The sequence below is a fragment of the Vibrio sp. 10N.247.311.51 genome, assembly GCF_041467855.1.
Taxonomy (GTDB): Bacteria; Pseudomonadota; Gammaproteobacteria; order Enterobacterales; family Vibrionaceae; genus Vibrio; species Vibrio coralliirubri.
In genome coordinates this window covers 1-115,343 of the sequence record NZ_JBFSVK010000012.1, presented here as the reverse complement: position 1 = coordinate 115,343, position 115,343 = coordinate 1, and the positions used below count along the sequence as shown (strand labels likewise).

The 115,343-nt window shown below is 43.8% G+C and carries 101 protein-coding genes and 4 pseudogenes (1 of these 105 running past the window's edge); 75 read left to right on the top strand and 30 right to left on the bottom strand.

Going from position 1 to position 115,343, the window contains the following annotated elements:
* The 11 genes and pseudogenes from AB6E85_RS13085 to cobA form a co-directional block, all read left to right on the top strand.
* On the top strand, positions 1-1,220 hold the 3' portion of the coding sequence (locus tag AB6E85_RS13085) for a D-serine ammonia-lyase (protein ID WP_048615311.1). It extends 112 nt beyond the left edge of the window; the window shows 1,220 of its 1,332 coding nt (coding positions 113-1,332); the start codon falls outside the window, past its left edge; it ends in the stop codon at positions 1,218-1,220.
* A gap of 161 nt (positions 1,221-1,381) precedes the next feature.
* Positions 1,382-2,182: a hypothetical protein gene (locus AB6E85_RS13080; protein WP_372142980.1), complete on the top strand. Its 801-nt coding sequence runs from the start codon at positions 1,382-1,384 to the stop codon at positions 2,180-2,182.
* A 251-nt stretch (positions 2,183-2,433) separates the two neighbouring features.
* Positions 2,434-3,480: a tryptophan--tRNA ligase gene (trpS, locus tag AB6E85_RS13075; RefSeq protein WP_372142979.1), complete on the top strand. Its 1,047-nt coding sequence runs from the start codon at positions 2,434-2,436 to the stop codon at positions 3,478-3,480.
* Between the two features lie 47 nt (positions 3,481-3,527).
* A pseudogene (locus tag AB6E85_RS13070) lies at positions 3,528-3,716 on the top strand (hypothetical protein); the annotation flags it as partial.
* Positions 3,717-3,840: 124 nt separating this feature from the next.
* Positions 3,841-4,224 carry a VOC family protein gene (locus AB6E85_RS13065; RefSeq protein ID WP_372142995.1) on the top strand — a complete coding sequence of 128 codons (384 nt, stop codon included), beginning with the start codon at positions 3,841-3,843 and terminating at the stop codon, positions 4,222-4,224.
* Between the two features lie 130 nt (positions 4,225-4,354).
* Positions 4,355-4,834: a hypothetical protein gene (locus AB6E85_RS13060; RefSeq protein ID WP_372142978.1), complete on the top strand. Its 480-nt coding sequence runs from the start codon at positions 4,355-4,357 to the stop codon at positions 4,832-4,834.
* 358 nt (positions 4,835-5,192) lie between these two features.
* A complete protein-coding gene (locus AB6E85_RS13055; protein ID WP_372142977.1) occupies positions 5,193-6,053 on the top strand; it encodes a delta-class carbonic anhydrase in 861 nt (286 codons plus the stop codon).
* A gap of 420 nt (positions 6,054-6,473) precedes the next feature.
* Entirely contained in the window at positions 6,474-9,047 is a 2,574-nt protein-coding gene (nirB, locus tag AB6E85_RS13050; protein ID WP_372142976.1) for a nitrite reductase large subunit NirB, read from the top strand.
* 14 nt (positions 9,048-9,061) lie between these two features.
* Complete coding sequence (gene nirD, locus AB6E85_RS13045) at positions 9,062-9,385, top strand: nitrite reductase small subunit NirD (RefSeq protein ID WP_017058221.1); 324 nt, start codon at positions 9,062-9,064, stop codon at positions 9,383-9,385.
* Positions 9,386-9,508: 123 nt separating this feature from the next.
* A complete protein-coding gene (locus AB6E85_RS13040; RefSeq protein WP_017062558.1) occupies positions 9,509-10,324 on the top strand; it encodes a formate/nitrite transporter family protein in 816 nt (271 codons plus the stop codon).
* 277 nt (positions 10,325-10,601) lie between these two features.
* Positions 10,602-11,378: a uroporphyrinogen-III C-methyltransferase gene (gene cobA / locus AB6E85_RS13035; RefSeq protein ID WP_017071487.1), complete on the top strand. Its 777-nt coding sequence runs from the start codon at positions 10,602-10,604 to the stop codon at positions 11,376-11,378.
* A 51-nt stretch (positions 11,379-11,429) separates the two neighbouring features.
* On the opposite strand, the gene AB6E85_RS13030 is transcribed toward cobA, so the two are convergent.
* Entirely contained in the window at positions 11,430-11,981 is a 552-nt protein-coding gene (locus AB6E85_RS13030; protein WP_372142975.1) for a DUF4174 domain-containing protein, read from the bottom strand.
* Between the two features lie 270 nt (positions 11,982-12,251).
* Here AB6E85_RS13030 and AB6E85_RS13025 point away from each other — a divergent pair, with 270 nt between their 5' ends.
* From AB6E85_RS13025 to AB6E85_RS13015, 3 genes are all read left to right on the top strand, one after another.
* Complete coding sequence (locus AB6E85_RS13025; RefSeq protein WP_004731130.1) at positions 12,252-12,725, top strand: NYN domain-containing protein; 474 nt, start codon at positions 12,252-12,254, stop codon at positions 12,723-12,725.
* Positions 12,726-12,805: 80 nt separating this feature from the next.
* On the top strand, positions 12,806-13,471 hold the full coding sequence (locus tag AB6E85_RS13020; protein WP_019822797.1) for a response regulator transcription factor: 666 nt from the start codon (positions 12,806-12,808) through the stop codon (positions 13,469-13,471).
* Positions 13,468-14,853, top strand: a complete 1,386-nt coding sequence (locus tag AB6E85_RS13015; RefSeq protein ID WP_372142974.1) for a histidine kinase sensor domain-containing protein — start codon at positions 13,468-13,470, stop codon at positions 14,851-14,853. The genes AB6E85_RS13020 and AB6E85_RS13015 overlap by 4 nt, the downstream gene beginning before the upstream one ends.
* A 185-nt stretch (positions 14,854-15,038) precedes the next feature.
* Here the strand turns inward: AB6E85_RS13015 and AB6E85_RS13010 are convergent, their stop codons facing one another.
* Entirely contained in the window at positions 15,039-16,343 is a 1,305-nt protein-coding gene (locus tag AB6E85_RS13010; protein ID WP_052879531.1) for a dicarboxylate/amino acid:cation symporter, read from the bottom strand.
* 559 nt (positions 16,344-16,902) lie between these two features.
* On the opposite strand from AB6E85_RS13010, the gene AB6E85_RS13005 reads away from it, so the two are divergent.
* The 7 genes from AB6E85_RS13005 to AB6E85_RS12975 all read left to right on the top strand — a co-directional run bounded on the left by AB6E85_RS13005 (position 16,903) and on the right by AB6E85_RS12975 (position 24,113).
* Positions 16,903-18,999: a TonB-dependent siderophore receptor gene (locus AB6E85_RS13005; protein ID WP_372142972.1), complete on the top strand. Its 2,097-nt coding sequence runs from the start codon at positions 16,903-16,905 to the stop codon at positions 18,997-18,999.
* A 194-nt stretch (positions 19,000-19,193) separates the two neighbouring features.
* Positions 19,194-19,961 carry a DUF3450 domain-containing protein gene (locus AB6E85_RS13000; protein ID WP_372142970.1) on the top strand — a complete coding sequence of 256 codons (768 nt, stop codon included), beginning with the start codon at positions 19,194-19,196 and terminating at the stop codon, positions 19,959-19,961.
* Positions 19,961-21,337, top strand: a complete 1,377-nt coding sequence (locus tag AB6E85_RS12995) for a MotA/TolQ/ExbB proton channel family protein (protein ID WP_050647179.1) — start codon at positions 19,961-19,963, stop codon at positions 21,335-21,337. Before AB6E85_RS13000 ends, AB6E85_RS12995 begins: the two co-directional genes overlap by 1 nt.
* Complete coding sequence (locus AB6E85_RS12990) at positions 21,337-21,897, top strand: MotA/TolQ/ExbB proton channel family protein (protein WP_048608208.1); 561 nt, start codon at positions 21,337-21,339, stop codon at positions 21,895-21,897. The genes AB6E85_RS12995 and AB6E85_RS12990 overlap by 1 nt, the downstream gene beginning before the upstream one ends.
* The gene (locus tag AB6E85_RS12985; protein WP_004731145.1) at positions 21,894-22,298 is read left to right on the top strand and encodes a biopolymer transporter ExbD; all 405 of its coding nucleotides are present in this window, start codon (positions 21,894-21,896) and stop codon (positions 22,296-22,298) included. The genes AB6E85_RS12990 and AB6E85_RS12985 overlap by 4 nt, the downstream gene beginning before the upstream one ends.
* Positions 22,299-22,317: 19 nt before the next feature.
* Positions 22,318-22,938, top strand: coding sequence for an energy transducer TonB (locus AB6E85_RS12980; protein ID WP_248367513.1), 621 nt, complete (start codon positions 22,318-22,320; stop codon positions 22,936-22,938).
* On the top strand, positions 22,935-24,113 hold the full coding sequence (locus tag AB6E85_RS12975) for a lipopolysaccharide assembly protein LapB (protein WP_065677081.1): 1,179 nt from the start codon (positions 22,935-22,937) through the stop codon (positions 24,111-24,113). The genes AB6E85_RS12980 and AB6E85_RS12975 overlap by 4 nt, the downstream gene beginning before the upstream one ends.
* Positions 24,114-24,274: 161 nt before the next feature.
* On the opposite strand, the gene AB6E85_RS12970 is transcribed toward AB6E85_RS12975, so the two are convergent.
* Complete coding sequence (locus AB6E85_RS12970; protein ID WP_050646236.1) at positions 24,275-24,595, bottom strand: hypothetical protein; 321 nt, start codon at positions 24,593-24,595, stop codon at positions 24,275-24,277.
* Between the two features lie 451 nt (positions 24,596-25,046).
* Between AB6E85_RS12970 and AB6E85_RS12965 the strand changes: the two genes are divergently transcribed.
* From AB6E85_RS12965 to AB6E85_RS12925, 9 genes are all read left to right on the top strand, one after another.
* Positions 25,047-25,676, top strand: coding sequence for a PepSY-associated TM helix domain-containing protein (locus AB6E85_RS12965; protein ID WP_372142967.1), 630 nt, complete (start codon positions 25,047-25,049; stop codon positions 25,674-25,676).
* 71 nt (positions 25,677-25,747) lie between these two features.
* A complete protein-coding gene (locus AB6E85_RS12960; RefSeq protein ID WP_372142965.1) occupies positions 25,748-26,266 on the top strand; it encodes a DUF2271 domain-containing protein in 519 nt (172 codons plus the stop codon).
* 100 nt (positions 26,267-26,366) lie between these two features.
* Entirely contained in the window at positions 26,367-27,203 is an 837-nt protein-coding gene (locus AB6E85_RS12955) for a DUF4198 domain-containing protein (protein WP_372142963.1), read from the top strand.
* A 116-nt stretch (positions 27,204-27,319) separates the two neighbouring features.
* Positions 27,320-27,655, top strand: coding sequence for a hypothetical protein (locus AB6E85_RS12950; RefSeq protein ID WP_017079279.1), 336 nt, complete (start codon positions 27,320-27,322; stop codon positions 27,653-27,655).
* Positions 27,652-28,245 (top strand): DUF6162 family protein, encoded by a 594-nt coding sequence (locus tag AB6E85_RS12945; protein WP_372142961.1) that lies wholly within the window; start codon positions 27,652-27,654, stop codon positions 28,243-28,245. The genes AB6E85_RS12950 and AB6E85_RS12945 overlap by 4 nt, the downstream gene beginning before the upstream one ends.
* 45 nt (positions 28,246-28,290) lie before the next feature.
* Positions 28,291-29,226, top strand: a complete 936-nt coding sequence (locus tag AB6E85_RS12940; RefSeq protein WP_372142959.1) for a metal ABC transporter solute-binding protein, Zn/Mn family — start codon at positions 28,291-28,293, stop codon at positions 29,224-29,226.
* Positions 29,226-29,960 (top strand): metal ABC transporter ATP-binding protein, encoded by a 735-nt coding sequence (locus AB6E85_RS12935; protein ID WP_372142957.1) that lies wholly within the window; start codon positions 29,226-29,228, stop codon positions 29,958-29,960. The genes AB6E85_RS12940 and AB6E85_RS12935 overlap by 1 nt, the downstream gene beginning before the upstream one ends.
* Positions 29,960-30,835: a metal ABC transporter permease gene (locus tag AB6E85_RS12930; RefSeq protein ID WP_017070974.1), complete on the top strand. Its 876-nt coding sequence runs from the start codon at positions 29,960-29,962 to the stop codon at positions 30,833-30,835. The genes AB6E85_RS12935 and AB6E85_RS12930 overlap by 1 nt, the downstream gene beginning before the upstream one ends.
* Positions 30,836-30,837: 2 nt before the next feature.
* The gene (locus AB6E85_RS12925) at positions 30,838-31,761 is read left to right on the top strand and encodes an ABC transporter substrate-binding protein (protein WP_372142955.1); all 924 of its coding nucleotides are present in this window, start codon (positions 30,838-30,840) and stop codon (positions 31,759-31,761) included.
* 114 nt (positions 31,762-31,875) lie between these two features.
* On the opposite strand, the gene AB6E85_RS12920 is transcribed toward AB6E85_RS12925, so the two are convergent.
* The gene (locus tag AB6E85_RS12920) at positions 31,876-32,085 is read right to left on the bottom strand and encodes a DUF2986 domain-containing protein (RefSeq protein WP_372142953.1); all 210 of its coding nucleotides are present in this window, start codon (positions 32,083-32,085) and stop codon (positions 31,876-31,878) included.
* A gap of 97 nt (positions 32,086-32,182) precedes the next feature.
* Between AB6E85_RS12920 and AB6E85_RS12915 the strand changes: the two genes are divergently transcribed.
* Positions 32,183-32,698: a GNAT family N-acetyltransferase gene (locus tag AB6E85_RS12915; protein ID WP_372142951.1), complete on the top strand. Its 516-nt coding sequence runs from the start codon at positions 32,183-32,185 to the stop codon at positions 32,696-32,698.
* A 2-nt stretch (positions 32,699-32,700) separates the two neighbouring features.
* Positions 32,701-33,096 carry a nitrous oxide-stimulated promoter family protein gene (locus AB6E85_RS12910; protein ID WP_122080979.1) on the top strand — a complete coding sequence of 132 codons (396 nt, stop codon included), beginning with the start codon at positions 32,701-32,703 and terminating at the stop codon, positions 33,094-33,096.
* 103 nt (positions 33,097-33,199) lie between these two features.
* Here the strand turns inward: AB6E85_RS12910 and AB6E85_RS12905 are convergent, their stop codons facing one another.
* Positions 33,200-34,597, bottom strand: a complete 1,398-nt coding sequence (locus AB6E85_RS12905; RefSeq protein WP_050633357.1) for an MATE family efflux transporter — start codon at positions 34,595-34,597, stop codon at positions 33,200-33,202.
* Between the two features lie 50 nt (positions 34,598-34,647).
* On the opposite strand from AB6E85_RS12905, the gene AB6E85_RS12900 reads away from it, so the two are divergent.
* From AB6E85_RS12900 to AB6E85_RS12890, 3 genes and pseudogenes are all read left to right on the top strand, one after another.
* Complete coding sequence (locus AB6E85_RS12900) at positions 34,648-35,541, top strand: AraC family transcriptional regulator (protein WP_086968082.1); 894 nt, start codon at positions 34,648-34,650, stop codon at positions 35,539-35,541.
* An 84-nt stretch (positions 35,542-35,625) separates the two neighbouring features.
* Positions 35,626-36,048 (top strand): annotated as a pseudogene (locus AB6E85_RS12895) (transcriptional regulator).
* 147 nt (positions 36,049-36,195) lie between these two features.
* Positions 36,196-36,531 (top strand): winged helix-turn-helix domain-containing protein, encoded by a 336-nt coding sequence (locus tag AB6E85_RS12890; protein WP_048608244.1) that lies wholly within the window; start codon positions 36,196-36,198, stop codon positions 36,529-36,531.
* Positions 36,532-36,665: 134 nt separating this feature from the next.
* Here the strand turns inward: AB6E85_RS12890 and AB6E85_RS12885 are convergent, their stop codons facing one another.
* Complete coding sequence (locus AB6E85_RS12885; RefSeq protein WP_029235229.1) at positions 36,666-37,817, bottom strand: MFS transporter; 1,152 nt, start codon at positions 37,815-37,817, stop codon at positions 36,666-36,668.
* On the opposite strand from AB6E85_RS12885, the gene AB6E85_RS12880 reads away from it, so the two are divergent.
* Positions 37,789-38,028, top strand: a complete 240-nt coding sequence (locus tag AB6E85_RS12880) for a hypothetical protein (RefSeq protein ID WP_061038234.1) — start codon at positions 37,789-37,791, stop codon at positions 38,026-38,028. The two genes, AB6E85_RS12885 and AB6E85_RS12880, sit on opposite strands and share 29 nt — an antisense overlap.
* A 63-nt stretch (positions 38,029-38,091) precedes the next feature.
* On the opposite strand, the gene AB6E85_RS12875 is transcribed toward AB6E85_RS12880, so the two are convergent.
* On the bottom strand, positions 38,092-39,117 hold the full coding sequence (locus AB6E85_RS12875; RefSeq protein ID WP_372142948.1) for an AraC family transcriptional regulator: 1,026 nt from the start codon (positions 39,115-39,117) through the stop codon (positions 38,092-38,094).
* 368 nt (positions 39,118-39,485) lie between these two features.
* On the opposite strand from AB6E85_RS12875, the gene AB6E85_RS12870 reads away from it, so the two are divergent.
* Positions 39,486-41,069, top strand: a complete 1,584-nt coding sequence (locus tag AB6E85_RS12870) for a long-chain fatty acid--CoA ligase (RefSeq protein WP_372142946.1) — start codon at positions 39,486-39,488, stop codon at positions 41,067-41,069.
* Positions 41,062-42,711: a GMC family oxidoreductase gene (locus AB6E85_RS12865; protein WP_248641582.1), complete on the top strand. Its 1,650-nt coding sequence runs from the start codon at positions 41,062-41,064 to the stop codon at positions 42,709-42,711. Before AB6E85_RS12870 ends, AB6E85_RS12865 begins: the two co-directional genes overlap by 8 nt.
* An 86-nt stretch (positions 42,712-42,797) precedes the next feature.
* Here AB6E85_RS12865 and trxC read toward each other — a convergent pair whose 3' ends face one another.
* Positions 42,798-43,232 (bottom strand): thioredoxin TrxC, encoded by a 435-nt coding sequence (trxC, locus tag AB6E85_RS12860; RefSeq protein WP_248400797.1) that lies wholly within the window; start codon positions 43,230-43,232, stop codon positions 42,798-42,800.
* Between the two features lie 122 nt (positions 43,233-43,354).
* Between trxC and AB6E85_RS12855 the strand changes: the two genes are divergently transcribed.
* The 5 genes and pseudogenes from AB6E85_RS12855 to AB6E85_RS12835 all read left to right on the top strand — a co-directional run bounded on the left by AB6E85_RS12855 (position 43,355) and on the right by AB6E85_RS12835 (position 47,396).
* Positions 43,355-44,452 carry a ketoacyl-ACP synthase III gene (locus AB6E85_RS12855; protein WP_017109595.1) on the top strand — a complete coding sequence of 366 codons (1,098 nt, stop codon included), beginning with the start codon at positions 43,355-43,357 and terminating at the stop codon, positions 44,450-44,452.
* Between the two features lie 22 nt (positions 44,453-44,474).
* The gene (locus AB6E85_RS12850) at positions 44,475-44,939 is read left to right on the top strand and encodes a GNAT family N-acetyltransferase (protein ID WP_372142994.1); all 465 of its coding nucleotides are present in this window, start codon (positions 44,475-44,477) and stop codon (positions 44,937-44,939) included.
* 109 nt (positions 44,940-45,048) lie between these two features.
* A pseudogene (locus AB6E85_RS12845) lies at positions 45,049-46,282 on the top strand (glycosyltransferase).
* Between the two features lie 206 nt (positions 46,283-46,488).
* On the top strand, positions 46,489-46,965 hold the full coding sequence (locus AB6E85_RS12840; RefSeq protein ID WP_372142993.1) for a YeeE/YedE family protein: 477 nt from the start codon (positions 46,489-46,491) through the stop codon (positions 46,963-46,965).
* A complete protein-coding gene (locus AB6E85_RS12835; RefSeq protein WP_372142944.1) occupies positions 46,965-47,396 on the top strand; it encodes a DUF6691 family protein in 432 nt (143 codons plus the stop codon). Before AB6E85_RS12840 ends, AB6E85_RS12835 begins: the two co-directional genes overlap by 1 nt.
* 93 nt (positions 47,397-47,489) lie before the next feature.
* Here AB6E85_RS12835 and AB6E85_RS12830 read toward each other — a convergent pair whose 3' ends face one another.
* Positions 47,490-48,365: an endonuclease/exonuclease/phosphatase family protein gene (locus AB6E85_RS12830; protein ID WP_372142942.1), complete on the bottom strand. Its 876-nt coding sequence runs from the start codon at positions 48,363-48,365 to the stop codon at positions 47,490-47,492.
* Between the two features lie 303 nt (positions 48,366-48,668).
* On the opposite strand from AB6E85_RS12830, the gene nrdD reads away from it, so the two are divergent.
* Entirely contained in the window at positions 48,669-50,789 is a 2,121-nt protein-coding gene (gene nrdD, locus AB6E85_RS12825; protein ID WP_048608264.1) for an anaerobic ribonucleoside-triphosphate reductase, read from the top strand.
* Positions 50,790-50,944: 155 nt separating this feature from the next.
* The gene (nrdG, locus tag AB6E85_RS12820; RefSeq protein ID WP_017058260.1) at positions 50,945-51,415 is read left to right on the top strand and encodes an anaerobic ribonucleoside-triphosphate reductase-activating protein; all 471 of its coding nucleotides are present in this window, start codon (positions 50,945-50,947) and stop codon (positions 51,413-51,415) included.
* A 148-nt stretch (positions 51,416-51,563) separates the two neighbouring features.
* On the opposite strand, the gene AB6E85_RS12815 is transcribed toward nrdG, so the two are convergent.
* Positions 51,564-52,991 (bottom strand): MATE family efflux transporter, encoded by a 1,428-nt coding sequence (locus AB6E85_RS12815; protein ID WP_372142940.1) that lies wholly within the window; start codon positions 52,989-52,991, stop codon positions 51,564-51,566.
* A gap of 90 nt (positions 52,992-53,081) precedes the next feature.
* On the opposite strand from AB6E85_RS12815, the gene AB6E85_RS12810 reads away from it, so the two are divergent.
* The 4 genes from AB6E85_RS12810 to AB6E85_RS12795 all read left to right on the top strand — a co-directional run bounded on the left by AB6E85_RS12810 (position 53,082) and on the right by AB6E85_RS12795 (position 57,940).
* Positions 53,082-53,918: an AraC family transcriptional regulator gene (locus AB6E85_RS12810; protein ID WP_372142938.1), complete on the top strand. Its 837-nt coding sequence runs from the start codon at positions 53,082-53,084 to the stop codon at positions 53,916-53,918.
* A 210-nt stretch (positions 53,919-54,128) separates the two neighbouring features.
* Positions 54,129-55,313 carry an amino acid aminotransferase gene (locus AB6E85_RS12805; RefSeq protein ID WP_372142936.1) on the top strand — a complete coding sequence of 395 codons (1,185 nt, stop codon included), beginning with the start codon at positions 54,129-54,131 and terminating at the stop codon, positions 55,311-55,313.
* Positions 55,314-55,324: 11 nt separating this feature from the next.
* Positions 55,325-56,008: a RimK/LysX family protein gene (locus AB6E85_RS12800; RefSeq protein WP_372142934.1), complete on the top strand. Its 684-nt coding sequence runs from the start codon at positions 55,325-55,327 to the stop codon at positions 56,006-56,008.
* A 324-nt stretch (positions 56,009-56,332) separates the two neighbouring features.
* The gene (locus AB6E85_RS12795) at positions 56,333-57,940 is read left to right on the top strand and encodes an ABC-F family ATPase (RefSeq protein WP_372142932.1); all 1,608 of its coding nucleotides are present in this window, start codon (positions 56,333-56,335) and stop codon (positions 57,938-57,940) included.
* Between the two features lie 151 nt (positions 57,941-58,091).
* Here the strand turns inward: AB6E85_RS12795 and AB6E85_RS12790 are convergent, their stop codons facing one another.
* From AB6E85_RS12790 to AB6E85_RS12780, 3 genes are all read right to left on the bottom strand, one after another.
* Positions 58,092-59,936 (bottom strand): methyl-accepting chemotaxis protein, encoded by a 1,845-nt coding sequence (locus AB6E85_RS12790; protein WP_372142930.1) that lies wholly within the window; start codon positions 59,934-59,936, stop codon positions 58,092-58,094.
* 306 nt (positions 59,937-60,242) lie between these two features.
* The gene (locus AB6E85_RS12785; protein WP_372142927.1) at positions 60,243-60,767 is read right to left on the bottom strand and encodes a hypothetical protein; all 525 of its coding nucleotides are present in this window, start codon (positions 60,765-60,767) and stop codon (positions 60,243-60,245) included.
* Positions 60,768-60,865: 98 nt separating this feature from the next.
* Positions 60,866-61,243 (bottom strand): YgiW/YdeI family stress tolerance OB fold protein, encoded by a 378-nt coding sequence (locus AB6E85_RS12780; protein WP_372142926.1) that lies wholly within the window; start codon positions 61,241-61,243, stop codon positions 60,866-60,868.
* Positions 61,244-61,521: 278 nt separating this feature from the next.
* Between AB6E85_RS12780 and AB6E85_RS12775 the strand changes: the two genes are divergently transcribed.
* From AB6E85_RS12775 to modC, 4 genes are read left to right on the top strand one after another with little or no spacing between them, the layout of a single operon-like run.
* Entirely contained in the window at positions 61,522-62,988 is a 1,467-nt protein-coding gene (locus tag AB6E85_RS12775) for a cobyric acid synthase (RefSeq protein ID WP_372142924.1), read from the top strand.
* A gap of 56 nt (positions 62,989-63,044) precedes the next feature.
* Positions 63,045-63,803 carry a molybdate ABC transporter substrate-binding protein gene (modA, locus tag AB6E85_RS12770; RefSeq protein ID WP_372142922.1) on the top strand — a complete coding sequence of 253 codons (759 nt, stop codon included), beginning with the start codon at positions 63,045-63,047 and terminating at the stop codon, positions 63,801-63,803.
* A complete protein-coding gene (modB, locus tag AB6E85_RS12765; RefSeq protein ID WP_019822703.1) occupies positions 63,804-64,502 on the top strand; it encodes a molybdate ABC transporter permease subunit in 699 nt (232 codons plus the stop codon). It begins immediately after the preceding gene.
* Positions 64,499-65,605 (top strand): molybdenum ABC transporter ATP-binding protein ModC, encoded by a 1,107-nt coding sequence (gene modC, locus AB6E85_RS12760; protein ID WP_048613560.1) that lies wholly within the window; start codon positions 64,499-64,501, stop codon positions 65,603-65,605. Before modB ends, modC begins: the two co-directional genes overlap by 4 nt.
* Before the next feature lie 311 nt (positions 65,606-65,916).
* Here the strand turns inward: modC and AB6E85_RS12755 are convergent, their stop codons facing one another.
* Entirely contained in the window at positions 65,917-66,354 is a 438-nt protein-coding gene (locus AB6E85_RS12755; protein WP_017069091.1) for a DUF3069 domain-containing protein, read from the bottom strand.
* A gap of 131 nt (positions 66,355-66,485) precedes the next feature.
* Here AB6E85_RS12755 and AB6E85_RS12750 point away from each other — a divergent pair, with 131 nt between their 5' ends.
* Together AB6E85_RS12750 and AB6E85_RS12745 are read left to right on the top strand one after the other, a co-directional pair.
* On the top strand, positions 66,486-67,457 hold the full coding sequence (locus tag AB6E85_RS12750) for a diguanylate cyclase (protein ID WP_372142920.1): 972 nt from the start codon (positions 66,486-66,488) through the stop codon (positions 67,455-67,457).
* 78 nt (positions 67,458-67,535) lie between these two features.
* A complete protein-coding gene (locus AB6E85_RS12745) occupies positions 67,536-68,546 on the top strand; it encodes a Solitary outer membrane autotransporter beta-barrel domain (RefSeq protein ID WP_048608286.1) in 1,011 nt (336 codons plus the stop codon).
* Positions 68,547-68,690: 144 nt separating this feature from the next.
* Here the strand turns inward: AB6E85_RS12745 and AB6E85_RS12740 are convergent, their stop codons facing one another.
* Positions 68,691-69,932, bottom strand: coding sequence for a GGDEF domain-containing protein (locus AB6E85_RS12740; RefSeq protein ID WP_372142918.1), 1,242 nt, complete (start codon positions 69,930-69,932; stop codon positions 68,691-68,693).
* A gap of 461 nt (positions 69,933-70,393) precedes the next feature.
* Here AB6E85_RS12740 and AB6E85_RS12735 point away from each other — a divergent pair, with 461 nt between their 5' ends.
* The 9 genes from AB6E85_RS12735 (at position 70,394) to AB6E85_RS12695 (ending at position 78,997) form a co-directional block, all read left to right on the top strand.
* Positions 70,394-70,762 carry a late competence development ComFB family protein gene (locus tag AB6E85_RS12735; RefSeq protein WP_017060104.1) on the top strand — a complete coding sequence of 123 codons (369 nt, stop codon included), beginning with the start codon at positions 70,394-70,396 and terminating at the stop codon, positions 70,760-70,762.
* A gap of 39 nt (positions 70,763-70,801) precedes the next feature.
* A complete protein-coding gene (locus AB6E85_RS12730; RefSeq protein ID WP_004731023.1) occupies positions 70,802-71,083 on the top strand; it encodes an HlyU family transcriptional regulator in 282 nt (93 codons plus the stop codon).
* A gap of 300 nt (positions 71,084-71,383) precedes the next feature.
* On the top strand, positions 71,384-72,931 hold the full coding sequence (gene pntA, locus AB6E85_RS12725; protein WP_081230620.1) for a Re/Si-specific NAD(P)(+) transhydrogenase subunit alpha: 1,548 nt from the start codon (positions 71,384-71,386) through the stop codon (positions 72,929-72,931).
* 10 nt (positions 72,932-72,941) lie between these two features.
* Positions 72,942-74,339 carry a Re/Si-specific NAD(P)(+) transhydrogenase subunit beta gene (gene pntB / locus AB6E85_RS12720; RefSeq protein ID WP_017064580.1) on the top strand — a complete coding sequence of 466 codons (1,398 nt, stop codon included), beginning with the start codon at positions 72,942-72,944 and terminating at the stop codon, positions 74,337-74,339.
* 289 nt (positions 74,340-74,628) lie between these two features.
* Positions 74,629-76,101 (top strand): sensor histidine kinase VxrA, encoded by a 1,473-nt coding sequence (gene vxrA / locus AB6E85_RS12715; RefSeq protein ID WP_061038586.1) that lies wholly within the window; start codon positions 74,629-74,631, stop codon positions 76,099-76,101.
* Complete coding sequence (vxrB, locus tag AB6E85_RS12710) at positions 76,076-76,735, top strand: response regulator transcription factor VxrB (protein WP_372142915.1); 660 nt, start codon at positions 76,076-76,078, stop codon at positions 76,733-76,735. The genes vxrA and vxrB overlap by 26 nt, the downstream gene beginning before the upstream one ends.
* Complete coding sequence (locus AB6E85_RS12705) at positions 76,735-77,622, top strand: DUF2861 family protein (protein ID WP_081230619.1); 888 nt, start codon at positions 76,735-76,737, stop codon at positions 77,620-77,622. The genes vxrB and AB6E85_RS12705 overlap by 1 nt, the downstream gene beginning before the upstream one ends.
* A gap of 50 nt (positions 77,623-77,672) precedes the next feature.
* Positions 77,673-78,803: a conjugal transfer protein TraF gene (locus AB6E85_RS12700; RefSeq protein ID WP_372142913.1), complete on the top strand. Its 1,131-nt coding sequence runs from the start codon at positions 77,673-77,675 to the stop codon at positions 78,801-78,803.
* A 41-nt stretch (positions 78,804-78,844) separates the two neighbouring features.
* Positions 78,845-78,997: a YoaH family protein gene (locus AB6E85_RS12695; RefSeq protein WP_004731009.1), complete on the top strand. Its 153-nt coding sequence runs from the start codon at positions 78,845-78,847 to the stop codon at positions 78,995-78,997.
* Positions 78,998-79,730: 733 nt separating this feature from the next.
* Here the strand turns inward: AB6E85_RS12695 and AB6E85_RS12690 are convergent.
* The 3 genes from AB6E85_RS12690 to AB6E85_RS12680 form a co-directional block, all read right to left on the bottom strand.
* Positions 79,731-80,999 carry a GGDEF domain-containing protein gene (locus AB6E85_RS12690; RefSeq protein WP_372142912.1) on the bottom strand — a complete coding sequence of 423 codons (1,269 nt, stop codon included), beginning with the start codon at positions 80,997-80,999 and terminating at the stop codon, positions 79,731-79,733.
* Positions 81,000-82,291: 1,292 nt separating this feature from the next.
* Entirely contained in the window at positions 82,292-82,603 is a 312-nt protein-coding gene (yciH, locus tag AB6E85_RS12685) for a stress response translation initiation inhibitor YciH (RefSeq protein WP_008221404.1), read from the bottom strand.
* Positions 82,604-82,606: 3 nt separating this feature from the next.
* The gene (locus AB6E85_RS12680) at positions 82,607-82,975 is read right to left on the bottom strand and encodes a DUF3319 domain-containing protein (protein ID WP_017060095.1); all 369 of its coding nucleotides are present in this window, start codon (positions 82,973-82,975) and stop codon (positions 82,607-82,609) included.
* Positions 82,976-83,075: 100 nt separating this feature from the next.
* Here AB6E85_RS12680 and AB6E85_RS12675 point away from each other — a divergent pair, with 100 nt between their 5' ends.
* A complete protein-coding gene (locus AB6E85_RS12675) occupies positions 83,076-84,044 on the top strand; it encodes a tyrosine-type recombinase/integrase (protein ID WP_372142910.1) in 969 nt (322 codons plus the stop codon).
* A 158-nt stretch (positions 84,045-84,202) separates the two neighbouring features.
* On the opposite strand, the gene AB6E85_RS12670 is transcribed toward AB6E85_RS12675, so the two are convergent.
* Together AB6E85_RS12670 and AB6E85_RS12665 are read right to left on the bottom strand one after the other, a co-directional pair.
* Positions 84,203-85,198, bottom strand: coding sequence for a D-alanine--D-alanine ligase (locus tag AB6E85_RS12670; RefSeq protein ID WP_248367461.1), 996 nt, complete (start codon positions 85,196-85,198; stop codon positions 84,203-84,205).
* A gap of 179 nt (positions 85,199-85,377) precedes the next feature.
* A complete protein-coding gene (locus tag AB6E85_RS12665; RefSeq protein ID WP_017060092.1) occupies positions 85,378-85,941 on the bottom strand; it encodes an SPOR domain-containing protein in 564 nt (187 codons plus the stop codon).
* A gap of 216 nt (positions 85,942-86,157) precedes the next feature.
* Between AB6E85_RS12665 and AB6E85_RS12660 the strand changes: the two genes are divergently transcribed.
* The gene (locus AB6E85_RS12660; RefSeq protein WP_372142908.1) at positions 86,158-88,839 is read left to right on the top strand and encodes a GNAT family N-acetyltransferase; all 2,682 of its coding nucleotides are present in this window, start codon (positions 86,158-86,160) and stop codon (positions 88,837-88,839) included.
* Here AB6E85_RS12660 and AB6E85_RS12655 read toward each other — a convergent pair.
* On the bottom strand, positions 88,831-89,718 hold the full coding sequence (locus tag AB6E85_RS12655; RefSeq protein WP_048612676.1) for a LysR family transcriptional regulator: 888 nt from the start codon (positions 89,716-89,718) through the stop codon (positions 88,831-88,833). The genes AB6E85_RS12660 and AB6E85_RS12655 overlap by 9 nt on opposite strands.
* Positions 89,719-89,943: 225 nt before the next feature.
* Here AB6E85_RS12655 and AB6E85_RS12650 point away from each other — a divergent pair, with 225 nt between their 5' ends.
* Positions 89,944-92,091: a TonB-dependent hemoglobin/transferrin/lactoferrin family receptor gene (locus AB6E85_RS12650; RefSeq protein ID WP_372142906.1), complete on the top strand. Its 2,148-nt coding sequence runs from the start codon at positions 89,944-89,946 to the stop codon at positions 92,089-92,091.
* Positions 92,092-92,430: 339 nt separating this feature from the next.
* Here the strand turns inward: AB6E85_RS12650 and galE are convergent, their stop codons facing one another.
* The 5 genes from galE to AB6E85_RS12625 form a co-directional block, all read right to left on the bottom strand.
* Complete coding sequence (galE, locus tag AB6E85_RS12645; protein ID WP_193840413.1) at positions 92,431-93,444, bottom strand: UDP-glucose 4-epimerase GalE; 1,014 nt, start codon at positions 93,442-93,444, stop codon at positions 92,431-92,433.
* Between the two features lie 82 nt (positions 93,445-93,526).
* Positions 93,527-95,503 carry a diguanylate cyclase domain-containing protein gene (locus AB6E85_RS12640; protein WP_372142904.1) on the bottom strand — a complete coding sequence of 659 codons (1,977 nt, stop codon included), beginning with the start codon at positions 95,501-95,503 and terminating at the stop codon, positions 93,527-93,529.
* Positions 95,503-96,039 (bottom strand): YfiR family protein, encoded by a 537-nt coding sequence (locus AB6E85_RS12635; RefSeq protein ID WP_372142902.1) that lies wholly within the window; start codon positions 96,037-96,039, stop codon positions 95,503-95,505. The genes AB6E85_RS12640 and AB6E85_RS12635 overlap by 1 nt, the downstream gene beginning before the upstream one ends.
* Positions 96,029-97,189, bottom strand: a complete 1,161-nt coding sequence (locus AB6E85_RS12630) for a TonB-dependent receptor plug domain-containing protein (protein WP_372142901.1) — start codon at positions 97,187-97,189, stop codon at positions 96,029-96,031. The genes AB6E85_RS12635 and AB6E85_RS12630 overlap by 11 nt, the downstream gene beginning before the upstream one ends.
* Positions 97,119-98,120 carry a TonB-dependent receptor plug domain-containing protein gene (locus tag AB6E85_RS12625; protein WP_372142899.1) on the bottom strand — a complete coding sequence of 334 codons (1,002 nt, stop codon included), beginning with the start codon at positions 98,118-98,120 and terminating at the stop codon, positions 97,119-97,121. Before AB6E85_RS12625 ends, AB6E85_RS12630 begins: the two co-directional genes overlap by 71 nt.
* Before the next feature lie 170 nt (positions 98,121-98,290).
* Here AB6E85_RS12625 and AB6E85_RS12620 point away from each other — a divergent pair, with 170 nt between their 5' ends.
* The 3 genes from AB6E85_RS12620 (at position 98,291) to AB6E85_RS12610 (ending at position 100,862) form a co-directional block, all read left to right on the top strand.
* The gene (locus AB6E85_RS12620) at positions 98,291-99,034 is read left to right on the top strand and encodes a 5-oxoprolinase subunit PxpA (RefSeq protein ID WP_017071504.1); all 744 of its coding nucleotides are present in this window, start codon (positions 98,291-98,293) and stop codon (positions 99,032-99,034) included.
* Between the two features lie 132 nt (positions 99,035-99,166).
* Complete coding sequence (locus tag AB6E85_RS12615) at positions 99,167-99,919, top strand: allophanate hydrolase subunit 1 (protein ID WP_372142898.1); 753 nt, start codon at positions 99,167-99,169, stop codon at positions 99,917-99,919.
* The gene (locus AB6E85_RS12610) at positions 99,912-100,862 is read left to right on the top strand and encodes a biotin-dependent carboxyltransferase family protein (protein ID WP_372142897.1); all 951 of its coding nucleotides are present in this window, start codon (positions 99,912-99,914) and stop codon (positions 100,860-100,862) included. The genes AB6E85_RS12615 and AB6E85_RS12610 overlap by 8 nt, the downstream gene beginning before the upstream one ends.
* A gap of 169 nt (positions 100,863-101,031) precedes the next feature.
* On the opposite strand, the gene AB6E85_RS12605 is transcribed toward AB6E85_RS12610, so the two are convergent.
* From AB6E85_RS12605 to AB6E85_RS12595, 3 genes are all read right to left on the bottom strand, one after another.
* The gene (locus AB6E85_RS12605) at positions 101,032-102,486 is read right to left on the bottom strand and encodes an FAD-dependent oxidoreductase (protein ID WP_372142896.1); all 1,455 of its coding nucleotides are present in this window, start codon (positions 102,484-102,486) and stop codon (positions 101,032-101,034) included.
* A gap of 532 nt (positions 102,487-103,018) precedes the next feature.
* Complete coding sequence (locus AB6E85_RS12600) at positions 103,019-105,457, bottom strand: ABC transporter permease (protein ID WP_372142894.1); 2,439 nt, start codon at positions 105,455-105,457, stop codon at positions 103,019-103,021.
* Between the two features lies 1 nt (position 105,458).
* Complete coding sequence (locus AB6E85_RS12595; RefSeq protein WP_372142892.1) at positions 105,459-106,133, bottom strand: ABC transporter ATP-binding protein; 675 nt, start codon at positions 106,131-106,133, stop codon at positions 105,459-105,461.
* Here AB6E85_RS12595 and AB6E85_RS12590 point away from each other — a divergent pair.
* From AB6E85_RS12590 to mrdA, 5 genes and pseudogenes are all read left to right on the top strand, one after another.
* Positions 106,132-106,749 (top strand): arylesterase, encoded by a 618-nt coding sequence (locus AB6E85_RS12590; protein WP_048608336.1) that lies wholly within the window; start codon positions 106,132-106,134, stop codon positions 106,747-106,749. The genes AB6E85_RS12595 and AB6E85_RS12590 overlap by 2 nt on opposite strands.
* Positions 106,750-106,830: 81 nt before the next feature.
* The gene (fabV, locus tag AB6E85_RS12585; protein WP_372142889.1) at positions 106,831-108,030 is read left to right on the top strand and encodes an enoyl-ACP reductase FabV; all 1,200 of its coding nucleotides are present in this window, start codon (positions 106,831-106,833) and stop codon (positions 108,028-108,030) included.
* Between the two features lie 178 nt (positions 108,031-108,208).
* Positions 108,209-110,133: pseudogene (locus AB6E85_RS12580) on the top strand (EAL domain-containing protein).
* Between the two features lie 120 nt (positions 110,134-110,253).
* Positions 110,254-111,909, top strand: coding sequence for an ABC-ATPase domain-containing protein (locus AB6E85_RS12575; RefSeq protein ID WP_017060076.1), 1,656 nt, complete (start codon positions 110,254-110,256; stop codon positions 111,907-111,909).
* Between the two features lie 367 nt (positions 111,910-112,276).
* On the top strand, positions 112,277-114,175 hold the full coding sequence (gene mrdA / locus AB6E85_RS12570) for a penicillin-binding protein 2 (protein ID WP_048612687.1): 1,899 nt from the start codon (positions 112,277-112,279) through the stop codon (positions 114,173-114,175).
* Between the two features lie 125 nt (positions 114,176-114,300).
* Here the strand turns inward: mrdA and AB6E85_RS12565 are convergent, their stop codons facing one another.
* On the bottom strand, positions 114,301-114,921 hold the full coding sequence (locus AB6E85_RS12565) for a DNA-J related domain-containing protein (RefSeq protein WP_372142887.1): 621 nt from the start codon (positions 114,919-114,921) through the stop codon (positions 114,301-114,303).
* Positions 114,922-115,343: the final 422 nt, after the last annotated feature.

The following is a 115,343-nucleotide window of genomic DNA, read 5'->3' as shown; positions in this document are numbered from 1 at the left end:
GTTTACCCTATGTGGAATTAGGCGAACAAGATATTCACGATGCGAGCATGAGGCTACAAAGGTTTGCTCCTTATCTAGCTAAAGCGTTTCCGGAAACTCAAATGACCAATGGCATCATCGAGTCAGAGCTTGTTGACATTCCATCTATGAAAGCAGTATTGGAAGCGCATTATCAGCATCCTATTAAAGGGCGTTTGATGATGAAGAAAGATAGCCATTTACCGATTTCAGGTTCAATCAAAGCGCGTGGCGGTATTTATGAAGTACTAACGCATGCCGAGAAGCTTACGATTGAAGCAGGGTTACTGTGTGAGAGCGATGACTACAGTAAGTTGCTCGAACCTGAGTTTCGTGACTTCTTCCAACAATACAGCATTGCGGTTGGCTCCACAGGCAATCTAGGCATGTCGATCGGTATCATGAGTGCCAAATTGGGCTTTACTGTCTCTGTTCATATGTCGGCAGATGCGAGAGCTTGGAAGAAAAGCAAACTTCGTGAGCATGGCGTCAACGTTGTTGAGTATGAACAAGATTATGGCGTTGCAGTAGAACAAGGTCGCAAAGAGGCAGAGCAAGATCCTCGATGCTTTTTCATTGATGATGAAAACTCGCAAACCCTGTTCCTTGGCTACTCGGTGGCAGGGCAAAGGCTCAAACAGCAATTTGAGCAACAACACATTTCAGTAGATAAAGAACACCCGTTATTTGTTTACTTGCCATGTGGAGTAGGTGGTGGCCCCGGTGGTGTGGCATTTGGCTTGAAGATGGCCTTTGGCGACCATGTCCATTGTATTTTTGCTGAACCGACCCATTCACCTTGCATGCTGTTGGGTGTTCATACCGGTTTGCATGATGAGATAGCGGTGCAAGATCTTGGTATCGATAACCTCACCGCCGCAGACGGTTTGGCGGTGGGTCGGGCTTCAGGTTTCGTGGGTCGCGCGATGGAGCGTTTACTTGATGGCTATTACACATTAACCGATGAACGCATGTACCAATTGTTAGGTGAACTGAATCAAGCAGAGAGCATTCAACTTGAGCCTTCAGCGCTAGCGGGCATGCCGGGTGCGATTCATGTTGAGCAAAATAGTGAGTACCTAGCTCGCCTACAGATTGATGAGTCGACGCTAGCGAATGCAACACACCTTGTGTGGGCGACAGGCGGAGGCATGGTGCCACCACAAGAAATGACAGCGTATTTAGCCAAGTCTTCGATGTAAATCGGATAGAAAGTCGGACTCTGGTGGATGATTTATGAGTTTAAATGAAGCAATAACTTGCGCAGATCGTTATCCAAAACACACATTTTATAAATTAAGCTTCTTAGATGTTCTAACTATCAGTTAGGTTGAGTGGCATTCAACTTGATAGGGATTGAGCAATGCAAACGGATAAAGTGATGCAGACAAGACACATAAACACACCAGAAAAATTACTCCAGCGTTTAGATGCGATTGGGGAGTCTTTAGAAGCATCGGGTAAGGCTCATGCTTTGCTGGGGTTGGGCTCAGTAGGTATTGAAACAGAACGACTTGATCAGTATTCAGATGTCGATTTTTTCGCGATAGTGCAAACAGGGCACAAGCAGTATTTCTTAGACAGCTTGCATTGGCTCTCAGACATTCACCCAATCGACTATGCCGTAAGGAACACCGTCGATGGCTATAAAGTCCTGTACGCTGACGGAATCTTTTGTGAGTTTGCGGTGTTTGAACCACACGAGTTAGCGCATATTCCATTTGCTGAAGGTCGTATTGTTTGGCAGCAACCTGAATTTGATACGCAGTGTTGTGTTCCACCAGCAAAAGGCGAAGCACACGCAAACGCCCAAGAGTGGATCATTGGTGAGGCTCTAACCAATCTTTATGTGGGTATGTCTCGTTATAACCGAGGCGAAAAGCTGTCGGGCAGTCGGTTCGTTCAATCTTACGCACTCGATCGTTTGATTGATCTTGTGGATCAAACTGAGCATTCTGAGCCTGAATTCGTTGATGAATTTATGTCGGATAGAAGGCTAGAAGCACGCTTCCCTAAGTTTGCCCAATTGCTACCAACCTTTACCCAAGGCTACGAGCGCACCGCTGAATCGGCACTTGCCCAACTAGCATTCCTCAACACCCACTTCACAGTCAACCAAGCTATGTGTGACCGAATCACTGAACTGTGTTCCAGTAAAGATTAAGCCTATAACCTGTTAATCTTAAAACCTATTTTCTTGGTGCGCGTAAATAACAGTTGTCGCTCGTCTGTATTGTTGATAGGTTTTAACCATGAAATTTAATTCTGCTTCAACTTCAATTTTCTTTTGGTGGTGCTCTTAACAGAGCAGCACGGAATACTCACATTCTTTAGCTGCTGGACGGTAGCTAAGAATGTCATCAAAAATGTCGCCTCTTTTTATCTCCAGTAGCCTTTCTAACTTGGAGATACACCATGAATACCAACTCAAACAGCCATATCGACAGCAACAGCTATACCAACAAGCCTGAAATCATTCTGACTGGCGATAGAGCAACTGGGCCTTTGCATTTGGGTCATTACGTCGGTTCACTTAAACAAAGAGTTTCTTTGCAGCATATTCACGACCAAACGATATTGGTTGCCGACATGCAAGGGCTTACCGACAATGCCCATAATCCTTCGAAGGTTTCGTCCAATATTCTGAATGTGGTCGCTGATTATCTTGCGGTGGGTATCGATCCGACCAAGACCACGATTTGTCTGCAATCACAGTTGCCGGTGTTAGCTGAGCTCACCATGTTTTACAGCAATCTTGTTTCTATCGCTCGCTTGGAACGTAATCCAACGGTCAAAAGCGAAATTCAGAACAAAGAGTTTGGACGTTCAATTCCAGCAGGCTTCCTCACTTATCCCATCTCACAGGCGGCAGACATCACCGCTTTCAACGCGACTTTAGTGCCTGTCGGTGATGATCAACTGCCGATGTTAGAACAAACCAATGAGATTGTAAGAAAGGTTAATTCGCTCGCTGGCAAACCAATCTTGAATGAATGCAGACCACTTCTCAGCAATGCATCTCGCCTCCCTAGTACCGATGGTAAAAGTAAGATGTCTAAATCGATGGGTAACGCCATTAATCTTGGTGCGACAGAGAAAGAGATCAGAGCTGCCGTTAAATCCATGTATACCGATCCAAATCATCTACGAATTGAAGACCCAGGCAAAGTAGAAGGCAATATCGTGTTCACTTATCTTGATGCTTTTCACACAGACGCTAACTATGTCAGTCAACTAAAGGAGCATTATCAAAGAGGTGGGCTAGGCGATGGACAAACTAAGAAAGTGTTGGAAGAGTGCTTACAAGAGATGCTTCGCCCTATTCGTGAAAGAAGATCAGAGTTACTGGATGATAAAGCGCAACTCATCGAAATTTTACGCAATGGCACCCAAGTCTCTAGGGAAAGAATGCAAAAGGTATTGTTCGATGTAAAAAACGTCTTTGGTCTAAATATTATCTAGCACTGGTTGTATCTGTGACGGGCCAAACGGCGGGAGAGTGAAAGGGCGATCTGGATGCGAATATTTCAGAAGGAAGCTTTATTATCAACGGGCCAGTATTGTCTGAATTTATTGGTAAATTAAAGCCGACTGAATCAACCAATCAATTTCAATTTGTAGATGGCGAGAATGTTTGGGTGTTCAAGGTAGGTGATGATAGTTTAGTTTCCTACACGCTCAGTAAGCGCGAAGGCTAAGTTAAGTCATTCCAACCTACATGTCTGTTATGAGTTATGTGGGTTGCCGAATGACATTGTTCACCTAACAAAGCCTAGTCACCGCCAATAAGCCCTTATCACTCTTAGTTACAGGAAGGTAATGATGGAAATCAGTCAGTTGGATCATTTGGTATTAACCGTGAGTGATTTACAAGTTACGGTCGACTTTTACCAACGGGTGCTTGGAATGAAGCCCATCGAATTTGGTGAGGGCAGGTTAGCGTTGTCATTTGGGACGCAGAAGATCAATTTACACCTAAGTGGCAGCGAGTTCGATCCAAAGGCAAGGCGTGTTCAGGTCGGAAGTGCAGACCTATGCTTTGTTACCAATACACCAATTGCTGAAGTTGTCGAACATATCCAAGCGCAAGGCGTCGTGATAGAAGAAGGGCCCGTACCACGAACAGGTGCAATAGGAAAAATTGTCTCTGTTTATATCCGAGATCCTGATGGCAACCTGATTGAAGTCTCGAATTATCAGTTCTAGGCCTGAAATCGTACGCTTTTGTTTACTCTTCAAGAACATGACATTTCACTTTTACGCTGCTTGGTGCTGGATGTAGTCAATCAAATGAATTACAATCGAACAATGTTTTATTAATTCGTGCTTTATCACTATGATGAGAAACTTACTCATATTCATCGTTAGCCTGTTTTTCTTAACAGCTTGTTCTTCCACGAGTAATAATCAGCTAGACGACAATACATTGAGCAACGAAGACGCAATGTCGAAAAGCTTGGAAGAAGAGCGCAATGTCGATGTTGCAATTGATACAAGTGCTGAGACCAACCTTGAATCTTCCCATGAGTCGTTCGTTAATCATCAACCAATAACTGATCATGAATCAAACTCAAACCTTGATTCAAATAAAGACACGATAACTCACGCCAATGCAGAGCCAGAACCTGTGGAACCCTCCCAAATAGCAGCGACAGAAACAACGGAAAGCGATGCTAAGAGTGGCGGTGAAAAAGGCATCGGAAGCTATTTTATTCGTCATAACAAACCGACTAAGACCGTGATTAAATCACTAGAGGGCGTGACAGATACATTGAACGTCATGACGTTTGGGATATTTGCCACCGGAAATGGTTAAACCGTTAACCAAGAACGCCAACCTAATAGATAGAATGAGACGTAAAGGCGAGCCAAGTGGTTCGCCTTTTTTGATCTTCTAAATCTGGCCACCGTTCTAACTAAGAATCGTGTTTACTCATCTGAGCGTTTGAGTCAGGCGACGGTTAACGAAAATAGGAAATTATTAGTTCTGGAAGGGACTCGCCGAATTTACCCTGTTTGACTTGTTATATGCATCAAGGGTTCTAATACTCATCCCAAAGTAAGCAATGAAATCTAATCTTACAAAGACAAATCTTATATTCACTTACGAGCATAGTAAGATGTTTGCTGTTAAGTGCGGTTAGGTTTAGTTATCAATATTCTAGGGAAGAAAAATGAAGAATAAGAGTGTGTTTTTAAGTGTCGCGATGGTGATGTTGTCAGCTCATGCAAATGCATCAGACACGAGCCATGAGTCTGTATCAGATGGTGTTATCGCAGAGCAAAGAGCGAAGCTTTCTGAAAACACCCACGGGCAAGGTTTTGGCCCGCAAGCCCCACGAGATTTGGGTTCATTGAAAGGAACAAATACCAGGCTGTTTTCGGATGCCCCTGATTCAACAGCAATGAACCTATGTAATATTCACTTCCATAAGAACGCTGAGCACAAAGGCGGCGAGTTTACTCAATACGCTGGCAATGGTGATGGTAAGGGATTCCAGAGTGGCTTTAAATACACAGGCAAGTTGAGTTCTGCTGAGCTGAAACCATTTGAGGGCAAGGTTTGTCCGAGCGATCATGGTTCTTTGCATTCGGGTGACACCATTGAAGTTCACTATGTTTATTCAACCGCGCAAGTTGAACCGGGTGAAACATTGGGCGCTTGTTTTAACGACGCGATTACCAACCCGCAACTGCGTGTAGAAACCCAAGTTTACGTATTAGTGAATGACGACAAAGCACTCGACTTTGAAGCGCTCGCTAAACATTCAAAAGTGAACGGCTTACACCAAGCGCCAAACATCCCACAAGATACGGGCTCAGCGATTCAATACGCAGGCTCTACAACGGGTCCTGGTTATAATGAGCAAGGTTCACCTTTCCAAGTAACATGGAGCGTTCGTCCACAAGTAGCGAAAGTAAACATCGCGACAGTGGGGAGCTGGTGTGAAGGCAATGACTTCAACGAAGATCACGCCCACGGTGTGAGAAACTTGGTGGTTAACCCTGAGCTGTTATCACCTCTTGCTCACTAGATATATTGTTCGCTAGACACCTAACAGAGTTTAACTATAGATTTTTGTCGGTTGTTGAACTGCGTTTTCTAGAACTTCATAATTACTCATACTTTTTCATTAATGAGGAGTATGAGTAATTTTGTTTATCGTAAACTCACACGCAAATGAAAATGATTGTTATTTAACTGCGTTACTGCTAACCTAATGTGAAAATTTACAACATCTTATCTACTGCACGAAAGTGTATATAAAACCCCGCTAAACCTTATTAAACCTACGGTTATTCGTTTGCTTCGTATGATAAATCAGCAGATCTACCTCTTTTGTCCTACCCCTTTAGGGTAGTTCGATTTCGTAATTGATTTACATCATATTTTCATTTTCTTTCATAATTCATTATTCGCTCAGTTAAGAAATATATAACCTTCAGGAATTCTTATGAGCAAGATGAAGCTAGTCGTAATCGGTAACGGGATGGTCGGCCATCGCTATATCGAAGATTTAGTCGAGAAGACAGATGTTGCAAACATGGACATCACGGTGTTCTGTGAAGAACCACGTGTAGCTTATGATCGTGTACACCTTTCTTCTTACTTTTCACACCACACTGCAGACGAACTTTCTTTAGTTAAAGAAGGCTTCTACGAGAAACATGGCATCAATATGCTGATCGGCGAACGTGCTATTAACGTTAACCGTGAAAAGAAAACGGTTTACTCAAGCACTGGTCGTGAAATTCAATACGACAAACTTATCCTTGCTACCGGTTCTTTCCCATTCGTACCGCCAATTAAAGGCAACGAAGGTAAAGACTGTTTCGTTTACCGCACAATCGAAGATCTGAAAGCTATCGAAGCAACGGCTAAGAACTCAAAGTCTGGTGTGGTAGTTGGTGGCGGTCTACTTGGTCTTGAAGCGGCAGGCGCACTAAAAGCACTTGGCGTGACAACACACGTTGTTGAGTTTGCTCCTAAGCTAATGGCTGAGCAACTTGACCAAGCGGGTGGTAACCAACTTCGTCAAAAAATCGAACGTATGGGCGTAAACGTACATACAAGTAAGAACACGCTTGAGATTGCTCCTGAAGGCACTGAAGCTCGTAACGTAATGCGTTTTGCAGACGGTACAGAGCTAGAAACTGATTTCATCGTATTCTCTGCTGGTATTCGCCCACAAGACAAACTTGCTCGTCAAATGGGTCTAGGTATTGCACCTCGTGGCGGTATCGAGATTAACGATCACTGTCAAACGACTGATAAAGATATTTACGCTATCGGTGAATGTGCGTCTTGGAACCAAACGTTCTACGGCCTTGTTGCTCCTGGCTACAAAATGGCGACTGTTGCTGTTGACCATGTTGTTGGTAACGAAAGCACATTTGAAGGTGCGGACATGTCTGCGAAGCTTAAGCTTCTAGGCGTGAAAGTAGGTTCTATCGGTGATGCAAACGGCCGCACTCCTGGCTGTAAGAGCTACGTTTACCAAAACGAAGAGCAAGAAGTTTATAAGCGTATCATCGTTTCTGAAGACAATAAGAAGCTTATTGGCGCAGTGATGGTAGGTGATACGTCTGATTATGGTGATCTTCTTCAGTTAATGCTGAACGAAATCGACCTACCAGAACACCCAGATGCATTGATTCTTCCTGCTCACGCTGGTGCTGAAAAGCCAACACTTGGCGCTGATTCTCTTCCTGAGTCTGCTGTTATCTGTTCTTGTTTCGATGTAACGAAAGGCAAGATTGCTCAAGCGGTTGCTGAAGGTCACCACACCATTGGTGATATCAAAGCAGTAACAGGCGCAGGTACGGGTTGTGGTGGTTGTATTCCACTTGTGACTTCAGTATTAAACGCTGAACTTGCTAAAGCTGGTGTAGAAGTGAAGAACGACGTGTGTGAGCACTTTGCTTACTCTCGCCAAGAGCTTTTCCACCTGATTCGTATTGAAGAAATCAAAACGTTCGATGAGCTACTAGAGAAATACGGTAAAGGCTACGGCTGTGAAGTATGTAAGCCTCTAGCGGGTTCTATCCTTGCTTCTTGCTGGGGTGAGCACATCCTTAAGCCTGAGCTAGTGAAGCTGCACGATACCAACGATAACTTCCTAGGTAACATGCAAAAAGACGGTACTTACTCTGTTATCCCTCGTATGGCGGGTGGTGAAGTAACACCACAAGCGCTAAGCGTTCTTGCGGATGTTGCTGCTGAATACAACCTGTACACCAAGATCACGGGCGCACAACGTATTGGTCTGTTCGGTGCTCAAAAAGATGACTTACCAGCAATCTGGAAGAAGTTAATCGCTGCAGGCTACGAAACTGGTCAAGCTTACGCAAAAGCACTTCGTATGGCGAAAACATGTGTAGGTTCTACTTGGTGTCGTTACGGCGTTCAAGATTCAGTTGGCCTAGGCGTGATGATCGAGAACCGTTACAAAGGCATCCGTACTCCTCATAAGATGAAGTTTGGTGTGTCTGGTTGTACTCGTGAGTGTGCTGAAGCTCAAGGTAAAGACTTAGGTATTATCGCGACTGACGCAGGTTGGAACATGTATGTATGTGGTAACGGTGGTATGAAACCTCGTCACGCAGACTTACTGGCAAGCGACCTAGACCAAGAAACGCTAATCAAGTACATCGACCGTTTCATGATGTTCTACATCCGTACGGCTGCGCCACTACAACGTACTTCGGTATGGATGGACAACCTAGAAGGTGGTGTTGATTACCTACGTGAAGTGATTGTAGACAACAAGCTTGGTATCAATGACCAACTTGAAACTGACATTTCTGGCCTAGTTGATAACTTCGCTTGTGAATGGACAGATACAATCAACGACGAGGCTCAACTTAAGCGCTTCGCACACTTCATCAATGCTGATGACCGTGATGATAACGTTGTGTTTGTTGAAGATGGCCGTGAACAACACCGTCCAGCAACATTCACTGAGAAACACCCTGAAGCCATTACTTCAAGGCATCAGGGCGACATCATTCACGTAGAATCTGTTTAAGGGGAGACGACATCATGGCATTTACCAAAGTTTGTAAGATCGAAGACATTATCCCAGGTACAGGTGTTTGTGCATTGGTTGGTGGTGAGCAAGTAGCTATCTTCCGCCCAACGAAGGCTGAAGAAGTATTCGCGATTAGCAACACAGACCCATACTTCCAATCTAACGTGTTATCACGTGGTTTGATTGTTGAGCACAAAGAAGAGCTTTGGGTGGCAAGCCCACTTAAGAAGCAACGCTTTAACCTAGCAACAGGTGTGTGCATGGAAGACGAGAACTTTAACGTGAAAGCGTATAAAGCTCGTGTTGCCAAAGGCGCTGTAGAAATCTCTGCTTAATCTTCGGATGAATAAGATTTGATAGTTCAAGGGTTCTAGTTCTCGATATTGCCTTAACTCGGCAACTAGAGCCTTTTCCTATCCAATTTTAACTTTTAATTTAAACTTTTTAAGGACAACCTTATGTCTCCTGATTACAAACCAGCTGAATTCGTTCAAACGATGATTGATGTGGGTGAAGCGAAAACGAAAACAAGTACTCGCGATCTTCTGATTCGAAGCACTATGGCTGGTATCATTCTTTCTCTAGCGGTTGTTGTTGCTATTACAGCAATGGTTCAAACCGGTATTGGCCTTGTTGGCGCGCTTGTGTTCCCAGTTGGCTTCGTGATTCTAAGTGTAATGGGTTATGACCTAGTAACTGGCGTTTTCGGCCTTGCACCTTTAGCGAAATTCGACAACCGCCCAGGTATCACTTGGGGTCGTATCCTACGTTGTTGGGGTATTGTTGGTCTTGGTAACCTTATCGGTTCTTTGATTGTTGCTTTCCTAGTTGCTGTTTCTTTAACAGGTAACTTCTCTCTAGAACCAAACGCTGTTGCTCAAAAGTTCATTGCTGTTTCTACGGGTCGTAGCCTAGGTTTTGAAAACATGGGTATGGACGGATGGATCACGTGTTTCGTACGCGGCATCTTCTGTAACCTTATGGTATGTCTAGGTGTGATTGGTAACATGACTGCACGCACAGTGTCTGGCCGTGTAGCAATGATGTGGTTCCCAATCTTCATCTTTTTCGCACTCGTATTTGAGCACACAGTAGTAAACATGTTCCTATTCCCACTAGGTATGATTCTTGGCGCTGATTTTGGTATCGCGACATGGTTGAACTTCAACCTTATCCCAACAATCCTAGGTAACATCGTTGGTGGTCTACTAATGACGTGTGTTCCTCTATACCTAACTCACGCTAAAACTGCGCCTTCTCTAGGTGCTAAGTAATCCTAAATAGGGTGAAACGTAATTTAGTATGAGATTGAGAGCCCCAACAACATGTTTGGGGCTTTTTTAGTTCGAAAGCCCTTATATCATTGCGCAAATTACTCGCAATAGACTGTTTTGTTATAATTACTTCTATCTTCGTTAGTATTTAGACTGAATATTTATAACAACACCTGATAGTCTAAGGGTTAAGGATTTGGATAAGTCATCATGAATACAGTGACTTATCACATAGATTTAAGCTTGAGATAAAACAAGCAAACCTTCGGAGCGCAGAATGTCAGAAGTATCGTCATCGAATGTTAAAGAAGTAAACAAAGGATTTGTTTCATTGGTAGGTGCAGGTCCGGGCGACCCAGACTTACTTACGCTAAAAGCCGCACGAGTGATTCAACAAGCAGACGTGTTGGTTTATGACCGCTTGGTATCAAAAGATATTTTAGCGATGGCTAACCCAGAAGCAGAAATGCTGTATGTGGGTAAAAAGCTTGATCATCACTGTGTACCGCAAGATCAGATCAACCAACTGTTGGTCACTAAAGCGCAAGAGAACAAGCACGTAGTACGCCTAAAAGGTGGTGACTCGTTTATCTTTGGCCGTGGTGGTGAAGAGTGTGAAACGTTAGCTGAGAATGACGTGAGGTTTGAAGTGATTCCGGGCATCACAGCAGCTGCAGGCGCAACGGCTTATGCGGGCATTCCGTTGACGCACCGTGATCATGCACAAAGCGTGCAGTTTATTACAGGTCACTTGAAGAAAGATGGCGAAGATATTGACTGGCAATCTCTTGCTCAGCACAACCATACGATCGTGTTTTACATGGGCTTGAAAGAGAGTCCGAACATTCAGAAAAACTTACTGGATAACGGTATGCGAGCGGATATGCCGGTTGCGATCATCGAAAACGGTACGCGCCAAGAACAGAAGGTGTTTAGAGGTGGGTTACGTGATTTGGCTGATCTTGCTAGCGTCGCAAAGAGCCCAGCGCTGATTGTTGTAGGCAGCGTGGCTCAGCTCCATGAAAAACTTGCTTGGTTTAACAAGCAAGCTTAATCGTTTGACCTTCTAGTTAGTTCTCTAAGCCACTACTGAGCTCAGCAAGAATCAAATACTGCAGCGGCTGCCTTGTCGCTGCATTTCTTGTTGGCGCATCGGCATTTCGTCAATGATATTGGTGATCTGTTTCCAATCTGTTTTGCCACTCCACCGGTGCTTCTCTTTTCCGTCTTTACCAATCAAAACAGCAGTGTGAGATCCTTTCGGGATCTCGTAAATGCTAGTGACTGCCTCTAAGTTAAACTCTTCTTCTAGCCAAGTCGGAACTGTGTATCCACTCTCGGCAATCACCATAATGACGACATCTCGCTCATCTAATTGACAGTTATTGAGCAAAACTTCATTCAGAAACTCTTTAACGACTGTATCTTCCTTTGGAGCGAAATAAATAACACTGCGGTGCGGCAAAGGCTTTGAGTGAGAATAGGCGGGGTAGGCGAGTACAGAATTGATGGTTAAGCTCATGATTAATACCGTGCTGATGGTCAGTAGTTTAAACAAACTAAACCAGATACCAGAGTTTGATGGTTGATTTGAAGTTTGCACCGTTTTGGTTGTGTCGATGCTTACGTTCGAATAGTGTGTTTGTCGGTGCAGCATTGCCAACCTCCCTTTAAAAGCTCTAAGCCTGAGTACGATTTGAATGCTACGCAAAGAATAAGGTGAAGATCAGAACCACCTAAGAAACGTTCAAAACAAATCCACTTACAGTAAGCATAGTTAGGATTACGTTAAAGACACTTAGCTTTACGCTAAAGATATTAGGTTTACGTTAACGATAGCTGGCAGGTTCATTTTTATTGAGTAAAGCGGCTCGCATTTTACAATTGAATAGAATAGGGTATACGGAAAATCTAAAGGTATGAATTTATGGAAAACATAGCAATTTTGGTCGACGTTCAGAACGTTTACTACACGACGCGCGACAAATACCGTTCTAACTTCGACTATAACCAGTTTTGGTATGTTGCCACGGAAGGGCGTAACGTTGTTGCAGCTAATGCTTACGCAATCTCAAGCCAAGATCCAAAGCAGCGTCAATTTCACCATATCCTTCGTGGTGTGGGTTTTAATGTGAAATTAAAGCCGTTTATTCAGCGTCGAGATGGCAGTGCAAAAGGCGATTGGGATGTGGGTATTGCGTTAGACGCGATAGAACTTGCTGAGACGGTTGATACGATTGTTTTGGTATCAGGAGACGGTGATTTCGAAATCCTTGTAGAGCGAATCAAAGAACGTTTTGGCAAACCTGTTGAAGTGTATGGTGTTCCGGGATTAACTGCTCAAAATCTTATCGATTCTGCCTCAAAATTTGTACCGATTGAAAAAGATTTTCTTCTATAGAGGAAATCGAGCACTTTATAATTGAAATCAATAATAACGATAATTAGAATGCAAACAGTTCTTATTTATCGGTGTGTGTAATGTCTCGCGTTTTAGTTGTTGATGATGATATTCAGTTGTGTGAATTACTGGGTGAAGTGTTAGAAAATGAGGGGTATCACGTTGATACTGTTCATTGCGGTGAATCCGCGCTTGAGTTTATTCAAACTCATCCTGTCGATTTGGTTCTACTCGATGTAATGCTTCCGAACCTAAGCGGCATTCAAGTAGCAAGACGTATCTGTCAGCGTTTTGCTACTCCCATTCTTATGCTAACCGCACTTAACGACGATGCCTCAATGCTCGATGGCTACCAAGCAGGCGCCGACCAGTACATCGCTAAACCTTTCAATGTTCCTGAACTCTTAACCCGTATTAAGGTGATCTTGCGCCGAGTGGGTTTTGAACGCCAAAGACAATCTTTAGCTTCCTCAAATCACGGCTTGTGTGAGCAACTCTCTCGTTTGCCATTAACGGGCACTGAAAAAGATTTGCTTGATTATTTGGTCAAAAATGACGGTATTGTTGTATCCAAATCTGATCTGCAAATCCATGTACTGAAGAAAGAACTGTGTCCTTTTGATCGTAATTTAGATATGCATATCAGCAATATACGTAGAAAGCTTGTTCAGGCGGGTTTGTCTAAACAACATATTAAAACCGTTCGTGGTAAAGGTTACAGTTACCTAGAGTCGGTAGGAGCATGAGTAAAAAACTGCTGCGTTGCCCTGATTTTATTGCTAAGCGCAAAGACGGACTCACTTTCCAACTGTTCAGTTACCTGACCGTAATTCTGGTGAGTATTTTGATTCTGCAAGGGGTAGCAGAAAGAGCCTTGATGAAAGCGCTGCTTAAAGTCCCAGAATCGGTTAAAGCGGAGATGCTCGACCTTGCTTACCAAGCGAATGTGTTGATTGAAGAAGGGGACATGGATGAACTTGCGGACTGGGGTAATGCTCAGCAGTATTATCTGTTCGTCATCGATAAAGACAATCGTCCGATCACACATCGTCACATGCACCCACATTTTGAATTTAAGCTCAAATACTTAAGAACGTTAGATCACCAACTTAGTGATCGTGTGAGTAAACCGATTTTCGGTCTACCACTGGATAACGGTAAAACACTGGTTATCCAACTACCGCACCAGTTTCATCCCGCAAAATCTTTTGCGCCATACTCCTATATGCTTAAAGCATTGATTGCGTTAGTCGTATTGTCTCTGTTCTCGATTATCATGGCCAAAAGCCTGCAGCAACCGTTGGATAGATTGAGAGAAGCGAGCCGCAGACTGGCTCAAGGTGACTTTACGGTCAGTGTGGTGTCGGAGTTGAACTCCACCACACGTGAATTCAACGAGCTTGCACACGATTTTGATCATATGACCTTTGAGATTAAATCTCTGGCTGAAAAGCAACGTCGTTTGATTCGTGATGTGTCACACGAGTTAAGAACGCCATTAGCAAGGCAAAACCTCGCTCTGCACCTGCTGCGCAGCAAGGTTGATGATAAAAGCATTGGCTTGCTAGAACGAATGGAAAATGAGACAGAAGAGATGAATAAGCTGGTGGGTGAGATACTTGAATTTAGCCGCTTAGAAACCTCTCGTTATGACTCTAAGTTAAGCTTAATGCACCTAGAGCACTATTGCTCGATGTTGATCGCGCAGATGCAAAACGATTTAAAACCGAATCAAACTTTGATTGGTTCCCTAGAGACGCCGACATCAATGGTGAACGTTGATGAGAGGCTACTGCTTCGAGTCATTGGTAACTTGGTCGGGAATGCCATTAAATACGCGGGTGAGAACGCTCATGTTGTCGTGATGACATATGAACAGGTCATAGATAAACGTTACAGTGTCATATCTGTAGAAGATGACGGTGATGGCATTCCTGATAACAAGATTGCAGGTATATTCGACCCGTTTACACGAATAGAATCAGCCCGAGACAAACAGTCTGGCGGTTACGGTCTAGGCCTTGCGATTGTTAAAGAAGCGATGGGTGTGATGAATGGCCATGTAACCGCTGAGAATAGAGAAGGTGGGGGATTGAGAGTGAACTTGATGTTCCCAATCGGTGATTAGCTTTCCCTATTGATAATTACCTTAAATTGATAACTGTCCCAACTCAGTAGTACTGACTTAAGCGATACCGAATAAAAAACGCCACTGCATCTGCAGTGGCGTTTTTCTTTATGCGCTTTGGTATGGGCTAGGCGTAGCCATTAATTACGCCTGAGCTTGAAGACAAGAGCATCAGATAAGCGAGACTATGCCTGTTGGTGAGCTAGCTTAACTTCTTCTTCTTTCTCACCTGCTGCTGGGTCGTTGAAGCGAGACTCGTCTAGAGCGCCTTCAGACTTAGCAACGATGATAGATACGGCACTATCACCTGTGATGTTTACAGCGGTACGAATCATATCAAGAAGGCGGTCAACACCCATGATTAGAGCAATACCTTCAAGCGGCAGACCCACTTGGTTCAATACCATCGCTAGCATAACAAGACCAACACCAGGGACCCCTGCAGTACCAACAGACGCCAGTGTCGCCGTTAGGATAACCATTAGGTAATCACCCATTGAAAGGTCGATGTTGTACGCTTGCGCGATGAACGCCGTCGCAACACCTTGCATGATTGCAGTGCCGTCCATGTTCACAGTTGCACCTAGTGGTACTGTGAAAGAAGCGACTTTGTTGTCTACGCCCATGCGGTTCTTAGCTGTTTCCATTGTTACTGGAATTGTTGCGTTCGAAGATGCCGTTGAGAATGCAAACATGATTGCATCTTCCATCTTACGTAGGAACGTAATCGGACTAAGACCTGTGAATCCTTTAAGCATCGCACTGTAAGTCACCAAGCCGTGCAACAGCAGGGTACCAGCAAGCACTAAGAAGTATTCTGCTAGGTTCCAAATTGCACCTAAGCCAAGGCCAGAGAACAGTTTCGCCATCAAGAAGAATACGCCGTAAGGAGCAAGGTTCATTAGTAGCGCAACTAGCTTCATGATCACTTCGTTTAGATCAGAGAAAACTGCAGCGATACGTTCACCGGGTTTGCCCGCCGCACTGATTGCGATACCAAACAACACTGCAAATACGATAACTTGTAACGTTTTGCCCTCAGCCATCGCCTGAATAGGGTTGGTTGGGAACATGTCGATGATTACTTGGCCCAGAGAAGGGGCATCCGCTGATTTGAAAGAGCTCGCAGCAGTAAGATCCGCACCAGCTCCAGGTTGGAACAGGTTACCGATAGTTAATGCTAGAGTGATGGCAACAGCAGTAGTACCGATATAAAGTGCAAGCGTTTTGCCACCCATACGGCCAAGAGTTGATAAGTCTTTAAGAGAACTTGTACCGCACACTAGTGAAACGAAGACTAGAGGCACAACAAGCATTTTTAAACTGGCGACAAAGATTTGTCCGCCTACTTCAAAGAGTCCGTTAACGATGTAGTTGTTAACAAATCCGCTGTCTGAAAAAAGGGATTGAATGGCGAATCCCGTTAATATACCTACGACCATACCGAGGATTACTCGACCAGTCAGAGACATAGGTTTCTTGGTATTCATTTAGAACACTCCTTATTATTTATAACTTTGATACCTTTTCAAAGTGAGCAGGAGATTAGCAGTCGGTTGTTCAAATCGAAAAACAAAAAATGAGTTTGGAATTATAGATGTGATCAAAATCACTGATAATTTCGTCAATTAAACAAAACTAAACAAAACAATTCACCATAAATTTACATTTATCGAGAGTTTTATACATAAGACTACCGTTTCAAAGGTAGTAAATAAGAAGAGATAATTTTCTTATCAATCTGGCCATCTTAAATAGGCCGAGCTAATAACGCTGTTTCAAAAGATTTGACGTCGATAACCACTTTTTAGCGTAAATGCTCTCTAACCATCTGTATTGAATTGGTTTTGTTTAACTTTATAAAAACGAATCTCCGACACGCCTTTACAAAACTTTACGAATGCAAAGAATGTAAATTTAATGCAAATGGTAATAGTTATCACTTATGTTCTCTCTCGGAATAATTCAGTGGTACCGGAAACGGTTCAGCGAGCACATCGAATAAATAACAAAGTGCTCGTCTAAAAGAATAAAAACGGAGTAAAGGACATGTTTTCAAAGAGCCCATTGGCTTTAGTGATCGGCGCGGTATTAGCTTCACCAGCAGTATTGGCAGAAACAGTAAAAACAGACGAGCATATGGTTGTTGAAGGTCGTGACTACGGTTATAAAGCCGACACGAACACAACTGCAATGCGCATGGAGGCGACTCAATTAGAGACTCCGGGACAAGTTTCAGTAATCGATGAGCAAATCATCGATGAACAGCGTGCAACAACGCTTGGTGACGTGCTTAAAAATGACGCGAGTGTAAGTGCTGGCGGTACAAGCCGTAACCGTGAACGTTTCTCTCTACGTGGTTTCTCGGTAGAAAGCTCTTCGGGCTTCCTTAAAAATGGCCAGCAACATTGGTCTCACTACCGTCAACCAATCGAACTGCTAGAGCGTGTTGAAGTACTAAAAGGACCTTCTGGTCTTCTTTACGGTATTTCTGCACCAGGTGGTTTGATCAACATGGTAAGCAAAAAGCCAACTTACGATACGCAAGTAAGTGTTAGCCAAGATATTGGTTCTAATAACCATTCTCGTACAACGGTAGACGTAAGTGGCGCTTTGAACGACGCTGAAACTCTACGTGGTCGCGCGATTCTATCTAAAGAAAGCTACGGCTCTTGGAGAACTTATGGTGACGGAACTGAACCACAAACAGAACGTTTTGTTGGTGGTGTATTCGTTGATTACGATGTAACTGAAGACGTGACAGTTTCTGTTCATTACGACAAAACTAACGACGAAGGTAGCGTAGATTCTGGCGCTCTATACACACTAGACGGCAACCGAGTAGGTAGCGACAAGCACATCTGGGATGCACAATGGTCACAGATCGAGAATGATGTTGAGAACGTTGGTTTTGATATTGCTGCTAACCTGACTGATACATGGTCAGTAAAAACAGGCTTCAACTACCAAGATTTCGAACGTATTGATATGGAAAGCTACCCAAGCTTTTCAAATATGAATCCTGATGGTACTGGCACTGTGACACAAGGCGGTAACTACCGTCATGATAAATGGCGTTTCAGAACGGCTTACGTTGATCTAACAACAACCGCTGATCTTGCGGGCACAGAGCACCAACTATTATTCGGTGCTAACTGGTTAGGCTACAGCTATTACCGTGGTATGGATCGCTTCAGCAGCGCTGAATACGTACCAGATGCAACAGTACCAGCGCCGTCAGTGGGTCCAACATCGCTAGGTAAGATGAGTACTTACGATACTTGGGGCTTCTACATCCAAGATTTGATTACTATTAATGATGAATGGCAAGTTCTTGCGGGCGCTCGTTTCGACCGTAAAGTAAGTGATGGCGTTGCAGAAGAAAACGTTGCACCTAAGCTTGGCGTAATTTACCACCCAGCATCAAACGGTAGTATCTACGCTTCTTATTCTGAAAGTTTCGAACCACAAGGTGTTGTTTCAAGCGGAAGCCGCAACTACACCAACGATGGTGAACTTCTTGACGCAGCAACGGGCGTGTCTTACGAAGTTGGTACTAAGTGGGAACTGATGGACGAACGTCTATTCGTTTCTGGTGCGGTATTCGATATTACCCAAGAAAACATTTCAATGGATGTAGAAGACACTTCATCAGGCGATTGGACGAAGACACAAGGTGGCGAACAAGTTCACCGTGGCGCTGAGCTAGCCGCACAAGGCTTTATTTCAGAGCGCTTCTCAATGTCTGGTTCTGCAATGTACTTAGATGCTGAAATCACGAACCATGAAACATATGAAGGTAACCGTCCTGTAGACGTACCTGAGTTTGCAGCAAGCGTTTGGTCTACTTACGCAGCAACAAACGAAGTGGATGTGAACCTAGGTCTTATCTACGAAGGTTCTCGTTACGGTGATAGCGCGAACACATTCAAGAAAGACGGCTACGCTCGTGTAGATATGGGTGCTGCATACACGCTTAAGTACGACGATTCTCTTGATTTCGTAGCGCGTCTAACAGTCGAGAACGTATTTGATAAAGAATACCTAGCGGGTGGCGGTTCAACGTCTTCAAAACACCAGTTTGCTGAAGACGTAGTAATTGGCGAAGGCCGTAACTACATGGCGACTTTACAGGTAAAATACTAATTTGTTAGTAGGGTACTATTGTTAGCCTAAATACTAAGGGGAAAGTTTCGGCTTTCCCCTTTCGTGATTCTGCTATTCAGTAAAAATATCCCTAGTAATGAGAGTGACTTTTAATGATAATGAGAGTGCTTATCAATAATGGTATTTATCAATAAAATGTATTTGACCTTCTTCTATAGTAAATGACTACAATTATGAATCTTTTAAAAACTAGCCTAGCGCTTGCCATCAGTTTGGTTGCAACGTCTTCTATGGCAAACAGCTTGGATCAAGCTCAATCAATTCAAAACAAGACCAATAACGCGTCGGCTTCGAGCCAAAAGGTTATTGATAAAAGCTCACAAGCGACGTTAATGCTGCAAGCTGAGATTGAGCGACTGCAAGAAGAAGTGAAAAATCTAGAAATCTATCACGATCACCTTGCTGCATTGGTTGAGAGCCAGAATCAAGAAGCTCAGAGCATTGAAGGGCAGATCGACGAGATCAAATACACACGTCAAGGTGTTGTGCCTTTGATGTACCAAATGATTGATGGCCTTCAACAGTTAGTTGAGCAAGATGTGCCAATCAGGAAAGAGCAACGTCTAGAAAGAGTTGAAAAGCTGCAAGCAATGATGACTCGCGCTGATGTGAGTGATGCTGAGAAGTATCGTCGTATCCTAGAAGCTTACCAAATCGAGATGGACTACGGCATCAAGCTCGGTGCTTACCAAGGCCGTGTTGCATTGAGCAGCGACAGAGCGATTGAAGCAGACGTGTTGCACTTAGGTCGTATCTCTTTGGTGGCTCGTAACTTAAATGGCAGCCAATACTGGTCTTGGAATCAAACACAAAATCAGTGGCAGGAGCTAGATTCTTCAATGAAATCTGAGCTAGATAAAGCTTACGACATTGCAAGCCAACAAGCGGCGCCAAGCCTCATTACTTTACCTGTTTCTTTAACTGTTGCGGAGGTTAAGTAATGAACTTAAAACCATTAGCAGCATTGCTTTGTATTACTTCAATTTCATTTTCTGCTTTCTCAGCTTCTGATACGACTGCTCAGCTAGTTAATAAAGCAAAATCAGAGAGTCGCACTCAAGCTTCTCACAACGTAGTGCGTGAAGCTGATTTCAAAAAGACAGAGCAAGAACTGAAAGCGATCAAAGCGCAACTTGAAGCGAAACGTACCTCTATCCAAGGTGCGACAGATGTTCTGACTCAAACCTTCAGTGATAACGAAAACAAGCTTGCTCGCTTAGAAGAGAAGCTGCGTTTAGAAACCGGTAGCTTAGGTGAGCTGTTCGGTGTCGTTCGTCAAAACGCAAAAGAACTAGGCGCAGAGCTTAGCTCAACCGTAAACAGCGTTGATCGCGCTGAACACACTGCAACTGTTGATCAAATCATTGATGCTAAATCACTGCCTTCAATGCCACAGCTGACCGGTTTGTGGATGAGCATGGTTGAACAGATCCAAGCGAGCTCTGAGCTTAGCAAATCTCAAATTGCATTCATCAATGGTGAAGGCAATACACAAACTGTCGACGCTTATCGCTTAGGTTCAATCGGCCTAATAACAGACCAAGGCTATGTTAGCTGGAACACTCAGCGTGAAGATGCGATTGCGTATCTGAAACAACCATCGAATGGTCCAACTTTAGCATCGCTATCTACATTAGCGAATGGCGACGTGTCTAACGTGGTTGTCGATCCTTCTCGTGGGTTCATGCTAGAGCAACTAGCGCTAACACCAAGCCTAACTGATCGTCTTCAAGCGGGTGGTGTGGTTGGTAAAGTGATTCTTGGCTTGCTTGCAATTGGCTTAATCATCGCATTAGTTCGTGGTATTTCTTTGGCTATCGCTCGCCAGAAAATTCGCGCTCAACTTAAGAACCCAGAGCAAGCAGGTGATAACCCTCTAGGTCGTGTTCTTGCGGTTTACAATAAAGAGCAAAACCAAACCGTTGAAGCATTAGAACTACGACTTTTAGAAGCGGTAGTGGATGAACAAACTCACTTAGAGAAAGGCTTATCGATGCTTAAGCTATTGGCGGCACTTGCTCCAATGTTAGGTCTTCTAGGTACCGTAACCGGCATGATCGAAACATTCCAAGTGATCACACAGTTTGGTAATGGCGACCCTAAAGTGATGGCGGGTGGTATTTCGATGGCGCTGGTAACGACCGTACTTGGTCTTGTTGCAGCAATGCCTCTGCTATTAGCACACAACATTCTTAGCACTCAGGCTGAAAATATTCGTAATATTCTTGAGAAACAAGGTATTGGTCTTGTTGCTGAGCAGGCAGAAAAGACGGTTGAATCAAAAGCTGTTGTTTCACCAGTTGGGACTGCTGCGTAATGGATATTTTGTCGGGTTCTCTATTACCAGCGAGTTGGTTAACGAGTGACTGGCTGCTGTCTTTATCAAGCTTTATGGAGCAGGGCGGTTTCGTCCTGTGGTGGCTCGCGGCTGTCGTCCTAGTTTATTGGGTGCTTGTAGTCGAACGTGTGCTTTATCTTGCGTTCTACTTTCCAAAGCAGCGCCAAGCTTGGATTACTAAGTGGCATGCAAGAGAAGATCACTCTTCTTGGCATGCCAAAGCCATTCGTGAAGGTTGGTTAGGGCAAGCGAGTATCTTACTTAACCAGAACTTGAACTTTATTAAGCTGTTAGTCGCTATTTGTCCTATGTTGGGTTTGTTAGGTACCGTTACCGGTATGATCTCTGTTTTTGATGTCATGGCGACTCAAGGAAGCAGTGACCCTAAATTGATGGCTTCAGGTATCTCGTTGGCAACGTTGCCAACTATGGCGGGTATGGTTGCTGCATTAGCGGGCATGTTTGTTCACGCTCGTTTAGCGAAAGTGTGTAACCGCTTAGAATTGAAATTAGAAAAATCTTTAAGGAGTCAACGATGAGACTCGGTCGACGTCATTCAAAAAACGAAGAGGCTCAAATAGACCTTACTTCGATGCTTGATATTGTATTTATCATGCTTATTTTCTTTATTGTGACCAGTTCATTTGTTCGTGAATCAGGGGTTGAAGTCAATCGCCCACAAGCGTCTAACGTAGTAAGCCAAAAGGATGCGGGCATCTTTGTTGCGATTACTTCTGCGAATGACATCTTCATCGATAAACGTGTTGTTGATGTTGAACGTGTCCAAGCAACGTTAGAACACTTGTTGCTAGAACAACCTGATGCTTCTTTGGTTATTCAAGCGGATGAACACGCTTACAACGGTACGGTTGTTAAAGTGATGGACGCCGCTAAAGGTGCGGGTGTTAAAAACATCGCGCTTGCTGCTGAAAAGCGATGATCTTGGAGGATCTTCATAAATGATTCGCCTATTTCTTGCTTTACCGCTAGCGGGTGCTCTGGGCTTAGCTCTGTTTTCTTTTATGGCTTGGATGGTCGATAATGGCCACCAACGTTCACCGGACAACAGTGAGACGTTAAGTTTCAACATGGTCATGGTGGAACAAGAACAAGAAGTCCAAAGAAGACAACGTGCAGTCCCTGAAAAACCAGAAATGCCAGAGCCGCCACCGAAAGCGCAAACGTCTCAGTCACAAGCTGAAGTTACGCCTCTGAATTCGATGTCTTCACTGCCTTCTTTGGATTTGAATACATCGATTGACGGCCTAGCGATTAACGCTCCGACATTTTCTGATTTTGGGTCAAACCAACAGGCAATGCCTCTGTATCGAGTAGAACCTCGTTACCCAGCTAAAGCGCTGAAGCGTGGCGCTGAAGGCCATGTGATTATGTCTTTTACCATCGATGAAACGGGACGCCCAATTGACATTCAAGTCACTGACGCAAACCCACGTCGTATGTTTGAACGTGAAGCGATGAGAGCACTTAAAAAATGGAAATATCAACCGAAAGTCGTTGATGGAAAAGCGATAGCTCAGGTTGGTCAAACCGTGAAACTAGAGTTTAAGTTGGCAAAATGATGAAACAGATATGGATATTAGTGGGCTTGTTGTTAATGCCCCTTACAACACAAGCGCAAGAGCTATCTCAATATACTGCCATTCGTGTTCAAAAGGCGCATAAGCTTGCTCAAGATGAACAGGTTAAACAGGCAATTGATGTACTTGCAGGTTTAGAGCTTTCTAAAGGTTACGACAAAGCATACGTAGCTCGTATGTTGGGTGTGTTTTACTGGCAAGATGGCAAAACCGACGCGGCGATTAAGCAGCTTACATACGCCGTCGATACCAATTTACTGGTGGATGAACAAGCTTGGATAACGAAGCGTATGCTTGCTGATCTGTTATTAAATGATCAGCAGTTCAAAAACGCGCTTCCGCACTACTACGAGTTAGTGAAAACAGCGCCTGAAAAGGAAAAGAAAGACACGCTTTGGATGCGAATTGCACAAGCTGAATACCAAATTGAAAACTGGTCGAAAGTCCTAGTGGCCATCGGTAATCACGACAAGTTCAATTCAAAACCAGAGTTATCACCTCTATCGCTAAAACTGGGCGCACAGCTTCAGTTAAAGCAGTGGAAACAGTCGATTCCTACACTGGAAAGCCTGATTGAACTTCAACCAGAGAAAGATAACTGGTGGCGTCAACTTGTGGGTATTCAGTTAAGACTAGAACGTAATCGCGATGCATTGAACACGTTAGCACTGGCTGATTTACAAGGTGTTGATCTGAAGAACTCAGATCGCCGCTTGCTTGCACAGCTTTACGCGAAACGTGGTATTCCAGAGCGCGCAGCACAAGAAATTAGTAAGCTAGATGATGCGAACAGCGACGTTCAACTTCTAGCAGAGCAAGCAACCTACTGGCAGCTAGCGAAAGAGTGGGACAATGCGATTGAAGTGTGGACGTTAGCGTCTAAAAAAGACACTCAGTATCATTGGAATGTGGCTCAACTATTGGTTCAGCAAGGTTACTACGACCGAGCTCTGGTTGTTTTAGATAAAGTGAAAGACAAAAACAAACAAGCCGATGTTGCGTTAGCAAAAGTGCGTTCATGGTACAAGTTAAAGAATCTTGATAACGCCCTTGCTCAAGCCAAGCGTGCGAACAACATTGAGCCATCTTCTGAGGCGAAAGGTTGGATTAAATACCTGACTCAGCTTAGAACGGTTAGTGATAACGGAAACGTCTAACCGCTCATCGCAAACAGAAGACAAGAACAGCACATAAGAACCAACAAAAGCAAAAGGGTGTCATTTGATCGTTCAAATGACACCCTTTTTAATTTAGGCGACTTAAGCCCATCTTGGGACTTTAGCTCATCTAGCGTTATTGTTCGATTGGAATGGATTGATTAAGGCTCGCACATCGTGCCACTAAGCGTTGCACTTTGAATTGCGCCACTGGTGTTAGCGACCCAGTTAATGGTGCAGTCTCGATAAGGGTTCTTAAAGGCATGTAAAGTGTAACCATTATCTAGTGGTTTCTTCGTTTCAACCCAAGCATAGTTTCGAGATGCCCAAAAGCTGATAGGACGTGAGCGTTCGGTTAGATACTGCTCTTGTACATCGGTTATGTCTGAACCGATGTATTCTTGGACGTGCTCTTCGGTGTTGCTCATTTGGCTACTGCACGCTGTTACGAGCGCTGTAAAAGCCAAAACAATAATACGCATTTCAAAATCCCTTTAAGCCTAATTAGCTATCGTTAAATCGGTTATTAGTCTGTATTTAACAAACCGCATCAACCGAAGAGTCCACCGTTTGTGTAAGATCTTCAAAATGTTCCAAAAATCAAATAGCTCCGAAGATTAATAGTCACGAAGCTTAAATAGTCCCAACTTTCTATCCTTAAAGCCACAACTGCTATCTTAAACCAACCTCAATCAAGCATGTTGATATTGAGATTTTTTGAGGTTTGACCTGACTATCGATGACCTCAAATGCAAGCTATTCATTCCCTTTAGTACAAGTTAGCAAGAATATGCATACAGTACGATTACTTCCCATGTAATGTTATGTAAATTTCCTTACGCCGCTCGGCAAACGTAAACAATGTAAATTGAATGCCAATAAGAATGATTATCAACTAAATTGACGCCATAAAATTTATAGGTATTGGTTTGTATGTCGTTAAAAAGTAGGGCGGTTCAATCATGGGCTCGTCGACTTCATGTTTATATTTCAATGGCACTTCTGTTCGTTGTTCTTTTCTTCTCAGTGACAGGCATCACCCTGAATAGACCTGAGTTATTTGAGTCAAGCCAACCCAATATCCAACGTTCTACTTTAAAGCTTCCTACGAGTTTGTTCACGATCCAAGACGGGCGATTAAAAGCCGACGAGTCTGCTTTTGAAATGTTTTTATTTGAAGAAGCAAACCTATCTGGTGTTCCTTCTGGTTTAGACATCTACGCCGAAATTGAAGACGGTGAGTTGCTGATCGGTGAAGTGTCCATGGACTTCAAAGGACCAGGTTACAACGCTTCAGTGTTTGTTGACGTGACCTCTGAAATGGTCGAAGTCGAAACCACGAATTACGGCGTGATTGCACTGTTGAATGACCTACACAAAGGTCGTAATAGCGGTGAGGTGTGGAAATGGTTCATCGATATCACAGCACTACTGATGGTCTTCTTTGTACTTACCGGCGTGTGCTTACTGTTACCTAAGAAAAAAACACTCAATACCTCCATTAAATGGACGGTGTTTGGGTCTGCAATCTCATTGGTTATCTATTTTGTCGCCGTGCCTTAACGCTTGGTTCGATTGATGAATCGGATTGAAGAACGAACTTAAGGTTAAACGGATTTAAAAGGTTGTTAAACATGAAAAAAATGAACTGGAGCAAGGCGCTTCTTGCTTTATCTCTTTTGCCAAGCCTAGGTATGGCACAAGCGATTCCTGGTACGGCAAAACTTGATGTGAGCTTCGAGCTTCCAAAGATTGATACGTCTATGTATGCGCGTCCTTATGTGGCGGTGTGGGTAGAGAACAGCGAACGAAAGTCAGTGAAAACCATTGAACTTTGGGTCGGTAAAGATGAATGGCTGAAAGATCTACGCAGCTGGTGGAGAAAAGTTGGCCGTTACGACCGTGAGCTCGTTGATGCTGTGACATCCGCAACGCGTCCTGCCGGCAAGTACCGCTTTGTTTGGGATGGTAAGAGCGATGACGGTCAAGATCTAGAGCAAGGCGAATACACGGTTCATATCGAAGTGGTTCGTGAACACGGCGGCCGTAATTACCTTCGTCAAAAAGTATCACTCACAGATTCAAACGCTTCTTATGAGCTAAAGGCAACAGAAGAGACGGGTGAAATCACACTGAATTACATCGCTAAATAGTAAGTGCGAACAGTAAAACCAAGCAGAACAGAATAGACAGTGGTCATCGTAGGCTCAGATAGAGCGACACGGCTAACAATTATAAATAATGGAATTGAACATGATGAAACAGACAAAAATCAAAGCACTTGCTCTAGCGGGTGTGATGGCATTCGGCCTAGCAGCAACGACAACGGCACAAGCTCACCCACGTTGGATTTTGCCATCACACTTTACCGTATCGAAAGAAGGCGGTGATTGGCTAACGTTCGACGTGACTGCGTCTCACGGTACGTTTGTTTTTGATAAGCCTGCAGGCAGTGAAAATGCACATGTCGTCATGCCTGATGGCCGTAGCGAACGTCCTAACTTTGTTGTTCGCGGCAAACGTCGTTCAATCTTCGATTTTTACTTTGAAGAAGAAGGCACACACAAAGTTGCGATTAACAACCAGCCATCTTACTACACACAGTACAAAGCAGGCCGTCGTGACACTGTGAAATGGATCAAAGCGAACAAAGCGGAACGTGACTCTGTACTTCCTGAAAAGTCACGTGACGTGGTAACACAAATCAGCTTCACTCGCGCTGAAAGCTACATCACAGTAGGTAAGCCAACGGATTCAGTATTCAAAATTGAAGGAAAACTTCTAGAAATGAAGCCTGTGACACACCCTTCAGACATCGTTGAAGGTGAACCAGTAACGTTCCAATTCTTTTACAACGGTGAAATTCAAAAAGACGTGAAAGCTGAGATCACTCGTGAAGGCACGCTTTACCGCAACCACCAAGAACAGATTGATGTAGTCAGCGATGAGAACGGCGAAATCACGTTCACTCCAGATGTAGCGGGTCGTTACGTAATGAAAGCGAACTACAAAGGTGAGTTGATTGACAACCCACTGGCAGACAAAGCAAGCGCGAACGTTCACCTAACGTTCGAAGCACTGCTTCAATAATCTGTGATGTCGGGGCTCGATCCCTGATTAAGCAACCAAAAAACTTAAGGGCTCATTTGAGCCCTTTATCGCTCAGTTTACTACTGAGAATTTGCACTGTGGCTAGGGTACGAACCATGACAATAAAAACAAAACTAAAATCGATAATCACTCCATGCTTGGCTCTGGGACTTGGTTTCGCTGCATTACCTGCGCAAGCACACTTTCCATTGATGAGCTGCTGGTTTGAAGGCAAAACTGTGGCTTGCGAAGCGGGCTATTCAGACGGTAGTAAAGCGATTGATTACGCGGTTGAGATGTATGACTACGAAGACAACTTGATTGCAAAAGAGATGACGGATAAGCGCTCTATTGTTGAGTTTCCAAACCCTGACACTGAGTTTTACCTTGTGTTTGATTCAGGCCACGAGTTTCCTGTTGAAGTGGACGTTGTTGAGATCAGCGAGAAATGATGATTCAAGGTGTACGTGCCGACACGGGCGGCAGAGAAGGCAAATGGGTAGGGCTGATCATTGTGTTCATTCTGAGCTTTGCCACGCTTGCTATCCCATTTCATCAAGCAGAATCGCATATCAAAGCGGTACTTGATCATCAAATCTTAGTGACCGATGTCGAGCAAGAAAACTTGGCGATGTTATCAGAGCTGCGTTTAGCGCATGAAGAGATTCGTGACCTTCGTATGGACTCTGACGGCGAATGGCCAAGTGTTGCGTCACTTAAAGATGAATGGGTCGCTCCATTTGTTGAAGACCAGAGTTGGAAGCGCAAAGGTTCTCATACTTGGTTATTGGACGAGCGTGGTTATTACTTTTCTATGCCAAGTGAACAAGCTACATCAAGTGAATATGCTGCACAAAGTGATCATGGCTTCGCTGACTCCTTTATTTTGAACGCCAACAGTGTCTCTCCTGAAATCTGGATTTTCTTTGGTGGCGTAGCAAGCCAACCGACTAATTTTGATGAGAACACACTTGAATCTGCTGGCTGGAAAATGGTCGTCAATGAATCAGAAGTTGAGCAGCATGACGCTTCTTCTCATTAAACAATCCGGCTTACAAAAATGCTCACTAATTATAAGAGATTTACTATGCGAATTATGACTCTATTGATGTCGTTATTGGCGGTGTTCATGGCACCCAATGCATTGGCAAAAGAATACAAGGTCGACAGCGATAAGCTGACGATTGGCATAACCCTTCAGCCTTACTACAGCTACGTAAAAGCCGTGGTGGGTGACAAAGTGAACATCCTTCCTTTGGTTGATGCTGGCTTTAATCCGCATAATTACTTGCCACAACCGAACGACTTGAAGCGATTGAGCCAGATGGACGCCATCGTGGTAAACGGTATTGGCCATGACGACTTCGCACTAAAAGTAATCTCAGCCGCGCGACGTGATGACTTAGTCGTGATTGAAGCGAACAAAGAAGTGCCTTTACTTCCAGCATTAGGCCAGTCTGTGGGTCAAGGCGCGGTGAATCCGCACACGTTTGTTGGACTTTCGACAACAATTCAAAAGGTTTACACCATCGCGAGTGAAGTATCTAAGCTCGACCCAGACAACGCGGCTTTTTATCGTAAGAATGCACGTAAATACGCAAAGCAATTTCGCTTTATGAAGCGCGATGCGATGTTGTCATTAGGTGAGTTAGATACTTCAGGTATGAAGGTGGCGACCACGCACAATGCGTATGGCTACATCCTTCAAGAGTTTGGTGTGGATGTTGCGGCGGTGATTGAGCCTGCACACGGTGTTGAACCAAGTGCGAGCCAGCTGCAAGAGACGATCGAAAAGATCCGCGCATCGGGCATTGATGTGTTGTTCTACGAGCTAAACATGCCAAACCGTTTTGTTGACACGATTGAAGCGGAAACGGGTGTTCAGCTTTACCGTTTCTCTCACATGACGCATGGCGAATATGAAGACGACAAAGTTGAAGTTGAGATGAAGAAGAACCTAGAAACGCTGATCGAAGCAATGAAATTTGCAGCGGCGAATCAAGCTAAAAGCGGGAACGCATAATGTTAGGTCCATCGATTTCAATCAATCAACTTGGTCTGCAATACGACAATAACGTCATTCTTGATGATATCTCACTAGAACTTAAAGCGGGTGAGTGCCATGTAATCATGGGGCCAAACGGCGGTGGTAAAACTTCTCTGCTGCGCTCTGTTCTAGGCCTTACGCCTTTCTCTGGGCAAATCAATATTCATTGGCCAGAAAAGCCAAGTATTGGTTACGTTCCTCAAAAAGCGACCTTCGAATCGAGCTTACCTTTGACGGTAATGGATTTTGTATTGCTTAACCAAACTCGAATTCCTCTATTTTGGCGTCGTAAGTCCAAGCAGTTGGATCTTGCATTAGCGCAATTGGATCGAGTGGGTATGGCGACACGTAGCGATCGCCGTATGGGACAGTTGTCGGGTGGTGAGCAGCAACGTGTGTTGTTTGCTCAAGCGCTATTGGATAACCCAAGTCTATTGGTGTTGGATGAACCAACGACCGGTATGGATGAACAGGGCGTTCGCTACCTTGAATCGCTGATTCGCGAATGTGTTGACGAGGGTCGCACGATTCTTGCGGTTCACCACGATGTTACGGCAGTTCGTCGCCTTGAAGCTAACGTACATGTCGTGAATCGATTCTTGGTGGATAGTGGTCCACATGAACAAGTACTGCACCCAAGTAAGATTGAAAGCTTATTCCAGCATTACAGCAGTGGCGCTGCAAAGAACAAACCGAAGGAGGTTGCGTGATGGATTGGTTACGACAACTTGCCATAAGTGGCGTTGAAGCGGGTTGGCTGTCAGACAGCTTCATGTATGCGTTCATGGTCAATGCACTGGTTGCTGCATTGTTACTGGGCCCGTTACTAGGTGGCCTGGGTACTTTGGTGATTGCCAAGCGTCTGGCTTTCTTCTCTGAAGCGGTAGGCCACGCGGCATTAACCGGTATCGCTATAGGTGTGTTGCTTGGCGAGCCACCAGAAAACCCAATTATTGGTCTGTTTAGTTTCTGTATGATCTTCGCTCTGCTTCTTCATTTTGTAAGAAATAGAACCAACGTGCCATACGATACCTTAGTTGGCGTTTTCCTTGCGCTAGCGTTAGCGGTGGGTGCGGCATTGCTGATGTACGTAGCGCGCAAGATCAACATCCACATGCTTGAGAACGTACTGTTTGGTTCGATTTTGACGGTAACAGACCAAGACTTAGCGATTCTTGCAGGCAGCTGCGCGATCATTATTTTGCTCTTGATACCGACGTTCAACCGTATTCTTCTAACCTGTATCAGCCCTGATATTGCCAAGGTTCGTGGTTATAACACCAGTTTTTACGACTACTTGTTTGTCATGATGATCACCTTAGTGACGATTGCAGCGGTGAAGATTGTGGGTGCAGTACTCGTTGGTGCGTTATTGCTGATCCCAGGGGCGACAGCTCGTTTGCTGACAAAACGCATGGGCAGCTTTGTTTTGCTGTCGGCACTACTGGCAACAGTCGCGTGTTTAGTTGGAACCGTCTTACCAATGGAGTTGAAACTGCCAGTACCTTCGGGCGCTTCAATCATCATCGTTTCTGCGACATTTTTCCTAGCGGCAACGCTATACCGAATTATAAGAAAGGCATAATCATGACTTCTTTAATGAATCGTATCTCAAGAACAGTGAAGGCTATTACTAAAGTTGGTGCCGTTAGCAGCCTATGGTTGGCCGGCTCATTGGTGTCTATCAGTGCTAATGCCGAGGATATCCTTACCAGTACGCCTGTGACTTATGCTTTGGCGACAGAGCTAACCAAAGGCACAGACATTACCACGGAATATCTGCCACCAAAGCGCTACGGCATTGATCGTCTGCCAAACTGGTTTGGTACTAAAGGCGCAAGCAAAGTCCTTCAATCCGGCGAAAAGGCGACCGTAGCATTAACGCTGTCATCTATCTGGCAAGCTGATCCTACATTTGTATATGCAAGACAGGGCAATATCCGCTTGGTTGAAGTGGATGCGGCTCAAGCGATCACACCACGTGCTCAAGGTGTTGCCGCGCTGACGTTATCAAATGGTGATGTGTCTAAATACGCATGGCTAAACCCAACCAACTTAACGCGCATGGCGGCGATTGTGGCTGACGACTTTAAGTTATTGTGGCCAGCGCAAGCAGAGACCATTGATAGCAACCTACAGCGTGTAATGCTTGATGTGCGTGAGCTGATTAACAAACAACAAGCGGTGTTATTGGATAATGACGTAGATTCAGTCTTGTTGCTTTCAGAAAGCTTGGAAGATTTCGCTTCAGGTACTCAACTGTTTGTTGAAGAACGTATGTTCAAAGCGGAACTTGAATGGACAGAGCAAGACAAAGCCAAACTCAAAACGATGTTTTCAGAAGACGATGCACTCTGGTTAGTCACAGCGAAAAAGCCAACTAACTTAATTAAGTCTCTGGTACCCAACGAGCGTATCTTAGTCGTTGATTCCGTTGACCGTTGGGGACGAGTGGGGATTAATGCAAAAGCGCCGTTTGCACGCTGGGAAGTTCGGCCTTTTAAAAGCTAATCAGCGCGATTAAAAATGGTAGGATCAAAAAAGCAGCCTAATTAGAGGCTGCTTTTTTGTTCTTGTCTGTTGGCTCTTGGAGAGTATCAGACAAGAGAACTGCGAGTTTACAACTTACTCTGCAGCTTTTGTACCTTCGGCTTCAACAGTCGCTTCAACTGTGCCTTCAGCTTGCTCTTGAGCGGCTTTAGCCTGTTCTTCAGCTTCCATTTTTGCACGATCAGCTTTAGAAATGTAGCGAGGCTTGTTGCTACTATGCAGTTTAGAATTCGCCTGTTTCTGCTTCTTTTTTAGAATTTGATTGATTTTTTTCTTACGGTTCATTGCTGCATAGCCTTGTATTTAGTTTAGGCGGTGGAGGATAATCATTTTAGCTCTAGAACTCAATATTTACATGGTATTCAGCAAGGAAAATATCACTATGCAGGCCGTCGAGACCGAACGTTTACGATTAAGAATGATCACGCCTCAAGATGCGGCGTTTATTCAGCGATTATACAGCTCAGAAGATTTCCTGCGTTACATTGGTGACAAGGAAATCAGCGACACAGACAAGGCAGTTGAGTACATCAAAAACAACATTCTTAAGATGCATGAAGAGAAGGGTGTTTGCCTATTGATGGTCGAAATGAAGGGCTCATTAACCCCAATTGGTATTTGCGGGTTAATTAAAAGAGATACCTTAGACTCGCATGATATTGGCTATGGCTTTGTTCCAGAGGTGTATGGTCAAGGTTTTGCTCAAGAAGCGGCACAAGCAATAATTGAACAAGCTAAGCAGAATGCTGACATCGATCATTTAGTTGCCATCACCACCTCTGATAACATTCGAAGCATCGCACTGCTAACTAAGTTAGGTTTTGTGTTTGAGCGAGTCGAAGACGTATTAAGTGAAAGCGTTAATCTCAACCTGTACGGTTTATCTCTGGGCAATTAATCATGTTTCAACATAACAACATTCTACAAGGCGAACTCGCAACGGAGTACAAAACCGTTATTGCGATGGTGCACATCTACTGTAAAGATCACCACGGTGCAGTGCGTAAGAATGGCGCGTTATGTGAAGAGTGTGAGCAACTGTTACGCTATGCCGAAACACGACTTGACCGTTGCCCTTATGGTGAAGCTAAACCGACCTGCAATAAGTGTCCGATCCATTGCTATAAGCCCGATCCTAAAGAGCAGATGCGTTTAGTCATGCGCTATGCTGGGCCAAGAATGTTACTCAAGCATCCTATTTTAGCGATCAGACATCTGATTCATGAGAAACGGAAAGTACCCGAAAAGCCGCTGCCGAATGTGTCGAACCGCCATATCCGAATGAATAAGAAGTAACTTACGTTTTAAAGTGGTTGCTGAAGAAACGAAAAAGGTCTGATTTCTCAGACCTTTTTGATGTAGATACGCTTCTATCTCAGCTTGAATGTAGCCAAGTAGCCTATGCCGCTTGAGGCTCGTCGTAAGTCACTGTGAGGTTGTTGATCCAGCGTCGGCTTAGGTAGCGATGAGAACAAATTGCCAGTTTCACCACTTCTTCTACCAACATCAAACCATAGATGTATTTGAAATCCCATCCAGCGACAAACGCGCCGTAAACACATACTGGAATACCGACCATCCACATCGCGATGAAATCCATACGCAGGCAGAACGCATTATCACCACCTGCGCGAATAATACCGTTGATGATCACCATGTTCAGCATACGAATCACCACAGCAAAACACATAATGGTCATTGCAGGTGAAGCGAGCGGGTAGAGCGCATCTGTAGAAAGGTTCAGCCATGTTAGAACATGCTCTTTGCCCATAAACAGTAGCAATCCAACAACCGCGCCGAAGCCAACGACGGCTTTAATGAAGGTCAGCCCCATACTCATTGCGTCATCAAACTCATCACGGCCTAATGAATGACCAAGCAACACTGAACACGCCACCGAAATACCAAAGAAAATCGAGTAACACAGTGATTCAAACGGCGCGAGCATAGAGAACACGGCAAGTTCGGTTGTGCCCATGTGGCCGAAGATCATTTGGTACGCCATAGTGCCCATTGCCCATAACACCGCATTCATCGTTAGTGGCAAAGCAATACGACGGTAAGACAACCATAATGACGGACGATGTGGTGAGCTAGGCGTGGTTAACAACCAGTGTTTACGCATGCGCATGTAGCCGTACATCAAGCCCACTTGAATTGCGCGAGCGAGTGTTGTCGCCAGTGCTGCACCGGCGACGCCCATAGCAGGAATACCAAAAGCACCTTTGATTAGAACGAAGTTAAGTGCAATGTTGAGTGCAATGGTCACCGCGCCTAATAGTAGCGGAGTTACGGTGTCACCTGATGAGCGCATGCTGGCTTCCACCACGACGACAATGTGAGTCAGAAGTAGAACAGGGAAGCCATACCATAGGTAAGTCGCGCCAAGTTCAATCACGGTTTGATCGCTGGTTTGCAACATCATTAAAAACTGAGAACCAAGAGTGATGATTGCAGTAACAGGCAACAGAACTTTTAAGCCAAACACCATCGCGATAGATGATACCGTTCGCGCGCTTTTTCGGTCATTCTTTCCCCAGTATTGAGCAACCAATGTTCCGTTTGCTGAGGCCAACCCTGCCATAATCATAATAGCAACGAAGTGCCATTTTGATGCAATTCCCACAGCCGCAGCTGCTTCCATACCATAATCACTGACCATTAATACGTCAGCAAGGGCAAGAATAGCGACAAGCGCACTTTGTAAAGCAACAGGTAAACCAAGTTTAACGATACGAGGTAAGATGCTCTCTGGCTTGTTATTCATAGATGAGTTAGGGTTGATGTTAGTTGTCATAAGCTCTCCGATTTATGGCAGAACTATAGTGATTTGAGCGAAGTAACAACATGTTTAAAAAACAACAAAACCTGTGCGAATCCGTCATTGATTCAATGAGACCAAAATCAACTTGGCATGATGATGTTTTTCTCGCTGAACAGTGCAAAGAACGTTTTTTGACCGTTGAAGATATTCCAGAGATGAAAAGCTTTGGTGTCTATATGGGCGGCATGGCGAAGCTATATGATGGCTACTGGGTTGAGCGCGAATCGGTTAATGTTCATACGTTGATTTTCACTATGGAAGGTGGCGGCATTCTAACAACCGCAACATCGGTCCAAGCGATTACACCTTATACACTCGTGGTGCTTCCTGCTGAAACCCCATTTCGTTTTGAACTCGATCCTCAATATAATTATTGGAAAATGGCGTGGATGTTGACGCCTGACACTAAGCAATGGCAGCACATAGCAAGTTTAGGAAAGGGGATTGTGCCTTTTGGAGAGTGTGAGCAGATCTGGTCATTAATGAACTTGGTTTACTTTGAGATAGGCGGCAGAGCCAGTTACCGTAAGTTACTCTTGAGTGAAATTATCCGAACATTGACGGGGTTTGAGCCTAAGTCGACCAGTACCACAGCACGTGTTCAAGCGCTCTATAATGAGATTGAAAGTAGTCTGCACCAGCCATGGACAGTGGCAGGGATGGCCGAAAGAGTGTTCATCAGTGAAGAGCAACTCAATAGAGTCACCAAGACGCTATTCAACCTCTCACCACGCAGTAAATTGATTCAATTACGCATGGATAAAGCCACCAGTCTGCTGAAATATCAAGATTGGTCAGTCTCTATGATTGCTAATCGCTTAGGCTACAAAGATCCCTATAACTTTTCGCATCGTTTCAAAAAGCATTTCGGTTTGTCACCCAGTCAATATCGAAAGAGCCATCGACTTCCTGGTTAGCCTTACATGTTTCCTCGATCAATTACGCAAGATCAAACTTTTCAGTAATATTACTGTATTGAGCTATCTATCAATTTAGTATTTTTGCTCTATTCGATAGTATTGGAAATATCTCAGAAGACGACTGCTTATGCAACATGAGGAATTAATGCAACAAGTTATCAGCGAGACGGATGATTTAGATCTCCCGTCAAAGCTCATTTTAAACAACAAAGAGTTTCGTTCAGGCACTAAAATCGTACGTAAGCAGGGCTGTGGTTCGATTGTAGGAACGCTTTCAGGGCCTCACCGTAAAGTACTTTTTTATCTTTACCAGAACAAAGGCCAAGTAGTCAGTAAGCAAATTTTGAAGCGTGTAGGTTGGGCCGGTAAAGCGGTGACATGTGCTTCTGTATTGGTGGCTATTTACGAGATCAGAAGAGTTCTTGATTGTCGTTGTATTCAAACCGTTTCTAACGAAGGGTATGTTATGGCGGACTAAATAATCCTCTATTTATATCCTGTTAATATCTTAATAATAAAAATTTAATCTCTTTACCGTACGAATTCCATTGATTATCGTCAAATCTAAAACGTCCAGTTATAAGCGACGTTATATAAATACGACTGAATCTGACTTTGTCGCTGGCTATATAGTAAGGGAATGATACAAAAATGGACTCTTATCCTGTAATAGAAACGAACCACTCTGAAAACAACGTAATACTTGAATTAAACGGAAAAATTGTTGAACTCAACACCAAACTTATTCGCAATGTAGAGAATGGCTACGTACTGGCTACCATGCCGTTGGCGTACCGAAAGATCATTTTATTTATGAATCGACATCGAGGTGAATTGTTCAGCGTTGGCCAATTAAAGAAGATTGGCTGGGAAAGTGAAAAAGTAACTAACTCTTCTGTGATTGTTGCTATATCTGAAATAAGATCATTATTCGGAGATGGACTAATCATTACCATTACTGGTGAAGGTTATGTATTTCAACCTTAACGTTCAGAGGTAATCGATTTTATTTTCTGATTGTTGATGTTTATTGTCGTTATTTCCTCCAGACGACATAAACAAAAAGGGCCCTTCGTTTAGATATAAAATCTTAACTCGGAGCCCTAATGACACGCTTAAGCTTACTCGCCTGCAATCTGTAGGTGAGAGCGCTTTAGGCTAGCAATCAACATGTAGATCGTTGTAGCAAGTAGAGACGCAAACAGGTAAGTGAACAATCCCGCTTGTGAATCCATAAAGCTGTCTGCAACGATTGGTCCCGCAACAGAACCGATGCTGTAGCAAAGTAGCATGATTTGAGTCACTGACACCAAGTAGCTTGGGTCAAGGTTACGGCAACCTAAGTTAATCGCGATTGGGTATAGCGCAAATGTCGCCATGCCTAATACGAACAAGCTCATGCCTAGTACGTAGAAATCGTGATTGATAGTCAGCACACCAATACTTGCAACCCCTAGTAGGCAGAACAGAGCCATTAATAACACTTGTCCTACGTGGTGAGATAACCAAGTCACCATCGGCTGTACAGCCATGCCACCCATGATAACCAACGCCATCAAACCACCAATGTCTTCGTGCGCAATGTTACGTTGAGCAAGTTCAACTGGCATCAAACCGTAAATCGCACCTAGTGTTAATCCAGATACAATGCAGCCAATTAGCGCGCTGTGGCTTAATTTGCTGATCTGCTTTAAAGACAAAGATTGCGCATCGTGGATCTGTGGTGGAGTTGCTTGTCCGTACATCAACACAATGATCGCACCAAATAGAAGGGTGAACATTGCGATGAAAGGTACGCCACCAGTAATACCTAAGTAACCGATACCAAGCTGACCAACTGCAGAACCGCCGTACAGTGAACACATGTAGATAGCGAGACGTTTAGCGCGTTGTGACTCGTCACCGCTCATTAGCCAAGACTCTACAATCACGAAGATACCTGCAACAGCCACACCAGCCACAAATCGAGCCAATAGCCATACCGCTTGATGTGGGATCAATGGCAATACAAGGATCGTTGCGATGAACACACTCAATGCGATGACGAAAGCGTCTTTGTGACCAACACGCGCAATGGCACGTTCAATCAATAATGTACCAGCCAGTAGACCTGCATAGAATGCACTCGCCAACCAACTCGATAGATCTTTGTCTAAGCCATACTCAGACAGCATTAATGGTAATGAACTCATTAAGTAGCCTGAAGCGATCGCGTAAAAAGACAATGCAATAACAGGAACAGTTATGCGAGTTGTTGGTTGGATGTTGTCCAATGCAGGAGCCTCTGATAGTAAAAGAAACGATGAATTTTCCGCGACTATGGGGGAGAAACTGAATTGGGTAAAACGAATAAAAATGGTCGTTAAGATAAAAGAAATTTATCGCCAATCTAAACTAAAACACCATTGCGATATTTTACGATTTGGCGAGATTTTATGCGGTCAAAAAGTCGTTAAGCCGTTGTTCATTGGTGGTTTAATTTAGAAAAAGATTCTAGCGTGATTGTCTGTTTCTGTTTCTGATTTGGATTGAATAGGATTTTAAGTGTTAGACCGTTTCTTTACGGTATTGGCGTGGCGAGTTACCACTCCACTTACGAAAGGCATGACGAAAGTTCGCGCTATCTGAAAATCCCACACGCTCAGAGATCTCTTCAATGCTCATTTTTGTCGATGATAAATAGTGTCGAGAAAGATGAAAGCGGACATGGTCGAGTATCTTTTGATAGCTAGTATCGGCGGCTTTAAGGTGTCTGCGCAGTGTGCGAGAAGACATCCCCAGTTCTGAAGAAATGGATTCTATAGAAGGGTAACATCCTGGCCTTTCAATCAGCATCTGAGAGACTTTCTCTTTGAGGCTAGTCGGAGCACTTACTTTTGCCAACATGTCATCACACGATTTTAAGCACATCTGTAAAGTGATGGGGTTGGCTGTAGGAAGAGACGAAAATAAGGTGGTTGCGTCGAACTCCCATTCAAGCCGGTCACTATTGAATTCAACCGGGCAGCGGAAAATCTCTGTGTATAGATCGCCGTATTCAGGTTTTGGGTAGGGGAAGCGGATCACTTGAGATGGAAAGGACTGCTGTAAGACCTCTTCGCACAAACTGTGTATCGCGGCAAACCAGTATTCACAACAGAAGGGCAGTAAAGAATCGAGTTCGATCAGTTGCTCTGCACGAAAGTAACCAATGTGGTCTTCTACAGACATGGTTTTCCTGAGGACAGGGCCAGCAAGTTGCAGATACTTGAACCCGATTAAAAAGGCATCGAGTAGTGTTTCGCTGCTAAACACCGCATAACCGAGCACGCCGAAGTCGCTGAACCTCGCTTGTTGGCCGACTTTAAGCCCCAAACCGTCTTCGTTGGAATTCGCTAACGCATTACTGAACACAGCAAGCTTTTGCGCCAAAGTGATGTGTGTATCAGGAGTGTTGAGTTGGAGAGCATCGATGTTACTGCCTTCGAGCAACTCTTCGATACTGAGAACAGGCGACAGGTAACGATGCAGCAACTGAAGATCCAGAATGCCGAATGCTTGCATGTCGGGTTCGTAAACTGCGGTGTATTCCATAAGCTGCCTCTTGTTGAATATCGATATCTTAACCGAACTTTTAACATTTACGCCTGTTGCTTGTTCTCACTTTCGCAAGCTTGTTCCAAATTTTGGTTTATGTGTGCAAGGTTTATTGGGCTTGCGCAGGCTGTGTCCGAATATCACCGGTTTTTGTCTTTTTGAAACCTGTTCGGAATGTTATCAAAATGTTGTAATTTGTTGGGTTGCACATTGGAGCGTCACCAACATTTTGCTCAATAACGACTCTTATCTACATGACACACCAATGTGCAGGCTCGTGATGACAAGAAAGACACTTATTACAACGATTAGAACGTCTACGGTGACCGTCACAAACAGGTCTAAGCCGCATAAGGAGATCATGGATGCACAATCTTGCTGTTAATTTGGAGCGTAGCGCTTCGCTTTTTCCAACTAAAGCCGCTCTGCGTATGGGATCGGATGAAATCAGCTTTTCTCAGTTAGAACAACTTTCTGGAAACGTGGCTGCTAACTTGAAAAGACTTGGGTTGCAGAAGGGAGATAAGGTCGCGTTGTCGTGTCCGAATGTCACGTATTTCCCCATTGCCTATTACGGGATACTAAAAGCGGGCTGTGTAGTCGTGCCTTTGAATGTGCTATTTAAGGCCAGAGAGATCGCTTATCACCTTAATGACTCTGACGCGAAAGCCTATTTATGTTTTGAAGGCAGTGAAGAGCTTCCAATTGGTCGCTATGGTTTACAAGGTTTTGATCAGGCAAAACACTGTGAACACTTTGTCGAGATGCCTATCCCAACAAGCGCAGACACTACTTTAGAAAGTAATGAGCAGCATGAATCTATAGCCGATTGGTTGGCACAACCTTTTACTCCATTTGAATCTCTGGCTTGCCACGGTGATGATACCGCTGTGATTCTTTATACCTCTGGCACGACGGGTCAACCCAAAGGGGCAGAGCTTTCCCACACCAACATGCAGGCCAATGCGATGTCGTCACAGTATCTAATGAGATTGGAATACAGCGACACGACAATGGCCACACTTCCTCTGTTCCACAGTTTCGGCCAGACAGTGATGATGAACGCGAGTGTGTTGACGGGTTCAACCATGGTCTTGATTTCACGATTTGAACCATCACTGGTTATTGAACAGATCATTAGCCATAAAGTCAGTGTCTTTGCTGGCGTTCCTACCATGTACATTGCGCTTCTTAGAGCCGGAGAAGAGTCATTAGAGCGCTCTGAGCAGGTTAAACACAGCTTGAGGTTAGGTGTTTCTGGTGGTGCGTCTATGCCGCTTGAGGTCATACGACAGTTTGAATCTCGCTTTGAATTACCGGTATTAGAAGGTTATGGGCTCTCGGAAACGGCGCCAGTTGCGACATTTAATCATATTGATGGCGATCGTTTGTCGGGAAGTGTCGGTCAGCCTTTATGTGGCCACCTTATCAAGATTACTGATATACAAGGCAACTCTGTCGCTATGGGTGAACTAGGCGAGGTCTGCATTAAAAGCCCAAGTGTGATGAAAGGCTATTATCAAAGGCCAGAGGCGACAGCTGAATCTATTCGTGATGGCTGGTTCTTAACGGGAGATATCGGACGCGTCGATGAGCACGGCAATTTGTTCATTGTTGACCGTGTGAAAGACATGATTATTCGTGGCGGGTACAACGTGTATCCACGTGAAGTCGAAGAAGTGTTGATGTGTCACCCCGATGTCGAAATGGTGGCGGTGGTAGGCGAGCATCATGATCATTTAGGCGAGGAGATCCACGCGCATGTGGTGCTTCACGAACATACGCAATCTGATAGCGCAGCCTTGATAGCATGGTGTCGTGAGCAACTCGCCGACTACAAATACCCGCGTAAGGTATTCATTCGTAGAGCCTTACCTATGACAGCAACCGGAAAAATCTTGAAGCGTGAGTTACACCCTCTAGATATAGCGGAGATGGCAAATGGATAGTTATGATTTTATTGTTGTTGGCGGTGGTTCGGCTGGGTGTGTGATGGCTTCTCGGTTGTCGGAAGATCCTAATGTGACGGTTTGCTTGTTAGAAGCGGGCGGTAAAGACACGAGCCCATTCATTCACACACCCGTTGGCGTGGTTGCCATGATGCCAACCAAACTCAACAATTGGGCATTCGAAACGGTTGAACAGCCGGGGTTGAATGGTCGTAAAGGTTATCAGCCGAGAGGTAAGACACTTGGCGGGTCTAGCTCTATCAATGCCATGATGTACGCTCGTGGACACCGCTACGATTACGATACATGGGAAAGCTTGGGTAACACTGGCTGGAGCTATGATTCGTGTCTGCCTTACTTTAAGAAAGCAGAACACAACGAAGTTCACCAAGATGAATTTCATGGCCAAGGTGGTCCTCTCAATGTGGCCAATCTTAGATCGCCAAGCCCTATGTTGGAACGCTACTTAACTGCGTGTGAATCGATAGGTGTACCTCGCAATGAGGATATTAACGGCGCTGCGCAGTTTGGGGCGATGCCGACGCAGGTAACACAGTTGAATGGCGAACGATGCAGTGCTGCTAAGGCTTACTTAACGCCAAACCTTTCACGATCGAACCTCACGGTCGTGACTAAAGCCACCACACATAAGGTCTTATTTGAAGGAAAGAAAGCGGTTGGCGTTGAATATGGATCTAACGGCAAGCGTTATCAGATCCAATGCAACAAAGAGGTGATTCTATCTGCTGGCGCGTTTGGTTCTCCGCAATTGCTACTACTGTCTGGTGTCGGTGCTCAAACTGAACTAGAGGTGCATGGCATCGAACAAGTTCATGAATTACCTGGAGTGGGCAAGAACCTGCAAGACCATATCGATTTAGTACATTCGTATAAATGCAGTGAAAAGCGTGAAACTTTTGGTATCTCGCTGCAAATGGCCTCTGAAATGACCAAAGCCTTGCCGCTCTGGCACAAAGAACGCCGCGGTAAGATGAGCAGTAATTTTGCAGAGGGGATAGGTTTTCTCTGTTCAGAAGATCATATCGCTGTGCCGGATCTAGAGTTTGTATTTGTGGTCGCTGTGGTTGATGACCATGCAAGAAAAATCCATACCAGTCATGGTTTTACCTCTCATGTCACTTTGTTGCGACCGAAGAGCCATGGCACCGTAACGCTGAATAGTGATGATCCCTATGATCCGCCTAAGATCGATCCTGCGTTTTTCAGTCATCCTGAAGATATGGAGATCATGATTAAGGGTTGGAAGAAGCAGTATCAAATGTTAGAAAGTTCCGCGTTTGATGATATCCGTGGCAATGCTTTTTACCCTGTGGACGCCAGTGATGACAAGGCTATCGAGCAAGATATTCGCAATCGTGCAGACACTCAGTATCACCCGGTGGGTACCTGTAAAATGGGACCTAATAGTGATTCATTAGCCGTGGTGAATAAAGATCTCAAAGTTTATGGATTGGATAACTTGAGAGTCATTGATGCTTCTGTGATGCCGACACTGATTGGGGCGAACACCAATGCGCCAACCATTATGATTGCCGAGAAAGTCGCAGCCCAGATCAAACAGCAATACGGGTTTGGCAAGCAAGAAGCTGGCATTCAAGCGAAAGGCGAAGCTGTAATTTGATTCAAAGAATTAAGTGATAACCATTAATAAAACAGTAGGTTAGAGAGTCTTGATTTGGTAAGGCTCTCTAACCTATTTTTGTGTGATTACTTAGTTAGTGCTTGATTAAGCCACTGATCAAATTGACCTTTTGGCAATGCACCGTTAATCGTATCGACACGTTTACCGTCTTTAAACACCATCACGGTCGGAATGCTTCTGATTTGATACATTGCCGCGAGCTGCTGCTGAGCTTCAGTATCAATCTTAACGAATCGAACATCTCCAGAACGCTCTTTTGCAACGTCGCTGAACACAGGCGAGAAGCCCACACATGGGTTACACCATGTTGCCCAGAAATCGACAACTACAGGTTGTGAACTGTTCAAGATAGATTGGAAATTAAGTGACGTTCCCTCGATAGGAGCACCATCGAGCAATGCTGTTTTGCATTTGCCGCAGGTTGGGCTTTCTGAAATTCTTTCTGAAGGAACTCGGTTTACGCCATTACAAGAAGGGCAACGTGTGTTGAATGTAGACATAACTTTCTCTTTTTATTGCAACTCCGTGTCTAACGCGATTTACGAATCGCGCACGGAACGCTTATACTGTTTAAAACAAGAATACGATACTTAAATAAAAACAAACAATAAACAGGTAAATGATGACAAAATTTTACGCCGAAATTACTGGCTGGGGAAAGTGTCTGCCACCAGCCGTGCTGTCCAATGATGATCTAAGCACTTTCATTGATACGTCTGACGAGTGGATTCGAACTCGAACTGGTATCGAAAACCGCCGTATCAGTCATGTAAATACCTCTGAACTTGCGACTGTTGCAGCGAAACATGCAATGGCGTGTGCTGGCCTAACCGCTGAAGATATCGATCTTGTTATCATCGCGACGTGCAGCCCAGATTCTCTTATTCCAAATACTGCGTCTAAGGTTCAACAGAACCTAGGCATTAAAAGTGCAGCGGCTTTCGACCTTAACGCAGCGTGTACTGGCTTCATTTACGGTGTTGAAACCGCGACTCGACTGATTCAAGCGGGTAACTACCGCAATGCTATCGTTGTCGGTGCTGAGCGTCTGTCATTCTTCATCGACTGGACCAAGCGTGATACTGCAGTTCTGTTCGGTGATGGCGCTGGTGCAGTGGTTCTATCTCGAACTGAAGAGCAAGTTGGCTTACAAGAAGCTCAGATCGGTTGTGATGCTGAAGGCCGTGATATTCTAGCGGTACCAAAATTCGGTACTTCTATGGACCGCTTTGCGGCTGATAACGGCTACTGGGACTTTGATTTCGTTGGTAAAGAGATCTTCAAACGTGCAGTGAAAGGCATGGGCGCAGCGGCACACACAGTATTGAGCCGCACAGGTATCTCAACCGACAACATTGACGTTGTGATTCCGCACCAAGCGAACATCCGAATCATCCAAACTCTGTGTGATATGGCGGGTATCGATCGCGAGAAAGCGTTTGTTAATATCCAAAACTACGGCAACACATCCGCAGCGACTGTGCCAATCGCATTGTGTGAATCGCTAGAACAAGGTTTCGTTAAGCCTAACGACAACATTCTTGTTGCGGCATTTGGAGCGGGTTTAACGTGGGGTGCTGGCCACATTAAATGGGGTAGCCGTGTTGAACCACTAGGTCAATCAGATGCTAAGCTTCCAGAAGCTGACAAATCTGCGTTAGAGCTTTTAGAAAGAGCCATTTTACACTGTAAAACGCGTCCTAATTCTGAGAACGAGTAGCAGCATGCCGCAAGTTCGTTTTATGACAGAAGCCGATCTCGACGGGGCGGCTTTAGTTCATCAATCAGCCTTTGTTCGACAGAAAAACTCACGAGATTGGTTACAATGTAACTTAAGCGCTTCACCACGCTTTCTTAACTTTGTTGTTGAATGCGAAGGTGACGTTGTTGGCTACATTATTTGGGTGCAGAAAAGCGGGTTTAGACCTGAAGCTGTTTTAGAACTAGAGCAACTTGCCGTGTTAACAACTGCGCAGGGAAAAGGATTGGGTAAGAAACTGATTCTGGACTCCTTGCCGCAAGTGAAACAGAAACTAGCTGAGCAAGGCTCGACACTAAAACATGTGCTAGTAACGACCAGAGCGGATAACTTTGCACAAAAGCTCTATCAGTCGACATTAGGCGCTGAAGTCGAAACTACGATTTCAAACCTGTACTCTGCTGATGAAGTGCTTATGATAGCTCGCAATCTAGGTGAGCGAATCTGATCGCTGAATGATTAGAACTCATTATAATCAGCGATATAAGTCGACCACGATCGATAAACGTTTTATTAGGGGCTAAGTTAGTCCCTTTTGTTATTTCTTAGGAAGTGTTTTGAAGAAAGTTTTAGCAATTGGCTACGTTTGGCCAGAACCGAATTCATCGGCTGCTGGCAGCCACATGATGTCTCTTTTACGTCTATTTAAGAGACAAGGTTGGTCAGTCGAATTTGCAACACCCGCTCAAGAAACCGAGCACATGATTGATCTCTCTGAAGAGGGCATCACGAGCCAATCTATACAGTTGAATTGCGATAGCTTTGACCAGTACATTGAAGAGCTGCAGCCCGATGTCGTGATGTTTGACCGTTTTATGATGGAAGAACAGTTTGGTTGGCGCGTTGAGAAGGTATGTCCGAACGCGTTTAAGCTGTTGGATACTGAAGACTTGCAGTTCCTGCGTAACGCCCGCCATGAAGTCGTTAAGAAAGAAACTGAACTGACCAAAGCACACTTATACAGTGACTTAGCCAAACGTGAAATTGCCGCGATTATGCGCTGTGATCTTTCGTTGATCATTTCAAGTTACGAGATGGAACTGCTTCAATCTGAGTTCAATATCGATCCCAAACTGCTTCATCATCTGCCTTTCATGGTTGATCTTAAATACGCTGCCTGAAAGCACGAAAAGCTTTGAAGAACGTAAGCATTTCATGACGATAGGTAACTTTAGACATGCGCCTAACTGGGATGCTGTGCTTCAGTTACAGAAGATTTGGCCGAAGATTCGCAAACAGCTGCCTGAAACTGAACTTCATATTTATGGATCGTATCCGCCACCAAAAGCGACCGCATTACACAACCCTAAAACCGGTTTTCATATTAAAGGTTGGGCAAAAGACGCTCAAGAAGTGATGGAGCAGGCACGTGTGTGTGTCGCGCCACTGCGTTTTGGTGCGGGCATTAAAGGTAAGTTGCTTGATGCAATGAAGCTTCAAACTCCAAACGTGACCAGCGAAATTGGTAGTGAAGGCATGTTGCCGCAAGGTGAGTTGCAATGGCCGGGCGCGGTTGCAGACGATATCGACGCGTTTGTTGAACAAGCTGTTGCTCTCTATAAAGATGAAGAGAAGTGGCTCAAGGCTCAAAGCCAGTGTCATTCAATTCTTGAAGCGCACTACGAACAGAATCAACTGGGCGACAAATTGATCGAGCGATTGATTGCGCTAGAGTCTGAGCTTGAGTCTCATCGACTGGATAATTTCTTTGGCTCTATGCTGAAGCACCACAGCATGGCAAGCACTAAGTACATGTCGCAGTGGATTGCTGAGAAGAACAAGATCAAATAGCGGTTCTTTACCAAAGATAGAATAAATCTTAAGCCCTTAGGTTACCGCCTAGGGGCTTTTTTCATTGAGGGAAGTTTCTTGATTACTGACTTACTAACCGAAACATATTGGCCTTACATTAGCATTGACTAATTTATATTTATTAGTAAACTCTAATTTAAATGGTGGTGAGTTAGATTTGAGTTTGTGGATAGGAGAGGTCGGTGATTAGTTTTATACCTTGGGATGCGTTTTTCGGTGGCATGCTGCTAGGCGCGTCGGCAATTATTCTGATGTTGGGCATCGGGCGAGTAGCAGGAATCAGCGGCATTGTCAGCCGGTTATTGCCGTCTAGAAAGAATAAAAGCTTAGAATCAGGATTTGAATCCAGCTCGGATTCCCGCATTGATAAAACCGAGAAACATTGGCGACTTGCCTTTGTTGTCGGAATGGTTGTAAGCGGTTGGTTGTTGATTCCGACTGGTTACCAACTTCCGCAATTAGAAAAGATCAACTTCGCAGTGGTTATCATAGCTGGCCTTTTGGTGGGCTTCGGCACTAAGGTTGCAAATGGCTGTACGAGTGGCCATGGCATTGTGGGAATGGCTCGTTTGTCTAAACGTTCAATTGTCGCGACTTGTGTGTTTATGGGTGTGGCAATGGCAACTGTGTTGGTTAAGAATATGATTGGTTTGGGGGCGTAATGAAAAACTCTTCATTTACTATCGTTATTGGCTTGCTCGCAGGTCTTCTTTTCGGCGCTGGCATGATCATTTCAGGCATGGTTGATCCAAACAAAGTACTTGGCTTTTTAGACATTACTGGCGATTGGGATATTAGTTTGGCATTCGTCATGGGTGGCGCGTTATTGGTCTTCGCTCCGTTTTATCATTTGGTCATTAAAAAGCGCGCTCAAGCCATCAATGGCGAGTCGTTAGATAGCCGTAACAACCCGCTAATCGACAGAAAGCTGATTCTAGGTTCAACTGCCTTTGGTTTAGGTTGGGGGATTGCAGGCTTTTGCCCGGGCCCTGCAGTGACAAGTCTTAATGGTGGTAACCCAACGGTATGGCTGTTCGTCTTAAGTATGCTGGTGGGAATGTGGCTGGCGGGGCGAGCGAATAAAACCTGTTAGTAGTGCGCCTATCGTATATCAGATAGGCTTGATATGACCATTTGAGAGGCTGACACGCTTTATCCCAAAAGCCAGTCAGCCTCTTTTTTATATCTATCTGATAGTCGTTGAAACTGGGCAATGGTCGCTAAGTTTGTAATCAAGCACATCTTGCGTTTCAAATACCACCTGTTTCGCAGAAGATGCATTTAGTGACTTACTCACCACAATATGATCAATGACAGAACGGAATTGGTGCGTGCGATGGTTATTGCGGTTAGAGCGCACCTTACAATCTGCTCGAGTTTTTCTTGTTGCCAACTGAGCATCGGTATTTTGCGTCATATCTTTCCACATCCAATCCCTTGAGTAGGATAGGTTATGGTTGAAGTCGCCTAGTATCGCGTAATCCTGACCGTTTCTTTCTCTTTGCTGTATCCACTTATTAAGTTGCTGTGCTTGGTCTTTGAGTCTTGAACAATCTCGGTTCGACTTGTAAGCGCCGCTGCAACCCGCCTTTAAATGCACAGACAACATGTGAATCGGCTTGCTTTCCGTTTCTACGACCATGTAACTGGCAAACCTAAGCTTGCTGTTAGCGCTCGACTCCAGTGGGAAGTCAGCGTAGTCGGTGAGTGTGGTTCCTTTACGAACCGCGAACCCTGTGTATTGGTTCACTTCTTTGAACTGATGGTTGCTGTTTTCTGGTAATGCTCGGTCAGACATCAATATCTTGTATTGATCGCCGGCGATGCGCTGAATGGCATTTACGTCGTCGACTTCTTGAAAGGCGACCACATCCGCATCTAAGGATTGAAAGTATTCTTCAAGTTTGTCGAAATCAGCTTGGTCACGTTGGGCAGAAAACTTATTCACAGCCTCGTTGGTTGATAACCATTCGATATTCCAACTAGAGATGGTCAAAGGTTCAGCAAATGTCTGGCTACTGAGTAAGCAACCTAACATTATCCAGTTTTGAAGTCGTTTCATCCCAAATATCCCTAATTTTGTCGTCCAATATAGTTGAGCCGTTATCCTACAACACTTACCAAAAATTCAACTCTTTTTAGCAGTTTTTTTATTGTTACATTGTTTCTTTTCGACTTGAGAACTAGCGTAATAATATTGAATTGATCTTAGTCAGCGTGAGAGTTTTATTGATCCAAATCAATACTCGAAGTTGGTGGTTCTCGTTAAATACGCCACAATATCTAGTGTTAGTTAAACGATAAATCGCTCTATATAGTGTGTTTGTGGATAAGTCTGTGAATACCTCTAGAGTAAGGAGAAGTGGTGAAATCAATCGTAATCAAGCGTGATGGCTCAAGAGCTCCATTCAGTAGAGATCGCATCCAAGCTGCAGTGGAAGCAGCATCAGACAAAGCCGATAAGGAAATTGCTATTTATGCACTGAATGTGGCATTAGCAGTTGAGTTGAAGCTCGAAGACTACGATGAAGTTCATATCTCTGAAATTCAAACCATGGTCGAGAACGAGCTAATGCAGGGGCCATACAAGTCTCTGGCTCGTGCCTACATTGAATATCGTCATGACCGCGACATCGCCCGTGAGAAGCAAAGCGCTTTAACTCGTGAGATCGAAGGTTTGATCGAAGAAAGCAATGTTGATCTGATCAATGAGAATGCCAACAAAGACGGTAAAGTTATCCCAACTCAGCGTGACTTGCTGGCGGGTATCGTGGCTAAACACTATGCAAAAACTCACATTTTGCCGCGTGACATCGTACAAGCTCACGAGTGTGGTGACATTCACTACCACGACCTAGACTACGCACCGTTCTTCCCAATGTTTAACTGTATGCTTATCGATTTGAAAGGCATGTTAACGCATGGCTTCAAGATGGGTAACGCGGAAATCGACACACCTAAGTCGATTTCTACAGCGACAGCGGTAACGGCGCAAATCATCGCGCAAGTGGCGAGCCACATTTACGGCGGTACAACGATTAACCGTATCGACGAGGTTCTAGAACCTTACGTGATGGCGAGCTACGAGAAGCATTTATCTTTAGCGAAAGAGTGGGACATTCATAGCCCAGAAGCTTTTGCTATCTCTCGTACAGAGAAAGAGTGTTACGACGCATTCCAATCTCTAGAGTACGAAGTAAACACGCTGCACACAGCTAATGGTCAAACTCCATTCGTAACGTTTGGTTTTGGTTTAGGCGAAAGCTGGGGTTCAAAACTTATCCAGCAATCTATCTTGAAAAACCGCATCGCAGGTTTGGGTAAGAACCGTAAAACAGCTGTGTTCCCTAAATTGGTGTTTGCAATCAAAGATGGTTTGAACCACCAGAAGCAAGATCCAAACTACGACATCAAGCAATTGGCGCTTGAGTGTGCATCTAAGCGTATGTACCCAGACATTCTTAACTACGACAAAGTAGTAGAAGTGACAGGGTCATTCAAAACGCCTATGGGCTGCCGTAGCTTCTTGAATACATACGAAGAAAATGGTGAGTTGATTCATGAAGGTCGTAACAACTTAGGTGTTGTGAGCCTGAACTTGCCACGTATCGCGATTAACGCGAAGCAAGATATGGCTAAGTTCTACGAACTGCTTGATGAAAAACTTAAGCTTGCTCGTCGTGCGCTAGAAACTCGTATTTCTCGTCTAGAAAACGTGAAAGCACGTGTTGCTCCAATCCTATATATGGAAGGTGCATGTGGCGTTCGTTTGAAAGCAGACGACTCTATTGCAGATATCTTCAAGAACGGCCGTGCATCGGTTTCTCTTGGTTACATCGGTATCCACGAAGCAATGACTGCGCTTTACGGCACAGACGTTCACTTGTACGACGACGGCGAAATGCGTGCTAAAGCGCTTGAGCTGGTGGAGTACATGAAGCGTGAAGTGGAATCTTGGACCAAAGAGACAGGTTACGCATTCAGCCTATACGGCACACCAAGTGAAAACCTATGTAGCCGTTTCTGCAGCATCGACACCAAAGAGTTTGGTGTGATTGATGGCGTAACAGACCGCGGTTACTACACAAACAGCTTCCACTTAGATGTGCAGAAGACAGTGAACCCATACGACAAGATCGATTTCGAGATGCCTTATCCAGAAATCTCTAGCGGTGGTTTCATCTGTTACGGCGAATTCCCGAACATGCAGAAGAATATCGAAGCGCTAGAAAACGTATGGGATTACAGCTACACACGTGTTCCTTACTACGGCACTAACACACCGATTGATGAGTGTTACGAATGTGGTTACAACGGTGAGTTTGACTGTACAAGTAAGGGCTTTACGTGTCCTAAGTGTGGCAACCACGACTCAACTAAAGTATCGGTAACACGCCGTGTTTGTGGTTACCTTGGTAGCCCAGATGCACGACCATTTAACTTCGGTAAGCAAGAAGAAGTTAAACGCCGCGTGAAGCACCTTTAGTAAGCTCTAAGATTATTAGCTAGCTTATTTAGAAGAGCTATGTTTCAAGAAATAGGATTGGTATCGGCGCTATGTCGATACCAATTCATTTGTTTCAACTCTCGCTACTTTTAGAGTTAAACCATTAAGCCATCACGAGTTCTCAATACTGCCTTATGAATTATCATCAATATCACCCAATCGACGTTGTAAATGGCCCAGGAACACGCTGCACTTTGTTTGTGTCGGGTTGTGTGCACCAGTGTCGTGGGTGTTATAACCAATCGACGCAAAGGTTGGACTCAGGGCATTTGTTTACTCAAGAACTGCAAGACCACATTATCGCTGATCTGAATGATCCACGAATCAAGCGTCGTGGTTTGTCGCTTTCTGGTGGTGATCCTCTGCATCCTGCAAACGTGTCTGAAGTTCTTAAGTTGGTTCAGCGTGTGAAAGCAGAATGTGAAGGTAAAGACATCTGGATGTGGACTGGCTACGAGTTAGATGAGCTTGATGAAAAACAGAAGCAAGTACTTGAATATGTTGATACTTTGATTGATGGTCGTTTTGAACAAGATAAAGCAGACCCAATGTTAGATTGGCGTGGTAGTTCAAACCAAATCATACATCGATTTACTGACTTATAAGCGTGTTCTGATTTAGTACTATCGTAAACAGAAACAGAAACAGAAACAGAAAAAAGGGCTTCATCGTTAGCGCAATGCTACAAATCAGCCCTTGGGTGTGAGTTCTTTGAATCTATTGCCTGCACGTCAGTGTCAGTTTGGCGCTTACTTAAATAGGAATGTGCTCAGGCTCGTCGATTAGGTTGTTTATCCATTTCTTAGATTGAATCCTATGACTGGTCAGAACTATTTTGGCGAGCTCTTCCAGCAGTACAATCATCAAAACCCATTCTAGCGGCCAACCCAACACCAACGCAGTAAAGTAGGCAAGGGGAATACCGATTACCCATTGGCCAAACAAGTCGATGAATATACTGTAGTTGATGTCTCCACCGCTTTTTAGTACGCCACCAATGCCAACCATATTGAAGACTCTTAGTATCATGCCGAGTGCCATAACTAAGGTGACGTTAACAGCCGTCTCTTTGAGCTCTAAGTGAGTAAGACCGATCATGTATACGATCGTGGGTTTAGCAAACCAGCACATCAAGGCTAGTAAAGCCGCAAGCCCACAGCTGACCAATACATACCCCCAAGCAGTATTCTCAACACGTTGATAGTTCTTCGCGCCGATCTCGTTGCCTAAAATGATCGAAGCCGCGACCGCAAACCCCATGAACGCCGAGATCAAAATGCTTTCTACTGGCGATAACAGTGAGATGATCGCGAGCTCGCCAACGCCCATCTGACCAACAATAACGTTATAAATCAATATTCCACCCGCCCAAGCCGTATCATGAACCAACATCGGAATCGCTATCTTGAAATACTTCTTTCTATGTTTAGGCAATATTGCATCGCGCCAATTAGTCAGTGTTGGGAACAGGTGAGCGTAGTGTCTCTTCGCCATAACAAGCAGGGCTATTGTTTGAAAGAATCTAGATATGGTAGTGCCAATTGCCGCGCCAACCACCCCCAGTTCAGGGAAGCCGAATAAGCCGAATATCAGCAATGCATTGAGAATCGCGTTGACGATGATCGCCCAGATACTGATTTTGGTGGGTAGCTTGGCTTCGCCCACCGAGCGCAGCGCGCTTTCTAGCGGCACCACCACGGCGGTACCAATAAGGCTGGCTCCTGTTATCCAAAGGTAATCCGTTGCCAAGCGGACGTAATCAGGGTCTGAGGCCACCACAGACACGACTGATTCAGGAGCCAATGTATAAATCAACACAAAGGGGATGATGGCAAAGACAGACAAAGCCCATGATTGCGCTAATGTGCGTCTAATTCCGTTGAAATCTCCCGCACCGAAATATTGCGAAGCTAGCACACTGACAGCGCCGCTAATCCCAGATACCATGATTAAGTTGAAGAAAAATATACGGTTACCCACGCCAACCGCTGCGGTTGCAGAGTCACCCAGTTGGTTAACCATAAAAATATCGACAACGCCGAGTAATGAAAACAACATGGTTTGCAGCGATACAGGTAAACCGATGTGTAAAAGCTTTTGCCAAAAATCTTTGTCTAGATGACGATATGTCGAGCGCATCGCATTTCCCCTGTGGTTAATATGCGAGAAGTTTATCGGCATTTGTTTTGGCTGTATTGTTCAGGTTCATCACATACTTTTGCCAAACTATCTAGTTTAGTGGTTTCGCAACTTATACGAGCTAGCAATTGAATGAGTGAGAAACAAGAGCGATATGAGATCTCCGAGAAGACGCACCAAGAGTTTGTCGATCAAAGCCATGTTTTAGCATTTGAAGAGCTCGGTATCGCTCAATGTGGGACGGCGTCGTGTCGTGATTTCTTTTCGGTGTATCGGAAAAACCAACAAAAACACATGTTGCTGTATACCGTGAGAGGCAAGGGTTGGTTAGAAAGTGGGGCGTGTCGTTACATTCTAGAGCCAGGGTCATGCATCACGGTTCCTGCGGGCACAGAGAATGGCTTTGGGATTGAAGAAGAAACATGGCAGATCGCATGGATCTTTCTCTCGCCTAATAAACAATGGGAAAATGTCGTCAGTGATGAAGTGAGTTATACGCTGTCTCCGGCCGCAGAAATCGTCTCGTCGTGCATTCACACTCTATTGAGAAGCATTGCCTTACCCATCGATTTGGGGGGAGCGATTGCCAATCACAGTGTGGCTCAAATAGAGTACATGATTAATGCCCCAATCCCGCAGCAACAATCACGTAATTTAATTCGTTTAAGGCGCGTATTCGACAATGTACAAAAGCAGCTTCATAAGGAGTGGAATGTTCATGAACTCGCGAGTTTATTCCCGTGCTCAGAGCCGCATTTCCATCGTTTGTGCCAGCGCTATTATTCACACAGCCCAATGACTCATATCATGCGCATGAGAATGGAATACGCAGCACGTTTCTTGAAATCGAGTGATTGGTCGATTCAACATATTGGCGAGATTGTGGGTTATCCGAATGCGGCTAACTTTAGTACTCGATTTAAAGTTTGGTCGGGAATGACACCAAGGCAATTCAAACAAGGCATTTAGCTGAGAATCAACAAGGTACTCTTAAATAAGCTACTGATCTTTTGATAAAGCACTAAAATTGTTCGAAATTTGTGCTGTTTCATGACGTAAAATGACCAATCTCTGATTACTTATTCTAACTAGGCGCTTCTATTAAAAAATGTTTCTGATTTGTCTACGATAATGTTAACGTGAAACTCATTACTTGAATTTCAAAGGGTTGTGACTTTCATGTTTTCACATCTACCAAAACCAACTTTAGATCCAATTCTATCTCTTTCTGTTGCTTACCGCGGCGATACTCGTACTGATAAAGTCGACTTAGGCATTGGCGTTTACAAAAATGACCAAGGCGAAACTCCGATCATGAAAGCCGTTTCTATGGCTCAAGATATCGTTGTTGAAACGCAGAAAACCAAAGCTTACGTTGGCCTAGCAGGCTGTGAAGAGTTCAACCAGAGCATGGTTGATCTGCTGCTTAAAGGGACTTCTGCAATGGATCGCGTTGCTGCGATTCAAACACCAGGTGCAAGTGGTGCACTTCGTATGTTGGGTGACTTAATGAAAGTTTCTCAACCAGACACCACGGTTTGGATTTCAAACCCAAGCTACGTTAACCACAAACCGGTGTTGGAAGCGGCAGGCCTAAAAGTTCGATACTACAATTACTTCAGTCCTGAAACGAAGCAAGTTGATACTGCAAGAATGTTGGATGACCTTTCAAAAGCGGGTCCATCAGACGTGGTACTACTGCACGGTTGCTGTCATAACCCAACGGGTGCGGATATCGACTTTGAAGCGTGGCAGGAAATCACAAAATTATCTCAGAAGAATGGTTTCTTGCCGTTCGTTGATATTGCCTATCAGGGCTTTGGTGATGGCCTAGAAGAAGACGCAAAAGGTCTTCAACATATGGCTAACAACGTAGAAGAGATGTTGATTACGACATCTTGCTCGAAGAACTTCGGTTTATACCGTGAAAGAACGGGCGCTGCGATCGTGATTGGCAAGAACAGCGAACACGTTGGTAATGCTAAAGGTAAGCTTCTTACTCTTGCACGTTCAACTTATACAATGCCGCCAGATCATGGTGCTGCTTTGGTTAAAACAATTCTTCAGAATCAAGAGCTAACCTCGATTTGGAAGCAAGAATTGAGTGAAATGCAGCAACGTTTGTTAAATCTGCGCCAAAGTTTATGTGATGAATTGCGAAATACTTATAACACGTCACAATTTGACTTTATTGAAAGCCATAAAGGCATGTTTAGTGTACTAGGCTTTAAAGAAACTCAAATGAATCAATTACGTGAAGAATATGGAGTCTATGGTGTTGGTGACGGACGCATCAATATCGCAGGCCTTTCTGAATCTCATATTCCTTATGTAGCTAAAGCGATAGCCAACGTTTCAAAATAGAAGGTGACTGAATGTATAACTGGAAAACGATTGTAGTTTTAATGCTAAGTGGTGGCCTGTTTGCTTGTTCGACGACTCAAGTTCCTGTCGAGCCAGAGCAAAAGCCTCAAGTAGAACAACCTGTTGTGGATGACTCTTCAAAGACTGACGCAACTGAAGGCGAGAAAGTAACGGAACCTACGGAAAAGCCTGAAGAAGTAAAACCGACTGAGCCAGAAGCGAAACCAAAGCCTGAAGAAAAGCCAGTTCCAAAGCCGACTAAAACAAGCGATGGTAAACTGATTCTTGGTGAAGAAGAGTGGGTGTTTGTTCCTGGTTTGAAAGAAGCGTTTAAAGCACGTGTAGATACAGGTGCAACAACATCTTCAATCAGTGCGGTTGATATTGTTGATTTTGAACGTGACGGAAAAGACTGGGTTAAGTTCAAAATCGAACATGACGGCATCACAACGCAAGAGATCAGCTTACCGGTAGAGCGTTGGGTTAAGATCAAGCAGTCGAGTGCAGAAGGTACACAACGACGTGCTGTGGTTGTCGCTTCAATTCAAATCGGTGATCTAAAAGACAAAACTGAGTTTACTCTAGCGGACCGAACGCATCTTTCTTTCCCACTTCTGTTGGGTAGAAGCTTCTTTAGAGATGTTGCGGTAGTAGATGTAAGCCAAAAATACGTTCAAAAGAAAATTACTAAATAACAGTTCTGCTCACCATCAAAGCTTTTCGTTTTGAATCGCTATAGTTTCAAAAGTGGCGAGCTTAAAAGACCTTTAGTGTTGATAAATGAAATCCCTGCCAGTTCTGCTGGTGGGGATTTTTCTATTTACACCCCAATAACGTATGAAAAGCATCTAAATGGTCTATGTTTACTATTCGTTTACTGTTTAGCCTCGACAACGTGATCGAGATCTCTATATAATCCGCGCTTCGATTTTTGTTTAATCCATACTTTCGTACTTCTTATTTAGGTTCTTGAAATAGCCTAATAATTATCTGTCAGTACACGCTTAGGAATTAGTTCTTTGATATCTACCGCGAACATCACAATGCAATTTGGCGCAGAGCCGCTGTTTGAAAACATCTCTGCTAAATTTGGTAACGGCAACCGTTATGGTTTGATCGGCGCTAATGGTTGCGGCAAATCAACGTTCATGAAAATCCTAAGTGGCGCATTAACGCCAAGCTCGGGCAACGTTTCTATCACTCCAGGAGAAAAACTGGGTGTGCTAAGCCAAGATCAGTTCGCTTTCGAACAGTACAGCGTTATCGACGTTGTGATCATGGGCGACAGAAAACTGTGGGAAGTAAAACAAGAACGTGACCGCATTTACTCTTTGCCAGAAATGAGCGAAGACGACGGTATGAAAGTCGCAGAACTTGAAAGCGAATTCGCGGAAATGGATGGCTACACAGCAGAAAGCCGTGCTGGCGACATCCTAATTCAAGCGGGTATTGAAGAAGAGTTCCATTTCGGCTTGATGCAGCAAGTAGCTCCAGGTTGGAAACTGCGTGTGCTATTGGCACAAGCTCTGTTTGCAAACCCAGATATCTTGCTTCTTGATGAACCAACCAACAACTTGGACATTCACACGATCAACTGGCTTGCTGAAGAGCTAAACCAGCGTAAATGTACAATGATCATCATTTCGCACGATAGACACTTCCTGAACTCTGTGTGTACGCACATGGCAGATATCGACTACGGTGAGCTGCGTGTTTACCCTGGTAACTACGAGTACTTCCTAGAAGCATCTGGCTTGATTCGTGAACAGCTTCTAGCAAGCAACGCTAAGAAAGCGGCTGAAATCAGCGAGCTTCAAGATTTCGTAAACCGTTTTGGTGCTAACGCCTCTAAAGCAAAACAAGCAAGCTCTCGCGCCAAGAAAATGGATAAGATCACGCTTGATGAAGTGAAATCATCGAGCCGTATGAGCCCATCTATTGATTTTGGTGAAGGTAAGAAACTGCACCGTCAAGCACTTGAACTTCAATACCTTGGTCACGGCTTCGATGGCGAAACATTGTTTGCTGGTGGTAACTTGCTGCTTGAAGCGGGTACTCGCCTTGCGGTTATCGGTGAGAACGGTGTGGGTAAAACCACGCTGCTACGTTGCCTAGTTCAAGAGCTAGAGCAAAACGAAGGTATCGTTAAATGGTCTGAAAATGCTTCTGTAGGTTACTGCCCACAAGATAGCACTAAGGATTTTGATAACGACCTGAGCATCTTCGATTGGATCTCACAATGGCGTACAGCGAAGCACGATGATCTTATGGTACGTGGCATTCTAGGTCGTCTATTGTTTACTGCTGACGATGCGAACAAAAAAGCGCGTAACTGTTCTGGTGGTGAGAAGAACCGTTTGTTATTCGGCAAGTTAATGATGCAAGACATCAACGTGCTGGTAATGGACGAACCAACTAACCACATGGACATGGAAGCAATCCAAGCCCTGAACGATGCACTTAAGGTTTACACTGGCACGCTTATCTTCGTGAGCCATGACCGCGAGTTTGTATCTTCATTGGCAACACACATCATCGATGTAAAAGATCAACAGCTAGTGAGCTTCCAAGGTACTTATGAAGAGTACTTAGACCACCAGAAAAAGATGCTGATGGTTAGCTTATAACCGCGTTGGTTAATCTATAGTCGCGTTGGTGAATGGTTAACTGCTAATCGTTCATTAGCCAATAATAAAAAAGCCCCCGACCACAATTGTGGTCGGGGGCTTTTTGCTAGATTTGCGCTTAATCATATTTTCATATACGAACCGCTATCTTTTAATATTTGAACAGTTGAACCTGCGTATTTAACTGTTGAGCAATGCCGCGTAACTCTTCAGAAAGTTGACGAGAGTTGTCCGCTTCTGTCGACATGTTATCTGACACGTCGTTAACCAACTGAATATTCTTACTGACTTCACCAGTTACGGTTCGTTGCTCAGAAGCTGCGTTCGAGATGTGTGAAGCCATATCTGAGATTTGCTGGATAGACGTCGCAATCTCTTCTAATGCAGTTGTGGCGTTATTCGCGTCATCGACACTTGATTGCGCCAAGTCTTGGCTGCGTTGCATCGATTCCACTGCGCTCACGCTGTTTTTCTGTAGCGTCTCGATCATTTCACGAATCTCATCAGCTACAACCGCAAAGCCACGCCCTTGTTCACCGGCACGTGCCGCTTCAATTGCTGCATTAAGAGCGAGTAGGTTCGTTTGTTCAGCAATATCAGAAATGGTCGAGAGAATCGTATTGATATCCAATGCGTTCTTTTCAAGCTCTTGGATAATACCTGAGGCATTCTCTACTTGTTGTGCAAGGTTGGTGATCGAATTTTGGTTACGAATGATCACTTGTTTACCTTGCTCACAGTTTTCTGTTGAGCTGATCGCTGAGTCAGCGGTCATTTGTGCGTTGTTCGCCACTTCTTCTGCCGTTGTCGACATCTCATGCACTACGGTCGCAATCTGAGAGATTTCATGCAGTTGAACCGATAGGCCTTCGCTGGTTTGACGAGCAACATTGGTGCTGACTTCAGACTGCTGGTTAAGCTGGTGCGAAGAATCCGCAATATCACGTACGATCTCTTGAAGCTTGGCGATGAATGCATTGACGTGGTGCGCTAGGGTACCGATTTCGTCTTTGCTGTTTACTGTAATACGCTGTGTTAAGTCGCCATCGCCCTTAGAGAGAGCTTCCATTGCGGAGCTTAACGTTGTTAGCGGCGCTAGGGCTTTTTTGATGATGAACATTGCTACAAACGCGATAACGGCAAGTTGAATCAGGCCAAAAATCGCCGATTGACGTAGCAATGAGCGATAAGAGGCAAAAGATTTGGTTTTGTCGATAACAACAGTGAAATACCAATCAGTATGTGGGACTTTCTGAGCTGAAAGTAGGGACTCAGTACCATCAACAGTTAGCTCTTCAAATTCCGGGCTTTGAGAAAGCAATTTAATTTTCTGAGCTGAAAGGTTTCGTGAAACGTTAGACACGGATTTCAGTGTTAAGCTACGATCTCTGTGAGCAACGATATTACCGTTACCATCAACAAGGAATGCGTATACTCCAGGCTGCTCAATACTGACTACATCATTGATCAATGTGTTGAGATTAAGATCCGCACCGATGACACCAGAATAACCATTGGTTCTAAAAGGGCTCGCGATGGTAACAACAAGATCATTGGTTGCCACATCGATGTAAGGTTCACTGACCACTGTTTGCCCTGTTGCCATAGGAACCTTGTACCAATCACGGGTACGAGGGTCGTAACCTTCAGGTACAGGCAAATCGACACCTTGCAGGAATTGGCCATCAGAAAGACCCGCGTATGCGATTTGGAATCGACCTGCATTGGTGCTTTGAGTGAAGTAACTGGTTGGATCGTCAGTGTATTTAAAGGCATCTTTGGCAGCATTGACCACGTTGATGCGTCCCTCAATCCACTTTTCAATACCTGCGACATTCGCATTCGTTAAAGTTGTCGAATACTGCTGAATCGAGCGGTACGTTTCGTTAAGAAGTTGCTTCCCTGTTATATACGTCTGAATCATTGTCATTGCGAAAATAATGACAACAAACATCAATGTTAATTTGTTCTTGATTGAAATGCTGCTAACGCCCATTACGGTACTTCACTCTATTAAAATTTCGCAAGAGAGTATCAGTACGGCGTACTATCGTAAAGTTGTTTTATCAATCACCATTTATAACTTAATCATATAAAAGAGATTCAAAACAGAACGTTAGATTAGAAGCAGGTTAAACAGGTTTTAGAGTTTTGTACCAAACAAGGCAGCTGAATAGAAAGTAAAATGTGAAGGGTTTTTAAGGCTAATAAGTATCAGAACGTATTAGCCTTGAAGATAGTCGTTGTAAGTAAATGCTATTAAAATTAGTTATTTACAACGCTAGTAGTGTTTTGGGAGCTTTTAAAATCCGAATCGAGCGGACATTAAAATTTGGTGGCCGTATGTGCCGTTATTTCGCAGATCTACACCAACAGACAGTTGATCTGTTGAGTGAAAACGAGCACCAAAACCAACGATAGATTTACTGTTATCGGTATCAATCAGCTGACCAAATCGAGCATTGACTTCAACGTTAGCAACGATCCAGGCTTTAATTCCTAGGTTAACTTCAGTTTTGATATTATTTTCGTCATGACGTTCTATATTATGCAATAACATTTGGCCATAAATATCAGCAAATTGACTAACAGGGCCGTTAAAACCTACACCTGCAGCAATATCCCAATCGTTTTCAAAACCACTATCCGCACGCCCAATAAAGTGCGCATTTTGCGTGAATAGAGTGGTTATTTCTCCACCAAAAGTGCTCGGACTTGCTCCCATGCGCAGCTCGAATGTGTTGTAGTTAAAGTTGTTTGCAGACGCAGAGAATGAACACATTAAAGCTAGCCCTAAAAGGACAGTCTTGTTCGTACAACTTGGCATGGTGACTCCATATAAATTATATTTTTCGGCAGTATAATACAAAAAAGCCTGCAATATGCAGGCCAATTATTTGAAGTCAGTATTTTTATATTAGTCGCTTATAGAACCTGGATGTGGTCCACTTCGATTTCCGGTGTTTTGCCGCCTTCATATTCGCCGAAGATACGAACTTTTGTATCAGCGGTCAGTGGTTGTGTTAGGCGGATATCATCATCTAGTTCGATTTGAATTTCACTCTGGCCATCAGAGAAGACAAACGTGTCATTCTTTAGTTGACGAACAATCTTGCCATCCACAATTGCTTCTTGTTCTGCGAACATGCTTGTGTCGGCAAGTAGTGTCGCAACAGAAACGGTTTCAATCGGGCCAGTATAAGCAATAGCGCTTTCGTGCTTGTTGCTGTCGTGGTCACTAGCCATTGCGAAAGTAGGAGCAAGGATAATAGTAGATGCGATAGCTAATACAGTCTTTTTCATGGTGAATCCCTTAATGTTGTTTTTAGTAGAAACGTTTTTCTAAATTTGAAACGTGTCTTTTCGTTAGTACGTTTTTTGTTGAGTCGCCTGTTATCGTTCACAAGCTTCGTTTCGATGGAGCTATTAAACAACACTGGGGTTGAATCCAGAGTGAGTAACACATTCATTTTCCATTCATTTTATTGAGCATCTACTTGGCAATGACGTTAAGATGGAGGCAGAGAGAGATTGCCCATAGCTATAAATTGAAAATTAAGAAATTAAGGATTTAAGTACGAATGCGAGCACCATTAAGTGCCCTTATGGTTCAAGGGACAACGTCAGATGCCGGGAAAAGTGTTTTGGTGGCAGGTTTATGCCGTGTTTTGGCAAGGAAAGGAATCAAAGTGGCACCTTTTAAGCCACAGAATATGGCGTTAAACAGTGCTGTGACAAAAGATGGTGGCGAAATTGGCCGTGCTCAAGCAGTTCAGGCGCAAGCTTGTAATATTGAGCCAACCGTTCACATGAACCCTGTATTGCTAAAGCCTAATTCAGATACCGGCGCGCAAGTGATTCTACAAGGCCGAGCGCTGAGTAACATGGAAGCGACGGGCTATCATGATTACAAGAAAGTCGCGATGGATACGGTTATCGATTCGTTTGACCGACTTTCTGAAGAATATGAAAGCGTGATGATTGAAGGTGCGGGTAGCCCAGCCGAAATTAATCTTCGCGAAAATGATATCGCTAACATGGGATTTGCAGAGAAAGCGGACATCCCAGTGATCATTGTTGCTGATATTGACCGTGGCGGTGTTTTTGCGCATCTCTACGGGACATTAGCTCTCTTGTCTGAATCTGAACAAGCTCGTGTAAAAGGCTTTGTGATAAATCGTTTTAGAGGCGATATCGCACTTCTTCAATCTGGCCTAGATTGGCTAGAGGAAAAAACCGGCAAGCCAGTCATTGGTGTTTTGCCATATCTGCATGGTTTTAACTTAGAAGCGGAGGATGCCATTACCTCTGCTCAAGAGTCTGACGGAGAAGCTAAGCTTAAGGTGGTGGTGCCAGTGCTAACCCGAATCAGCAACCATACAGATTTTGACGCGTTAAGACTGAATCCTTCGATTGATTTACGTTATGTCGGTAAAGGTGAACGTGTAAACAACGCTGATTTAATTATCTTGCCGGGTACAAAGTCGGTAAGAGCAGATTTGGATTACCTAAAACAACAAGGCTGGGATAAAGATATTCAACGCCACCTGCGCTTAGGCGGCAAAGTGATGGGTATCTGCGGCGGCTATCAAATGTTAGGTAACATTATTCACGATCCTGATGGCGTTGAAGGGGAACCCGGCAGCAGCGAAGGGTTAGGGTATCTGGATACTGAAACGACCCTTACACAGCAGAAAACCTTAACTAACGTACGCGGCACCATGACGCTGGGTGGCAAAACAGCAGAGGTAAAAGGGTATGAAATCCACGTAGGTAAGACTGATGTCAAAGAAACAGCCTTACCGGTTCAGTTAGAATCTGGCAGCCTAGATGGCGCTGTGAATCAAGATAACTCGATTTTTGGTACTTACCTGCATGGCGTATTCGATAACAGTGATGCGTTATCGCTTATTTGCGAATGGGCAGGAGCCAACGATGTGACCGCGATTGACCACGAACAGCTTAAAGAGCTGGGTATTAATCGAATCGCTGATGCCATCGAAGAGTACTTAAATCTTGACCTGCTTTGGCCTGAATTAACTGCTTAAGCCGCCATTTAGAAGTTAGCTAAAGAAACTAAACGAACAATAGATAAGTGATAACAATGAAAAAGCGAGTCTTCCTTTTAACCATGGCCTTAACTTCGGCACTGACTTCTACTCATCTTTTTGCTGCCGAAAAGCTACGAGTTTACGCTGCATCGTCGATGACCAATGCGGTTAATTTGCTGGTTGAAGAATTTGAGAAAGACCATTCTGTCGATGTGATTCCTGTGTATGCGAGTACGTCGTCTTTGGTGCGACAAATCGAAAGAGGAGCACCAGCAGACATTTTTATCTCGGCAAATGAGAAATGGATGACGCATTTAGTCGACCGTAAATTGGTTTCTAGTGACAATGTCACAAATCTATGTGAAAACGAACTGGTGCTGATTTCTCCTAAAGAGACATCGGTAACTTTAGACCTATCAAAAGGTGAACAATGGGCTGAACTGCTTACTAATGAAAGGCTTGCAGTGGGTAACACCATGTCGGTTCCTGCTGGTATCTATGCGAAAGAAGCGTTAGAAACGTTAGGTGTGTGGGACGATGTGAAGACTCGATTAGCACCAAGTAACAATGTTCGTATGGCCTTAGCCTTAGTCGAGCGCAGTGAAGCTAAGCTTGGCATTGTCTACAAAACGGATGCGTTGCTTTCTAAAGAAGTAAACCTAGTGTCGACCTTCCCATCAGATCTGCACACACCAATACGTTACCCTGTAGCTAAGTTGAGTGATAAAGTTGTGGCAGAAGAGTTCTATACTTTCCTTAAGAGCGAAAAAGCGAAAGACACCTTGAACAGTTTTGGATTTGAAGTGCGTTAAATGATGTATTTATCGGAATACGAATACCAAGCCTTAATGCTGAGCTTAAAAGTCGCTGGGTTTGCCATCTTATGGCTTATTCCTATCGGTATTGGTTTAGCGTGGCTGCTTGCTAAGAAACAATTTGTAGGCAAAAGCATTGTAGAGAGCATTGTCCATTTACCCTTGGTACTTCCACCAGTGGTCATCGGCTATTTACTGCTAGTGATGATGGGCAGGCAAGGCATCATCGGCTCGTGGCTTAATGACGTGTTTGGTATTGTGTTCAGCTTTAGCTGGAAGGGCGCAGCACTCGCTTGCGTGGTTGTGGCGCTGCCATTGATGGTTCGCTCTATTAGATTGAGCCTAGAAACCGTAGACAGTAAACTTGAAGAGGCCGCTGCAACATTAGGTGCGTCACCTCTTCGTGTATTTTTCACGATAACTTTGCCCTTGATGATCCCTGGGATTATTACCGGCACCATGCTTTCATTCGCAAGAAGCCTAGGGGAGTTCGGAGCGACCATCAGCTTCGTTTCAAATATTCCCGGTGAAACTCAAACCATTCCTTTGGCTATGTATACCTTTATTGAAACCCCTGGTGCGGAAATGGAAGCGGCGCGTTTGTGTGTCATTTCGATTGTGATAGCGCTGGGTTCATTGATGCTTTCTGAGTGGCTTAACAAAAAGTCAGCACAACGTTTGGGAGGCAATGCATGAGTGCTTTGATCCTCCAATATCAGCAACAACTTGGTGAAACGTTCTTTGATATCGACTTGGAATTACCAAGTAGTGGCATTACGGCAATTTTTGGTCGTTCTGGCGCGGGTAAAACCTCACTTATCAATGCGATCAGTGGCCTTAAACAGCCCGATAAAGGTTTGATCAGCGTATCTGGCACCACACTGTTCGATAGTGAAAATGGCATTAATTTGCCGACTCACAAACGTAACGTCGGTTATGTGTTCCAAGAGTCGCGATTGTTCCCACACATGAAGGTGGCGGCGAACCTTAAATACGGCATGAAAAGCGTCGATAAAGCGCACTTTGAGCAAATAGTCTCGCTGTTGTCTCTGGGTTCATTGCTTGATCGCTATCCAGCTCGTTTGTCTGGTGGTGAGAAGCAACGTGTGGCGATTGGCCGCGCATTGTTATCCAAGCCGAGTATTTTGTTGATGGATGAGCCTTTAGCGTCTCTCGACTTGCCCCGTAAGCGCGAAGTGATGCCATTTCTGGAAAACTTATCCGAAACCGTCCAGATACCGATCATCTATGTCACTCATAGCCTCAATGAAATTTTACGCTTGGCAAATCACCTTGTGATTATTGACCAAGGCAAAGTGATTTCGTCGGGTGTGACGGAAGAGGTGTGGGCATCGAGAGCTATGCAACCTTGGCAATCTTTCTCAGAGCAAAGCTCGTTGTTTGAAGCGACATTAGCGGAACACAATGACGATTATGCGCTGTCTCGCTTGATGTTAGGAAAGTCGACGTCATTGTGGGTTCAGAAAGTGTCGAGTGAGCTTGGTACGACAGTGAGGCTGCAAGTTAGGGCAAATGATGTCTCTATCACGCTAGAACAGCCGAAAGGAACTTCGATACGTAACATCCTTCCTGTCACCATTAAAAGCGTAGAGACGCACCAGCAAGGCACAAATAAGCAGAGTGTCGCTGTCGAACTAGAGTTAGAGTCTGGGTGTTACCTATGGGCAACCATTACATTGTGGGCGCTGGATGAGTTGAATCTAGAAATCGGGCAGCGTGTTTACGCGCAAATTAAAGGTGTGAGTGTCGCTCAAAGAGATATCGCGGTAACGCATTAACCTGAAAAGGCCAGCTTTTCGATATTGTCGCGATACTGCCTGTTATAGGTTCTGAAAATTCGATCTTGATTCCATGAATGGAGACATGCGTCATTTTTATACGGTATAACTGCCAGTTTTGCGCCACACTGTATGAGTGTTAAGGCATATTATTTGTCGAATAATATGAACGTTCGCAACAAGAACATACAGACGTAACGATCGAACTACAGAAAATAGCGGATATAAAAAAGCCGCGTGTTTAAAGCAACATGCGGCTTAATCTTAAGTATTACTGTTAGCGCTCTACCTAGATTTAGGCGACTAGCGACTTACTTAGTAAAAACTTCTTTGAAATCACGCTTCAAGATAGCATCACGACGAGCTTTCTTGATTTGTTTAACCATGTCTTTTACACAGTTGTGTAGAACTTGGTCTAGCAGTTGAGCACGGTACTCTTCTTTTTCTTCGTCAGTCATGTCTTCTGGAAGTTTAAGAGTAGGGAACTCTTCCATCACGTTAACACCAGCGAAAGCTTGGCTAACTGAGATTAGAGCGTGGAACTGCTCGAAGTTGTCTAAAACATTTTGTGCGCTTGCTGGAAGGCTGTCCCAAGCTTCGCGTACTGCTTCTTCAGACACTTCGTGAATAGAAGTAACCATAAAGTGCATCTCTTTTGGCACGCCATCAAATTCGATAACTTGACGAAGTTCTGGTGAGATGGTGGTTAAATCGATTTCTTGTTGTTCGTTGTTTGTAGCGTCTGACATAGTATTTCTCTTTAAAAAGAAACAATGCTAAAAAGATCTGTAAAAAAGTCAATATAATATAGAGATTAGGGCATGATTTAAGCCCAAATTTGAGCTACTTTGAATATTCAACACTAGATAAAGGTGATGTGATGATAGAAAAGGGATCTTCGATGCGCATATTGCTGGTTGATGACGTTCAACTAGATAGGATGCAACTTGCTATCCGACTCAAGCAACTGGGTCATATTGTAGAAGCTGTCGGTAGCGGAAAAGAAGCCCTGAGTGTTTATTCTGATTTTGATCCTGAACTTGTGTTACTTGATATTAGCATGCCAGAGATGGATGGTTTTGAAGTAGCTAATGAGGTTCGAAGCCGATTCCCAGAATGGGTTCCCATCATATTTCTTAGTGGTTACGAAGAACCTGAGATGATCGCGAAAGCGATTGACGCTGGTGGCGATGATTACCTGATCAAACCGGTAAACAAGGTCGTTTTAAATTCTAAGTTGATTGCGATGCAACGTATCGCGCACATGAGGCGAGAGCTAAAACAAAGCACAGCCAAACTCGAAGAACTGAACATCCTTCTGCAGCAACAAGCCAACGAAGATGGCCTGACCAAATTGTATAACCGTCGATATATGGATACTAAGCTTGAAGAGAGCATAGCGTGGCACGGAAGACGTAATATATCCATGACAGTCATACTTCTAGATGTAGACTTCTTTAAGCCTTACAACGATAATTATGGACATATTCAAGGGGATAAGTGCTTACAAGGACTTGCTAATACCTTGAAACAGCTGTTTGTTCGTGCGGGAGAATTTGTCGGTCGTTATGGCGGTGAAGAGTTTGTTCTGATTCTTAGCGATACAGACAGTGAAGGCGCTAAGGTACACGCGACTCGAGTTAAAGAGGCATTGCATGAGATGAACTACGCTCATGACCACTCAACGGTATCGGATAGAGTGACAGCGTCACAAGGTGTGTTGTCATTTGTGCCAGAAGGTGGTGAATCTATCGCCTCTATTTATGAAAAGGTCGATCAAGCGCTTTATCAAGCGAAGCAAAGTGGTAGAAATACCTTTGTACAACGCAACATTTTGGAGCTTGCTCGTTAGTTGTCGAGCTCTTTTAGATATTTGAATTTATACTTCTAATAGCGTTTGAGCTAAGAAGTGCTTTAAGTGATAAAAGAAATGCCACATTCGAAGTCATTTTCTATGACTAACACATCTTGGACGCTTGCGGTTCCTCTATTTTTTACCGCTTTGCCGACCACTGTTAATGCCAATACGCTATCTGACCTTTTTCGAAAGGATCTAGAGCAGAGCTTTGCCACCAGTGTATTGCTCAACGATACCGATGTTTTCACTTTTGGCATCAACAACTTTGATCCCAATAAAGTATTTAGTTTGGACAATGAAGACATCGGTTCGAATGATTCGGTGAGTCGTCGACAAAACATCACCTCCCTCAGCTTGCCTTACACATTTGAACTACCAAGTTACATTGAAGACAACCATCAAGAGGTGACGCTGCGCTTGTCTGCATTGCGGATCGAGAACGATGTCGAGTACGCGGCAGCAAATAAAAACGATTTTCAAAAAGAGTCGGTAGTGTCTGGCTACGTCGAATTCGCGAATGTGTCCCAGTTAGACGAATATTGGAGCTTTAGTTCTGCAATCGGTAACCACATCTCTTACTACCGCAATGATTATGAATATCGCGCTTCATTGCTAAAGCCTATTCAAGACCAACTGGATGGTGTATATCTCAATACTGATGCTTGGGCTTACATCATCGAGCCTAAAATCAAGCTGATGTACGAAGATAAGAATGACTGGGGAAAGTATAAATTGAGCACCAGTTGGCATTACTTTAATGGCATCGGCTGGGGCGAGGCGAACAATGGCAATGTCGGTCACCCAGAAGGGTGGTATATCGCCAATGAAGCCAAGGTTTTCTATGATCTCGTGCGTTGGGATAAGAACATCACATCGATGTACTCGAGTATAAGACGAATTGATATTGGTGGTGACACGGTGGCCTCTATGGGCACCACATCTTACTACGAGGGTAGTGTTGGCTGGTTGCTTAACCCAAACCTGTTTAATGAGTGGGTCGATAACGTGGGAATAGGTTTTACGATTAACTACGGAAGTAGCTTAAAAGGTGGCAGCTTGGTTATCTTCTTCAACCAAGATTAAGCTCTCTTCTTCCACTTGAGCTATATGGCCTCAAATCAATGAGGCTCGTTGAACTTGGAAGTGATAGTTATTGAAGCAGTTCGCTATTAATGGCTTAAGCTATTTAGCTCTCTAGTACTCAATATCTTTAGCTTTTAACCATCGTTAACGGTCAATACACAGCTTATTTCGACCGGTTTCTTTCGCTTTATACAGCGCTTGGTCAGCAAGCTTCAACACCTCTTCAGGATGTCTGGTGGTTGTGCTATCGGAAAGTCCAATACTCACCGTCACATTCACTACTTCTGATGATTTGCCGTTCTTGCCACGCTTTTTCATACCCACTTCATGATCGTCAGGGCGCTCGTGACTATTCCGAATCGTCATGTCGTAGTTTTGAACCTCGGAAATCAGAGCTTGAAGATGCTCTTTAACTTGTTCCGAATGTTTGCCTTTGAAGATAATCGTGAACTCTTCTCCACCATAGCGATAAGCTTTAGCGCCGCCTGTGGTTTCCCTCAGAATGCGCGCCACCAGTTTTAACACATCGTCGCCAATATCATGGCCGTAGGTATCGTTGAATTGTTTAAAGTGATCAATATCGACCATCGCCATCGAATACTTACGCCCCAAGTGCTTCATATCGACTTCTAAGGCGTGTCGGCCTGGAATGTTAGTCAGTTGGTCATTAAAGGCCATATCATGACTAGCGGACATTACATAGACGATGATCAACGTGCCTGACAACGAGAACATGGTGCTGGAGATGTACTGAACGTCGAAGAAGATGAACGTACATGAAGAAAGCAGGATAGCGCTGTAAACCACAACATCGATAGAGCGGTTATACACCAACACTAGAATGGCAGTAAGGCCAAGCAAACAAAGGCTATACAACACTAAAACAAAAGGCAGTTTGGAGAAGTCTCTGACAATAAACAGAAGACCATCACTCCATGATTCAAAACCGCCGGCATGGAAGTGAGAGACGATCAATTGTGCCCACACCATAAACAGAACGAGAACGATGGCGTAGAGCAGCATCGACTTTGAGTTTACGCCGTTATCAGGGAAGGCATAAACAAGTAAGCAAGTGACAGGTACTAATGCCGCAAGTAACGAGAGCTCTAATAGCGTTGTGCCAGTATTGAGAGGTGTTTGTAAGCGAACCTGGATGATCAGATAAGCGACAAGCATGGTCACCGATACCATCGCCATTCGTCCTTGTCTGAATGTGTGGCATAGCAGAACCGCAACGCTCAATAAAATGTAAGGAAGGTTGCTAGCAAACCCTAAATTTGAGTCCGTCACGAGAATGACGTTGTCCATACCAACGAGCAAAATTGTTAACAGGACTAAAGGGAAGCAAAATCGAAACATGCTCGACGTTACAAAAGATGATGCCATTTATGTGGTGAGCCTAACTATATTGATGATCTTATTATTTAATACTATGCGTAGGATACGGTTAAACAAGCGATTGCCAAGCTTTTTGCCTAAATTAGAGCAAAAACATAGTCATAGGTCGCTATTGGTGCAATCATTTTTATATGTATTTGAGTTGCTATTAACCTTAGAACGAACTACATAGTATATATGAGAAATTAATTAGTCGTTATAGATACTTAACAAAATCTGCTCTACTGCTCTTACGTTGGCGCTGTCACTTAAAGGACTTGATGGTCAGTTATCATTGAACGACGTAAGATCTGTAATGAAGTCAGAGTCAGATTAAATAACGCCTTAGATTCAACTATGGACAGTAAAACCTATAACTGAGTTATAGAAAGCTATTAGGAATTGCATGGTTTCAATTAAATTTAGAAACGACTGCGACTAGAAAGAACCGCTACAAATGGAGGTGTGGTATGCAAATTAGTGTTGATGTACATAACTATATGGAAACTCTGGTAGGTCATGTATTGGCTACCGAGGAATATGTGTCTAGCTATACCAACGAACAGTTGGCCGATCTCGCTTGCTTGGCTTTAGGTCAGCTAAAACCTATCTATATTCGTTTTGATATCGATTTTCTGTCAGCATTGCCAGAAGACAAATTGGTGCTCTATAAACGCAATAGTGAGATCGCGGTCAAAAATGCAGAAAGTATGATTATTGACGATCGAAGACGCGAACGTGACGACAATGTGCCCGTTATATTTAGTCAACACAATTTTGATGATGACGTAGAATTGCAATGGTATGAAAAGCCGTTGTTGAACCGTAAACAGTCATGATAGTTTAGGGTGAATACGGTCATTTAAGGAGTAAAAAACGTGGGATTCTTTTCTAGATTATTTGGTGGCAAAGAAAAAACCGAACAAAAAGTAGAGATTGAGCCAGTCGAATATAAGGGTTTCAATATCTATCAAGATGCCATTGCAGAATCTGGTCAATACCGTGTTGCTGGGCGAATCGAGAAAGAATTCGATGGTGAAATCAAAACTCACCGTTTTATTCGTTCAGATGTTGTTTCAAACAAACAAGATGCCGATGAATTGATGCTCAAAAAATCGCAGATGTTCATCGACCAAATGGGCGACAATATATTTAGCTAACCAATTAGGGTTAGAATTGATGTTGGTCATAATTTAGAGAGCTTTCAGTGTATATGCTGAAAGCTCTTTTTAGTTTTAGGGACAAAGAACAGCTAGTAGGTTGTTATTAAAAGGATTATTTGCAAGTGGTTTGACCTCTTCGTTCGAGACGGTCGTCATTTATCCAAATGAAGCGCTCAAATTCCATCCAAATCGTTATAAGTAATAACTTTTCCTGTTCTTTGAACAAAACGCTTGAAGTATTAGTTGTCGTTAGATACAAACGAATAAGTCATTCGTGCCAATAGTCAAGGAATAGCTATGCAAATTGGTGTACCAAGAGAAACGCTCGCAGGTGAAACGCGAGTCGCTGCTTCGCCGAAATCGGTAGAACAGCTTCTAAAATTAGGATTTGAAGTTTGTGTTGAATCACAAGCAGGTGCGTTAGCAAGTTTTGAAGATGCAGCTTATGAACAAGCTGGAGCAAAAGTTGTCACCGCAGATGAAGCTTGGAAATCCGATATTATCTTTAAAGTTAACGCTCCGATCGTTGACGAGTCTAAAAATGAAATCGATCTTCTTAAAGATGGCGCAACATTGGTCAGCTTTATTTGGCCTGCTCAAAATCCAGAATTAATGGAACAATTGTCCAGTCGTAACATCAACGTGATGGCGATGGATTCTGTACCACGAATTTCAAGAGCTCAGGCGTTAGATGCATTGAGTTCTATGGCAAACATCGCGGGTTATCGTGCTGTTGTTGAAGCGGCGCATGAATTTGGTCGATTCTTCACGGGTCAGATTACGGCTGCGGGTAAAGTTCCACCAGCAAAAGTGCTGGTTGCAGGTGCAGGTGTTGCTGGCCTAGCGGCAATTGGCGCTGCGGGTAGCTTAGGTGCGATCGTTCGTTCATTCGATGTTCGTCCTGAAGTTAAAGAACAAGTTGAGTCGATGGGTGCTGAATTCTTGGAAGTGGATTTCAAGGAAGATACCAGTGCTGGTGACGGCTACGCAAAAGAGATGTCTGAAGCATTCAATAAGAAAGCTGAAGAGCTTTATGCAGCTCAGGCAAAAGACGTCGATATCATCATTACAACGGCCCTGATTCCAGGTCGCCCGGCTCCTAAGCTGATTACCAAAGAGATGGTAGACAGTATGAGTGCAGGTAGTGTGATTGTAGACCTTGCGGCGGCCAATGGCGGTAACTGTGAATACACGGTTGCGGATCAAGTCATTACAACGGCTAACGGCGTGAAGGTGGTTGGTTACACTGATATGGTTGGTCGACTGCCGACTCAATCATCTCAACTGTATGCAACGAACCTAGTTAACCTGCTGAAACTGCTTTGCAAAGAGAAAGATGGCAACATCAATATCGATTTTGAAGATGTTGTTCTGCGTGGTGTTACTGTCGTTAAAGAGGGCGAGGTCACTTGGCCAGCTCCACCAATTCAAGTTTCAGCTCAACCACTACAAGCTAAGCCAAAAGCGGCCAAACCAGAGCCTAAAGTTGAAGAACCTGTTTCTCCAATGAAGAAAGCGGCGGGTATGGCGGTAGCTGTTGGTGCATTCGCTTGGGTAGCTTCGGTTGCTCCAGCTGCGTTCTTATCTCACTTTACCGTTTTTGTTCTCGCTTGTGTGGTGGGTTATTACGTAGTTTGGAATGTAAGCCATTCTCTGCATACGCCTTTGATGTCCGTGACTAACGCGATTTCAGGCATCATTGTAGTAGGTGCACTGTTACAGATAGGACAAGGAAGTGGCGTCGTCACGTTCTTATCATTTATTGCCGTATTAATTGCAAGTATCAATATCTTTGGTGGCTTTACTGTGACCAAACGTATGCTTGAAATGTTCCGTAAAGACTAAGGAGTAACAGATGTCTGAAGGATTAGTACAAGCAGCTTATATTGTTGCTGCTGTATTCTTTATCATGAGCTTGGCTGGGTTATCGAAACAGGAATCTGCGCGTGCGGGTAACTATTACGGTATCACGGGTATGGCAATTGCGTTGATCGCGACGATCTTTGGTCCTCATTCTGCAGGTATTGTATGGATCATCATTGCTATGGTGATCGGTGGTGGTATTGGTATCCACTACGCAAGAAAAGTAGAAATGACTGAAATGCCAGAGCTGGTTGCAATTCTGCACAGCTTCGTAGGTATGGCTGCAGTACTTGTAGGTTACAACAGCTACATCGATCCACCTGCTGCTGTTTCTATCAACCCTGCAGATATTCATGCAGAGCACGTTATCCACCTAGTGGAAGTGTTCCTTGGCGTGTTTATCGGTGCGGTGACGTTCACGGGCTCTATTGTTGCGTTTGGTAAGCTGCGCGGCGTTATCTCTTCGTCTGCATTGAATATTCCTCACAAGCATAAGTGGAATCTAGCGGCTATCGTAGTTTCTACATTGCTGATGATCATGTTCGTTAAAGCGGACGGCAGCATGTTCGCGCTAATGGTGATGACACTTATCGCATTCGCATTCGGTTACCACCTAGTGGCATCGATTGGCGGTGCAGATATGCCAGTAGTTGTCTCTATGCTTAATTCGTACTCTGGTTGGGCAGCAGCTGCGGCAGGTTTCATGCTTGCAAACGATCTGCTTATCGTAACTGGTGCATTGGTTGGTTCGTCAGGTGCGATTCTGTCTTACATTATGTGTAAGGCGATGAACCGCTCTTTCATCAGCGTAATTGCTGGTGGATTCGGCCAAGAAGTGGTTGTGTCTGATGGTGATGAAGAGCAGGGTGAACACCGCGAAACATCAGCTGAAGATGTGGCTGATATGCTGAAAAACTCTAAGTCAGTCATTATCACTCCAGGGTACGGCATGGCAGTAGCTCAAGCTCAATACCCAGTACATGAAATCACTGAGAAGCTACGAGCGCAGGGCATTAATGTTCGATTTGGTATCCACCCAGTAGCAGGTAGGTTACCGGGTCACATGAACGTACTGCTTGCTGAAGCGAAAGTGCCTTACGATATTGTTCTGGAAATGGACGAAATCAACGATGACTTCGATGAGACAGATACTGTATTGGTTATCGGTGCGAATGACACCGTAAACCCTGCAGCACTTGAAGATCCAAACAGCCCAATTGCTGGTATGCCAGTACTTGAAGTTTGGAACGCTCAGAATGTTATCGTATTCAAACGTTCGATGAACACAGGTTACGCCGGTGTGCAAAACCCACTGTTCTTCAAAGAGAACACGCAGATGCTGTTTGGCGATGCTAAAAAGAGCTGTCTAAGCATTTTAGAACATCTATAGAGATCACCTGTAAGCAATCTGTAATAACTCGATAAGGAGCTCATTTGAGCTCCTTTTTTCTATCTTACGAAAGCGAACCTGTGTATGGGCTTAGTTGCTACGATACTGGCCAAGCTTATGCAAAACTTGTTCGAATTGAGGTTGGGCTTGCCAATCAGTCTACTAGTACACCTATACAATGCAGTCGTAATATATCGGACTTTATCTCTGTAACTCGCCATTCTCACTGTTTTTCATGCGGTTAAAAATTTATCTTTGATAGCGAATGGTATATATTTGGTTGATCTATATGAATTTGCGTTGGTTTGTGATCATCAAAAGAACATTTACTCTTCTTATCGCTACGTTGTCTGTGTCAGCAAACGCATTTGCTGACTCTTTACCTGAGCGTATCGATAATTTCACCAAACTCTTTGATCATGAAACGGCAATCGAATCTTACGATATTCGAGTGCTACAGGCTGATTACCCAACACGTTTGATCATGCCGTCTTCTATGCTGCCACAAACAGCAGAGTATCCGTTAAAAGACATCCAGCGCTTATACCAGTTATCAAAAACCTGTAGCGGTAAACTGCCGTTAAGCCCGTTGATTACTGAGCCTTTAGTTTTTACTCGTGCAATGTGTAAAGGCACCAAGCTTTCTGACCGTTGGTTTAGCCGTAGTGGTTTGATTCACCCTGGTGGTGGTTCTTATGCGGCACGATACGTTGAGAAGTACCCAGAAAAGTTCGACTCTCTGAAGCGCTTTATGCATATTCAAGAGCGACCAAATACCGAACATGACGAACTGCTGTCTCGCTTGCAACAAATGGATAGCGAAGCCATCACCGCGCTGCTTGCTGGTGCCAGTATGTTTGTTGAACTCGATGAGATGTGGGTAAAACGCGGCGACAGATATTACCTGTATAAAGAATCAGTCTGGAACGAAAACGCCACGCTTGCTGGGTTATCGTTTAGCTTGTCTTCAGAAGGCAAAAGCTGTTTTGTCCAGCGTGGTAACGTGTGTTGGGAAATAGAAGATCATTCAGAGCTTCTGCAAGTTGCCATGTTTATCTTGGTGATCGCCAACATCATGCTTGTCTTAGGTTGGGCGATTTACCGCTGGAACAGTAAGAAACAAGAGATGAAGAGTCGCATGCTGGTTCTTCAAATTCTAACGCACGAATTAAGAACGCCGATTGCGAGTTTGTCATTGACGGTGGAAGGGTTCAGACGTGAGTTCGAACACTTACCAGAATCGGTATATGATGAGTTCCGTAGGCTGTGTGAAGATACACGCCGTTTAAGGCAGTTGGCGGAAGCAAGTAAAGATTACCTGCAATCAGATAACCAACCGCTCGCAACAGAGTGGGTGCCAAGTGTTGAAGAGTGGCTCCAATACAAAGTTGAAGAAGACTTTGCACCGGGTATTGAACTCCGTGTAAACAAAGATATAGCTGCAAAAGTGAACGTATATTGGTTAGGAACGTGTATCGATAACCTGATCAGAAACGCCGTGAAATACGGTGTAGCTCCAGTAATTCTAGAACTGAATACTTCTGACAAGAAGCTGACATTCAAAGTTATAGATAATGGAGACTTGTCTCGCAAAGATTGGGGGCAACTAAGAAAACCATTCGTAAGTAAGAGTGGACTCGGTTTAGGTCTAACGATAGTGGAATCTATGGTTGGAAAAATGGGCGGTCACATGACGCTTATCGGCCCCCCAACAACATTTATTTTGGAGATACCTTGTGAAACAGACATTGCTTCTCGTTGAAGATGATAAAAATTTAGCTGACGGTTTATTAGTTAGCCTTGAGCAAGCTGAATATGAATGTTTGCATGCAGAACTGATCTCTGAAGTTGAAGGCTACTGGGAACAAGCGGATCTAGTGATTCTAGACCGTCAACTTCCTGATGGCGACTCAGTAGATTCACTTCCAGGTTGGAAGAAAAAGAAAGATATCCCAGTTATTTTGCTAACGGCTCTCGTGACAGTAAAAGACAAAGTAGCGGGCTTAGATTCAGGTGCAAACGACTACTTAACTAAGCCATTCGCAGAGGCTGAGCTGTTTGCTCGGATTCGTGCTCAACTTCGCCTGCCAGATTCTGAAGAACAAGATGCATCAAAAGTGATCGCTCAAAATCTTGTTATCGATAAAGCGACACGTGAAGTGTTTTTCAATGAACAAGAAGTAACTTTAACGCGCACTGAGTTTGACCTTCTACTGTTTTTGGCAAGTAACCTTGGACGTGTATTTACACGTGATGAACTGCTTGACCATGTATGGGGTTACAACCATTTCCCAACAACACGTACGGTAGACACGCACGTTCTGCAACTAAGACAGAAACTGCCGGGTCTAGAAATTGAAACGCTGCGTGGCGTTGGTTACAAGATGAAAGCGTAATGAGAATAGCCTTACTTCCACTATTAATGTTTTCTTGCGTAGCGAATACCGCGCAAGCAACGGATTGGTTTAAGAGCAGTGATGCTCTGACCCAAGTTCATAAACATCTGCTAGATAATGATTTACCTCAGATGTTTGATTCATTAGTGGAAGTTTGGCAAATCAACTCTTCTCAATCACGAGAAGATCACCTTAATGAACTGTTCGATCAAGCATTGAACAAAGATTGTGGTAAAACTCTCACTAGAAAAACACTCCCAGATTGGATCAGTTCCGTCGTCGTCAAAAGACACATCATTCAAAGCCCTGGCCGAGATACCTTTCGTGTATCGATTAATGTTGAATCCGAAAACAATATTCAAGACATTACCTTCGAGAAGTGGGTCGATAAGATCGTTTCGTCGGACAGTGAGTTTACCAAAGACAGTGAAGTGGTTAACAACGCATCGGTGAGTCTATACCGCAAGCGTTACAATTTAGCCTCTCAACTTGAATCCGGTTTATATCGTTTAAGCGTAAAAGATGATGGCGGAAAGTCTTGGAGCACTTGGGTTGTTTTGGGTGAAGTATCCATGCGTCAACAAGTACGCTGGGCCTCAAAAGACACGTGGCGAATTGATAAGAAAGAACTACTGAATCCTTATTGTCCGCTCCCTAAGCTCGAAATCGGTTTGTACGATTACGTTGATGAACACTATGAACAAGTGTGGGGCAAGAGTTACGAATCTGATTATCCAATGAACCTTACTGGCGAAGAACTTCCCAATGATCGCTATGTTTTGGCGGTTTCAATGGTGCATTCACGTTGGCAAGGCGACATAGCGATAGAACAAGCACAAACTATCAGTAAAACTTATGATATTTCTAGCGAAGAAGAGTTAAAGTAATTTAAAATTGTGCCGTTAACTATGTAAGGGATCTAACAAAGATAAACGGCATGAAAAAAACTACAAAACTACTCGCAGCGTCAATTGCATTCGCCAGTCTTCCTCTTTCAGCAGCAAACTACGCCATTGAAGCGCGTGGTGATGCGATGGGTGGTGTGGGTGTTGTTTCGGCTAACTTCCTAACCGCTCCATTCTATAACCCAGCACTTGTTGCGATTTATCGTCGTAACGATGACGTGGGAATGATTACGCCAAGTTTTGGCGGTAATTACAATGACCCTAACGACATGAAATCTAACATCGATGCGGTACTAGATGCTTCAGGCAGTGGTATTACAGATGGATTGAAAAAACTTGATGGTAATCAAGCGAACTTTGATTTGGGTGGCGTGGTAGCGTTTGCACTACCTAATCAGTATATTGCAGCGAATATATTTGGCAAAGCATACACTGAAAGTTTTGTTACACCAGATGTATATACGTCTGGAAGTGACACGGATAATTTGCAGCGCTCAGCAGTAGAATCGGTCTCAATTGGAGTTGCTGAAGTTGGTCTTTCTTTAGCGAAGTATCAAACTTTTATGGGGCATCACTTATCGTTTGGCATCTCACCGAAACTACAGCGCATCTACACGTACAACTATGTTGCGTCGGTCAATGATTATGACTTATCTGACGTACGCGAAAATGGTGATGGCGACACGGCGTTTAACGTTGATGCTGGCGCACTCTGGTTTTTTGGCCCGTTCAGAGTTGGGTTAGCAGCGACAAACTTAATCTCTCGAGATATCGAAACAAAAGACTCTACAAAAGAAATCGTTCCTGGATATTCGGTTGGCGGTAAATACGCCTACAAATTAGAGCCGGTATACACAGTGGGTGCAGGTATCGTTTCTGATTACTTTACGTTGAGTGTTGATTACGACCTAAACGAGGCAGAGAAGTTTACTTCGTTCGAAGACAACGAACAGATGATTCGTGTTGGTACTGAAGTCGACCTGTTACGTCAGCTTAAGCTAAGGGGAGGGTATTACAAGAACCTGGCTTACTCTGATTCAGAAGGAACAGTGACAGCTGGTATTGGTATCTCGCCATTGAACTTGTTTCAGCTAGATCTAAGTGCTAACTACACAAATGAAAATGCAATGGGTGCATCAATCAATTTCCTTGCTAGTTACTAACAGTCCTTATATAGTTCTGCTCCTAAATAAAGGAGCAGAACATGCTAAACGACTTACCAACCCTTTCTCACGAAGAACAACAGAAAGCTGTTGAACGAATTCAAGAAATGATGACCCAAGGCATCAGCACAGCACAAGCTATCAAAATCGTTGCTGAGCAAATTCGTGAAGAAATGAGTAATAAAGAAGAGTAGGGCATCAGCCCTTCTTTTTTAACGCCTTAGTGCACTATAACTAAATATATTACCCTCTAGTATATTATCTCGTACATGCCTACTCTTTAGTTACCCTAAATTCCGACCTGTCCAAAACTCTTAAATACTGCTTATTCAATAAGTTACGTCAGAGTAATTAACTTTTCAGGCTTTTCTTGGCCTTAGGTTGTAATTAAATTACAGCAAGATCTGAAAGTAAAACAACCGTCACTTTAGGTGTCAGCATTCTTGTCGCTATAGCTAAGTCACTAAATATATGGCGTTTTTTAAGGCTAGTGACGTTGTGACTTGTATTTTTAACGGATGAGAATCCATGAATGTTCAGAAGAAGACAAATGAGGAGTTCATCGAAGAACAGGGCGAGACAAGCCACAGCGGTAATGTCCAAAACCGATACCGCGAATGACTTGTAACTTCGTTTCCACATATGTGCTTTACAGAATAAGCATTGAGGAAGTTTACGAGGAGTAAAGGCGTTGTATAGAAGTCGTTTAAGGAACGACACGTATCAATTTGAGAATGCTAATGATGTCGGTATTACGGATAGTGTGTGCGAATCGATTAGAATTCTGATGAGAGAGCAAAGTTTATGGACTTGTTTAGTCAGCCGTTAAAAGTGTAATTGCTGACTAAATAGAGAGTAGATATCGACAGGGTATTGATGCGTGTTGAAGAGCATTGAATATTGAACTGCAGGCCAGTCTGGCGAGGCTTAGTCAAACGTAACGACTTGGTTTCGTCCGTTATCTTTAGCTTGATAGAGTGCCTTGTCTGCACGCTTAATGGCTGAACGAATCGATTCATTCTGTGTAAGTTGGGTAAAACCAACGGATGCGGTAATGTGAAGCCCTTTGGGCCAAGTGGCTTCGTCCATTGAAGAGTAGAGTTTTGCAATAATTTCGTTACACTGTAGCGTTGTTTGTTCTATACAAACTAACAAGAACTCCTCGCCGCCCCAACGATACAATAAGTATTGCTCACCAAGGTTGTCGATCACTGTCGAGGCAAACAGAATTAGAACTTGATCACCGGTTTCATGACCGTAATGGTCGTTGACCTGCTTAAAATGGTCCAAATCAAATAGAGCAATGTGAATTGTCTTTCCTTGTTGTGCAAGACGCTCAAAATCATAAAAGGTATCTAACGCTTCGGTTCTGTTACGACAGCCAGTTAGAGGGTCGGTAGTCGCCTTTATTTTTAACTCTTCGATTTCTTGGGCTAACAAACGCTGTTGGTTTACTGAAAACATTCTCGCTCGTCTAGCTACGTATGACGCCCCACAGACATAACAGACCGCGTAGATTACCCATAAGCTAATCAAGATCTTCCATAACATAACCTTGTCCATAATCTTACCGTGGAAAACGATGCTCTCGACCGTGAGAGTATGGTGGCCATCGAGCGTGCTAGCTCCCAGCCCCAATTCAACTGAAACAGCGTTAGTAATATCCACCGCGCTGTTGGTTATCGGGTGGTTGTAGTAGTCAATCCACCATAAAGGGACATTGAAGTAATCTAAATCGATGTGGTTTCTATCGGGGAATGAGAAGTCTAAGCGATTGAACTTGTTAGAAATAGGGTCGCCTTGAATGCTGTAGTTGTCGTCGTGGTTACGTATGTAGAATCGAAACCTTGGATCCTCTTGACCTTCATATTCCATATTGATGGTCACAGAATCAAATCTGGAGAGATCTAAGCCTTTACCTTCAGTAGAGAGAACAAATTCAACCTCACAGAAAGGTGAACTATAGGTACGATTAAAGTCACACTGTAACTCAATTTTATCTTTTAACTTGTATAACGACCCTATGGTGCCACCATCATGGTCTCTGTCTGTATTTACGCGCGTAGGGTATCTGTCTGGTGTGATGATGTAGTTCTTATCCATGATGGTATGGAAAGAGATCAGCGACAGCACGGTCATTGCCAGGCAAAAAACAGAGAAGAAGATGTTGAGTTGTCTGAATGCTTTGTCGCTCATAATATATTTCGTACGTAAACCTGTAACATTATGCGTGATGGAGTATGCAGGCGCAACTAGGGATTCGATTTTGGATTGAGTTTGGCTAATATCGTTTGGTCAACAAGCCAGATACAGTCGTTCTTCACCAAAAAACACGCGCCCAGCGATCGATATATACTTAAATAGCGTTGTTTTTGCTCGGTATTTATACGAAAGGTGACGTTTTTAAGGGGTTAATAATATAACTGTATATACATACAGTTATTGTTTGGGATCTTTATTTTGTGTTCCATAGGACCAACCTTTACCTGTACAGCTAGCTACAGTGTCACTTTATTTGTTAATTACATGTGTCGACAAACCAATAAACGCTTTCTAAGTTTTTTAGTCTCAGGTGGTAACACCATTGCAACTTCAAAAGCGGGCATATCAGCTAGAGAAAACAGGTAAAGCAAAACAAAGAGCAATGGGTTTCAAGCAACTCTTAGGTTTATTACCAAAGCTACCTAAAGCCAATTGAACGTAATTTCAGGGTAAACCGTGATTATGGATCTACCAAGTATCGGTGTTGTGTACCAGCGTATAAGTGCAATGAATCTATGCAAACATGTTTGCGGTAGCTTGGCATGGTGTTTCAAACAACATAGGACAAGCCATTGCCGTTTAATCATCTCGCTAAACACAAATACTAACTCTAGAGAGAATCGTTAAGAAGGTTTGAAAAATGTGTGTGCTAATCTACGTAAGACACACGAACTTTATTAGCTGATGGATTTAAACGAAAGCTCAGCATGTGCAGTTGATAAAAAACATTGGTCGCGTGTGTGATGTGTGAAATCTGAAAAAGAAACAACAGCAATGCTCACAAGAATTACACACAGCGCAGCGAACCGTTAGTGCAAACAGAGAAGTGGCTAGATAAGTTAAACCAGATGGACAAAGTTTCTCGTCAATTAGATTCGCTGAATGAAGATTGAACTGACCACACATATAATTATTAGATTTCAAGTGCCATAAGAAAACTCTGGTCGACGCAAGAAGCGTGGCAGTCAGTTGGAACAAGGGTTTTAAGGACAAACGATGAGAATACTACCTTTAGAATTAACTACATGTTACTGCGTATTATGTACGTTATGTTAAATTGGTTTTGGTGTTTATAAGGCAGGTATCTTTGTGTGATGCCCTGCCTTTGTATAGTGTCGATATTCTCTAAATTATACTGTGTATTTAACCATATTGGCTATTTACCATAAAATACCTAATAACCAGTGATAATAATCTTCGATTTTAACCCTGGTATTAGTTAGAGATTAACCGCCAGCAAATTTAACTTTGTAGCCTTTCTTTTCAAGGTGCGCTTTGATCTTATCACGAGCGTCACCTTGAATTTCGATGTTGCCGTCTTTTACTGAGCCACCGCAGCCGCAAACTTTCTTGAGTTCTGCTGCCATTAGTTTTAATGGTGCGTCATCTAGGTCTAAGCCAGTCACGACAGAAACGCCTTTGCCTTTGCGGCCTTTGGTTTCTTTTTGGATTCGAACGATACCATCGCCTTTAGGGCGTTGGACTTTCTCTTCTTCAGGCTTAATACGACCTGTTTCTGTTGAATATACTAGGCTCATAATTTACTTCTTTTGTTGCTCTGCTTTTTGTTTTGCGAGTAAGTAAGCTTCTATATGGCGTTGGATTGCAACCTTGCCGCCTTTAATTAAGCGACCGTTAAACATGCAATACCACGCATTAGGCTCACCGGTGTCATTCTTGATTTGGTAGCCGTTGAAGTTTTCAGTCGAGCCACCAGTTCCTCTCGACTTATTTAATGACATGAATTCTTTTGGATCAATAATAGATGCGGTATCAATCCACCAATCAATACTCTTTTTCACGGCAGCTAGGTTGCCCTGAATAACGTTGTTTTTTAACTTAGCACGCCAAACTGTGTTGTTAGCATCTATCGATTGAAGATGGACGCTTCGGTAAATTGAATTAGCCATATCTATTAATCATCTTTCTGTTTTCACTGCATTAATCATAAGTATACTAATAATGATATCAAGCATAATATGGTAAAAACACCTGTCGAGGTATGGTAATTTGAGAAAAAAAGTCCCTATTTTAACCGACTCTGTGATAATCAATTCATTTGTTGAAAAATTAAACAGTAACGCGACAATAGAAATTATAGATGAGTTGACAGGATTTCAATACTCTCGCAATTCACTGTTAGGCATTTATAGTGATTGGAATCGCTATCATGCGTTCTGTACCAAACATCGTATTAACACACTTCCCGCATCTATAACTGCTGTTCGTCGTTTTCTTGAAACGGAGTCCAACGATAGAAAATACGCATCGCTAAAACGTTACACTGCAACGCTTAGCATGTTACATACTGTGTTGAGCTTTGCTAACCCGATCAAGCACAGGCAAGTTCGCTTTACCCTACTCCACTTACAATCTCAAATGGCCGGTGACGCTAAACAAACCAATGCTATGACATCTGCGCATCTCACTGATTTAAATACGCTGCTCTCCCATGAGAAAGCAAACCTGAAAGAGATCAGAGACATCGCTATTTATAACGTGATGTTCGAGTGTGCTTTAAAACGCTCAGAGCTTAAGGTGTTATCGATGAGTGATGTTGATTACGTTCAAGATCATTACCAAGTAACAGTCAAAGATTCGGCTTATCAGTTGTCACAAATAGCCAGTGTTGCACTTCAACGTTGGTTTTCGTTTACTGGTATACAAGATGAGTTGTCAGTATTTCGAGCGATAGACAAGCATGAAAATATTGGTTTGCAGCCTTTAGATGATTCGTCCATCTATAGGATATTGAGAAGAGCTAGCGACTTACTTAAATTGCCAGAAAATCACCATTTCTCTGGAAACTCGATTCGTGTTGGTGCTGCACAAGAGTTGTCGAAACAAGGTCTTAAGGTTAGAGAGATTCAGGATTTTGGCCGTTGGCTCAGCCCTGCAATGCCAGCGCAATATGTAGGTTTCACGGGAACGGCTGAGAGTGAGAAGATGAAGTTTAAGGCATTAATACCTTGGCAATGACGGGGCGTAGATTACTGGGATATTACTATTTTGATATAAGCTGTGGTTAAAACGATCGATTTTTAAAATAGCTGGCTTTAAAAACAACAAGTGCCTTGGCAGAAAGCTCAAGGCACTTGTTGGTTCAGCTCTAAGTGAACGAAAATGAGTTAGAAAACCTAAGAAAGGCTCGTTCTCACGCAGTTCTCCAAGAACTGGCTGAATTTGTGGCCGTCATGCTCAACCATTTTAGGGAACATGGAGATTGGCGTCATACCTGGGAAGGTGTTGACTTCGTTCAGGTAGATTTCGTTGTCTTGCGTTAAGAAGAAGTCGATACGAGACAAATGACGAAGCTTCATCTGAGTGAAGACTTTACGAGCGCTGTCTGCAATCAATTCACGCTGTTCGTCCGTTAAGTTACTTGCTTCAACTTCAGTGATCGAGTGACTGTCTGCACTGTACTTCTCTTCGTAAGAGTAAAATGCGCCATTAGGTGCAATCACCTCACCCGGCTTGCTGATATGCAGCTCGCCATCGATTTCATAAGCAGCAATTTCTAGCTCTCTAGGCACCACTGATTTCTCAACCAATACTTGGTCCGAGAAAGTGAACGCCTTGTTGATAGCCTCGCTTAAATCTTCTACTTGGTTAACTTGGTAACAACCTACAGAAGAACCTTGACGAGCCGCTTTCACAAACACTTTACCCCACTTTTCAAATGCTTGAGTTGCTTGTGAGTGAGCTTGATCATTGTTGTCTGATAAGAACAGGTACGGCGTGTTTGGAATGCCGAGTGCGTCGTACCAAAGCTTTGACGTGATTTTGTTAAAGCTGTTATTGCTAGCTTCTGAACCACAACCTAGGTATGGAATTTTAGCCATTTCAAACAGGGATTGAATGTCACCTGTTTCACCTGGGAAGCCGTGGATGCAAGGCACAATAAAATCGACTTTAGATGCTAAATTGTCACCGCGTAAGGTTTGGTCGTTAATATCAAGATAAACCAATTCACCTGAATCAAGACACCAGCCTTCGTTTTTAATTTCAACTCTTACAACGTTAAAATCTGCAACGCTATTGAGCTGTTCAAAAAGGTAATTAGCTGAAACTAAAGATACTTCATGCTCTGAAGATCCACCGCCGCAAAGTAGAAGGATGTTTGTGGTGTTCATGGGTAAATTCGGTCCTTGAAACTAGGAGTACTGACTTCAATGATAAACAAAAGTCGAGATAGGTACAGTGTTTTGATTGTTAAAATTGGGTTCGAAAGATCGAGCGATTAACTATTAAACAAAACAGCGAGTCTTAAAACAAAAGAAGGAGCATTTGCCCCTTCTTCATGAATCAAAACTTAGTTCAACTTGTTAAGCGTAGGGTATTCAGAGTTCTTGATGTCATCAATGCTCTTAACGAACGGCTTCAAGTTTTGGAAAGTGTTCGGCAGTGTTGAGATGGCCTTTTTAGCTTCTAAGCGTGTCGCGTAGTCACCATAAAGTACCGTGAACCACTTAGTGCCGTTAACCATTTTGTAGTTTTCCCAAACTGGTTGAGAAGTCGTAGGTAGCATTTTCACGAAAGAATCGACTTTACTTTGGCTGCCAACAGCAACAACTTGAACTGTGTAACCAAAACGTTGGTTCATGTCTTGTTGTTTCTTGGTTGGGCCTGTCACTACTGCAACTGGCTTAGCTTTAGTCGTTTGAGCGACTTTCTGTTCAACAGGTTCGGTTCTGATAACGTTGACAACATTTTCTTCAACAACGCTTGTTTGCTCAGATTGAGATACAACTGGAGCTTCAACTTTTGCCGTTTTGTACTCTTCTTGATAACTATCTGAAGTGACATTGGTAACGTAATCGTCAGATACACATGCAGCCAAGAGCAGTGGCAAAGTCACAATTGCAAATTTTTTCATGGAAAGCTCTATATCCTTAATAATAATTACTATAAATCATGCCGATACGTCGGTTTAGAATCAAGTTAACTTTGAGATTATACACCATTAGTGGGTGACCTATTTCACAAACTTTATGCAGTGTTTGCTTATTCATCTGAATTCGGTGAATTTGCCATCAACTCGTGAGTGCAAAGTAAGTTACGATGAACTTACGTGCATTGCTAGGATATGTCTATGAATCATCTTGATCCCCTACTTAAACCCCGTTCAATCGCTGTTGTTGGTGCTTCTCAACGAGAAACGCGCGCAGGATATATCGTTATGAACAATTTGTTGCACGGGGATTTTAAAGGTGCGGTGATGCCGGTTACGCCGAAATATGATTCAGTGGCCGGTGTGCTTTCTTATAAGAACATTTTGTCGTTACCGATTGTCCCTGATCTCGCAATCTTGTGTACCAATGCGACACGCAATGTCGCCATTTTTGAAGAGCTGTCTGAGAAAGGGATTGCGTCTGTCATTGTGCTTTCTTCCGACATGCAACAAGAAAGCGATAATGGCGAGACGTATGATGAAAGATGCCTAGCGATTGCCAAAAAACACAACATTAGAGTGTTGGGTTCTAATAGTTTGGGGGTAATTGTCCCTTGGTTAAATTTGAACGCCTCATTCTCTCCAGTGACAGCATTGCCCGGTAAGATCGCTTTTGTTTCTCAGTCGGCAGCTGTGTGTACCACTATTCTCGATTGGGCTAATGACAAAGAGATCGGTTTCTCTGCGTTTATCTCTATAGGCAATGGCAGCGATATCGAATTCTCGGAGTTATTGGATTATCTTAGCACCGACTCTCACACCGAAGCGATATTGCTCTATGTAGACAGCATTACTGATGCGAGGCGCTTTATTTCTGCAGCGCGTGCGGCATCGCGCAATCGACGAATTTTGGTGTTGAAAGGCGGTCGAACGGCGAAAGGTAGAGCCGCTGCAATGGCACACACTGGTGGTGCCGACACATTAGATATCATTTACGACTCTGCAATTCGACGCAGCGGCATGCTAAGAGTTAAGAACTTACATGAACTGTTTGCTGCGGTAGAAACACTGACTCATTCCGTTCCCTTGCGTGGCGAGCGCTTGGCTATTGTTACCAATGGTGGCGGCCCTGCGATTATGGCGGTGGATACCCTATTTGACCGCGGTGGTAAGCTTGCAGAGTTTTCAGAAGAGACACTTGATAAGTTGAACAAGGTGTTGCCATCGAGTTGGTCTCACAGCAATCCTATCGATATTGTTGGAGACGCCGGTGATCAGCGTTATATCGACACCATAAACATCTTACTCGATGGTGATGAAGCTGATGCGATTCTTATTATGCACAGCCCTTCTGCGGTCGCACATTCAGCCAAAACGGCAGAGCGAATTATTGAAGCGATTAAAAAGCACCCTCGCCACAAGCGCTTTAACATCCTGACGAATTGGTCTGGTGAGTTAACAGCAAGGCCTGCACGAAAGCTGTTTACCGAAGCGGGTTTCCCAACTTATCGAACGCCTGAAAGCTCTGTGGTCGCATTCATGCACTTAGTCGAGTACAGACGTAACCAACGTCAGTTAATGGAAACGCCGACTACTGCAGAAAAAGTACACATTGAAGATTTAGCAGATGCGAAAAATTGGATAGAACGACAACTACTGGATAAAGATACAGTAAGCCTTGATACTCACCAAAATAGCCAGTTTTTCAAGAGCTTCAACCTCGATGTGTTACCAACTTGGATCGCTTCTGACCCAAGTGAAGCAGTACACATCGCTGAAACGATTGGTTATCCCGTCGCAGTAAAATTACGTTCTCCGGATATTGCACATAAGTCAGACGTTCAAGGCGTGATGCTCAATTTACGAAACAGCAGTGAAGTTGCCAATGCGGCTCAGGCAATTCTCGATCGCTCACAATTATCCTTCCCTACAGCGCACATCCATGGCTTATTGATTCAAGGTATGGCTAAGCTCGCGGGCGGCCAAGAGTTGCGTATTAAGGTCACAACAGACGAAACCTTCGGCCCAATCATCTTACTTGGACAAGGTGGCTCTGAGTGGGATGAATCGATTGATGCCGCCGCTGCTTTTCCACCGCTCAACATGACACTGGCGCGTTACTTGATTATTCGAGCGATAAAAAGTGGCAAGATTCGTCTACAAAAGCTTCCTAACCCGATTGATATAGAGGGCCTTTCTGAATTATTGGTTCGCATATCGCAGATGGTCGTTGATTGCCCTGAAATACATGATTTGGATATTCATCCAGTACTCGCCAACGGAGACAAATTTACGATATTAGACGCTGATATCATATTGAAAGCCTACGAAGGAGATCCACAAGAAAGGTTGGCCATTCGCCCTTACCCAGTCGAGCTTGAAGAACGTATCCAGCTAAAAGATGGAACCGAAGTGTTGTTACGCCCTATTCTTCCCGAAGATGAACCGCTTCATGCTGACTTCATTAACCGAGTGTCTAAAGAAGATCTCTATAAGCGTTTCTTTAGTGATGTCGGTGAATTTAATCATGAGGCGTTGGCGAATTTCACTCAGATTGATTTCGATAGAGAAATCGCCTTTGTGGTCGTTCGCGAGGAACAAGGCGTTCCAGCGATCATCGGCGTGTCCCGTGCGCTGATTAACCCTGAGAACACGGACGCGGAATTCGCAATATTGATTCGTTCTGACCTTAAAGGTGTTGGTCTAGGTCGCATTCTGATGACTAAGGTTATCGATTACTGCCGAGCGAAGCAGACTAAACAGATGTCGGGTATGACGATGCCAACCAATAGAGGGATGCTGACACTAGCTCAAAAGCTCGGTTTTAAGCTAGATATCAGTTTTGAAGACGGTACTGCAGATATGGTGTTACCGTTACTTTAACGCCCATGTCTTTTTAAGATGTTGGATACACCAAGACTTGGCGTCGCCCATTTTGTTGCGTCGCCAAGCCATTACGATATCAATAGGCTGCGGCTCGGTACCGGAGATCTGCTGTAGAACGCCAGATTCGATCAAAGGTTTAGCAACACTATTCGGCAAAGTGCCAATCCCTAGTCCTGATGTCAAAGCCTCTACTTTTGCAGGAAAACTTGTCACAGTTAATCGTGGCTGTTTTTCTAGAATATTGATACTTAGTGCTGGCTGATCGCGCGCGGTATCTGCAATAGCAATAACCCTGTAACTTTCTCTCGCCTTTTGGTCGAACTCACCAGAACGTTTGTGAACATAGTGATTTGATGCCGCTACCCAAACCATTTCCATTTTACCTATAACGTCACTTTTCATGTCGTTTGGGATAGTGTCAACCTTTGGGCACACTAGCAAATCGGCTCGGCCGTCTGAAAGGGACTCCCAACACCCTGCTAAGATCTCTTCTTGCAAACGAACGCGTGTTTTACTGATTTTTCCTAGTTCATCTACCAGCGGGAAAAAGTTAGCAATCGGGATAATACCATCAAAGGCGATGGTCAAATCGAGCTCCCAACCATTGGCTAGAATACTTGCCTCGTTAACAAGACGTTCTGTTGCTCCAAGAATTACCCTACCTTGTTCAAGTATCAACTGACCCGCTTCCGTGAAATTTGCACGGTGGCCTGAGCGGTCAAAAATCATGATATCCAGATCTTGTTCAAGCTTCTGTATTTGATAACTGAGTGATGAAGGCGCTCTGTCCATTTCATTGGCCGCGGCGGCGAAACTTCCACGTCGGTCGATGGCGTCTAGGATGTGTAACGCTTCAAGTGTTATTGGACTATGCATCAGTTTCCTACTTTATAAATGAGAGGTTAATCACAAAAATGGAAGCATTCACCAGGCAAATGGAACCATTAAAGGTCTTTTAATACAATGAGTTATACGGTTTAGGCGTGTTTTTAATGACAAAAGTACAAATAAATTGAAATGCAAATAATAGTAATTATCATTTAGATCCAATATTATCGTTCGCAAATCAAGATAATACTATGGAATTAAGGTAACTATCAGATGTATAAGCAATCCCTACTCTCTGCTTCAATCGTTTTAGCGCTTTCATCAACATCAGCCTTTGCTGAAGATTATGCCCTATTTGACGAGGTTGTTGTATCTTCGACTCGTACTAATCAAACACTTATCAATACAGCGGCTTCTGTTACTGTTATATCGGATAAGCAAATTGAAGAGAATATGGCGAAAGACGTGAATGAAATCTTCGAATACACTCCAGGTGTAACGATGAACTCAAGCTCTCGTCAAGGTGCACAAACTATCAATATTCGTGGCATGGAAGGTAAGCGCGTTAAGATCTTAGTAGATGGCTCATCGCAACCAGGTTCATTTGATGGTGGCCCTTATGCATTTATTAACTCTAGCGGTATCTCAATCGACCCTGATATGCTTAAAAGCGTTGAAATCATCAAAGGCGCTGCTTCAAGTTTACACGGAAGTGACGCTATTGGCGGCGTTGTTGCATTCGAAACCAAAGACCCTTCTGATTTCTTGAAAGATGGCGAAGACTTCGGTGGCCAAGCGAAACTGTCTTACTCTTCAGAAGATAACTCTTTCAGTGAGCACGTTGCATTAGCTAATCGATTTGGTGATTTGGAAACATTGGTTGCCTACACTCGCCGTGACGGTGAAGAGCTTCAAAACTTCCGCGACTCTAATAACTTAGAGAATTACGCAGTAGAAGAGCAAGATACATCTGCAGATAACCTATTGGTAAAATTGCAATACCAATTGAACGAAAGCCACCGTATCGAGTTTCTAGCTGAGCTAATTAAGGATACTTCTGACTCTGATATTTATCACTCAAGCTATGATAGCTACACGGGTGCAGATGATACAGAGCAAAATCGATTTGCGATTAAACATATTTGGTTCGCTGATGGCGCTATCGCTGACACAGTGACGAGCAAAGTGTCATACATCTCTAAAGAAGAAAATGGGGTGACGAAGCGCTTTAAACCGGCAGGTCCTGGCTTCCCACCTTATGTCCCTGCTAACAATGACAATCTTCAAACAAAAGACTATGAATACACCGAAGATAAGCTTGAGATCGAAACTCAGCTAGATAAAGAGATTAACAACCATTACCTAGTTTATGGTGCAACATACACACATAGTGATATTAGCAATACAAACATGGAGTACAACTCTGATCCTGATACTGATGATCAGCTTTATGTATACACTCCTGATGCTAAAGAGCAGAAGTTTGGTCTGTTTGTACAAGACGAAATTAGCCTAATGAACGACAAACTTGTTGTTACTCCAGGTGTTCGTTTCGATTACTTCTCTACAGACCCTGGTAAAAATACGGGTGAGTCACTTACGGACTTCTCTGATTCTGCGGTAACTGGACGTTTAGGCTCAACATACAAACTTACTGATACAGGCACCATTTTTGGCCAGATTAGCCAAGGCTTTAGAGCCCCTTCTTTCGATGAACTGTACTACACGTATGACAACCCAGGACATGGTTACGTAAACGATCCAAACCCGGACCTTAAGTCAGAAACCAGTATCTCTTACGAGCTAGGTTACCGTCATAATACACAGGCTTCATCGTCTGAAATTGCGGCTTACTACAGTGATTACGATGACTTCATCGAAACAGTGGTAACGAAAAAAGTTGGCGGAACGACACACTACTCTAACGTTAACCTAGATTCCGCAACAATTAAGGGTGTTGAATTCTCTAACACGTTACTATGGGATGTTTTGGTTGGTGCACCTAAGGGTATTTCAACTCACTTCGTTGCTTCATACACAGAAGGTGAAGATGGAAACGGTAATGCACTGAATAGTGTTAATCCTTGGAATGCTGTATTAGGTCTTAACTACGATGCTCCAAACCAAAACTGGGGTACTAGCCTTAAGTTAAACTACACGGCTAACAAGTCTGGTTCAGACATCAACTTCGATGACGAAAGCGGCGGTAACGCTGGTCAAGCTGAGCTTCCGAGTGCAACGGTTGTTGACTTGACGGCTTACTACAAGCCAATGAAAGATCTTACTATTCGTGGTGGAGTATTCAACTTAACTAACGAAGAGTACTACCGTTGGAATGATATTCGCGGCGATGATGAGCTTTACAAAGAGAACTCTCAAGCAGAAAGAAACTACGGTATTTCAGCTAAATACGAATTCTAATTCGTTAAAAACCTGAATTGCAGATACTAAAAAGCCAGCTAAATGCTGGCTTTTATTATTTCACTAAAAATTGTATCAAAAAGGGATAAAGTGAAATTACTTCTCTGCCATTTCTTTCTTAACCATTACAGCTGCAGCAATGATGAAAGTGATGACTAGGGCTAGTTCCATGATTAACTCCAAAGAAAATTAACATTAAACATATAATTCGCGTGGATGATAACACAACAGATACAGAATGATACTTTTTAACCACTAATTTACTTTTTATTCGATTTAGATCAAAAAAGATGCCCTAAAGCATCTTTTTGCAAGTTAACTATTCATGAAACAACTAGATCAACCAGGGAAACCATCAGGGTTGGTTGACTGCCAGCGCCATGTATCTTCAGTCATTTCAGTCAGTGTACGTGTTGCATTCCAACCAAGCTCTTTCTGAGCTTTAGCAGGATCTGCCCAACATTCTGCAATGTCACCCGGGCGACGCTCGACAAGCTTATAAGGGATATCTTTACCGCTCGCTTCCTCAAACGCTTTAACCATGTCTAATACACTTGAACCGTTACCAGTGCCAAGGTTGTAGATATGAAGACCATCTTTGCGCCCTACTTTCTCAAGCGCTGCGATGTGGCCATCAGACAGATCCATTACGTGGATGTAATCGCGAACGCCAGTGCCGTCTTTTGTTGGATAATCGCTACCAAATACAGATAGGAATTCACGGCGGCCTACTGCTACTTGAGAGACAAATGGCATTAGGTTATTTGGGATACCTTGCGGATCTTCACCTAGCTCACCACTTGGATGTGAACCTACAGGGTTAAAGTAACGCAGCAGTGTAATGCTCCAATCCGGATTGGCTTTTTGGAAATCGGTTAAACACTCTTCAACCATTAGTTTACTACGACCATATGGGTTGGTTGCGCTGGTTGGGAAGTCTTCAGTAATTGGCACACTTGCAGGATCGCCGTATACCGTTGCTGAAGAGCTGAATACCAAGGTTTTTACACCCGCATCACGCATTGCATCAACAAGAACTAAAGTGCCGTTTACGTTGTTGTCGTAGTATTCAAGAGGCTTTTCCACAGACTCTCCGACGGCTTTCAGACCAGCAAAGTGGATAACCGCTTCGATGTTGTGTTGCTTCATGGTTTCAGTCAAAAGCGCTTTATCACGAACGTCACCTTCAATGAAGTTGGGACGAACGCCCGAGACTTTTTCGATACGCTCTAGAACGCTTGGTTTACTGTTGTACAAGCTATCAAAAAGTACAGGTGTCATACCTGCGTTGATCATCTGGATACTTGTATGGCTACCAATGTAACCCATGCCACCTGTAACTAAAACATTCATGCTTAGCAGACCTTTTAATTAAAAATATTCAACCTATCACTTATGATACAACAACTTAGGGTGAGCTCACAAACACCGGTGCCTATTTACCCTCACGAGAGAACACAAACTGACCTTTTCCTTTGCGTTTCGCTTGGTACATCGCCTCATCAGCAACTTTTAGAATCACGTCAATATCACGCTCTGAGCCATCAACTAAATGGATACCTAAGCTCGCTCCAACATGAAGTGAACGCTGTTTGTAGTTTACTTGTTGCCCGATCAGATCCAACAATCGCTCGGCTAACTTAGCTAACAAGACTTTGTTTGTCTGTTTAATAATAAGAACAAATTCATCACCCGACAAACGTGCAACCAAATCCCCCGCTCTTACCTGAGATAACAAACGGTTTGACACTTGTTTAAGGATTTCGTCACCCGCATCGTGTCCATAATTGTCATTCACTTCTTTGAAGCCATCCGAGTCCAAGTAAATAACCGCGAAATGCTGATTCGAATAGTGGCTCGACGTGACAACATCATCCATAACCTTATACAGCTGCGCTCTATTCGCTAATCCGGTTAACGCATCGTGATGAGCCAAGTGTTCGAGTCTTTCCATCTCTTTAACGTTGGATAAATCTGACAGCGTTAATACCATATCAAACTCGTCTTTCTCGTTGTCCGAGGCAACTCGATTCACTTTGACAAACATTGGAACCAACGTGCCGGACGCGCTCTTCTCCCACACTTCGCCTTGCCATTGACCATAGTTGTCTAACGAACTGCGAATTGTCGGCATCAATGATGAAAATTGCTGCCACGAAAATACTTCAAATGGTGTTTTGCCCACCAGCAGATCAGAGTGATAACCGAGAAGTTGTGTGATCGCCGGGTTAACCATGGTTATCACGTTTGACGAGTTCAGCACGATCAAACCGTCTTTACTGTTTTCGAAAACACCCGCAGCAATACGTTGGCGACTCATGGCCGTTTCTATGTCGGTGACATCTTGGATTGCATAAAGAATACGACCATGTTTTGTCAGAGAACGACTGCTCACACGAAGCCAGCGTTTTGATTGAAAGAGATCGGTGGTTTCTAGCAATTCGTCATTAAGTTCAATATTGGCATCAATAACATCTTGTAAGTAACCCGTTTTCTTGGTCGCGATCAACTCTTGGATCAACATGTTCTCAAGAAAGGCTTCCGAGCATTTAAAAATATCCCGAGTAGCTGCGTTCGCATGAAGAATGAGTCCTTTTTCATCTACCACCAACAAAGAGTGCTGAACGGTTTCAATGACCTCATTTGCGAATGATTTTTCTTCTTGTAACTTGTCTAACGTAAAATTGATTTGGTTATCGCGATGTTGAAGCCTTTCTAACATGGTATTGAAAGCTCGAACCAGATCACCGATTTCATCGCGGTTCGTTACGACTAATTTAGGCTGCTTCGAACGACGCTCAACAAAGGCTTGCATCGCCTCATTGAGGTCAAACATCGGTTCGATAATCAAGCGTTGCACCAATTTGACCAGTACTCCGCCTAACATCACAAGAAACAACAGGTAGACGACCGCAACCTTGAAAATATTCGTTAAGATCGAATTAAACGTCTCTTTCGATATTGTTACTCTCAAATTCGCGATCACTGCGCCATCCAGTGTCACTGGAACGAGCAAGAAGATGAAATGCTCAGAGATGGCAAATTGATGATCGGCGATATCTTCTAATTCTTCTGCGTTTGGCCTTGGAACCAGAGTGTTGCTCACCTGATAGCTGGCAAAAAGCTGCTCGTTAATGTCATAGAGCTTCACTCTAACAATATCTTTATCTGCGACGAAAGCTGACAAGATTTCCTGAGCCGATGACTTGTCTTCAAATAGAATCGCGGCTTGCAAGTTATAAGCAACACCTTGTGCCAGCACTTTAACACGCTGAATAAGGCTCTCTTTCTCCCTCTCAAACGTGACAGTGTAATTTACCGATTGAATCGTGACAAAAGTGACTGCGATGAAGATGATAATAGGTAATATCAGCTTGTTTTTAATCGATATGTTATTAATGAAAGACAACATTATTTGCCCTCCACTATAGCGATTCGTAACAGGTTTGAACCAATGACGTAGTCACCGCGCCTTGCGTTCTCTAGGTTGATCTTAGGTTTGAGCTTATTATCGATGTGCGTGAGTTCAATGACTCCACCTAGGTCCGTAAAGTTAGGAATGTCGCTGATTGTCACAGTATGTGGCGAGTGCTCTTGACTGCGGAATTGGTCATTTTCACGGTCAGACAAATACGTAATATCGCACTTAGAAGTAATCGACTGTTGAACTTGGATATCGAGTGAACGAATAGATTTCCCCTCTGTAATTGACGTCAGCACTTGGCTTACCTTTTCATCGCCAATCACACAAAAGTTTACAGCGTTCATAGAGCTTTCGTCATTCCAACGTATAAAATTCGCAATTCTAAAAAGGTACACCGCTTTTACTTCATAAGGTTTGAAGCTGGACGCTGAGGTGTTCAACGGCACAATAAGCATCGTTAAAGCAGCTAAGCCTAGTTTAGAGAAGCCAAGCTTAATGCGGTGCTTAAGCCATTTAGAATTCATGAGAGATCCTCACATACACCGATTCTTGATTGACGCTTTTCTGAGATGTGAATTCAGCTTGATAGCCGTCACTCTTACCTATGTTTTCAACAACCACTTCAATTAAAGGCGCTGCGGACGATTTTTTCCATGCGAGGCGCGCATCAAAGGTTATTTCATGTGGGTAAGACTGCCATTCATATTGAGTGCCATCACCTGCTACCCAATAGTCTGGGTAATTCACATTAATGTACTGGCCTATCACATCGAATTGCCAACTTTCGGTGATATTCCACATCAACTGTGCCGTGGCTAAATGTTCATTATCAATATCGTAATAAACACTCGTTTGAGGGCTAGATTTAGGGTCATCACCTTTATTCTCACCTTCTAACGTCGTATAGGCGTAACTCAGGTAACTGGCTAGATCTGGGGTGAGTTGGTAACTCGCGCCTAACTCTAAGCCATAAGTTTTTGCTTTATAATCATCAGACAACGCCCCGACATAGACATGATTCGCAGGGATATCATTCGGGTCATAGCTGTGAAAGCGAAGGTTGTCATGTTCACTCAGGTAAATCGTTGCATCGAGTTCGAAATTTGAATTGTTTGAGTAGCGATAACCCATTTCCGCCGTTACGACGTTCTCTGTTTCAAGACTGGAGCTTGATTTATATACATCTAGGTAGCTGTTGTTTGAATCAGCATTGTAACTATTGAAATAATTGGTGGAATTGGAATCCATATAAGATGGTGCAACAACCGCACGGCTAAGCCCCGCCCATACGGAATGACGTTGAGTTAACTTATATAAACCACGCAATTGAGGTGAAAGCTCAGTTGAATCATTCTGTGTAAAGTGTTCAACCTTGGCACCAAGAGTAATAGACAGCGCTTCCGTCATTTGAATTTGAGACTGTATAAAAGCGTTCGCAATATAATCGTTGGCAGATTGGATGTTGTAAGCTCGACCGTAGTAATCAGGGTTGTACCAATCCACGTCCGAAACTTGGCTTGAGGAGAAATCAAGATACATATATCGCATACAACCACCAAGTGTTAGCTGATGGTTTTCCGATAGTTGGTTGATATAAGTAGAGTCAAAGTCGAGGGTCGAGGGTCGAGGGTCGAGGGTCGAGGGTCGAGTAGCTTCCTGGAGCGTCTGGCGCATTATCCTCATTATATTCACCCCATAACGAATATGAGAGTGTCGAACTTTCATCAAAATGGCGAGAGTCGTTGAATTGGACGTAAACAGATTGACTCTTGTTATCGAAACCATTGGCTTGTGGTCCGACAAACGATCCTGAGTTATCATATTGGAACGTATACAACTCCGACTCATAAAAGCTTTTCTCACCACCAATACGTAATGACCAATTTTCTTCGGCATTGCTTGGCTGAAACACCATTCCTGCCGTTTGTGCTTTCCATTTTTCAGATTCGTTTGTGCGATACGTGGGTTCTTCTCGGTACTTATAAAAGGCACGAGCATCCACAGTGTCGTTTAGGCTTAATCCCTGACGAACACTAAATTCGTAGTTATCAGTATTAGACGCGACACCGGAGAGATAAGTCCCCTGCGTATCATTGGCAGACTTAGTAATGATATTGACAACACCATTAACCGCGTTGCCTCCCCAAATTGTTCCGCCGGGGCCTTTTAGTACTTCGATGCGTTCAATGTCGGCAAGTACATAATCAACGTCGCTCCAATACGTACCGCCATAGACTGGGCTAAACAAGCTTCGTCCATCCATCATCACGAGCATCTTGTTATATAGCCCATCATGAAAGCCGCATGTCGAAACAAACCATGAGGTTTCATTGAATTTGGTGACTTTGAGTCCGGGTACAAGCGTTAGGACTTCAGCAATGGTTTTCGCCCCACTACGCTGAATTCGCTCATTAGAAAGCACATACACCGACGAAGGAATGTCAGTGAGTTTTTGTGTTACTTTCGAAGCCGTTTCCATTTCGACATCTAACATAGACAACTCTTCAAGGCTCATCGACATGAGCTGGTCTAGAGAGTTTTCTTGAGCAGAGACAAAAACAGGTGTCGTTAATGCTAGTCCTAAGCAAACCTGGCGGGATATCATGTGCTCACCTAATATACAGATAGATATTAATCCTTTAATCAATAGTTCAACTATATATGAAATGCCATACTGGTAAATCTACGGTGTCGAAAGTTTGAGTGGGGTCACTGTTTATTTATGGTATTTATAAGACCGTCATTACTTACCTCAACGTAAAGGATTAGCACCACGTGACAACGAAGATTTTGCTTAATTGCGACATGGGAGAAAGTTTCGGCAATTGGAAGATGGGCGATGACGAGTCGGTCATGGAGTGGGTCGATATGGCAAACATCGCTTGTGGCTTCCACGCGTCTGATCCGCACGTTATGTCCAAGACGATAAAACTGGCGCAGCACTATCACACCCAAATTGGTGCTCATCCCGGTTATCAAGATCTCGTTGGTTTTGGTCGCCGTTCTATTCCACACACCATGGACGAAATCAGTGAACTGGTTTGCTATCAAGTCGGTGCATTAAAAGCCCTTTGCCGCTATCACCACACCTCTGTTGGCTATGTGAAACCTCATGGCGCCCTTTACAACGATATGATGGCAAATATCGATGTGTTTAATGCGGTAGCCCAAGCCGTCGCTGAATTTAACATCCCCTTGATGATTCTCTCTTCATCAGACAATCAACAGTATTTGGATATTGCTGACGATCATGACTTGCCTCTCTTGTTTGAAGCGTTTGCCGACCGTGCTTATTTAAATAACGGACAATTAGCGCCACGTACTCAAAAAGGCTCGGTTTACGTCAATCAAGACGATATCTATAACCAAGTCATGCAAATCATTAACTATGGCTCGGTCACGACTTTAGAGGGCGAAAGACTGCCTATTGAAGCCGATACCATCTGTGTTCATGGTGATAACCCTCAATCCATCGCATTGATTAGAAAAATCAGACAAGACCTCAACGCTTTTAATTAGTATGAAGCGTGTGATTGGTATGACGCATGGTCTAATCGCTTTGTATTGGTTTAGACACGGATGTTAAAAACGCCAAATACGCAAATAAAAGGCCGTAAGTAAATCAAAGGCAAACAAACGTATGGAAACGAAATGACGACGAATAAGATTGAATTCAATATAGCGCCAGTCGCGGAATGCAGCGTTTTGGTGACCTTGACACTATCGCCTTCAAATAATCAATCTAGCGCCGAATATGCGCAGTACATGGCTCACTTTTCCGATGCCATTCGCCAAAATTTAGCATCGGTGTTGATGAATGTGACGCCGGCTTACCAAACAATATTGGTCGACTACCTCCCTTATCGAATATCAGAACAGCAGCTCATTGAACGGCTCAATAATTTGTTGAATCATGCTCTGTCGTCCTTTTCTAGTGTTAATAAAACTCGCGATGCGATTGAGCTTCCTGCCTATTACTCACCAGAAACGGCGCTCGATTTAGACCGATATCAAGATAAAGGCGTGACTCTGGACGATATTATTCAATATCACACCTCACAGACATACAGCGTCAGTGCGATTGGGTTTACGCCTGGCTTTGCATTTATGTCTGATGTGGTTATTGAGCTTGCTTTACCCCGCCACTCCACACCCCGTTTAAATGTGCCCAAAGGCAGTATCGCCATCGCTGATACGAAAACAGCGGTGTACCCTTCGGATTCACCGGGCGGCTGGAATATTATTGGCAATTGCCCGCTTTCGTTGTTCGATCATAGCCAATTGAAGAACGCCGACATCATGCAAAGACCGCTGTCTCTACTTAATGTCGGTGATACCGTCCGTTTCATCGCGATTTCAAAACAAGAGTTTGTAGAGTTGGGGGGAGGCATCGTAAATGGCTAAGACAAAAGCTAAACCAACACTGACAGTGATTAAGCCCGGTCCGTTGAGTTTGATTCAAGACTTTGGGCGATTTGGTGTTGCTCACCTTGGATTAACGCAAGGTGGACCTGTTGATGATTACTCTTATAGCTGGGCCAATCATCTATTGGGTAACCCAGTCAACCAAGCAGCATTGGAAATCACGCTTGGGCAATGTGCGTTACGAATCGATTTTGATTGTGAGATGGCACTATGCGGGGGTGATTTACAAGCGAAACTCGATGGTAAACCACAGCCTAACTGGCGTACTTTTCAAGCTTTTAAAGGGCAAGTCCTCTCATTTTGTTTGCCTAAAAATGGTCTAAGGGCGTATTTAGCTATTAAGGGCGGTTTCGATGTTCCATCAACTCTTGATAGCTGCTCTACAGTCACTCGTGAAAAGATTGGTGGATTAACGCAAGATGGAGAGCCATGCCAGCAAGGGCAACAAATAACTTTTACACAACATCAACTCTCGCGCCCGTTTAAAGCGTTGAGTGTTACCTTCCGATACACGCCTGATTACAATCTACCCGTGAACCTACGAGTGATTGAGGGCTATCAAAGCGAGCTATTCTCCGCGTCAGCAAGAGAGACTTTGTATAACGCGCAGTATCACGTTGACCAAAACTCAAATCGGATGGGTTATCGACTCAGTGGCGAGCCCGTAGACTCGCCTGACATTTCGCTATTGTCAGAAGGCATTGCCCTAGGTGCGATTCAAATTCCACAAGATGGACAACCTATCGTGCTGCTTAATGACAGACAGACCATAGGTGGTTATCCGAAGATTGGATGTGTCGCAAGAATCGATTTACCACGCTTGGCACAAGCAAAACCTGGGCATGCGATATCATTCAGCAAGGGCGATCGCTTAGGCTTACAAGATGTTTGGTGCCAATGGGCTCAGTTTTTCGGCTATTAGTTTTTGCGATGTGTTATGTGCTAATTGCTATGTAGCTAAGAATAATCAACTAGGAAGATGTCGTTTGGATGAGTCTCGGCATCTAAGTTGGCGTTTGAATGAAAATTCGGCTTACCTATTACAGTAAGCCGAATTGAAGCAGTTAAGCGCAGTCGATGATGATTGGCTATTAAGCGTGATCTTGACCTGACACCTTTGCAAGCGCTTCTGGATATCCACGTTCTTGCGTCAAATCTATCGCTCTGTTTTCAATATCATTCAGATTAAGTGACATTGTCACTGAGTGCGTATCTTCAATAGATACCGCCTCTGATACATCAAACCATTGCTCAGCAACCTTTTGTGCCGCTTCTAATGTTGAAGATGCTTTCACGACTTCAAGTCGAGCATAGCGTTCACCACAGAATGAAACGTCTGAAGCTCGTAAGCTAGGATCAGTTCCCGGAATCTGCTGTGCACCAAACAAAGGTTTACCACCGACCAATGCAGAGCTGAAACTTGGGATAAACTGAGACATATGCGTTATGGCAGCGCGAGTTCTTAATTCAAGCTGCTCTTCACTCCAACCCGATACGATTTTCTTAAGAAGCTTCGAAGGCAACTGTGGTTGTGATGAATCTGTTGATGATGAAACGAGCCCACCCTCGAATAGAGTAATCCCTTCTGTCATGCCGTGAAGTTGGAACACACCATCAGCATATGGCGTTAATTGCGCCATGCCTTGCGGTGTGCCTCTCGGGCCATGAAAGATAACCTCTGGCCACTCTTCCTTACATTCTTGCGAATATGGCCACTCTGTAACGTATGCAGCTTTAAATTCAACAAGTCTTTGCTGCTTAGAGCCAACAAAGTCGTCCACGATACCCGTTTCAAACCCACTCGCATTGATCAAGTAATCGGTCGTTAGTTGGCAACTTTGGTTTTCGGAATCTGTATAAGTCAAAGACCAACCTTGACCTGTCGACTCAACAGATTGTAAGCGGCTGCTGGTTAACACAGTACAGTTAGTTTGTTGCCCTAAAGACAATTGAGCGGTCGCAGAAAGTCGGAATACGCTCCAACCATATTCTTGAACCATCGCAACAGGATACTTAAGAGTCTCTAAATCCGTGTGTTTCGCAAAAGGAATACACCAATCATCAAGCGATGTTGGTTTCAGAGGCTGTGTTTTCGCAGAAAGCGCTAATAAATCTTCTTTGCTGTACAGCTTGTAATACTCTTCCGGATCACCGAGCACTTGGTTGCTTTTATCTTGTTTAACAAGATCGGCATAAGCGCTTTTAATTATCTTAAGACGAGGAAGCAGATCCAACGGCTCTCCACCATCACTGTGCGGAACGGCGATGATTGTCGGACGAATATTGATCGTATGAGGGAATAAGCGGACGGTATCAATTGACTGCGTGAGCAACAGAAGACACTGCTCTACAGAAATATCTCGATACAAATTGCCGCCAGCGTGCAGGTGGCAAATTGGTGGACCATTAACCAAACTCGGCCCTTTTTCTAAGATAGTGACCTTAAAACCCAACTCACTAAAGTGAATCGCGCTCGTTGTTCCGGCAATACCACCACCAACAATGGCAATAGAAGGTTGATTTGTATCCATTTTGTTGTGGTTCATCGTGTTCTGTAGAATAAGATTAACTGCCGCTATTCTACTTTTGTTCTGCGATGAATTAAAACACATTTTTATCAAGGTCTTAGATAGGCGGGATTTAATATCTATGTAAAAAATATAAATAATCTCTTGACTCAATAACTCCAGATAGAGTTTGAAAGGTTATTCTAACAGTCAAATTTGTCCTAAGTGACGCCACATAAAGGCTGCCTCAGTACTCTTAAAACATAGCGGTTAACTTATCCCTAAAGTTATCCACCGTTTTTGTGGATAACTGTTGATAACGTTCTTGCTAAGTTGCGCAAACCCTTTGTTTACAGGGACTAACCGCTGTTCATTAAATCGGCATTATTGGGCAATTAGTTTTAAAAAATGCTAAAAAGAGTGGAATATAAGGTGCGATATTTTGTACTTATGCTACCGGTTGGTCAAATAAAAAACGGTCTAAAGCGACGTATTATAAATAGTGTATGACTAAGTATAAATAATCTCACTTTTAGACCGTTTTAAGCGCTTGGCTAGATCTCGCTAGCGACTAACCAAAATCCTTGTTTACTGGTGCCAACAAACGTTTGATTAAGCTATTCACTACCGCGGCTAATGTGATAAACGTCAGCACCGGTAGCGCTATCCACAGCATCGGGTGAAGTGAAGGTTGTAACTCGAAGCCAAAATTCATAACGCCTGCCACACTGAGCTCAGAACCGAGCGCTGCAATTGAGCCTGCGACTAACGCCATTAACCCGTACTCACACCAAATAGTATTGAGAATTCGCTTCTTACTCGCGCCTAATGTTCGATACAAGCGTATCTCTTGTTGTCTTTGAGATAAGCTCAATCGTAATAGAGTGAAGATAAGTAACAGCCCCGCCACTACACCTAAAGCCGCAAGTACGGTAATCGACCAAACAATCTGTTTAAGCAACTCTTGGATCTTGCTACCCATCTTACGAATATCCATCAAACTCACGGTTGGGTGATTTCGAGATAGCTCGTTGAGCATCTGATTATGTTGTTCTTCTAATCTGAAGCTCACTAGCCAAGTAGAAGGGATTGAACTCAAGACATCTGGAGTAAAAATGAAGTAGAAGTTCGGCTTCATTTCACGCCACTCTACTTTGCGGATGCTATTCACCTTAGCCGAGACATTCTGGCTGTTGATTGTGAATGAAAGCTCATCGCCAATCTTTAGATCCAGTTGCTCCGCGACATCCGATTCCACAGATACGCCCTGCTCTTGTGTCCAGCTGCCTTCTAACACTTCATTGTACTCGGGTAAGCTATCTCCCCAAGTGAAGTTGATCTCTCGACTTAGTGCGTCTGTTTCGCCTGAGGTATCGCTGTATTCCGACGCTTCAACACCGTTTATCGTCGTCAGTCGTCCTCGGATAATTGGAAACGCTTGAGTACGCTCTACTTCGTTTGCATCAATCGTCTCGAGATAACTGTCTTTCTCATAGCTTGCAATGTTAAGTGCAAACGCATTCGGTGCGTTTTCTGGTAAGGTTTGCTGCCAATCTGACAGTAAATCACTTCTTACCAACCAAATGATAGACAGCAACATCAGTGAAAGCGCTAAAGAGCCAAATTGAATCCCCGTTGCTAAAGGTGTGCGATTAATTCGACTTAATGCTAAACGCATAGATGTCGATGTTGGCAGCTTACCGACTAAACGTAGAACAAACGTACTGACAATCGCAAGCACTAAGAATAGGCAAGCGATACCCGCTAGAACTATCCATACCAATAGATTGTCGCCATACATCAGCATCATTGGAATAATCGGTACCAGTAACAAGAGGTATTTCTTGTAGCTTTCATTGGACTGGTGACTTGATTGGATAACGCTGATTGCCGAAGTGTTGACCAAGCCAATTAACGGGATACCAAGAGCAGGAACACCAATTAAGATGCTTGATAAAATCGCTAAGATTGCCGGTTCAATACCATAACTAGGAAGTGGCGTTGGTAATAAGTCGCCCAGAGGTATACGAAGCAAAAACTCCAAGCCGATACCGATGGTTATTCCCAGTACTGCACCGATAACCACTAATAGAGATACCTGTACAGACAACCATTTAACGATCCACTGCTTGCTTGCACCCAAACTCTTAAGCATCGCGATGGTTTTACGGCGACTCGCAACATAATGTTGGCAAGTGAGTACCAAAGTGGTCGCGGCCATGATCACAACAATAGCAACGGTTAACGAAAGATATTGAGTCGTGCTTTCGAACATGTCGTTAGTACGGCTCGCAGAATCTTGAGTACGCCAGCGATCGCTTGGTGTTAATTCTACGCTGTCTTGCGCGGCTTGCAGTTTTGTATCATCACCGTTGAGAAACAGCCTAAAACTAACACGACTGCCCGGTTGAATCGCTCCCGTGGCATCGATATCACTTGTATGAATCAGCACGGCTGGCATCTGTTGGAACGGGTTAAAGCTTAAGCCTGGTTCTTGAGTGATTCGTCCAGTTATCGCTAAATCGGCATCGCCAATAGTGACAATGTCACCAATTTCAATCTCTAACTGTGCAAATATACGCTCGTCTAACCAAAGTTCCCCTGGCTTAACATGGTTACTTGATGCTTTATCAGCACCCTCTAAGATCATTTCACCGCGTAATGGGTAATTACTTTCAACCGCTTTCACCGTCACTAACTGCATCGAATTGTCACTGAATGCCATGGTTGAAAAACGAGTCAACTGAGAGCTTTCTAATTGTTCAACTTGAGTGAGGTCTAACAAGGATTGCGGAATTGGGTTTGCTGAGATAAACACGCTATCGGCAGTAAGCGCATCTTTGCCCTGCTTAACAATTACCTGCTCCATACGTTCGGCCAACGCCGACAATGCAAATACACAAGCAATAATAAGCGTTAAAGCGATTGAAACTGGCCACAACTGACCGTGTCGAATCTCTTCGATACTCCATGAAAACAGGCGTTTATTCAGTCCATTTGATGAATTCAATTTAGACTTCCTCTATCTGACCGACATGCATCTTAAGTGTTCTTTGGCAACGTTGTGCAAGCTTAGGATCGTGTGTCACCAAAACTAACGTTGTGCCGTGGGATGAGTTCAATTCAAACAACAACTCGACAATTTTGGCAGCAGTTTGTTGGTCTAGATTGCCTGTGGGTTCATCGGCAAAAAGAATTTTTGGCTTAATCATAAATGCGCGCGCCAACGCGACTCTTTGTTGCTCACCACCCGATAGCTGCGACGGCAAGTGATCAAGCCTGTCTTTTAAGCCTACTGATCCAAGCAGAGCCGTCGCGCGTTCGATGTCTTCGTCTTCTCCCTTCAACAAACAAGGCAACGTGACATTTTGCAGCGCAGAAAGGCTTGGAATTAATAAGAAGCTTTGAAATACAAACCCTACCGATTCACTGCGGATCTTAGCCCTTGCCTCATCATCAAGCTGTGAAAGTGGCTGTCCTAATAAACTGATTTCGCCTTTCGTTGGTACATCAAGACCAGCAAGCAGCGTCATTAAGGTCGACTTACCCGCGCCAGACGTGCCGACAATCGCGACAGTTTCGCCTTCACGAATATCGATATCGACGTGCTCTAGGATTGTTAAATGTTCTTGATTAGTAGACACTGTCTTCGAAACAGCTTCTGCTTTAATGATGGATGTATGCATGACTCGACTAATTTCCTTTTTATTCTTTATTTTATTTTCAACCGCTTCTTTGGCTCAAGATACCGACTTAGATTCTAAGTTACTGGTCCTTGGTGATAGCTTGAGTGCTGGTTACAACATGGACATCAAACAGAGTTGGCCAAGCCTGTTACCAGACGCGTTAGCAAAGCATGACAAAACGGTAACCGTGGTTAACGGAAGTATTTCTGGTGATACAACGGGCAATGGTTTAGCTCGCTTACCACAATTGCTTGAAGAACATGCTCCAGACACCGTTCTTATTGAACTTGGTGCGAATGATGGACTTCGTGGGTTCCCACCTAAGCTGATGTCTGCGAATCTTGATCAAATCATTGAGCAGATAAAAGCTGCGGGCGCCAAACCTATAATGATGCAGATTAAAATCCCACCGAATTACGGAAAGCGTTATAACCAACAGTTTGAATACGTTTTTGCAGCGCTTGCTGATCAACAAAACGTACCACTTTTGCCGTTTTTCCTAGAGCATATCATCCTCAAACCTGAGTGGATGATGAACGATGGACTGCATCCAAAACCAGAAGCTCAACCTTGGATTGCTGAATTTGTCGCCGAAGAATTATATCAGTATCTTTAAGTTTTAATGGTCTAGCTCAATAAATTTTACACAGCTTTACGTTAGCCTGAGTGCATATCATCGTTAACTGTAAGGTTATTTATGCTTGTCGAACCTGTTATCAAGGGTGTGGTAGCCAAAAGCGCTCACCCTCTTGGCTGTCAAGAAGCCGTAAAGCAACAAATCAAGTTTGTTAAGAGTGCGCCGCAAATCAAAGATGGCCCTAAACGAGTACTGATTATCGGCGCTTCCTCAGGCTTTGGCCTTGCCGCTCGTATTGCCCTTACCTTTGGCGGCGCAAAAGCTGACACTATCGGCGTCTCATTCGAGCGCGGTCCAAACGAAAAATCCCTAGGTAGTGCTGGTTGGTACAACAACATCTACTTCAAAAAAGAAGCCGAACGAGAGCAACGCACTGCTATCAACATCGTTGGCGACGCCTTTTCGCAAGAAACACGTTTACAAGTTGTCGAAGCCATTGAAACCTACTTTGAAGGTGAAGTGGATCTAATTATCTATAGCTTAGCTGCAGGCGTTCGTCCTAAACCAGATTCCGATGAGTTTTGGCGCTCTGCCATCAAACCTATTGGTGAAAGCGTAACTGGCGCAACCATTTCTCTGGAACACGACAACTGGGTCACCAACACGCTTGAAGCCGCGACGGAAGAAGAAGCCGAAAGCACACTCAAAGTGATGGGAGGCGAAGATTGGGAACAATGGATAGATGAACTCATCAACGCTGAATCTATTGCTCCGGGTTGCAAAACCATTGCTTTTTCTTACGTTGGTCCAGAAGTCACGCACCCTATCTACTTAGACGGTACTTTGGGCCGCGCTAAAATAGACCTTCATCAAACCAGCCACGCACTTAACCTTGAATTAGCAAACTTTGGCGGTAATGCTTACGCGACCGTGTGTAAAGCATTAGTGACCAAAGCGAGTGTGTTCATTCCGGGACTCAGCCCTTACCTGCTTGCTTTATATAAAGTGATGAAAGAGAAAGAGACCCACGAAGGTTGTATCCAGCAAATGCAGCGTCTGTTTAGCAGTAAACTCTATGGTCAATCAAAAGTACCACTTGATGGTGAGCGATTGATCCGTATGGATGATTGGGAATTAGACCCAGAAACCCAAACGCACGTAACTGAATTACTAGAAAAGATGGATGAAAACAACTTCCAAACTTTAGGTGATTACCAAGGGTTTAAAGAGGAATTTCTGCAATTAAATGGGTTTGCTCAACCATCGGTAGACTATAGGCAGAAACTTAACACGGAAGATTTTATAAAGTTAAAGCCTTAATCTGAAATTATCTCATTACTGAGACCCGGATTCACATTTGAAAACCTCTGCAAAATTGCGGAGGTTTTTTTGAGCAACATTTCTTATACTTAATTAACGCAAGGTTCACAGTTTATTCGATTCATCATAATTAACACAGGATGTGTTGATGCATTTAGCATAATTGACTCGGAGTCATATGAAGAAAATAAAAACGATAGACTTAGATATTCCAGACGATATGGAGTCCGGTTGGCAGAACATTGTTGACCTCTTAGCTCAAATCACTCAAGTGCCTGCCGCGCTCATCATGCGTGTTCACGCCAATTACATTGAAGTATTCTCTACTAGTCGCAGTAAAAACAATCCATACAACAAAGGTGATTCGGAAACCTTAGGCAATGGGCTTTACTGTGAAACGGTGATGGAGTCTCAACAACAACTTGTTGTGCCCAATGCTCTCGCTGACCCTGCCTGGGAAAACAACCCAGACATAAAGCTCGGTTTAGTCTCTTATTGTGGAATTCCGCTGCTTTGGCCGAATGGTGAATTATTTGGCACTATCTGCATTTTAGACTCGAAAGAAAACCACTACACTCCCACCTATATCAAGCTTTTACAGAGCTTTCGCACCTCGATAGAGTCTCAGCTTAAAACCCTGTTTCAGCATGCTAAGCTCACTCAAATGAATAGAGACTTAAAAAATCGTGTTTACACTCGGACTAAAGATCTTGCGAGTCTTAATTATTCATTAAATCAAGAGATTGATAAGCGAAAAGCAGCAGAGCAAAAGATCAATTTCCAAAAGAATCATGATCTCGGTACCGGTTTTTTAAACCGAAACGCATTTGAATCTCATTTAAACCACAAGCTACTGTCACAGAGAAGGCTGACAGACAGCTCATTTGCAGTCGTTCATATTGGTTTTACCAACGGCAGACGCATACAGGCTCGATACGGCTATAACGCGTTAGACCAGGTGCTTGTTGAATACCGTAAACGCATCGACAGTATTTCTGATATCGATGTATTAACTGCACGCCCTACTTCTGTTGACCTCGTGCTGGCGTTTAGCGTTAAAGATTTGCACCATCGCCTTGAAGAACTTTGCCAGACGCTCGTTAAAGTTGGCCATTCAGAATTCGAGATAGAAAGTGACAAAGTGCATTTGCATGCGTTTATTGGGATTGCAATTACGAACGACGAAGATGACGCGGAAAGCATTCTGCAGAAATCTTCTGAAGCGATGTTAGCGTGTAAAGATTCTGGACAAAAGTTCGCTTACTATTCTCAATCCCATACCGAAGAGCAAACTCACATTAATAAGATCGAAGGCTATTTGCTTCAAGCCGTTCGTAATGATGACCTTATGCTCTACTTTCAACCCAAAGTTTGTCCGTTGACGCATCGTTGGGTCGGTGCAGAAGCTTTGCTTCGTTGGCGACATCCTGTTTTGGGAGACATCCTGTTTTGGGAGACATCTCTAATGAAACCCTGATCCACATGGCCGAGCAAAACGGTTTGATTTTCGAAGTGGGCAGCTTTGTTCTACGCAATGCGATTGAAAAAGCCAAAGAGTGGTCCGAATACGTCGACGATTTTAAGATGGCCGTCAATGTGTCTGCGATTCAGCTCAAGAACGTACACTTTGCGGAACAAGTGGTTCACCTGCTCGAAACCTATCATCTAGAGCCTCGTTTCTTAGAACTTGAAGTCACAGAGAGCGGCCTGATTGCTGATGAAGTGGTTGCCAAGAATACCCTGGAATCTCTGCATGACATTGGCGTTACATTGTCACTCGATGACTTTGGTACAGGCTACGCCTCTTTCAGTTACCTGAAGAAGTTCCCATTCGATACCATTAAGATTGATAAGAGCTTCATCGACCAAATGCTCAACTCACACGAATACTCGGAAATTGTTCGTTCTATTGTCCAAATTGCTAAAAAGCTCGACCTAAAAGTGACGATTGAAGGCATAGAATCGGAGGTTCAGGAGCAATTTATTATCAATGAAGGCTGCGATGTGGGCCAAGGTTACCTTTACGGAAAGCCAATGCCGAGCCAAGAATTCGAACACAGCTTAATCAATCAAAACTATTTGGGGACAACTCGTTACGCTTAAAGCGAAAAAGAGCAGTTAGTTTTGGATTTAGGCCTACTTTCTCTTTACTCTAAAGGTGGTGATTTTTATAATCGCCGCCTTTCTGTTTTTATCTTTCCCCTTATATAGGCATTCCTCGTTATGGATCAGTTGACTGCAAAGCTTAAAAAGCTCGAAAAACAAAACTACCGTGCATATCAACAAATTAAAGGTCAATACGACTTTGCTGATTTTGAATTACACATCGACCACATCCAAGGTGACCCATACGCGTCAGCTTCTCGTTTTCGTGCAACGCGCGCGTGGTCTTTGACCGGGTTAGATTGGCTGAAAGAAAAATCTTACGAATACCAAGTAGCCGCTCGTGACTTTATCGCACGTAGCTTCTCGGAGTTCGCGAAACAAGAGTCGACCGTGTCTATCGCCCTGACGGGTCAAACCGTATTAGACAACACAGCTGTTGTATTCACAGACCACGGCATCGAAATTCGTTTCCGTATTAATTTACCAGCTGATGGTCGTAGCATTCTTGCTAAGAAAGCGAACAACATCATCACTTTCTACTTACCGAAGTTTATTCGTCGCGCGACGCTTGAGCGTGAGTTAAACATCGATGCAATGATCAAACATTGTGAAACGATTGAAGACCAAGAAGCACTGCGTGCTCAATTGGATGAAAACAACTTAGCGGCGTTCGTTGCTAATGGCAGTGTGTTACCTCGTATCGCGGGTAACTGCGACCTTCCGATGAAAGACGCGGTACCTTTCGCGGCTCCAGAATCATTGAGTGTTACTTTAAATACCCCAAACCAAGGTGACGTGACTGGCTTAGGTATTCCAAAAGGCATTACGCTGATCGTTGGTGGTGGTTTCCATGGTAAATCGACACTGTTGAACGCCGTTGAACGTTCTATCTACAACCATATTCCTGGTGACGGTCGCGAAGGTATTGTAACTGCGATTGATACGATGAAGATCCGCGCTGAAGATGGTCGATGTGTGCACAGCTTGAACCTGTCAAACTACATCAACCATTTACCAATGCAGAAAGACACGTCTGATTTCAGCACACAAGATGCGTCAGGCTCTACGTCTCAAGCGGCTTGGTTACAAGAATCAATTGAAGCCGGCGTTCAAACTCTACTTATTGATGAAGATACGTCAGCGACTAACTTCATGATTCGTGATGAGCGTATGCAAGCGCTGGTGTCAAAAGGCGATGAGCCAATCACGCCACTTGTCGACCGCATTGGTCAGCTTCGTGAAGAGATGGACATCTCTACCATTGTTGTAATGGGCGGTTCTGGTGATTACCTAGATGTCGCGAACACTGTGATTCAAATGCACGACTACCAAGCGGTAGATGTGACTGAAAAAGCAAAAGACGTGATTGCTCAGCACCCTACTCAGCGTACTAATGAATGTGAAACTGCTTTAGAAACTTTTGTACCACGTTCATTGAACCGTGCTTCACTCATGAACATTCTGACTGACGGTAAGTTCCGTGTTAATGCTAAAGGCAAAGAGTCACTGCGTTTTGGTAAAGAGTTCGCAGACCTTTCTGCACTTGAGCAATTAGAATCACCGTCTGAAGTGAATGCGATCGGTTGGGCTTGGTTCCAATTCGCACAAACTCCAGGTTGGTCAAACAACCCTGCTAAAGAGTTTAACGCTATTTTAGAAAACGAATGGCACGCTAACATGCCTAACTACGGTGACCTAGCGAAACCAAGAACATTAGATGTGATGGCTGCTCTGAACCGTATGCGTAAATCTCAGTTCAAGCCTTCGAACTAACTTCGTTAAATATCGGATTTATTGTGCTTCTAGGCTTTTGAAGTTCTAAGCTTTTAGTTTACTAAGCCACTAAGTAAGCAAATTAACCTTCTACGGCTCTCATTCTGAGGGCCGTAAATTTATCTAACCTCTTTTGACTTAACATCTAGTGTTATCAAAACTCTTCAACTCTATAAATTCATAAAACCAATCTTTACATCAATTACTTATCATCTTTTGTAATAAGAAAACTATAGGCGCTGTTTACCGCCATCTAATGCTGTCGATCCCTCAAAACATGACACAGCTTTTACAAAACCCTAGTGATATTCAGATAAAGTCCCGACTCGACAAGTGTAACCAAATGTAACAAACCCTTGAGGCTTCAATGAATCATAAACGCGTTAAGATGCGTGACCATAAAATCGAAGTGAACCTATTCAAAAACCGCGTAATCGTCGCGTTTTGTGGGATCTTGATGTTCACTCTTGTCTTAGTCGGCAATCTATACCGACTTCAAGTTGAAAATTTTAAAAGCTATCAAACTCGTGCCGATGGCAACAGAATCAAAGTATTACCTATCGCCCCTACTCGTGGACTTATTTACGACCGTAACGGCGTGTTGCTTGCGGAAAACAAGCTTGTCTTTGATCTGACGATGATTCCAGAGCAAACCGATGATGTCGATGCAATGCTCGCCAAACTAGACAAATATGTCCCCCGTGATGCTGAGCAGATCGCTCGTTTCAAAAAACGTTATCACAACACCCGCCGTTTTAAATCTGTGACTATTCTAGAGAACTTAACGGAAGAAGAGATTGCGAAGTTCTCTGTGCACCAGTATCAGTTTCCCGGCTTATCTATCGATACCAGCTTAAAGCGTTTTTACCCGAATGGTGAAGTGCTTACCCATGTGCTTGGTTACGTGGCGCACATCAATGATAGCGATCTCAGAAAGTTAGAAGAACAAGGGATAGAAGCGAATTATCAAGCCACGACAATCATAGGAAAACTGGGTGTTGAACGTTATTACGAAGATATCCTGCACGGCACCAAAGGTTATCAAGAAGTTGAAGTAAACAGCCGTGGTCGAATAGTCCGAACCATTGAGTACGTGCCGCCAGTAGCGGGCAAAGATATCGTGTTAAATATTGACCTAGAGCTGCAAAAATACGTCTTTGAGCAACTTGATCACCGAACTGGAAGCGCGGTTATTCTCGATCCAAAAGACAACAGCGTGTTGGCGATGGCATCCAGCCCGAGTTACGACCCTAACCTTTTTGTCGATGGTATTTCGAGTAAGAACTATCAACGCTTATTGAATGACCCTGCTCACCCGTTAGTAAACCGCACCACTCTAGGCGTTTATCCTCCTGCATCAACCGTTAAACCATTTATGGCTGTGGCAGGACTGCAAGAACATGTCATCTCTGAAGATACCATCCGTAACGACCACGGCGTTTGGAGAATTCCTGGCTCTAAACGAAACTCTAAATCTTGGCGTGACTGGAAACGCTGGGGTCACGGACCTGTTGATGTTACCCAAGCGATTGAAGAGTCGGTAGATTCATTCTTCTATCAAACCGCTTTTGATTTGGGTATAGATCGAATTTCAAGTTGGATGAACCGATTCGGGTTTGGTGAACCGACAGGCATCGATATCTATGAAGAAAGTACCGCCAACATGCCGACTCGAGAATGGAAAATGATGCGTTATCGCACCCCTTGGTATCAAGGTGACACAGTTCCGATTGGTATTGGCCAAGGTTATTGGACATCCACTCCAATGCAACTTGCTAAAGCAACGTCAGTATTGGTTAATCATGGTAAGGTGATGCCACCCCACATCTTAAGAGCCACCTTAGATCACGGTGAAGATTTCAATACGCAACAACTTGTCGAACCGGAGCCAATGCCTTCAATCACCGAAGTACCGGATAGAATTTGGGATGTGCCAATCAACGCGATGCGACTCGTAAACCACGGTAGTCGAGGCAGCGGCAGACGTGCATTTAAGGGAACTGAATACACGAGCGGCGGTAAATCAGGAACTGCACAAGTGTTTGATCTTGCGAAAGATCAGGTCTACAACTCGAAGAAACTCGCTAGGCATTTACTTGACCACGCGCTTTACACGGCTTTCGCACCGTATGAGCACCCTGAATATGTCGCAACGGTGGTTATTGAACACGGTAACGGTGGTTCAAAAGTCGGTGCGCCTTATATTCGTAAAGTACTCGACTATGCCTTTGAGCATAAAAGTGGCGAGAGCAAAGATCATTCCTAGCACCAACAACTCAAGTCGCTACAACGCATAACGTAATGACGACAAAGCCCCACTTGTGTCACTCACAATGTGGGGCTTTCTGTTTTATGGTTCTACTCAACTAGGCAGCTAAAAATGCCGGTCGATTATGAGCTTCTTAATACATGCCATGCTTCACAGAGCGTCTGGAATTTTGCGGTGTTGCCCTCGTCTCTGTCTGGATGCCATCTCAACGCCAGTTGTCGCCAACGTTTTCTAATTTCATGGTGTGTCGCGTCTAAAGGTAGCTCAAACAAGTTTAACGCTCGGCTTCGGTCCATATCGAGCTCATCACCACCCACAAACTTTCTGTACCGAGTCCAAAACTCGTTCAACAGCCTTTTGACTTCGCCCTCGTCCGCTTCATAGTTAACCCAATTAATGTAGTACTCTCGAAGTGGGTCTTGATGATCGATACTGTGACTGCTTCCGTGATAACGACCATTCATCAATTCGATGTCCATCGCTTGGACTTGGAGCCAACCATCAGGGTGTAAGGTTTCTTGAAGCTGATAAAGCGCATTCATGATAAGGAAGTTCTTCTTAAACAACTCTTTCTCAGGCACTGCATCTAACACTGGCACGAACCCAAGGTCGTTCAGATGAGCCGCCAATGTATGAACTTTCCTTCCACTTGGCTTTTGCTTAAGCACTTCCATTATCGGCCAAAGCAATGGGTTTTCCATATGGCAATGAAAGTTGGCTCTCACGTCTTGATGATTCGACATAGTTGACTCAGTTAGTTTTCTGAATAAATGGATTTCTAGAACAGTGGATACTATGAGTAACCTGTTTTGCATCCGTTGCGTATCTTCTTTAATTGAAAGCGATTTCAGGTTATATGATAAGCAACTTTGATTTATATTTTCCAATAGCTCGGCGCTGTCCCATTGTTAATTAACTTTATCGCTAATTTTTCAATGGTACAAACGATAACAGCGTTATACTGTCCAATACAGGTACTTGCGCTGTTTATTTCCGTCAATATATCTACAAATTTTAGACGGTATACAGGACGAGATAGGGCTTGTTTATAGGTCATGTCACCTTTTACGATGGCGTCTAGTCAGTAATTTAAAGCCTAGTGTATAATCGCGCTGAGTGCGCTTAACGTAGTGTTTATTTGGAATGGTCATCATTAGTCCTCAAT

Excerpts from the sequence above, each read along its gene's own strand:
- AB6E85_RS12955 (WP_372142963.1), top strand. The coding sequence starts at position 26,367 with ATGATGAAACAGACAAAAATCAAAGCACTTGCTCTAGCGGGTGTGATG.
- AB6E85_RS12605 (WP_372142896.1), bottom strand. The coding sequence starts at position 102,486 with ATGAACCACAACAAAATGGATACAAATCAACCTTCTATTGCCATTGTT.
- AB6E85_RS12780 (WP_372142926.1), bottom strand. The coding sequence starts at position 61,243 with ATGAAAAAGACTGTATTAGCTATCGCATCTACTATTATCCTTGCTCCT.
- AB6E85_RS12910 (WP_122080979.1), top strand. The coding sequence starts at position 32,701 with ATGTTTCAACATAACAACATTCTACAAGGCGAACTCGCAACGGAGTAC.
- AB6E85_RS13020 (WP_019822797.1), top strand. The coding sequence starts at position 12,806 with ATGTCTCGCGTTTTAGTTGTTGATGATGATATTCAGTTGTGTGAATTA.
- AB6E85_RS12875 (WP_372142948.1), bottom strand. The coding sequence starts at position 39,117 with ATGGAATACACCGCAGTTTACGAACCCGACATGCAAGCATTCGGCATT.
- AB6E85_RS12935 (WP_372142957.1), top strand. The coding sequence starts at position 29,226 with ATGTTAGGTCCATCGATTTCAATCAATCAACTTGGTCTGCAATACGAC.
- AB6E85_RS12930 (WP_017070974.1), top strand. The coding sequence starts at position 29,960 with ATGGATTGGTTACGACAACTTGCCATAAGTGGCGTTGAAGCGGGTTGG.
- AB6E85_RS12785 (WP_372142927.1), bottom strand. The coding sequence starts at position 60,767 with ATGCCAAGTTGTACGAACAAGACTGTCCTTTTAGGGCTAGCTTTAATG.
- fabV (WP_372142889.1), top strand. The coding sequence starts at position 106,831 with ATGCTTGTCGAACCTGTTATCAAGGGTGTGGTAGCCAAAAGCGCTCAC.
- AB6E85_RS12945 (WP_372142961.1), top strand. The coding sequence starts at position 27,652 with ATGATGATTCAAGGTGTACGTGCCGACACGGGCGGCAGAGAAGGCAAA.
- AB6E85_RS12640 (WP_372142904.1), bottom strand. The coding sequence starts at position 95,503 with ATGTTGTCTTTCATTAATAACATATCGATTAAAAACAAGCTGATATTA.
- AB6E85_RS12990 (WP_048608208.1), top strand. The coding sequence starts at position 21,337 with ATGGATATTTTGTCGGGTTCTCTATTACCAGCGAGTTGGTTAACGAGT.
- AB6E85_RS12835 (WP_372142944.1), top strand. The coding sequence starts at position 46,965 with ATGAAAAACTCTTCATTTACTATCGTTATTGGCTTGCTCGCAGGTCTT.
- AB6E85_RS12815 (WP_372142940.1), bottom strand. The coding sequence starts at position 52,991 with ATGCCGATAAACTTCTCGCATATTAACCACAGGGGAAATGCGATGCGC.
- AB6E85_RS13030 (WP_372142975.1), bottom strand. The coding sequence starts at position 11,981 with ATGCTGCACCGACAAACACACTATTCGAACGTAAGCATCGACACAACC.
- AB6E85_RS13065 (WP_372142995.1), top strand. The coding sequence starts at position 3,841 with ATGGAAATCAGTCAGTTGGATCATTTGGTATTAACCGTGAGTGATTTA.
- modA (WP_372142922.1), top strand. The coding sequence starts at position 63,045 with ATGAAAAAGCGAGTCTTCCTTTTAACCATGGCCTTAACTTCGGCACTG.
- AB6E85_RS12925 (WP_372142955.1), top strand. The coding sequence starts at position 30,838 with ATGACTTCTTTAATGAATCGTATCTCAAGAACAGTGAAGGCTATTACT.
- AB6E85_RS12680 (WP_017060095.1), bottom strand. The coding sequence starts at position 82,975 with ATGGCTAATTCAATTTACCGAAGCGTCCATCTTCAATCGATAGATGCT.
- AB6E85_RS12915 (WP_372142951.1), top strand. The coding sequence starts at position 32,183 with ATGCAGGCCGTCGAGACCGAACGTTTACGATTAAGAATGATCACGCCT.
- AB6E85_RS12615 (WP_372142898.1), top strand. The coding sequence starts at position 99,167 with ATGACGACGAATAAGATTGAATTCAATATAGCGCCAGTCGCGGAATGC.
- AB6E85_RS12750 (WP_372142920.1), top strand. The coding sequence starts at position 66,486 with ATGATAGAAAAGGGATCTTCGATGCGCATATTGCTGGTTGATGACGTT.
- AB6E85_RS12940 (WP_372142959.1), top strand. The coding sequence starts at position 28,291 with ATGCGAATTATGACTCTATTGATGTCGTTATTGGCGGTGTTCATGGCA.
- AB6E85_RS12905 (WP_050633357.1), bottom strand. The coding sequence starts at position 34,597 with ATGACAACTAACATCAACCCTAACTCATCTATGAATAACAAGCCAGAG.
- AB6E85_RS12800 (WP_372142934.1), top strand. The coding sequence starts at position 55,325 with ATGTATAACTGGAAAACGATTGTAGTTTTAATGCTAAGTGGTGGCCTG.
- AB6E85_RS12920 (WP_372142953.1), bottom strand. The coding sequence starts at position 32,085 with ATGAACCGTAAGAAAAAAATCAATCAAATTCTAAAAAAGAAGCAGAAA.
- nrdG (WP_017058260.1), top strand. The coding sequence starts at position 50,945 with ATGAATTATCATCAATATCACCCAATCGACGTTGTAAATGGCCCAGGA.
- trpS (WP_372142979.1), top strand. The coding sequence starts at position 2,434 with ATGAATACCAACTCAAACAGCCATATCGACAGCAACAGCTATACCAAC.
- AB6E85_RS12805 (WP_372142936.1), top strand. The coding sequence starts at position 54,129 with ATGTTTTCACATCTACCAAAACCAACTTTAGATCCAATTCTATCTCTT.
- AB6E85_RS12950 (WP_017079279.1), top strand. The coding sequence starts at position 27,320 with ATGACAATAAAAACAAAACTAAAATCGATAATCACTCCATGCTTGGCT.
- AB6E85_RS12775 (WP_372142924.1), top strand. The coding sequence starts at position 61,522 with ATGCGAGCACCATTAAGTGCCCTTATGGTTCAAGGGACAACGTCAGAT.
- AB6E85_RS13055 (WP_372142977.1), top strand. The coding sequence starts at position 5,193 with ATGAAGAATAAGAGTGTGTTTTTAAGTGTCGCGATGGTGATGTTGTCA.
- AB6E85_RS12830 (WP_372142942.1), bottom strand. The coding sequence starts at position 48,365 with ATGAAACGACTTCAAAACTGGATAATGTTAGGTTGCTTACTCAGTAGC.
- AB6E85_RS13025 (WP_004731130.1), top strand. The coding sequence starts at position 12,252 with ATGGAAAACATAGCAATTTTGGTCGACGTTCAGAACGTTTACTACACG.
- AB6E85_RS12985 (WP_004731145.1), top strand. The coding sequence starts at position 21,894 with ATGAGACTCGGTCGACGTCATTCAAAAAACGAAGAGGCTCAAATAGAC.
- AB6E85_RS12735 (WP_017060104.1), top strand. The coding sequence starts at position 70,394 with ATGCAAATTAGTGTTGATGTACATAACTATATGGAAACTCTGGTAGGT.
- AB6E85_RS12755 (WP_017069091.1), bottom strand. The coding sequence starts at position 66,354 with ATGTCAGACGCTACAAACAACGAACAACAAGAAATCGATTTAACCACC.
- AB6E85_RS12995 (WP_050647179.1), top strand. The coding sequence starts at position 19,961 with ATGAACTTAAAACCATTAGCAGCATTGCTTTGTATTACTTCAATTTCA.
- AB6E85_RS12855 (WP_017109595.1), top strand. The coding sequence starts at position 43,355 with ATGACAAAATTTTACGCCGAAATTACTGGCTGGGGAAAGTGTCTGCCA.
- trxC (WP_248400797.1), bottom strand. The coding sequence starts at position 43,232 with ATGTCTACATTCAACACACGTTGCCCTTCTTGTAATGGCGTAAACCGA.
- AB6E85_RS13015 (WP_372142974.1), top strand. The coding sequence starts at position 13,468 with ATGAGTAAAAAACTGCTGCGTTGCCCTGATTTTATTGCTAAGCGCAAA.
- AB6E85_RS12630 (WP_372142901.1), bottom strand. The coding sequence starts at position 97,189 with ATGCGCCAGACGCTCCAGGAAGCTACTCGACCCTCGACCCTCGACCCT.
- AB6E85_RS12590 (WP_048608336.1), top strand. The coding sequence starts at position 106,132 with ATGACTCGACTAATTTCCTTTTTATTCTTTATTTTATTTTCAACCGCT.
- AB6E85_RS12890 (WP_048608244.1), top strand. The coding sequence starts at position 36,196 with ATGGACTCTTATCCTGTAATAGAAACGAACCACTCTGAAAACAACGTA.
- AB6E85_RS12660 (WP_372142908.1), top strand. The coding sequence starts at position 86,158 with ATGAATCATCTTGATCCCCTACTTAAACCCCGTTCAATCGCTGTTGTT.
- AB6E85_RS12965 (WP_372142967.1), top strand. The coding sequence starts at position 25,047 with ATGTCGTTAAAAAGTAGGGCGGTTCAATCATGGGCTCGTCGACTTCAT.
- AB6E85_RS12745 (WP_048608286.1), top strand. The coding sequence starts at position 67,536 with ATGCCACATTCGAAGTCATTTTCTATGACTAACACATCTTGGACGCTT.
- AB6E85_RS12625 (WP_372142899.1), bottom strand. The coding sequence starts at position 98,120 with ATGATATCCCGCCAGGTTTGCTTAGGACTAGCATTAACGACACCTGTT.
- pntA (WP_081230620.1), top strand. The coding sequence starts at position 71,384 with ATGCAAATTGGTGTACCAAGAGAAACGCTCGCAGGTGAAACGCGAGTC.
- AB6E85_RS12740 (WP_372142918.1), bottom strand. The coding sequence starts at position 69,932 with ATGGCATCATCTTTTGTAACGTCGAGCATGTTTCGATTTTGCTTCCCT.
- AB6E85_RS13040 (WP_017062558.1), top strand. The coding sequence starts at position 9,509 with ATGTCTCCTGATTACAAACCAGCTGAATTCGTTCAAACGATGATTGAT.
- AB6E85_RS12655 (WP_048612676.1), bottom strand. The coding sequence starts at position 89,718 with ATGCATAGTCCAATAACACTTGAAGCGTTACACATCCTAGACGCCATC.
- AB6E85_RS12695 (WP_004731009.1), top strand. The coding sequence starts at position 78,845 with ATGCTAAACGACTTACCAACCCTTTCTCACGAAGAACAACAGAAAGCT.
- AB6E85_RS12665 (WP_017060092.1), bottom strand. The coding sequence starts at position 85,941 with ATGAAAAAATTTGCAATTGTGACTTTGCCACTGCTCTTGGCTGCATGT.
- AB6E85_RS12900 (WP_086968082.1), top strand. The coding sequence starts at position 34,648 with ATGTTTAAAAAACAACAAAACCTGTGCGAATCCGTCATTGATTCAATG.
- AB6E85_RS12595 (WP_372142892.1), bottom strand. The coding sequence starts at position 106,133 with ATGCATACATCCATCATTAAAGCAGAAGCTGTTTCGAAGACAGTGTCT.
- mrdA (WP_048612687.1), top strand. The coding sequence starts at position 112,277 with ATGAATCATAAACGCGTTAAGATGCGTGACCATAAAATCGAAGTGAAC.
- AB6E85_RS12980 (WP_248367513.1), top strand. The coding sequence starts at position 22,318 with ATGATTCGCCTATTTCTTGCTTTACCGCTAGCGGGTGCTCTGGGCTTA.
- AB6E85_RS12865 (WP_248641582.1), top strand. The coding sequence starts at position 41,062 with ATGGATAGTTATGATTTTATTGTTGTTGGCGGTGGTTCGGCTGGGTGT.
- AB6E85_RS13080 (WP_372142980.1), top strand. The coding sequence starts at position 1,382 with ATGCAAACGGATAAAGTGATGCAGACAAGACACATAAACACACCAGAA.
- nirD (WP_017058221.1), top strand. The coding sequence starts at position 9,062 with ATGGCATTTACCAAAGTTTGTAAGATCGAAGACATTATCCCAGGTACA.
- cobA (WP_017071487.1), top strand. The coding sequence starts at position 10,602 with ATGTCAGAAGTATCGTCATCGAATGTTAAAGAAGTAAACAAAGGATTT.
- AB6E85_RS12880 (WP_061038234.1), top strand. The coding sequence starts at position 37,789 with ATGCGAGTTGTTGGTTGGATGTTGTCCAATGCAGGAGCCTCTGATAGT.
- AB6E85_RS12670 (WP_248367461.1), bottom strand. The coding sequence starts at position 85,198 with ATGAACACCACAAACATCCTTCTACTTTGCGGCGGTGGATCTTCAGAG.
- AB6E85_RS12635 (WP_372142902.1), bottom strand. The coding sequence starts at position 96,039 with ATGAATTCTAAATGGCTTAAGCACCGCATTAAGCTTGGCTTCTCTAAA.
- AB6E85_RS12610 (WP_372142897.1), top strand. The coding sequence starts at position 99,912 with ATGGCTAAGACAAAAGCTAAACCAACACTGACAGTGATTAAGCCCGGT.
- AB6E85_RS12700 (WP_372142913.1), top strand. The coding sequence starts at position 77,673 with ATGAAAAAAACTACAAAACTACTCGCAGCGTCAATTGCATTCGCCAGT.
- galE (WP_193840413.1), bottom strand. The coding sequence starts at position 93,444 with ATGAATGTTTTAGTTACAGGTGGCATGGGTTACATTGGTAGCCATACA.
- AB6E85_RS13005 (WP_372142972.1), top strand. The coding sequence starts at position 16,903 with ATGTTTTCAAAGAGCCCATTGGCTTTAGTGATCGGCGCGGTATTAGCT.
- yciH (WP_008221404.1), bottom strand. The coding sequence starts at position 82,603 with ATGAGCCTAGTATATTCAACAGAAACAGGTCGTATTAAGCCTGAAGAA.
- AB6E85_RS13060 (WP_372142978.1), top strand. The coding sequence starts at position 4,355 with ATGATGAGAAACTTACTCATATTCATCGTTAGCCTGTTTTTCTTAACA.
- pntB (WP_017064580.1), top strand. The coding sequence starts at position 72,942 with ATGTCTGAAGGATTAGTACAAGCAGCTTATATTGTTGCTGCTGTATTC.
- AB6E85_RS12690 (WP_372142912.1), bottom strand. The coding sequence starts at position 80,999 with ATGAGCGACAAAGCATTCAGACAACTCAACATCTTCTTCTCTGTTTTT.
- AB6E85_RS12975 (WP_065677081.1), top strand. The coding sequence starts at position 22,935 with ATGATGAAACAGATATGGATATTAGTGGGCTTGTTGTTAATGCCCCTT.
- AB6E85_RS12970 (WP_050646236.1), bottom strand. The coding sequence starts at position 24,595 with ATGCGTATTATTGTTTTGGCTTTTACAGCGCTCGTAACAGCGTGCAGT.
- AB6E85_RS13010 (WP_052879531.1), bottom strand. The coding sequence starts at position 16,343 with ATGAATACCAAGAAACCTATGTCTCTGACTGGTCGAGTAATCCTCGGT.
- AB6E85_RS12565 (WP_372142887.1), bottom strand. The coding sequence starts at position 114,921 with ATGTCGAATCATCAAGACGTGAGAGCCAACTTTCATTGCCATATGGAA.
- nirB (WP_372142976.1), top strand. The coding sequence starts at position 6,474 with ATGAGCAAGATGAAGCTAGTCGTAATCGGTAACGGGATGGTCGGCCAT.
- modB (WP_019822703.1), top strand. The coding sequence starts at position 63,804 with ATGATGTATTTATCGGAATACGAATACCAAGCCTTAATGCTGAGCTTA.
- AB6E85_RS12705 (WP_081230619.1), top strand. The coding sequence starts at position 76,735 with ATGAGAATAGCCTTACTTCCACTATTAATGTTTTCTTGCGTAGCGAAT.
- AB6E85_RS12850 (WP_372142994.1), top strand. The coding sequence starts at position 44,475 with ATGACAGAAGCCGATCTCGACGGGGCGGCTTTAGTTCATCAATCAGCC.
- AB6E85_RS12790 (WP_372142930.1), bottom strand. The coding sequence starts at position 59,936 with ATGGGCGTTAGCAGCATTTCAATCAAGAACAAATTAACATTGATGTTT.
- AB6E85_RS12575 (WP_017060076.1), top strand. The coding sequence starts at position 110,254 with ATGGATCAGTTGACTGCAAAGCTTAAAAAGCTCGAAAAACAAAACTAC.
- AB6E85_RS13000 (WP_372142970.1), top strand. The coding sequence starts at position 19,194 with ATGAATCTTTTAAAAACTAGCCTAGCGCTTGCCATCAGTTTGGTTGCA.
- vxrA (WP_061038586.1), top strand. The coding sequence starts at position 74,629 with ATGAATTTGCGTTGGTTTGTGATCATCAAAAGAACATTTACTCTTCTT.
- AB6E85_RS12650 (WP_372142906.1), top strand. The coding sequence starts at position 89,944 with ATGTATAAGCAATCCCTACTCTCTGCTTCAATCGTTTTAGCGCTTTCA.
- AB6E85_RS12870 (WP_372142946.1), top strand. The coding sequence starts at position 39,486 with ATGCACAATCTTGCTGTTAATTTGGAGCGTAGCGCTTCGCTTTTTCCA.
- AB6E85_RS12960 (WP_372142965.1), top strand. The coding sequence starts at position 25,748 with ATGAAAAAAATGAACTGGAGCAAGGCGCTTCTTGCTTTATCTCTTTTG.
- modC (WP_048613560.1), top strand. The coding sequence starts at position 64,499 with ATGAGTGCTTTGATCCTCCAATATCAGCAACAACTTGGTGAAACGTTC.
- AB6E85_RS12810 (WP_372142938.1), top strand. The coding sequence starts at position 53,082 with ATGAGTGAGAAACAAGAGCGATATGAGATCTCCGAGAAGACGCACCAA.